110 protein-coding genes, 3 tRNA genes and 1 pseudogene (1 of these 114 running past the window's edge) are annotated in these 115,343 nt (G+C 39.7%); 42 read left to right on the top strand and 72 right to left on the bottom strand.

The annotated features are described in order from the left end of the window. Nucleotides 1-781: 781 nt before the first annotated feature. Nucleotides 782-1,405, bottom strand: coding sequence for a TetR/AcrR family transcriptional regulator (locus tag B9T33_RS09280; RefSeq protein ID WP_086178645.1), 624 nt, complete (start codon nt 1,403-1,405; stop codon nt 782-784). Nucleotides 1,406-1,499: 94 nt separating this feature from the next. On the opposite strand from B9T33_RS09280, the gene B9T33_RS09285 reads away from it, so the two are divergent. Next, nucleotides 1,500-2,705, top strand: coding sequence for an oxygenase MpaB family protein (locus B9T33_RS09285; protein ID WP_086178781.1), 1,206 nt, complete (start codon nt 1,500-1,502; stop codon nt 2,703-2,705). Nucleotides 2,706-2,740: 35 nt separating this feature from the next. On the opposite strand, the gene B9T33_RS09290 is transcribed toward B9T33_RS09285, so the two are convergent. The 4 genes from B9T33_RS09290 to def all read right to left on the bottom strand — a co-directional run bounded on the left by B9T33_RS09290 (nt 2,741) and on the right by def (nt 7,394). Further along, complete coding sequence (locus B9T33_RS09290) at nt 2,741-3,916, bottom strand: hypothetical protein (protein ID WP_086178646.1); 1,176 nt, start codon at nt 3,914-3,916, stop codon at nt 2,741-2,743. A gap of 212 nt (nt 3,917-4,128) precedes the next feature. Further along, complete coding sequence (locus tag B9T33_RS09295; protein ID WP_416202593.1) at nt 4,129-6,177, bottom strand: TonB-dependent copper receptor; 2,049 nt, start codon at nt 6,175-6,177, stop codon at nt 4,129-4,131. Between the two features lie 166 nt (nt 6,178-6,343). Continuing rightward, on the bottom strand, nt 6,344-6,763 hold the full coding sequence (locus B9T33_RS09300; protein WP_171263616.1) for a DUF2946 family protein: 420 nt from the start codon (nt 6,761-6,763) through the stop codon (nt 6,344-6,346). A gap of 100 nt (nt 6,764-6,863) precedes the next feature. Then, nucleotides 6,864-7,394 (bottom strand): peptide deformylase, encoded by a 531-nt coding sequence (gene def, locus B9T33_RS09305; protein WP_086178649.1) that lies wholly within the window; start codon nt 7,392-7,394, stop codon nt 6,864-6,866. Between the two features lie 119 nt (nt 7,395-7,513). Here def and B9T33_RS09310 point away from each other — a divergent pair, with 119 nt between their 5' ends. From B9T33_RS09310 to B9T33_RS09320, 3 genes are all read left to right on the top strand, one after another. Continuing rightward, nucleotides 7,514-8,668 (top strand): LysM peptidoglycan-binding domain-containing protein, encoded by a 1,155-nt coding sequence (locus B9T33_RS09310; protein WP_086178650.1) that lies wholly within the window; start codon nt 7,514-7,516, stop codon nt 8,666-8,668. 92 nt (nt 8,669-8,760) lie between these two features. Beyond that, on the top strand, nt 8,761-9,930 hold the full coding sequence (dprA, locus tag B9T33_RS09315) for a DNA-processing protein DprA (RefSeq protein ID WP_086178651.1): 1,170 nt from the start codon (nt 8,761-8,763) through the stop codon (nt 9,928-9,930). Between the two features lie 31 nt (nt 9,931-9,961). Next, complete coding sequence (locus B9T33_RS09320) at nt 9,962-10,531, top strand: L-threonylcarbamoyladenylate synthase (protein ID WP_086178652.1); 570 nt, start codon at nt 9,962-9,964, stop codon at nt 10,529-10,531. A 446-nt stretch (nt 10,532-10,977) separates the two neighbouring features. Here the strand turns inward: B9T33_RS09320 and B9T33_RS09325 are convergent, their stop codons facing one another. Beyond that, entirely contained in the window at nt 10,978-11,859 is an 882-nt protein-coding gene (locus B9T33_RS09325; RefSeq protein WP_086178653.1) for a DMT family transporter, read from the bottom strand. A gap of 122 nt (nt 11,860-11,981) precedes the next feature. Between B9T33_RS09325 and B9T33_RS09330 the strand changes: the two genes are divergently transcribed. From B9T33_RS09330 to B9T33_RS09350, 5 genes and pseudogenes are all read left to right on the top strand, one after another. Next, nucleotides 11,982-12,740, top strand: a complete 759-nt coding sequence (locus tag B9T33_RS09330; RefSeq protein WP_086178654.1) for a helix-turn-helix domain-containing protein — start codon at nt 11,982-11,984, stop codon at nt 12,738-12,740. Nucleotides 12,741-12,884: 144 nt separating this feature from the next. Beyond that, a complete protein-coding gene (locus tag B9T33_RS09335; RefSeq protein ID WP_086178655.1) occupies nt 12,885-13,430 on the top strand; it encodes a glutathione peroxidase in 546 nt (181 codons plus the stop codon). A 219-nt stretch (nt 13,431-13,649) separates the two neighbouring features. Then, nucleotides 13,650-14,039, top strand: a complete 390-nt coding sequence (locus tag B9T33_RS09340; RefSeq protein WP_086178656.1) for an RcnB family protein — start codon at nt 13,650-13,652, stop codon at nt 14,037-14,039. Between the two features lie 143 nt (nt 14,040-14,182). Further along, nucleotides 14,183-14,821 (top strand): hypothetical protein, encoded by a 639-nt coding sequence (locus B9T33_RS09345; protein ID WP_086178782.1) that lies wholly within the window; start codon nt 14,183-14,185, stop codon nt 14,819-14,821. 194 nt (nt 14,822-15,015) lie between these two features. After that, nucleotides 15,016-16,016: pseudogene (locus B9T33_RS09350) on the top strand (pirin family protein). Between the two features lie 27 nt (nt 16,017-16,043). On the opposite strand, the gene B9T33_RS09355 reads toward B9T33_RS09350, so the two are convergent. Further along, nucleotides 16,044-16,505: a hypothetical protein gene (locus B9T33_RS09355; RefSeq protein ID WP_086178657.1), complete on the bottom strand. Its 462-nt coding sequence runs from the start codon at nt 16,503-16,505 to the stop codon at nt 16,044-16,046. A gap of 110 nt (nt 16,506-16,615) precedes the next feature. Here B9T33_RS09355 and B9T33_RS09360 point away from each other — a divergent pair, with 110 nt between their 5' ends. Next, the gene (locus tag B9T33_RS09360; protein ID WP_086178658.1) at nt 16,616-17,059 is read left to right on the top strand and encodes an AAA family ATPase; all 444 of its coding nucleotides are present in this window, start codon (nt 16,616-16,618) and stop codon (nt 17,057-17,059) included. A gap of 4 nt (nt 17,060-17,063) precedes the next feature. Here the strand turns inward: B9T33_RS09360 and B9T33_RS09365 are convergent, their stop codons facing one another. The 12 genes from B9T33_RS09365 to B9T33_RS09420 all read right to left on the bottom strand — a co-directional run bounded on the left by B9T33_RS09365 (nt 17,064) and on the right by B9T33_RS09420 (nt 26,320). Next, nucleotides 17,064-17,369 carry a hypothetical protein gene (locus tag B9T33_RS09365; RefSeq protein ID WP_086178659.1) on the bottom strand — a complete coding sequence of 102 codons (306 nt, stop codon included), beginning with the start codon at nt 17,367-17,369 and terminating at the stop codon, nt 17,064-17,066. A gap of 149 nt (nt 17,370-17,518) precedes the next feature. Continuing rightward, complete coding sequence (locus B9T33_RS09370) at nt 17,519-17,998, bottom strand: DUF2846 domain-containing protein (protein WP_086178660.1); 480 nt, start codon at nt 17,996-17,998, stop codon at nt 17,519-17,521. Between the two features lie 132 nt (nt 17,999-18,130). Next, nucleotides 18,131-18,550, bottom strand: a complete 420-nt coding sequence (locus tag B9T33_RS09375) for a F0F1 ATP synthase subunit epsilon (RefSeq protein WP_078191472.1) — start codon at nt 18,548-18,550, stop codon at nt 18,131-18,133. Nucleotides 18,551-18,576: 26 nt separating this feature from the next. Continuing rightward, on the bottom strand, nt 18,577-19,971 hold the full coding sequence (gene atpD, locus B9T33_RS09380) for a F0F1 ATP synthase subunit beta (RefSeq protein WP_005012065.1): 1,395 nt from the start codon (nt 19,969-19,971) through the stop codon (nt 18,577-18,579). A 26-nt stretch (nt 19,972-19,997) separates the two neighbouring features. Continuing rightward, the gene (gene atpG / locus B9T33_RS09385) at nt 19,998-20,867 is read right to left on the bottom strand and encodes a F0F1 ATP synthase subunit gamma (protein ID WP_086178661.1); all 870 of its coding nucleotides are present in this window, start codon (nt 20,865-20,867) and stop codon (nt 19,998-20,000) included. A gap of 88 nt (nt 20,868-20,955) precedes the next feature. Next, nucleotides 20,956-22,500 (bottom strand): F0F1 ATP synthase subunit alpha, encoded by a 1,545-nt coding sequence (gene atpA / locus B9T33_RS09390; protein WP_067762733.1) that lies wholly within the window; start codon nt 22,498-22,500, stop codon nt 20,956-20,958. Between the two features lie 45 nt (nt 22,501-22,545). Continuing rightward, complete coding sequence (locus B9T33_RS09395; RefSeq protein ID WP_086178662.1) at nt 22,546-23,082, bottom strand: F0F1 ATP synthase subunit delta; 537 nt, start codon at nt 23,080-23,082, stop codon at nt 22,546-22,548. 12 nt (nt 23,083-23,094) lie between these two features. Continuing rightward, complete coding sequence (locus tag B9T33_RS09400) at nt 23,095-23,565, bottom strand: F0F1 ATP synthase subunit B (RefSeq protein ID WP_086178663.1); 471 nt, start codon at nt 23,563-23,565, stop codon at nt 23,095-23,097. Nucleotides 23,566-23,603: 38 nt separating this feature from the next. Beyond that, nucleotides 23,604-23,849 carry a F0F1 ATP synthase subunit C gene (gene atpE, locus B9T33_RS09405; RefSeq protein ID WP_000424060.1) on the bottom strand — a complete coding sequence of 82 codons (246 nt, stop codon included), beginning with the start codon at nt 23,847-23,849 and terminating at the stop codon, nt 23,604-23,606. A gap of 84 nt (nt 23,850-23,933) precedes the next feature. Further along, nucleotides 23,934-24,809, bottom strand: a complete 876-nt coding sequence (gene atpB, locus B9T33_RS09410; protein ID WP_086178664.1) for a F0F1 ATP synthase subunit A — start codon at nt 24,807-24,809, stop codon at nt 23,934-23,936. Nucleotides 24,810-24,911: 102 nt separating this feature from the next. Then, nucleotides 24,912-25,310, bottom strand: a complete 399-nt coding sequence (locus tag B9T33_RS09415; protein ID WP_086178665.1) for an ATP synthase subunit I — start codon at nt 25,308-25,310, stop codon at nt 24,912-24,914. A 170-nt stretch (nt 25,311-25,480) separates the two neighbouring features. After that, nucleotides 25,481-26,320, bottom strand: coding sequence for a metal ABC transporter solute-binding protein, Zn/Mn family (locus B9T33_RS09420; protein ID WP_086178666.1), 840 nt, complete (start codon nt 26,318-26,320; stop codon nt 25,481-25,483). 139 nt (nt 26,321-26,459) lie between these two features. On the opposite strand from B9T33_RS09420, the gene B9T33_RS09425 reads away from it, so the two are divergent. The 4 genes from B9T33_RS09425 to B9T33_RS09440 all read left to right on the top strand — a co-directional run bounded on the left by B9T33_RS09425 (nt 26,460) and on the right by B9T33_RS09440 (nt 29,165). Continuing rightward, a complete protein-coding gene (locus tag B9T33_RS09425) occupies nt 26,460-26,957 on the top strand; it encodes a transcriptional repressor (RefSeq protein WP_086178667.1) in 498 nt (165 codons plus the stop codon). Next, nucleotides 26,939-27,727 carry a zinc ABC transporter ATP-binding protein ZnuC gene (gene znuC, locus B9T33_RS09430; RefSeq protein WP_086178668.1) on the top strand — a complete coding sequence of 263 codons (789 nt, stop codon included), beginning with the start codon at nt 26,939-26,941 and terminating at the stop codon, nt 27,725-27,727. Before B9T33_RS09425 ends, znuC begins: the two co-directional genes overlap by 19 nt. Before the next feature lie 3 nt (nt 27,728-27,730). After that, a complete protein-coding gene (znuB, locus tag B9T33_RS09435; protein WP_086178669.1) occupies nt 27,731-28,531 on the top strand; it encodes a zinc ABC transporter permease subunit ZnuB in 801 nt (266 codons plus the stop codon). A 121-nt stretch (nt 28,532-28,652) separates the two neighbouring features. Beyond that, the gene (locus tag B9T33_RS09440; RefSeq protein ID WP_086178670.1) at nt 28,653-29,165 is read left to right on the top strand and encodes a DinB family protein; all 513 of its coding nucleotides are present in this window, start codon (nt 28,653-28,655) and stop codon (nt 29,163-29,165) included. A gap of 15 nt (nt 29,166-29,180) precedes the next feature. Here B9T33_RS09440 and B9T33_RS09445 read toward each other — a convergent pair whose 3' ends face one another. Next, nucleotides 29,181-29,801: a LysE family transporter gene (locus B9T33_RS09445; RefSeq protein ID WP_086178671.1), complete on the bottom strand. Its 621-nt coding sequence runs from the start codon at nt 29,799-29,801 to the stop codon at nt 29,181-29,183. A gap of 159 nt (nt 29,802-29,960) precedes the next feature. On the opposite strand from B9T33_RS09445, the gene B9T33_RS09450 reads away from it, so the two are divergent. Further along, nucleotides 29,961-30,881, top strand: a complete 921-nt coding sequence (locus B9T33_RS09450) for a Dyp-type peroxidase (protein ID WP_086178672.1) — start codon at nt 29,961-29,963, stop codon at nt 30,879-30,881. Between the two features lie 43 nt (nt 30,882-30,924). On the opposite strand, the gene B9T33_RS09455 is transcribed toward B9T33_RS09450, so the two are convergent. From B9T33_RS09455 to B9T33_RS09465, 3 genes are read right to left on the bottom strand one after another with little or no spacing between them, the layout of a single operon-like run. Further along, nucleotides 30,925-31,422: a hypothetical protein gene (locus B9T33_RS09455; protein ID WP_086178673.1), complete on the bottom strand. Its 498-nt coding sequence runs from the start codon at nt 31,420-31,422 to the stop codon at nt 30,925-30,927. After that, entirely contained in the window at nt 31,412-33,784 is a 2,373-nt protein-coding gene (locus tag B9T33_RS09460) for an N-acetylmuramoyl-L-alanine amidase (protein ID WP_086178674.1), read from the bottom strand. The genes B9T33_RS09455 and B9T33_RS09460 overlap by 11 nt, the downstream gene beginning before the upstream one ends. A gap of 18 nt (nt 33,785-33,802) precedes the next feature. Beyond that, entirely contained in the window at nt 33,803-37,060 is a 3,258-nt protein-coding gene (locus B9T33_RS09465; protein WP_086178675.1) for a type VI secretion system Vgr family protein, read from the bottom strand. 188 nt (nt 37,061-37,248) lie between these two features. Between B9T33_RS09465 and B9T33_RS09470 the strand changes: the two genes are divergently transcribed. The 4 genes from B9T33_RS09470 (at nt 37,249) to B9T33_RS09485 (ending at nt 43,205) form a co-directional block, all read left to right on the top strand. After that, nucleotides 37,249-38,403 (top strand): methionine aminotransferase, encoded by a 1,155-nt coding sequence (locus B9T33_RS09470; RefSeq protein WP_086178783.1) that lies wholly within the window; start codon nt 37,249-37,251, stop codon nt 38,401-38,403. 134 nt (nt 38,404-38,537) lie between these two features. Continuing rightward, nucleotides 38,538-39,905, top strand: a complete 1,368-nt coding sequence (locus tag B9T33_RS09475) for an MATE family efflux transporter (protein WP_086178676.1) — start codon at nt 38,538-38,540, stop codon at nt 39,903-39,905. A gap of 273 nt (nt 39,906-40,178) precedes the next feature. Continuing rightward, a complete protein-coding gene (locus tag B9T33_RS09480) occupies nt 40,179-41,540 on the top strand; it encodes an LLM class flavin-dependent oxidoreductase (protein ID WP_086178677.1) in 1,362 nt (453 codons plus the stop codon). 297 nt (nt 41,541-41,837) lie between these two features. Next, nucleotides 41,838-43,205 carry an LLM class flavin-dependent oxidoreductase gene (locus tag B9T33_RS09485; RefSeq protein ID WP_086178678.1) on the top strand — a complete coding sequence of 456 codons (1,368 nt, stop codon included), beginning with the start codon at nt 41,838-41,840 and terminating at the stop codon, nt 43,203-43,205. 145 nt (nt 43,206-43,350) lie between these two features. Here the strand turns inward: B9T33_RS09485 and B9T33_RS09490 are convergent, their stop codons facing one another. Together B9T33_RS09490 and B9T33_RS09495 are read right to left on the bottom strand one after the other, a co-directional pair. Continuing rightward, nucleotides 43,351-44,175 (bottom strand): ABC transporter ATP-binding protein, encoded by an 825-nt coding sequence (locus B9T33_RS09490; RefSeq protein WP_086178679.1) that lies wholly within the window; start codon nt 44,173-44,175, stop codon nt 43,351-43,353. Between the two features lie 43 nt (nt 44,176-44,218). After that, nucleotides 44,219-44,434, bottom strand: coding sequence for a TOBE domain-containing protein (locus B9T33_RS09495; RefSeq protein ID WP_067765474.1), 216 nt, complete (start codon nt 44,432-44,434; stop codon nt 44,219-44,221). Nucleotides 44,435-44,664: 230 nt separating this feature from the next. Here B9T33_RS09495 and B9T33_RS09500 point away from each other — a divergent pair, with 230 nt between their 5' ends. Further along, entirely contained in the window at nt 44,665-45,768 is a 1,104-nt protein-coding gene (locus B9T33_RS09500) for a sigma-54 interaction domain-containing protein (protein WP_086178680.1), read from the top strand. A gap of 164 nt (nt 45,769-45,932) precedes the next feature. On the opposite strand, the gene B9T33_RS09505 is transcribed toward B9T33_RS09500, so the two are convergent. The 9 genes from B9T33_RS09505 to B9T33_RS09545 form a co-directional block, all read right to left on the bottom strand. Beyond that, nucleotides 45,933-46,763 (bottom strand): ABC transporter permease, encoded by an 831-nt coding sequence (locus B9T33_RS09505; RefSeq protein WP_086178681.1) that lies wholly within the window; start codon nt 46,761-46,763, stop codon nt 45,933-45,935. A 20-nt stretch (nt 46,764-46,783) separates the two neighbouring features. Beyond that, nucleotides 46,784-47,617: an ABC transporter ATP-binding protein gene (locus B9T33_RS09510; RefSeq protein WP_067765483.1), complete on the bottom strand. Its 834-nt coding sequence runs from the start codon at nt 47,615-47,617 to the stop codon at nt 46,784-46,786. Between the two features lie 2 nt (nt 47,618-47,619). Then, nucleotides 47,620-48,654 (bottom strand): ABC transporter substrate-binding protein, encoded by a 1,035-nt coding sequence (locus B9T33_RS09515; RefSeq protein ID WP_086178682.1) that lies wholly within the window; start codon nt 48,652-48,654, stop codon nt 47,620-47,622. Between the two features lie 12 nt (nt 48,655-48,666). Then, nucleotides 48,667-49,464, bottom strand: a complete 798-nt coding sequence (locus B9T33_RS09520) for an ABC transporter permease (RefSeq protein ID WP_086178683.1) — start codon at nt 49,462-49,464, stop codon at nt 48,667-48,669. Further along, the gene (locus B9T33_RS09525) at nt 49,461-50,309 is read right to left on the bottom strand and encodes an ABC transporter permease (RefSeq protein ID WP_086178684.1); all 849 of its coding nucleotides are present in this window, start codon (nt 50,307-50,309) and stop codon (nt 49,461-49,463) included. The genes B9T33_RS09520 and B9T33_RS09525 overlap by 4 nt, the downstream gene beginning before the upstream one ends. Then, nucleotides 50,306-51,562 carry an MFS transporter gene (locus tag B9T33_RS09530; protein WP_086178685.1) on the bottom strand — a complete coding sequence of 419 codons (1,257 nt, stop codon included), beginning with the start codon at nt 51,560-51,562 and terminating at the stop codon, nt 50,306-50,308. Before B9T33_RS09530 ends, B9T33_RS09525 begins: the two co-directional genes overlap by 4 nt. An 8-nt stretch (nt 51,563-51,570) precedes the next feature. Beyond that, nucleotides 51,571-52,626 carry an ABC transporter substrate-binding protein gene (locus tag B9T33_RS09535; RefSeq protein WP_086178686.1) on the bottom strand — a complete coding sequence of 352 codons (1,056 nt, stop codon included), beginning with the start codon at nt 52,624-52,626 and terminating at the stop codon, nt 51,571-51,573. A gap of 32 nt (nt 52,627-52,658) precedes the next feature. Continuing rightward, complete coding sequence (locus B9T33_RS09540; RefSeq protein WP_086178687.1) at nt 52,659-54,131, bottom strand: DUF3138 domain-containing protein; 1,473 nt, start codon at nt 54,129-54,131, stop codon at nt 52,659-52,661. A 543-nt stretch (nt 54,132-54,674) separates the two neighbouring features. Further along, the gene (locus B9T33_RS09545) at nt 54,675-55,505 is read right to left on the bottom strand and encodes an SDR family NAD(P)-dependent oxidoreductase (protein WP_086178688.1); all 831 of its coding nucleotides are present in this window, start codon (nt 55,503-55,505) and stop codon (nt 54,675-54,677) included. 221 nt (nt 55,506-55,726) lie between these two features. Here B9T33_RS09545 and B9T33_RS09550 point away from each other — a divergent pair, with 221 nt between their 5' ends. The 3 genes from B9T33_RS09550 to phoR all read left to right on the top strand — a co-directional run bounded on the left by B9T33_RS09550 (nt 55,727) and on the right by phoR (nt 58,759). Then, the gene (locus B9T33_RS09550) at nt 55,727-56,434 is read left to right on the top strand and encodes a TetR/AcrR family transcriptional regulator (protein ID WP_086178689.1); all 708 of its coding nucleotides are present in this window, start codon (nt 55,727-55,729) and stop codon (nt 56,432-56,434) included. Between the two features lie 233 nt (nt 56,435-56,667). Next, nucleotides 56,668-57,378 (top strand): phosphate regulon transcriptional regulator PhoB, encoded by a 711-nt coding sequence (gene phoB / locus B9T33_RS09555; RefSeq protein ID WP_086178690.1) that lies wholly within the window; start codon nt 56,668-56,670, stop codon nt 57,376-57,378. Between the two features lie 22 nt (nt 57,379-57,400). Beyond that, nucleotides 57,401-58,759: a phosphate regulon sensor histidine kinase PhoR gene (gene phoR, locus B9T33_RS09560; protein WP_086178691.1), complete on the top strand. Its 1,359-nt coding sequence runs from the start codon at nt 57,401-57,403 to the stop codon at nt 58,757-58,759. Here the strand turns inward: phoR and B9T33_RS09565 are convergent. The 3 genes from B9T33_RS09565 to B9T33_RS09575 all read right to left on the bottom strand — a co-directional run bounded on the left by B9T33_RS09565 (nt 58,752) and on the right by B9T33_RS09575 (nt 61,046). Continuing rightward, nucleotides 58,752-59,432, bottom strand: a complete 681-nt coding sequence (locus tag B9T33_RS09565) for a glutathione S-transferase family protein (RefSeq protein ID WP_086178692.1) — start codon at nt 59,430-59,432, stop codon at nt 58,752-58,754. The two genes, phoR and B9T33_RS09565, sit on opposite strands and share 8 nt — an antisense overlap. 170 nt (nt 59,433-59,602) lie before the next feature. Then, nucleotides 59,603-60,001 carry an OsmC family protein gene (locus B9T33_RS09570; RefSeq protein ID WP_086178693.1) on the bottom strand — a complete coding sequence of 133 codons (399 nt, stop codon included), beginning with the start codon at nt 59,999-60,001 and terminating at the stop codon, nt 59,603-59,605. A 97-nt stretch (nt 60,002-60,098) separates the two neighbouring features. Beyond that, the gene (locus tag B9T33_RS09575) at nt 60,099-61,046 is read right to left on the bottom strand and encodes a pirin family protein (protein WP_086178694.1); all 948 of its coding nucleotides are present in this window, start codon (nt 61,044-61,046) and stop codon (nt 60,099-60,101) included. A gap of 390 nt (nt 61,047-61,436) precedes the next feature. Here B9T33_RS09575 and B9T33_RS09580 point away from each other — a divergent pair, with 390 nt between their 5' ends. The 3 genes from B9T33_RS09580 (at nt 61,437) to B9T33_RS09590 (ending at nt 66,640) form a co-directional block, all read left to right on the top strand. Continuing rightward, nucleotides 61,437-62,612 carry a GGDEF domain-containing protein gene (locus tag B9T33_RS09580; protein ID WP_086178695.1) on the top strand — a complete coding sequence of 392 codons (1,176 nt, stop codon included), beginning with the start codon at nt 61,437-61,439 and terminating at the stop codon, nt 62,610-62,612. 148 nt (nt 62,613-62,760) lie between these two features. Further along, complete coding sequence (locus B9T33_RS09585; RefSeq protein ID WP_086178784.1) at nt 62,761-64,095, top strand: GGDEF domain-containing protein; 1,335 nt, start codon at nt 62,761-62,763, stop codon at nt 64,093-64,095. Nucleotides 64,096-64,210: 115 nt separating this feature from the next. Further along, on the top strand, nt 64,211-66,640 hold the full coding sequence (locus tag B9T33_RS09590; RefSeq protein WP_086178696.1) for an AAA family ATPase: 2,430 nt from the start codon (nt 64,211-64,213) through the stop codon (nt 66,638-66,640). 115 nt (nt 66,641-66,755) lie between these two features. Here the strand turns inward: B9T33_RS09590 and guaA are convergent, their stop codons facing one another. The 3 genes from guaA to B9T33_RS09605 form a co-directional block, all read right to left on the bottom strand. Beyond that, entirely contained in the window at nt 66,756-68,324 is a 1,569-nt protein-coding gene (guaA, locus tag B9T33_RS09595) for a glutamine-hydrolyzing GMP synthase (RefSeq protein WP_086178697.1), read from the bottom strand. Between the two features lie 196 nt (nt 68,325-68,520). Further along, the gene (locus tag B9T33_RS09600) at nt 68,521-68,886 is read right to left on the bottom strand and encodes a NirD/YgiW/YdeI family stress tolerance protein (RefSeq protein ID WP_228145809.1); all 366 of its coding nucleotides are present in this window, start codon (nt 68,884-68,886) and stop codon (nt 68,521-68,523) included. A 148-nt stretch (nt 68,887-69,034) separates the two neighbouring features. Beyond that, nucleotides 69,035-69,454: a DoxX family protein gene (locus B9T33_RS09605; protein ID WP_086178699.1), complete on the bottom strand. Its 420-nt coding sequence runs from the start codon at nt 69,452-69,454 to the stop codon at nt 69,035-69,037. Nucleotides 69,455-69,647: 193 nt separating this feature from the next. Between B9T33_RS09605 and B9T33_RS09610 the strand changes: the two genes are divergently transcribed. Further along, complete coding sequence (locus B9T33_RS09610; RefSeq protein WP_086178700.1) at nt 69,648-70,277, top strand: DedA family protein; 630 nt, start codon at nt 69,648-69,650, stop codon at nt 70,275-70,277. A 21-nt stretch (nt 70,278-70,298) separates the two neighbouring features. Here B9T33_RS09610 and B9T33_RS09615 read toward each other — a convergent pair whose 3' ends face one another. The 5 genes from B9T33_RS09615 to B9T33_RS09635 all read right to left on the bottom strand — a co-directional run bounded on the left by B9T33_RS09615 (nt 70,299) and on the right by B9T33_RS09635 (nt 73,225). Further along, complete coding sequence (locus B9T33_RS09615) at nt 70,299-70,892, bottom strand: LysE family translocator (protein ID WP_086178701.1); 594 nt, start codon at nt 70,890-70,892, stop codon at nt 70,299-70,301. Between the two features lie 307 nt (nt 70,893-71,199). After that, entirely contained in the window at nt 71,200-71,601 is a 402-nt protein-coding gene (locus B9T33_RS09620) for a hypothetical protein (protein WP_086178702.1), read from the bottom strand. Between the two features lie 13 nt (nt 71,602-71,614). Then, on the bottom strand, nt 71,615-72,451 hold the full coding sequence (locus B9T33_RS09625; protein ID WP_086178703.1) for a ParA family protein: 837 nt from the start codon (nt 72,449-72,451) through the stop codon (nt 71,615-71,617). 64 nt (nt 72,452-72,515) lie between these two features. After that, entirely contained in the window at nt 72,516-72,908 is a 393-nt protein-coding gene (locus tag B9T33_RS09630; RefSeq protein WP_086178785.1) for a SirB2 family protein, read from the bottom strand. A 5-nt stretch (nt 72,909-72,913) separates the two neighbouring features. Next, the gene (locus B9T33_RS09635; protein WP_086178704.1) at nt 72,914-73,225 is read right to left on the bottom strand and encodes a BolA family protein; all 312 of its coding nucleotides are present in this window, start codon (nt 73,223-73,225) and stop codon (nt 72,914-72,916) included. A gap of 239 nt (nt 73,226-73,464) precedes the next feature. On the opposite strand from B9T33_RS09635, the gene B9T33_RS09640 reads away from it, so the two are divergent. The 3 genes from B9T33_RS09640 to B9T33_RS09650 all read left to right on the top strand — a co-directional run bounded on the left by B9T33_RS09640 (nt 73,465) and on the right by B9T33_RS09650 (nt 73,782). Then, nucleotides 73,465-73,537, top strand: a tRNA-Gly gene (locus B9T33_RS09640). Between the two features lie 47 nt (nt 73,538-73,584). Beyond that, nucleotides 73,585-73,660 (top strand) — tRNA-Gly (locus tag B9T33_RS09645). A 46-nt stretch (nt 73,661-73,706) separates the two neighbouring features. Continuing rightward, nucleotides 73,707-73,782, top strand: a tRNA-Gly gene (locus tag B9T33_RS09650). Between the two features lie 113 nt (nt 73,783-73,895). On the opposite strand, the gene B9T33_RS09655 is transcribed toward B9T33_RS09650, so the two are convergent. Beyond that, entirely contained in the window at nt 73,896-75,596 is a 1,701-nt protein-coding gene (locus B9T33_RS09655) for an NAD-dependent malic enzyme (RefSeq protein WP_086178705.1), read from the bottom strand. 424 nt (nt 75,597-76,020) lie between these two features. Between B9T33_RS09655 and mdh the strand changes: the two genes are divergently transcribed. Together mdh and B9T33_RS09665 are read left to right on the top strand one after the other, a co-directional pair. Beyond that, on the top strand, nt 76,021-77,232 hold the full coding sequence (gene mdh, locus B9T33_RS09660) for an iron-dependent methanol dehydrogenase (protein ID WP_086178706.1): 1,212 nt from the start codon (nt 76,021-76,023) through the stop codon (nt 77,230-77,232). Between the two features lie 211 nt (nt 77,233-77,443). Next, entirely contained in the window at nt 77,444-78,436 is a 993-nt protein-coding gene (locus tag B9T33_RS09665; protein WP_086178707.1) for an alpha/beta hydrolase, read from the top strand. Between the two features lie 13 nt (nt 78,437-78,449). Here B9T33_RS09665 and B9T33_RS09670 read toward each other — a convergent pair whose 3' ends face one another. After that, a complete protein-coding gene (locus tag B9T33_RS09670) occupies nt 78,450-79,637 on the bottom strand; it encodes a helix-turn-helix domain-containing protein (protein ID WP_086178708.1) in 1,188 nt (395 codons plus the stop codon). A 223-nt stretch (nt 79,638-79,860) separates the two neighbouring features. Here B9T33_RS09670 and B9T33_RS09675 point away from each other — a divergent pair, with 223 nt between their 5' ends. Continuing rightward, a complete protein-coding gene (locus tag B9T33_RS09675) occupies nt 79,861-81,372 on the top strand; it encodes an aldehyde dehydrogenase family protein (RefSeq protein WP_086178709.1) in 1,512 nt (503 codons plus the stop codon). Nucleotides 81,373-81,628: 256 nt separating this feature from the next. Then, nucleotides 81,629-82,528, top strand: coding sequence for a LysR family transcriptional regulator (locus tag B9T33_RS09680; RefSeq protein WP_086178710.1), 900 nt, complete (start codon nt 81,629-81,631; stop codon nt 82,526-82,528). 26 nt (nt 82,529-82,554) lie between these two features. On the opposite strand, the gene B9T33_RS09685 is transcribed toward B9T33_RS09680, so the two are convergent. The 3 genes from B9T33_RS09685 to B9T33_RS09695 all read right to left on the bottom strand — a co-directional run bounded on the left by B9T33_RS09685 (nt 82,555) and on the right by B9T33_RS09695 (nt 84,504). Next, on the bottom strand, nt 82,555-82,986 hold the full coding sequence (locus B9T33_RS09685) for a GNAT family N-acetyltransferase (protein ID WP_086178786.1): 432 nt from the start codon (nt 82,984-82,986) through the stop codon (nt 82,555-82,557). 114 nt (nt 82,987-83,100) lie between these two features. After that, the gene (locus tag B9T33_RS09690) at nt 83,101-83,700 is read right to left on the bottom strand and encodes a 2-hydroxychromene-2-carboxylate isomerase (RefSeq protein ID WP_086178711.1); all 600 of its coding nucleotides are present in this window, start codon (nt 83,698-83,700) and stop codon (nt 83,101-83,103) included. A gap of 57 nt (nt 83,701-83,757) precedes the next feature. After that, a complete protein-coding gene (locus B9T33_RS09695) occupies nt 83,758-84,504 on the bottom strand; it encodes an SDR family oxidoreductase (protein ID WP_086178712.1) in 747 nt (248 codons plus the stop codon). Nucleotides 84,505-84,605: 101 nt separating this feature from the next. Between B9T33_RS09695 and B9T33_RS09700 the strand changes: the two genes are divergently transcribed. From B9T33_RS09700 to glmS, 8 genes are all read left to right on the top strand, one after another. Then, nucleotides 84,606-85,178 (top strand): TetR/AcrR family transcriptional regulator, encoded by a 573-nt coding sequence (locus B9T33_RS09700; protein WP_086178713.1) that lies wholly within the window; start codon nt 84,606-84,608, stop codon nt 85,176-85,178. A 315-nt stretch (nt 85,179-85,493) separates the two neighbouring features. Then, nucleotides 85,494-86,615, top strand: coding sequence for a bifunctional 3,4-dihydroxy-2-butanone-4-phosphate synthase/GTP cyclohydrolase II (gene ribBA, locus B9T33_RS09705; protein ID WP_086178714.1), 1,122 nt, complete (start codon nt 85,494-85,496; stop codon nt 86,613-86,615). An 11-nt stretch (nt 86,616-86,626) separates the two neighbouring features. Then, nucleotides 86,627-87,097: a 6,7-dimethyl-8-ribityllumazine synthase gene (ribE, locus tag B9T33_RS09710; protein ID WP_067765591.1), complete on the top strand. Its 471-nt coding sequence runs from the start codon at nt 86,627-86,629 to the stop codon at nt 87,095-87,097. A 4-nt stretch (nt 87,098-87,101) separates the two neighbouring features. Further along, a complete protein-coding gene (gene nusB, locus B9T33_RS09715; protein WP_086178715.1) occupies nt 87,102-87,551 on the top strand; it encodes a transcription antitermination factor NusB in 450 nt (149 codons plus the stop codon). A 19-nt stretch (nt 87,552-87,570) separates the two neighbouring features. Then, nucleotides 87,571-88,488 carry a thiamine-phosphate kinase gene (gene thiL, locus B9T33_RS09720; protein WP_086178716.1) on the top strand — a complete coding sequence of 306 codons (918 nt, stop codon included), beginning with the start codon at nt 87,571-87,573 and terminating at the stop codon, nt 88,486-88,488. Nucleotides 88,489-88,510: 22 nt separating this feature from the next. Next, nucleotides 88,511-88,987, top strand: coding sequence for a phosphatidylglycerophosphatase A (locus tag B9T33_RS09725; protein WP_086178787.1), 477 nt, complete (start codon nt 88,511-88,513; stop codon nt 88,985-88,987). Nucleotides 88,988-89,008: 21 nt separating this feature from the next. Continuing rightward, nucleotides 89,009-90,373, top strand: a complete 1,365-nt coding sequence (gene glmU / locus B9T33_RS09730; RefSeq protein ID WP_086178717.1) for a bifunctional UDP-N-acetylglucosamine diphosphorylase/glucosamine-1-phosphate N-acetyltransferase GlmU — start codon at nt 89,009-89,011, stop codon at nt 90,371-90,373. An 11-nt stretch (nt 90,374-90,384) separates the two neighbouring features. Beyond that, nucleotides 90,385-92,223 carry a glutamine--fructose-6-phosphate transaminase (isomerizing) gene (gene glmS / locus B9T33_RS09735; RefSeq protein WP_086178718.1) on the top strand — a complete coding sequence of 613 codons (1,839 nt, stop codon included), beginning with the start codon at nt 90,385-90,387 and terminating at the stop codon, nt 92,221-92,223. 122 nt (nt 92,224-92,345) lie between these two features. On the opposite strand, the gene B9T33_RS09740 is transcribed toward glmS, so the two are convergent. The 22 genes from B9T33_RS09740 to B9T33_RS09845 all read right to left on the bottom strand — a co-directional run. Continuing rightward, nucleotides 92,346-93,803 (bottom strand): capsule assembly Wzi family protein, encoded by a 1,458-nt coding sequence (locus B9T33_RS09740; RefSeq protein ID WP_086178719.1) that lies wholly within the window; start codon nt 93,801-93,803, stop codon nt 92,346-92,348. Nucleotides 93,804-93,999: 196 nt separating this feature from the next. After that, a complete protein-coding gene (galE, locus tag B9T33_RS09745; protein ID WP_086178720.1) occupies nt 94,000-95,022 on the bottom strand; it encodes a UDP-glucose 4-epimerase GalE in 1,023 nt (340 codons plus the stop codon). 160 nt (nt 95,023-95,182) lie between these two features. Next, entirely contained in the window at nt 95,183-95,794 is a 612-nt protein-coding gene (locus B9T33_RS09750; protein WP_086178788.1) for a sugar transferase, read from the bottom strand. 1 nt (nt 95,795) lies between these two features. Further along, nucleotides 95,796-96,935 carry a glycosyltransferase family 4 protein gene (locus B9T33_RS09755; RefSeq protein WP_322853482.1) on the bottom strand — a complete coding sequence of 380 codons (1,140 nt, stop codon included), beginning with the start codon at nt 96,933-96,935 and terminating at the stop codon, nt 95,796-95,798. Next, the gene (locus tag B9T33_RS09760; protein ID WP_086178722.1) at nt 96,932-97,765 is read right to left on the bottom strand and encodes a glycosyltransferase family 2 protein; all 834 of its coding nucleotides are present in this window, start codon (nt 97,763-97,765) and stop codon (nt 96,932-96,934) included. The genes B9T33_RS09755 and B9T33_RS09760 overlap by 4 nt, the downstream gene beginning before the upstream one ends. 4 nt (nt 97,766-97,769) lie before the next feature. Next, nucleotides 97,770-98,747, bottom strand: a complete 978-nt coding sequence (locus B9T33_RS09765; RefSeq protein ID WP_143224006.1) for an EpsG family protein — start codon at nt 98,745-98,747, stop codon at nt 97,770-97,772. A gap of 96 nt (nt 98,748-98,843) precedes the next feature. After that, nucleotides 98,844-100,061 (bottom strand): glycosyltransferase family 2 protein, encoded by a 1,218-nt coding sequence (locus B9T33_RS09770; RefSeq protein ID WP_086178724.1) that lies wholly within the window; start codon nt 100,059-100,061, stop codon nt 98,844-98,846. Nucleotides 100,062-100,063: 2 nt separating this feature from the next. Then, nucleotides 100,064-101,560, bottom strand: coding sequence for a lipopolysaccharide biosynthesis protein (locus tag B9T33_RS09775; protein ID WP_086178725.1), 1,497 nt, complete (start codon nt 101,558-101,560; stop codon nt 100,064-100,066). Nucleotides 101,561-101,633: 73 nt separating this feature from the next. After that, complete coding sequence (locus B9T33_RS09780) at nt 101,634-102,134, bottom strand: hypothetical protein (protein WP_086178726.1); 501 nt, start codon at nt 102,132-102,134, stop codon at nt 101,634-101,636. 28 nt (nt 102,135-102,162) lie between these two features. Next, nucleotides 102,163-103,032 carry an acyltransferase gene (locus B9T33_RS09785; protein WP_086178727.1) on the bottom strand — a complete coding sequence of 290 codons (870 nt, stop codon included), beginning with the start codon at nt 103,030-103,032 and terminating at the stop codon, nt 102,163-102,165. Then, a complete protein-coding gene (locus tag B9T33_RS09790) occupies nt 103,029-104,111 on the bottom strand; it encodes a DegT/DnrJ/EryC1/StrS family aminotransferase (RefSeq protein ID WP_086178728.1) in 1,083 nt (360 codons plus the stop codon). The genes B9T33_RS09785 and B9T33_RS09790 overlap by 4 nt, the downstream gene beginning before the upstream one ends. Further along, nucleotides 104,111-105,199 (bottom strand): DegT/DnrJ/EryC1/StrS family aminotransferase, encoded by a 1,089-nt coding sequence (locus B9T33_RS09795; protein ID WP_086178729.1) that lies wholly within the window; start codon nt 105,197-105,199, stop codon nt 104,111-104,113. Before B9T33_RS09795 ends, B9T33_RS09790 begins: the two co-directional genes overlap by 1 nt. A gap of 1 nt (nt 105,200) precedes the next feature. Then, nucleotides 105,201-106,259 (bottom strand): polysaccharide biosynthesis protein, encoded by a 1,059-nt coding sequence (locus B9T33_RS09800; protein ID WP_086178730.1) that lies wholly within the window; start codon nt 106,257-106,259, stop codon nt 105,201-105,203. Between the two features lie 180 nt (nt 106,260-106,439). Then, complete coding sequence (locus B9T33_RS09805) at nt 106,440-108,302, bottom strand: polysaccharide biosynthesis protein (RefSeq protein ID WP_086178731.1); 1,863 nt, start codon at nt 108,300-108,302, stop codon at nt 106,440-106,442. 61 nt (nt 108,303-108,363) lie between these two features. Continuing rightward, nucleotides 108,364-109,533 (bottom strand): DegT/DnrJ/EryC1/StrS family aminotransferase, encoded by a 1,170-nt coding sequence (locus B9T33_RS09810; protein WP_086178732.1) that lies wholly within the window; start codon nt 109,531-109,533, stop codon nt 108,364-108,366. A 35-nt stretch (nt 109,534-109,568) separates the two neighbouring features. Further along, nucleotides 109,569-110,225, bottom strand: coding sequence for a NeuD/PglB/VioB family sugar acetyltransferase (locus B9T33_RS09815; protein ID WP_086178733.1), 657 nt, complete (start codon nt 110,223-110,225; stop codon nt 109,569-109,571). Further along, nucleotides 110,218-110,826, bottom strand: coding sequence for a sugar transferase (locus tag B9T33_RS09820; protein ID WP_086178789.1), 609 nt, complete (start codon nt 110,824-110,826; stop codon nt 110,218-110,220). The genes B9T33_RS09815 and B9T33_RS09820 overlap by 8 nt, the downstream gene beginning before the upstream one ends. A gap of 177 nt (nt 110,827-111,003) precedes the next feature. Next, complete coding sequence (locus B9T33_RS09825) at nt 111,004-111,543, bottom strand: serine O-acetyltransferase (RefSeq protein WP_086178734.1); 540 nt, start codon at nt 111,541-111,543, stop codon at nt 111,004-111,006. A 32-nt stretch (nt 111,544-111,575) separates the two neighbouring features. Then, complete coding sequence (locus B9T33_RS09830) at nt 111,576-112,715, bottom strand: glycosyltransferase family 4 protein (RefSeq protein ID WP_086178735.1); 1,140 nt, start codon at nt 112,713-112,715, stop codon at nt 111,576-111,578. After that, nucleotides 112,712-113,806 (bottom strand): glycosyltransferase, encoded by a 1,095-nt coding sequence (locus tag B9T33_RS09835; protein ID WP_086178736.1) that lies wholly within the window; start codon nt 113,804-113,806, stop codon nt 112,712-112,714. Before B9T33_RS09835 ends, B9T33_RS09830 begins: the two co-directional genes overlap by 4 nt. After that, nucleotides 113,803-114,921 (bottom strand): glycosyltransferase, encoded by a 1,119-nt coding sequence (locus tag B9T33_RS09840; RefSeq protein WP_086178737.1) that lies wholly within the window; start codon nt 114,919-114,921, stop codon nt 113,803-113,805. The genes B9T33_RS09835 and B9T33_RS09840 overlap by 4 nt, the downstream gene beginning before the upstream one ends. A 31-nt stretch (nt 114,922-114,952) precedes the next feature. After that, nucleotides 114,953-115,343, bottom strand: the 3' portion of a protein-coding gene (locus B9T33_RS09845) for an acyltransferase (RefSeq protein WP_086178738.1). Its footprint extends 158 nt past the window's final position; the window shows 391 of its 549 coding nt (coding positions 159-549); the start codon falls outside the window, past its right edge; its stop codon occupies nt 114,953-114,955.

A 115,343-nucleotide genomic window follows, 5' to 3' on the forward strand; every position in this document is an offset into this window, starting at 1 on the left:
CTTTCTTAACAAAACCCAATCTAAACACTTCGTGCTAAGTTGCTGTTTTATCAGAATGTTTTAATCTTCATTACCGCCGATGGATGTGCATTCTACAGCATTTCACATCCGTTGCAACACCCTTTTTCATGTTTTTTATAAATATCGCTTCGTTTGTTTATTTATTCTACTAAAACGGGCTTTTTTTCTATTTTTTGCCTAAAAAAGCAACCAAAAACTCAATCCGAACTATAAAACAAATAATACAATCGGTACGACACCATGTATTTCTTCTGGTTTTCTATAGATCCATTGAATAATAGGAATCTCAATAGTGATTCAGCATAAAACTAAAATGGCATTTATAATTGAATTGTAATAGGCGATCCATATCAATACAGGGAAACAGAAAAATATACTTACTCCAAGCAATGCTCTATATTCTGCCGTTAAAATTTCTCTCTTTTGTAAGCCCTGCATTATCAAAAAACGTTCCTAATCACCAAAGCTACTGCGAATATTCATTTTCATAACAGCAACCTGAATCAAGTTAATTGCAATATAGAGAGCGCAAATGATGTTAAGCAATTTCAAAGCGCCTTACTCAACACGCATGATTTCCCAATCATCATGCTGTTTGAAAAACCAATATAATGTTAAGCACAAGCTGAAGAAAATAATTGAATTGAGACCATCTGTTGTCTACTACATTTATTTTAATTAAGTATTTGAATTTATTATTAACTATTTGATATTACGGGTTTATCTTGTGAATTCAGAGCAGCCAAGACACTATCAAATTTTATTTTTCTATTTCAATATGTTCTACGACTTCAAAGTTTAAATACGCCAATATCATATTTGACAGTTCAGCTTTAAGTTGTTGTTCTGTAATTAAAAAACTATTATTACTCACATATCGCATCATGGTAAATAAGGTGCTATTGATAATGATAAAGGAACGATTTTTTAATGTTTCAAAGTTCCAATGTTGATAATAGCGATTAAACAAATACATCCCCACTTCAAAAAAGTGCTTTTCTAAAACCTGAGAAGCATCTGAATGACTGTATTGATGCCAATGTTTCAATATTTCAATAAAAAATCCATGATCGGCTTTTAAGGTATCAAAACCAAATTGAATACTGCTTGGGATAATCTCGTAAATACTCTGGTGTTCTTGCTCAACCACAATCTGTTTGAGCGCCAGACCCAATTGTTCTGATTTTCGTAATAGCAGCTCTTCTACGATTTGTTCTTTATTTTCAAAATATTGATAAATTGATCCCACACTGACACCCGATTTTTCTGCAATTTTAGGTGTCGTCAGTTCCAAAAGCCCATATTCTGCAATACAGATTTGGGTAGCTTCCAAGACATTTTCAACAATTAACTTGGCTCTTTGTTGCTGTGGTTTTTTTCTCATTATTTTATCTCTAGCAAAGACTTTTTATGCGAATTGAATGCGAATAAATATTCGTATTACTGTTGAATTAGACAACAACTTAAGAATTGCCACAATGACCATTTCAACCCCATCGCGTTTAGCGTCTTATCAACAAATGCAACAAGGCAACTTGGTGAGTCAAGTGCTCTCACATCTCACAGGGCAACCCATACAACCCACCTATAGCGAATATTTATCGCTACAAAAAGCCTTAAACATTGGTGACCCACTGATGGAAAAAGTGATTGCTTGGGTAATGGAAAATCCTAAATGCCATCGCGGTTATTTTGAAACTGCATTGTTTCAAGGCTTAGACCATCTTGAGCATCAAATTCCTGAGCTTGAACAATTCTTTCAACACATTGAAACGACACCTAAGTGGCTAGAACCTAAAAAATTACAACATGCGATTGAGTTCACTCATCGTCTTGGCATCAATAATGGCTTCATTTTAAGAGACCTTTCTTTAATGGCGGGTTATCTTTTTCCAGGTTTTAATCAACCATTGATGCTGACAGGTGCTTTAAATAAACAGGCAGGTACTCGTTTAGCAGAAACCACAAAGTGGTGGATGGACATTACCGAAGATCAAGGTTTACAACGATTTCATGCAGGATTCACGTCGACTATTTATGTACGCTTTATTCATGCTTTGGTGCGCTATCAACTACAAAAAGGTCAAAAATGGGATGCTGAAACATGGGGCATCCCGATCAACCAATTTGATCTTGCCATGACCAATTTGGCTTTTAGCAGCGTAGTTCTGATTGGTATACGCGGTTTAGGTATTTTCCCATCGACTCAAGACACCGATAGTTTTTTACATTTTTGGCGTTATGTCGGCTGGCTAATGGGGGTTGATGAAAAATGGCTCATTAAACAAGAATCTGAAGGGTGGAAACTTTTATATTGGATGCAGTTTGTACATCCAAAATCGGATGAAAGTAGTGCTGCACTTGGTAGTAGCTTATCTAAAGAACCGTTTGAACGGCAGTACAAATATTTACGCCCTTTACAACAAAAATTAGCCTATCGACAACATCTAGAATTGACCCAATTTTTTATAGGCAAGAAGCGTATGCATAAACTCGGACTCCAACCCCAATCTGCCGCATGGTTTGCATACTATCTCTTAGCGCGAAATCTCGTGCTTTATACAGGGGCAAAGCATGTGCCAAGTTTGAATCAAAAGTTACAGCAAAAAGGACGCGCGCTGCAAAAATTAGGTTTAGCCTTATATCAAAGTAAAGCTAAGCAATGGGCGAGTATGCATCGTTAAATTTCAATTTTAGTGTGAGGCATATCGCCTCGCACTTACTCCAAACGATTTTTATGAATGGTCATCACCACATCGCTAAACTCACCTAACACGTAGTGAATCCACAACTTGCTGTACCAATTAAATTCTGTGGACACGCGGTAATCAATGGTTAAAACCAACTTGGTGGTATGCGCATCTATTTTAGCTAATTGATAGTCTGTTTTGAGTAAATCAAAATATTGACCGCCCACTTCTACATGATCATCTAAAGAACCTTTGGGAAATGAATTTGAATTAAATTGATAATCCCAACTCAGCAGATACGGTGGATGATTTGCCACTACTTTTTCTTCAAACTTAACCCCTCGTTCCCATTGAATAGTTCGCACTATGCCTTCTGCGCGTTGCTCGGTCATTCCAAAGATTGGTTTTGGAAAACCTATCGTGAAAATAAAGGAATAAGGAACTTCTTGGGCTTTAATCTCTCCAATTTGGTTAATTGCCTTAAAAACTTCAGCCTGTGGCGCATGAATAATCATCGAGCGTTGAGTTTGCCCATAATAGTCACGACTAAAATCTGGCAGAAACAAAAGCAGCAGTAAAGGTAAAAGTGCCAATGAATATATCTTAACCGTTGGTTTCCATAAATAATTGCATATGGCGTGCATGAGCCCTGCACCAATCAACAGACCAATGACCAATGGTGGGATCATCATCACAATACAAATCACCCCCTCTTTTAAAACGATCACCCCAAATATCAGCACAATGAAAAATACAATAGAAAGTACTTTAAAAATTTTACCTAAAACGGGTCTTGGCGAAGACAAGATCATGAAATAAGTGGTTAATGCGCCTAAAACAATAGGCAACCCTAAAATCATTGAACCCGCCATTAATGCTTCTTCGTGGCTACTCCAAATGGCTGTACAGGCAAGCAAGATAAAGACCAGAACGAGAGGAAGACATTTGAGTAAAAGACTGCGCTGTATTGCATAAACCTTCTGAACATCACGTAAAAGATAATCAACATTTGCACCATCTAAAATAATCAGATATCGATTATCCTGATCTCGTTCTTTATATATTTTGAATTCAGTAAAACCTGCATTTTTTAATTGCAATGTAATCTGTTGTTTTTGAGCTTCATCCCAATGATTTAAGTTGATATGACTAAATTTAAATTTTTTAAGTTCTTGTATTAATTTTTCGATGTCTATTTGATCCATTTATACCCACTCTGTAGCTTTTTTCCAGACAACGAATTGATTGGAGCATTATTATTTTTAAAGTAAAGATAAGCTATAAAATATAGCAATATTATTTTTTAACAATCTTATTCTGCGGACATAGCACAGCCCTTCACTCATCTCGTATAAGCATTTTTACCGAGTCAAGATCATGGTGTTCGCCCATGATCTTGATGGTGTTATTGATCAAATTAGAATTTCATACTGATACGCGCCCAATAATTACGACCAATATTATTGAACTGTTGATCTGTTGCCAAACCAGTACCTGCATCACCTAATTTATTCAAATGTTCGGTATAGGTTTTATCCAATAGATTGTCCACACCAACTGATAGATCAATACCCTCTTGAATATGATAGGTCCCGTTTAAGGATAAAGTGCCGAACCCCGCACTCTTTTTCACATCATAGCCGACAATATTTCCTTGATGCTGACTAATGCGATTTTGACCATCAACCACACGCCAAAATGCTCCCAAGGTATATCTATCTTGAATATAACGAAGGTTCACTCGTGCCTCTAAAGGCGAAATTTGTGGGAGTGGTTTATTGTCCGTAGTATTTTCACCCCATGCATACATAGCACTCACATCTGCCTGAATCGCATCACTGAACTGATAGCCCAATCCTGCTTCAGCTCCTGCAATGTTTGCATCAACATTTTTAGCGCCAGCACTAAATGTCGAGCCGTGATCATGCATACCTGTATTTGGATGATCGTGGTAACTCATCAAAATATAATCATTGATTAAGCCTACATAGGCTGATGCCCATGAACTGAATGCACCATGTTCATGTTGATAACCGATATCTAACTGCAACGTTTTTTCGGTATCGATGCCATTGAAGGTATTGCTTGAACCCGCATTGCCATGTTTAGGACTAAATAACTCCCAATAATCAGGCATGCGTTCCACATAACCTAAACCAATATAGGTTTTACCATTGTCATGCTCTGGGTGTTTATTTTCAAAACGAATAAAAGCACTTGGTAAGGTTTCATTCAGCTCAGTGTTATAACCACTGACTTTCGATGCCGCTCTTTCATCTTTTACTTTGACCTGATCAAGACGCACACCTGAAACCAATTTATTATTTTCACTCAGTTGATAACTGAGTTCACCAAAACCACCGTAGGAATTAAATTGCATATCTTCGGTGAGTGGTTTATTCATCGAGGGCATCATGGTCGCAGTCATACTGCCCGCATGTTTATTATTTTGAGTATCTAAACCTGTAATAAACTGTAGCTTATCCCATTCATGGGTGACGGCCATGCGCGCATTTAAAGTACGACGTGTCACCTGCATCGCCATTGGATTCGGCATTTGCATGGTCATTGGATTCGGCATTTGCATGGTCATGCCATTATCCATCGTCATTTCAACCAATGGTGGTGTGCGCAAACTAAAATTATCCATCACATGGTCGTTATAACTATAGTTGACCTGTGCTTCGATTTTTTTAATCACATCTGTGACATTCTTTTTCTCTACACGCAGCCCTAAACTTTCACGAGCAAACTGCGAACCATCCATAGAACGACCTGCATAGACCGCCTCGCCATCGGCTTTACCACCAGTTAACTCAATCCAAGTATCTTCATTGGGTGTCCAACCCAATGCAATATCAGTATTCCAACGTTCCCAATCCGAAGGGACCTGATTGCCGTCACCATCTTGATAACTGTCTGAGACCGAACGGCTAGCATTGAGACGAATGTATTTTTTCTCATCTCCTACAGCCGCTTCAACATTATGATCTAAGCGACCATAAGAACCCATGAGCACACTGGCTTGGCCACGGTATTTTTTATCTGCATCAAACTGTTCTGGTTTCCGCTCAAACAAGACCGTAGCAGCCGAACCCGTATTGGCATATTGCACGGTTTGCGGCCCTTTAACCACTGAAATACGGTCATAGCTTTCAGGTGAAATATACGAGGTCGGTGCATCCATTCGGCTTGGGCAAGCCCCGAGGTTTTCAGTGCCATCGGTTAAAATTTTAATCCGCGAACCAAACATGCCTCGGAAGGTGACATCACCATTCGTTCCCGCTCCACTTTTTACCGCACTAAATCCCACAATACTTTTTAAATAATCCGCACCATCACTGGCCGGAATCGGCTGAATAGGTTGTTTGGGATTTGCACGAACAATCAAACCATTAGCGTCGTTACCCTGATGTGCTGTGACCACAATCGGTACGAGCGTTTGAACGGCTTTTTGTTCGACCATATCTGATGGCGTTACTTCTGCAAAAGCAACATTGGAATAACAGGCAACACAAATTGCAGCCGCAAGTGGCTGTAGAAAAAATTTAGGCTGAGCCATTTTTTATCTCACTGAATACATAAATATAGGTGTACTGGAGCCAGTTAAGACCCAAGTGAAAAACGTCAATTTATGCAGCCAGTGGCGGGGCTCGGCCTTGAGGGAGTAAAAAAAGTTGCTGAAGAACAAACCAAACATGCTTAAAGGCTTGTTGGAATGCCATTAAACGAATTTGAATTCGATCAAGTACAGCTTTGACCTCAAGTTCAGGTGGCAAAACTAAGTTGCCATATACCGTACAATACTGACATTGATGACTGGCATCATGTTCATGGGCAGTATGATCGACTTGAACCTGCTCTGCGTGAGCAGAAGATGAATGGTGTGAATGTGCAGTGTGTTCAGCATGAACATTGGGAAGTAAAAGTGCACGCGTAATGGTTTCGCAGACCGGAGCAACTTGATATTGCTTGGGCAACAATGGCTGTAAAAAAACAGCGATCTGCAAAAAAACGGCTGCAAATGACAGCAGCACTCCACTACGAAACAATACAGGCAAACCCTAACATTTGTCTGATGCAAGTATAACAAAGCCCAATCGAAATTGGGCTTAGATTCAATAATTTTCAGTTTTCGCGATAAACCACAAATTAACGTTTAACGGCAACTTTATCTTTTTGACGTTGGCGAACTAATTTTTCAACCTTGTCACGTGCACGTTGACGTTTTAACGGCGATAAATAATCGACGAATAATTTGCCATTTAAGTGATCCATTTCATGTTGAATACAAACTGCGAGAAGTCCGTCCGCTTCAACTTCAAATGTTTGACCTTCAAGGTTAATTGCCTCAATTTTTACGCGTGACGGGCGCTCAACTTTATCGTATATTTGAGGCACTGATAAACAGCCTTCTTCATAAGGCTGCGTTTCTTGCGTCAATGGCGTAATTTTGGGGTTAATAAATACCATGGGTTGATCTTTTTCTTCAGATAAATCCATGACAATCAGCTGAATATGGTGATCTACCTGTGTTGCAGCAAGGCCTATACCTGGTGCTTCATACATAGTTTCAAACATGTCTGCCGCTAACTGACGAATTTCATCAGTAACTTCTTCGACTGGTTTTGCAATGGTACGAAGACGGGGATCGGGGAAACTTAAAATAGGTAATAAGGCCATACGACGTCCTCACTTATGCCATTGATCAAAAAACAAAATGAAGGAATGCTTCATCAAAAAATTGTGTGTAATATCGTTATTATAACGCAACTGCATACATAATTTTAGGAATTATGATAATGAAAAAGGTTTTGAAGGGCATGCCAACTTTTAGTGCCTTGGGGTTTAAAAAACAATTATTGGCACTTACCGTGTGTGTAAGTGTGGGGATGGGAATGGTCAGCGTTGCAGAAGCTGCCCCTGCCCGAAATGTCAATCCACCGTCATTAAAAGCGGGTGCACCACAAGTTTATGTGGTGAAAAAAGGCGATACTCTTTGGGATATCTCAAAGCGCTTTTTGAAAAACCCAGTGCGCTGGCCTGAAATCTGGGCGAGCAATAAGCACGTGAAAAATCCGCACTGGATTTTCCCTGGTGACCGTTTATTGATGTGTACTTATAACGGTCGACCAATCATTGGTAAAGATGAAGGTGATGGCTGTGAAGGCATTATCCGTCGCTATACGGGCGGTACTAAACTTCAACCGCAAGTTCGCGTTGAATCACTCAACAGCGCCATTCCCGTAATTCCATTGGAATACATCAAGCAGTGGCTTGAGCGTAGCATGATCGTTGCCTCAGATTCACTTGAAGGTACACCGTACATTTTAGGCACAGCAGATCAGCGTGTCTTGGCTGCTAAAGGTCAAACCGTGTATGCACGCGGTCAAGGCATGCAAGTCGGTCAACGTTATGCCGTATATCGTGAAGGCGAACCGTACATCTTTACCGATGCCAACGGCAAAAAATACAATGCAGGCATTGAGTTGACGCAAGTCGCATCTGGTGTTGCTGTACGTGGTGAAAATGACATTACCACTTTAGAGCTGACCGACACCTACAATGCTGAAGTTCGTCGTGGTGACCGTGTACTTCCTGAATACGACCCAATGCTTCCTACTTTATTCTACCCAACCAATGCTGAAAATATTACTGCTGGCGGTAGCATCGTACGTGTGATGGGTTCAATTGGTACTGCTGCTGTTCACAGTGTGGTAACGATTGACCGTGGTAGCTTACAAGGTGTTCAATCAGGTCATGTATTTAGCGTGAACCAAAAAGGTGAGATCGTAACTGATCCAAAAACCAAAGAACGCATTCAGCTTCCAGGCCAACGCATTGGCAACATCATGGTGTTCAAAACTTTTGATAACTTAAGCTATGCCTACGTACTTGAAAGTGAATTACCAATTAAACTGGGTGCAAGCATTCAGCCACCGCTAATGGATGACTAATCGTTTAAATTATCCATTCGAAATGAGGCTGAGATTCAGCCTCATTTTATTTTCCTAATCTAAAAAAAGAAGACAGATTTAAAGGTCTCATCATGCGCCAAGCATTTAGCAGCACACAGCTGGATTACATCCGCCTCTGGTTTTTGGTTCAACACTCTTTAACCAGTTTTTATAAAATTCAACAACACTACCCTGCTTTGCAACACGCTTTAAATGCTGACCAATACAGCACATGGCAGAAATTAGGTATCCATAAAAACCATTTACAACGTTTTCAAGAGTTCCAGACTGAGCATGGACAACAACTATTCCAACACTGCTTAAAACAAATCGAAACAAGTTGTGATTTTGTGCTGATCGATAGCGATTCTGCTTACCCGCAGCAACTTTTACCTTTTAGTGATCGCCCGCCAATTTTGTTTGGTCAAGGCAATGTTCAAGCATTAATGCAACCTCAAATAGCAATTGTCGGCAGTCGTAAACCTAGCACGCAAGGACGGCAGATTGCTTATGATTTTGCTTTCTATTTAAGTGAACAAGGTTTCTATATCAACAGTGGACTGGCGCAAGGGATTGATGAGGCGGCGCACCGGGCTGCATTACAAAATCATCGCACCATTGCTGTGATGGGTACAGGTTTAGATCAAACCTACCCAAGTTCACATCAAACTTTACGACTAGACATCGTGCAGCATGGCGGTTGTATTATTAGTGAATTCCTCCCCAATACCCCACCCTTACAACATCATTTTCCACGACGCAATCGTATTGTCAGTGCTTTGAGTATAGGGGTGATCGTTGCTGAAGCCGCCCTAAAAAGCGGTTCATTGATCACCGCGCAATTGGCAGCCGAACAAGGTAAAACGATTTTTGCCATCCCAGGGCATATTTATAGTGAAAATCATCAAGGTTGCCACCTACTGATTCGGGAAGGCGCCATTTTGATTGACCACCCACAGCAAGTCATAGAGGATCTGGCACTAGCCACGCAATGGCAAGCTACTGAAGCACAAAATATCAGTAAAACGGAAGATACGGATCGCCTACCAACAGCACCACCTGCTGAAATTCCAGAGCATTTATTGCATGTTTATCGTGCCTTAGATTGGATGGGTCAAGATCTCGACCAACTTTCCACACAACTAAATATCGATGCCGCAACATTGACTAGTCAATTGATGGAATTAGAATTACTCGGTTATGCTACTCAGCAAGCGGGGCATTACTTACGTTGTCGAATGGGGAAATTAGGTTCACAATAGTTATTATCGAATTTAATAAGGTCAATTTGACATGATTACCACCTCTGTCGCAGAAGCAGCTTCCTGTCTCAAAAAAGGTCAGGTTCTGGCATATCCTACAGAGGCTGTTTGGGGCCTAGGTTGTGACCCATACAATGAGCAAGCCTTTCACGAAATTTTACGCCTGAAACAACGCCCAATTGAAAAAGGGGTGATTTTATTGGCAGCCAATGTGGCCCAAGTGGAACACTTATTAACTCATTTAAGCGATGAGATGCGAGAAAAAGTCATTGCCTCATGGAGCAATCGTAAACCACATGAACGTGCAACCACTTGGTTATTGCCAGCGGGCGACCATATCCCAACTTGGATTAAAGGCAATCATCCAAAAGTCGCGGTTCGCGTAACCACTCACTCATTATGCGTTGCACTTTGCCAAGCTTTTAATGGCTTTATCGTTTCTACTAGCGCTAATCCTGCGGGCCTTGAGCCTGCTCGTTCATTACAAGACGCTAATCAATACTTTGCCAATGAGTTGGATTATTTAAATGGCGACTTGGGTTTAAGCAGTGAACCAAGTCAAATTATTGATGCTGAAACAGGCGAAATCATCCGCGTATAAGCGTGGATGTTATTTAAATTATTGAATATTTTTATAAATACTAGACAAAAAAAAAGCTCAACCATATAGGGATGGCTGAGCATAAAAAAGGATGTGTAAAAACCACATCCAGAGGGTCTTGCAATCTCGGAGTAAAGATCAAGTAATTATTCAGAATTACTGCATCACTTACGATGAAAGTATTATGTTATATTTTTTATAATTTAACAAATAGATTTTTTATATAATAAAAACTTGTTAATGTTGCTTTATTCTTGATTTTATAACCACTTAATAAAATTATGTGCCTATTTTTGATTGAATTTTAAGACGAGTAATTACTTTTTTTATTCAAAAAGGCGCTAAATACCACCTTTATAAATGATTTGACCTATTAAAAAAATAATTCAAATGTTGATATTTTAATCAACTTATCTCGTATTTATTTCGATTATTGAAAAAACCTTTTATTTACGTTGTGCCAAAATTACTCCCAAAATCGCTAGCACAGTACCAACAGTATGATAAGACTTCCATTGTTCACCCAACCAATAGTAAGCGATAAGCGCTGTACAAACTGGCATGAGATTCATAAAGATACTGGTACGATTGGGTCCCAAATGCTGTACAGCCAACATCCATACCATTGGCGCAATCAATGAAGGGAAAATGCCTGCATAAAATACACTCGCTGCATTTTGCATATTGATAGGGTCAAGCCCGAAATACAGTACAAAGGGCAAGTGATACAGTAAAGCAAAGAAAATTTGAATATACATACTGAGCAGCAAAGGTATGGTTAACTGCCATTTCTTTAAAAACACCCCGTAAAAAGCATAAAAGAACACTGCAAAAATCATGATGAGATCGCCAAGATGCCCACCCATACTGAGCAAATTGGCAAAATTTCCTTTGGCGACTACAAACAGCAATCCGGCAAAAGAAATGCCACACCCCATCAACGCAAATCGGTTGGGAATATCTTTGAGCAGGAAAAACGAGACGGCAATGGTAAATACAGGGATAAAGGCATTAATAATGCCCATATTGGTTGCGCTGGTATAATGCGCAGCGGTATAGCCCAAACCTTGGTATAGCACCATGCCAAAGGCACTGAGCACAGCTAATTGCTGCCAATGCTGCATGATTAAAGCGCGCTGTTTCCACACCGTATGCAACATAAATGGCGTCAAAATTACAAAGGCAATGAGCCAGCGATAAAAACTGATACTTACGGGAGAGATATAATCCACCACATAACGCGTGACGGTAGTGTTTAAAGACCAAATAAATACCGCGATTAGAGGCAAACAAATTGCAAATTTCGCCCAACGCGCCTGAAGCAACATGTCTGACTCCTCAATTTATCGTGCAAAGAATGATCTAGGTATTTTGGGTGATGTCTGTTTTAATTGAAATACATGATTTCAGACATTTATATTGTAGTTCGGACATCCATCCCTAGGCTTATATGACGTCACCACCGATTGAACAACAGATCGAGCTTTTTGAAGCGCACTACACCACTTTAGATACGGTCTATCCGCACAGTTGTCTCTGGGGTGATTTTAATTTTTGTCTTGATGGTATTTTCGAATATGAGATACAGGGGCAACATCATCTCTCACCTGCCAGTTATGGTGTATGGATTCCCCCACATACAGAGCATTGCTCGGTTGCGATTGATGATCAACCTATACATTACGTGGCGATCCGACTTGCACCTCATATTTGTGCAGATTTTCCGAAGCACACCGAAGTGTTTAGCATCCAGCCTTTCTTTCGCTTATTGGTTCAAGAGATTTTGGCATTTCCCGCAGAGCAATACGCTACACCGCCCTATCAACACCTACTACAGGTATTATTGGACCAATTAAAAACGGCTCCAAAACATCAGCATTATTTACCGCAAAGCCGCGATGTGGTGTTAAAGCCCATATTGGCGCAGCTCGCAAATGCAGAAAATTTTAATTTGAGTTTACAGCGATGCTTATCTGATGTGAGTTTAAGTGAACGTCAGCTATTTAGACTGAGTCAGAACGAACTGCAAATGAGTTTGTCTGAATGGCGTAACCGAGCAAAAATTGTTTATGCTATTCAACAACTGCGCGCTGGTCAGTCTATTAAAGCCCTTAGTTATGAATTAGGTTATCAACACAGCTCAAGCTTTATTGAGTTTTTTAAACGCTATACTGGAAAAACACCAAATCAACATCGTGCCTCAGGTTAAATACTAAGAACCAAAGCAAGACTCTTCTCAAATTCTGCAAAGCTCTACAAAAATACTGCGAAAAGCTTATCTATAAATGCTTGCCGTTATCCGCATTTCCCTTTAAAACAAACATGAACCGCACAACATTAAATAGGATTTTTTATGTCAGCTTCAGTTTACGATATCCCACTCAAAACAATTTCAGGTGAGGACACGACCTTAAATCAGTATCAAGGCAAAGTTCTGCTTTTGGTGAATGTGGCTTCTAAATGTGGCCTAACCCCACAATACGAAGGCTTAGAAAAGCTTTATACTGAAAAGAAAGCACAAGGTTTTGAAATACTTGGTTTCCCTGCCAACAACTTTCTAGAACAAGAACCAGGCTCTGAAGCAGAAATCCAAGAATTTTGTTCAATCAATTACAAAGTGGATTTTCCATTATTTTCTAAAATTTCCGTAGCCGGTGAAGACAAGCATCCACTTTATCAAACACTTACACAGGCTATTCCAGAACGTATCGGTGAAGGCCCTTGGTGGGATGACTTAGTTGAATATGGTTTAACCCCCAATCCAAAACCAGAAGTGCTTTGGAACTTTGAAAAATTCTTGATTAATAAAAATGGTGAAGTCGTCGCGCGTTTTGCACCCGATATTAAGGCGGATGATGCTCGCATCGTCGATGCGATTAATGCTGAATTAGCCAAATAATCCATTCAAAATTGGACAGCTCAGTTAAGATTAATCTGATTTTAACTGAGTTAAAATACTCAATATTTAAATAAATAAAAGACAAATTATCAAATTACTATAATCTACATAGTTTATTCATCATTTTAATTATTTAACAACATTGGCTCCCATCTTTCTCTGCATATCTACATTATGATCTCAACATAAACTGATAACAGAGCAGTAAAAGGCGATCCCATGAATACATTAATGAAAGCAATTGTTTTATCTATTTCCACTGCTTTAGTGGCTGCACCTGCAATGGCTGCTCCGCAACAGGACCAAAAACATCAAGTTCAATCAACACATAATCAAAAAGCACCGAGCAAGCAACAACAAACCAAACACCAAACTCAAACTCCTGCTAAACACCAAGTTCAGCAAAAGAAAAAAGTAGATCCTTCTCGTGACTGGCGTGCAGGTCAAAAAGTACCAAGCCAATACCGTGGTAACAGCTATAAAGTTGACCATAATAAACACCACAAATTAACCAAACCTGGTAAAAACCAGCAATGGATCAAAGTGAATGGTGATTACGTCCTCACCAACGTCATTAGCCATGCGATTATCAAAATCATTGCGGGTTAATTTCAAAACAAATGAATTAGAGGACTTCGGTCCTCTTTTTTATGGGCAAGCAAAGTTTTGTTATCGCTTTGCAACAATCTATTTTTAATCCACATTCTGCCCCTATATTGATTCTACATCGACAACAAAGTAGTGACGAATCTATGAAAAAGCTTTTGCAGAATGCCATCCTTCCTTTTGCCATTTTTAGTGGTGTATTGGTGTTGATTGGTTGTGAACCTGCAACAGCACCAGAGAATGAAACCCAAAGCAGCTCTGAAAATGTCGAATTATCTGCCCCTGCTCAAGATCAAACGGATACAAAGGTACAGTCAGAATCAAGCAATCCACAGCAAAATCTTAAAAGCGGTAATATGTTTTATATCGTACGTGATGTTGCTGATATGCAGCTCAAAGCTGGCAGCTATGTCGATCAATTGAAACAAACTCAAACTGACATTGAAGCTGCAGTGAGCAATCAAGATCATGTCCAACTACAAAATGCAGCCAATCAATTACAACAACAATTAAAAGGTTTTGATCAGGCACTTAGTGAATTGAGTTTAAAAACCACGGAAATTAATGATATTCGTAGCAATTTACAGGCAGCGAATCAACAAGTTTTGGCATCGCCTTTCTTAAACGGACAAGTCGATTTAAGCAAAGTTGATTTTAAGAAAATACAAAATCAAATGGGTAGCATCCAAACGGAAATGATCAAATTAGCGAGCATGCTCATTCAAAATAATACTGAAAAATCATCCACTGAAAATGATACAGAATCAACACATTCTGAATCTTAAGCTAATGATTTTAATTTGATTTTTATTGACATTGAAGCCTTTAATCGGTATTCATCCAATACGCACAAAATCGCCCAAATAAAGAAGCGCAGCTAAGTCATTCTGCGCTTTTTTTCTTACAGTTAAGCTATAGAATAAGCCACCGAATCGCTCTAAATTGATTACAAATAAAAAATGATTGAGATGGAGTTTGTATGTCGAGCCCTGTGATTTATAACATTACACCGATTACTTTTCGTTTAGATTTAAAAGACCCTTTCTTATTTACTGCGCATCATATAGACCATTTCCCTGCGGGTAATAGTGAAATGGGGCCGCAAACGGCTGCGCAAAATAACGAATATAATATGTACTATGGTGAGGTCGTGCCTGGTTTTCCTGAGCATCCGCATACGGGTTTTGAAACGATCACACTGGTTGAACAAGGCTATGTCGATCATTTTGATTCGCTCGGAAATGGTGGACGCTATGCCGCTGGGGATGTGCAATGGCTCTCTACAGGAAATGGCGTCGAGCACTGCGAAATGTTCCCACTGATCCATGAAAATCAAGCCAATCCATTTGAGTTATTTCAGATTTGGTTTAACTCTTCTGCCGAACAAAAGACCCATGATGCGGACTATAAAATGTTTTGGCGTGAAGAGATCCCACATGTTTTTGAGACCGATACGGAAGGGAAAAATCAGATATTCGAGTGATTTCAGGACAATTCAAACAGACCGAGGCGATTTCTCGTCCTCTACATTCATGGGCTGCATCCGCTGAAAATAAAGTAAACATTTACCTGATCACCATGCAACCCAATGCAGCACTGGTTATTCCACCCACCACAGCAAGTTCAAATCGTTTTGCCTATTTTTATCAAGGCAATAGCCTCAATATTGAAGACCAAACCATTCAATTTAAACACTTGGTTGAACTGCAATCCGATGCGGAAGTCCACTTGAAAGCAGGTGGATTGGAAGCGCGGATCTTATGGCTCGAAGGTGAACCCATCAATGAACCCGTAGCGATGCGTGGGCCATTCGTTCTCAATACCGCACAAGAACTGGATGATGCTTTTCGACGTTACCGTGCAACGCATTTTGGTGATTGGCCATGGTCCACACCTGCGCCTGTCTTTAAACGTGATCAACAACGCTTTGCTAGCTATGAAGGTGGAAAGCGCGAAGAATATCCCGAACAGGGAAGTTAAGCAGCATGCTTTCGCATAGCCCAAATTTTAGGACTGTGCGAACTCATAGGTATTACAGTTTTTGTCTTGTCCCAATGCCCGTTGGATATCTTGTTTAAAACGGCTTTGGGCAAAATGAAATTTGGCAGGTAAAAACAATGTAATCCGCGTTTTATCAGCACTCATGCCTTCAACCAACATCTTATGCAAAAAAGCGCCATTTTCTGTACGTGCCATTAAAGTGCCTTGTTCTAAATGTTCTTCCAACCGATTATCGGTATAAACATAATGTTCCCCTGCACTGAATGCCACGCAATGGTTATAAGCTTGTCTCAAATTACGAAATGCCGATAAATAAGGAATGTCGATTTCTGTGCTAATGCCATTATCCACCGATTCGGCAACCAACGCAGCTTCTGTTGCAACATTGGGAGTCGTGACATATTGGCTTTGACAAGCGATAAGTTGGACAGAAAATAAAAGGCATAACATTAATCGACACAGATGCATAAAAAATCCAGATTCATTTTGTTGTTATTCGAAGTGCTAGAATTGTAGCAAAGGTCTGTTGCTGCTTTAATACTCAACATCTTCTCTCAAGCATTTTATTTGTATCTACTATGCAATTAATTATTTTCACAGGTGTACAAGCTTCGGGTAAATCAACCTTTTATATGTTGAATTTATACCATAGCCATTTGCGTATTAATCTAGATATGCTGAAGACCCGACATCGTGAAAATATGATTTTTGAAGCAGGTTTAGCGTCTAAAACTAAAATGGTGATTGATAATACCAACCCAACACAGGCAGATCGTGCACGTTATATTCAACGGGCGCTCGATGCGGGTTTTGAAGTAATTGCCTATTATTTTGAAACAGATTTAAGTAGCACGCTAACGCGAAACAGCTACAGAACAGGCAAAGCCAATATTCCTGAAGTGGGTATACGCGCGACGTATAAAAAATTAGAAGTACCTTGCTATGAGGAAGGTTTCAGCGAAATTTTTAAAATTAAAATCATTGCGAATGGAGAATTTTCCATTCTACCCATAACAACATAACGTATTAATTAACTTTTTGTTGGTCTTGCCATGTCTTAAATGCAGCCTGCATCGCTTGACGTTCATACGGTTTTACTAGACGATTTTCTAAAGATGTAAAATCACCTTTATATGCCGCCGCGACCATGTCCTTCGCTAATTCTTGAATGCTCACTCGACCACGGTGTTCATATTGTTGCACTTCTTCATGCGTCAATTCGACATCCCAACACGATACAACTGAACTCATATCGACTGCGATACTTAAATAAAACTGATCGAAGTCTTGATAGAGCTCCCAAAAATGCGGTTCATAGGCAATGAGGTTCATAAGTAGGTGTTCGTCCATAGAATTTAATGAGCATAGATCAACTTGTGGATAAAATATATGCAACTTTAGATTGGTCAACTCTATTTGGATTTTGTCTATCCATAAAAAACCACCCTTACGGATGGCCTTTTTAATACAGATATCAACATTTATTTGAGTGCAATGGTCGCCTTACTACAATTGCCACCTTGAGCAAATGCATATTCGCTCACAGCTTTCTTACCTGTTTGCTCATCAACTTGCTTTAAGTTGGCCCCACCGACAAATGCACCCATTTTAATAAACTGCTGAATAAAATATTGCTTGCCAGCTTCCGTTTCAATTTCTAAATGATTGGGTGAAAACTCGGATTCAGTTGAAATGGTATGTTTTTGATTTCCGAGGACTTCTTTATAAAAGAAAACCCCTCGAGCGGTTTCACCTAAACACTCCCCATCAACCCATACATCTTTCTTTAAAGCAGCACCTTTTACAGATGCTGAGCGATATACGTAAATCCCTGCATTACCTTCTTGTGGTGCACTTAGTTGTTTGACAGCTGCTGAAGCATTTTGATCTGCTTTAGGTACTGATGCACATCCAACAAATCCCAAAGATAATAGTAATGTAAATAAAATTTTATTAGACATTTTTAATTCCATTTATATAAATTTTACAAGCACATAAAAATAACAATCAATAAAAAAATAATCAAATTTATTTAAATTTCGGCCATAAAAAAACCACCCTTCCGGGTGGCTCTTTCAATCTCAAACCGTGTCTTATTGAGCGCGGTTTTTGATTTTGCGGATGGTTTCCAACTGAGCAGCAGTTTCTGCAAGAGCAGCCAATGCAGCAGCAGAGTCCAAATCGCTCTTTTGATTTGCTAACAATTGTTCAGCTTGTTTACGAGCTTCAATAATTGCTGCTTCATCAAGGTTGTCAGCACGTACTGCAGTGTCTGCAAGTACAGTAACAACGTGCGGTTGAACTTCAAGTACACCACCTGATACATAGATTAATTCTTCTGTACCATTTTCAAGCAGAACGCGGATTGCGCCCGGCTTGAGCAAAGTTACTAGCGGAGCATGGCCAGGCATAATACCCAACTCACCGCCAGCACCTTTAGCAATTAGCATAGTTACAGTGCCTGAGTACAAAGACTCTTTAACACTTACAACGTCACATTGCATAGTTGACATGAGAATCTCCTAAATTAGGTAACTAATTAAAGTTTCTCAGCTTTAGCAATAACTTCGTCAATACCACCAACCATGTAGAACGCTTGTTCTGGAATGTGGTCGTATTCACCAGCTAGAAGACCTTTAAAGCCACGAATTGTTTCTTTAAGCGGTACAAGTTTACCAGGAGCACCAGTAAACACTTCAGCTACGTGGAACGGTTGAGAGAAGAAACGTTGGATCTTACGTGCACGGTATACAGTAAGTTTGTCTTCTTCTGCCAATTCGTCCATACCAAGAATTGCGATAATGTCTTTCAATTCTTTGTAACGTTGAAGAACGTTTTGAACTGAACGAGCAATTTCGTAATGCTCAGCACCCACTACTAGTGGATCTAACTGACGTGAAGTTGAGTCAAGTGGATCGATCGCTGGGTAAATACCAGAAGATGCGATGTCACGGCTCAATACTACAGTTGCGTCTAAGTGAGCGAATGTAGTTGCAGGCGATGGATCTGTTAAGTCATCGGCAGGTACATATACCGCTTGGATTGACGTAATAGAACCAGACTTAGTAGACGTAATACGTTCTTGTAGAACACCCATCTCTTCTGCAAGAGTTGGCTGGTAACCTACAGCTGAAGGCATACGACCTAAAAGAGCTGATACTTCAGTACCCGCAAGTGTATAACGGTAGATGTTATCCACGAACAATAGAACGTCACGGCCTTTACCGTTTTCGTCTTTCTCGTCACGGAAGTACTCAGCCATAGTCAAACCAGTCAACGCTACGCGTAAACGGTTACCCGGTGGCTCATTCATCTGACCGTAGACCATTGCTACTTTGTCAAGTACGTTAGAGTCTTTCATCTCGTGATAGAAGTCATTACCTTCACGAGTACGCTCACCAACACCAGCAAACACAGATAAACCTGAGTGAGCTTTAGCGATGTTGTTGATCAACTCCATCATGTTTACAGTTTTACCAACACCGGCACCACCGAACAGACCAACTTTACCACCTTTAGCGAACGGGCAAAGTAAGTCGATGACTTTAATACCAGTTTCTAAAAGGTCAGTAGAAGCAGCTTGTTCTGCATAAGAAGGCGCTTGACGGTGAATTGGCAAACGAGCTTCAGTACCAACAGGACCAGCTTCATCGATCGGGCGACCAAGAACGTCCATGATACGGCCTAAACATGCAGTACCTACAGGTACAGAGATAGGCGCGCCAGTATTAGTTACGTTCAAACCACGCTTAAGGCCTTCAGTAGAACCCATTGCAATAGTACGAACTACGCCATCACCAAGTTGCTGCTGAACTTCTAATGTAGTTTCAGTTCCATCAACATGGAGAGCGTCATAGATCTTTGGAACGCTGTTGCGTTCAAACTCGACGTCGATAACCGCGCCGATGATCTGAATGATACGACCGCTACTCATTGCTGTCTCCTCAATTCAAAATAATGTTAAACGGCAGCGGCACCACCAACGATCTCAGAAATTTCCTGAGTAATCGCGGCTTGACGCAGCTTGTTATAAATAAGTTGCAGGCTCTTAATGAGGTCACCCGCGTTATCAGTTGCAGCTTTCATTGCAACCATACGCGCAGACTGCTCACACGCGATGTTTTCAATCACGCCTTGATAAACCATAGACTCAATATAGCGAACCAATAAACCATTTAGCAGTTCTTCTGCTTCTGGTTCATAGATATAGTCCCAACCGTATTGACGGTTCAGACCTTCAGTTTCTTCAGCAGCTGCCAAAGGAACAAGCTGTTCGATTTTTTGATTTTGAGTCATGGCATTGACAAAGCCGTTTGACACTAGATAAATACGATCTAACTCGCCTTTATCATACGCGTCTAACATCACCTGTACAGAACCAGTTAACTGTTCAAGACTCGGCGCATCACCTACGTTTGTAGTTGCACCAAGAACTTTACCGCCGTAGTTTTTAAAAAACGAAACCGCTTTTTGACCAATTAAAGCAAATTGAACTTCAATTGACTGCTCTTGTTGCTGTTGGACGTGTTTTACCACTTTTTTGAACAAGTTAATGTTCAAACCACCAGCAAGGCCACGATCTGAAGAAACAATGATATAGCCAACGCGCTTAACAGGGCGTTCAACCATATAACGGTGTTTATATTCAGGGTTCGCTTGTACCAAATGAGCAATTACACGGTGCATATTTTCGGCATACGGACGGCCTTGAGCCATGCGCTCTTGCGCACGACGCATCTTAGAAGCTGCTACCATCTGCATCGCGCGAGTAATTTTCTGCGTGCTTTTGATACTAGCTACTTTGGCGCGAATTTCTTTTAAATTTGCCATACGCTTAACCTAGTATTCAAAGGCCCTTTCGAGCCCTCGAAGGTTGATCCGTGAACCAAACCAAAACCAGATTCAACATAGTTGAATCTTAGTAAGTTTGAGTCGCTTTAAAGCTTTCAATACCTGCTTTGATTGCTGCTTCGATTTCTTTATCGTAAGCACCAGTCTCATCAATTTTTTGCATCAAAGCAGCATTTTCTGAACGGAAGTAAGAAATAAGCGCAGCATCAAATGCAACGATTTTCTTCACTTCTACGTCAGCCATGTAGCCTTCGTTAGATGCATAAATTGAAACAGCTTGGTCAGCAATTGAGTATGGAGCATATTGTTTTTGCTTCATAAGCTCAGTTACACGTTGACCATGTTCAAGCTGTTTACGAGTTGCTTCGTCAAGGTCAGAAGCAAACTGAGCAAACGCAGCTAATTCACGGTATTGTGCAAGAGCGGTACGGATACCACCTGACAATTTTTTGATGATCTTAGTTTGAGCAGAACCACCAACACGAGATACAGAGATACCCGCGTTCACAGCAGGACGAATACCTGCGTTGAATAATGATGTTTCTAAGAAGATCTGACCGTCAGTAATCGAAATTACGTTTGTCGGTACGAATGCAGATACGTCACCCGCTTGAGTTTCAATAATTGGCAATGCAGTTAATGAACCAGTTTGGCCTTTAACTTCACCATTAGTGAATTTCTCAACGTAGTCAGCAGATACACGAGAAGCACGTTCAAGTAGGCGTGAATGTAGATAGAACACGTCACCTGGGTAAGCTTCACGACCTGGTGGACGGCGTAAAAGCAATGAAATTTGACGATACGCAACAGCTTGTTTAGACAAGTCATCATAAATGATTAACGCATCTTCACCACGGTCACGGAAGTATTCGCCCATTGTACAGCCAGAGTATGGAGCCAAGTACAACATTGCTGCTGGATCGGCTGCAGCTGCTGCTACAACAGTTGTATACGCCATAGCGCCAGTTTCTTCTAGCTTGCGTACAACGTTAGCGATAGTCGATTGTTTTTGACCAATTGCTACGTATACACATTTAATGCCAGAGTTTTTCTGAGCGATGATCGCATCGATCGCCATTGCTGTTTTACCAGTTTGACGGTCACCAATGATCAACTCACGTTGACCACGGCCTACAGGGATCATTGTATCTACTGATTTATAACCAGTTTGTACAGGTTGATCCACTGATTGACGCCAAATTACGCCTGGTGCTACTTTTTCAACAGCATCAGTTAATTTTGCATCAATTGGGCCTTTACCATCAATTGGGTTACCCAAAGCATCTACTACACGGCCTAAAAGTTCTGGACCAACCGGAACTTCTAATACACGACCTGTGCAACGAGCTTTTTGACCTTCTTGAAGGCTTAAGTAGTTACCTAAAACAACGACGCCCACTGAATCCTGTTCTAGGTTCAGTGCCATACCATAAAGGCCGCCGTCGAATTCGATCATTTCACCGTACATTGCATCAGCAAGACCGTGAATGCGCACAATACCGTCGGATACCATAACAATGGTACCTTCGTTTTTAGCGGTTGCGCTGGTGTCCAGATCGCCGATACGCTGTTTAATGAGCGCACTGATCTCGGATGGATTCAGTTGTTGCATTGCGCTATACCTCAATCTTTTTAAAGTTCAGTCTTCTAAATGCAATTAAGCTAGAAGACGAGTACGCATTTTTTCAAGCTTATTAAGTGCAGAATCATCTATCACTTGGTCGCCTGCACGAATAACTACGCCAGCAATTAGGGCTGGATTAACTTCAACAGTCACGCTGACAGCAGCTTCGAATTTCTTCTCTAATGCATGCGTAAGCAATTGTTCTTGTACTGAAGTTAATGGGAATGCTGATTCAATCACAACATCCACAGTATTGTTATTCTGTGATTTAAGCTGCTCATATTCTGCTGCAATTTCAGGTAGAAGAACTAAACGATTGTTCTCTGCAAGCAATGTCAAGAAGTTAGACACTGCTGCAGTTTGGTCTTCACCTAAAACTTTAGCAAAAAGAGTCACCTGCTCAGCAGGTGTAAGCTCAGGGCGATTTAGATAAGCTGAAAATGCTTCGTCTTGCACAGCCGCACTAAGCAATTCAAGCGCTTGTGACCATGAGTCAGTTGCGCTTTGCTCAGAAGCGTAAGCAAATGCTGCTTTCGCGTAAGGGCGTGCCAACGTCAAGAGTTCAGCCATAATCCGCCTCTCTTAAAGTTTAGCAGCCAGCTGAGTCAGCATGGCATTGTGAGCTTCTGCATCAACTTGTTGGCTAAGAATTTTCTCAGCACCAGTTACTGCAAGAGCAGCCACTTGTTGACGCAATTCTTCGCGAGCAGCATTGATTTCAGTGTCAACAGCTTCTTTCGCTTGTTGACGAATACGCTCACCTTCAGCAGATGCTTGAGTACGCGCTTCTTCTACCAATTGCGCACCACGACGGTTCGCTTGTTCGATCAATTGAGCCGCTTGTGCTTTCGCTGCGTCTAACTCTGCTTTAACTTGTGCTTGCGCATCCGCTAAGTCAGCTTTAGCTTTTTCAGCAGCATTTAAGCCATCAGCGATTTTACGCTGACGCTCACTAATCGCATTGATTAGTGGTGGCCATACAAACTTCATGCAGAATGCGACAAAAATCGCAAAAGCAATCGCTTGGCCAATCAATGTGAGGTTGATATTCATTGCTATTCCTCAATAGTTTAATTTAGGAATTAAGCTGATTAACCTACAAATGGATTAGCGAAGATGAAGAACAAGCCAATACCAACACCGATCATAGGCACAGCATCAAGAAGACCCGCGATTAAGAACATACGAGTTTGAAGTTGTGGAGCCAATTCTGGTTGACGAGCAACAGCTTCTAAAAAACGGCCGCCTAGAAGACCAAAACCAATCGCAGTACCTAAAGCACCAAAAGCGATCAAGATAGCAGATGCAATTGCAACTAGACCTAAAGTGAGTTCCATGATAATTCCTCAGAGGTTAGGTTTATACCAAATTAAGTTAAAAAATTGTGTGCTCAACCACCCGATGACAGTTGAGCCTTACCATTAATGCTTTTCGCTAGCCATACTCATGTATACGATTGTCAACATCATGAAGATGAAGGCTTGTAACGTAATAACAAGAATATGGAAGATCGCCCAAGGCACAGACAACGCCCACTGGATCCAGAACGGTAGTAATGCGATCAAGATGAAGATCAACTCACCCGCATACATGTTACCGAACAGTCGAAGAGCCAATGAGATTGGACGTGCAATAAAAGTTACTAATTCAAGGATAATGTTTACAGGAATTAATATTGCTTTTAAAACTGGGTTACTTGGGTTAAATGGGTTAAGTGCAAATTCTGCACCGAATCCGACAAGACCTTTCTCACGAATACTATAGAAAATAGTTAACGCAAATACTGACAATGCCATACCAAGGGTAATGTTAGGATCAGTAGATGGAACGATTTTAAAGTAAACGTGGTGAGGATCCATACCAAACACGCTAGCACCGATTTGTTGCGCTAGATACGGAATCCAGTCAACAGGGATCAAGTCCATCAAGTTCATGAGGAAAATCCACACGAAGATGGTCAATGCAAGCGGCGCAATTAAGCGCGATTTGCCATGGAAAGTGTCACGGACACTTGAGTCAACAAACTCGATAATCATTTCGATTGCAGACTGGAACTTGGTAGGAACACCAGAGTTTGCAGCTTTCGCTACGCACCAGAATAACAAACAGAAAATGATACCAAGGCCGATAGACCAACCCATTGAATCCAAGTGAATAGCAGTGAACCCCATCTCTTGAGCTTCTTTAGCAGTCTCGGCTAACTTCCATGTACCATCTGGCATTTTGCCATAGGTCAAGTTAGTCAAGTGATGCTGAATGTACTCGGTCGAAGTAAGGGCATGTTCTTCAGCAGCCATAAATCACACCTGGTCAATGTCAAAACTAATAGAGAAAACGAATATCGCGCGCTGCCTGATATCTCGTTGTTCTCCAAAAAACTTTTCAATTTTTTGTTGTGTTTATACCCGTTTTTTTAATCGTGTCGCCCAAAAAGGCGCAACCCACGACATGCTTTGTACGAGCATAAAGCCACAAAACAATGCCACCGCTGACAACGGCTTAACATTGATCAAAATCAAAATGAATCCAACAATCACAATTGCAAACTTGCCCATTAAGCCACGATACATGTTTGACAGCACCTGTTTAGAGGCACGGGCACCAGCCGCACGAAACGACTGCCATGAAAAGTAACTACTTGCCAGCCAGCACACCAGCGCACCCAAGGCTGCACTATATGCTGCGGTTGTATCTTTTAAGACCCAACCAATCAGGGCTGAAACAGGAATCATTATTGCTTGTAAGATGACTAAAGCTTTCGCTAATCGTCGATCAATCATGCGACTAGTTCGACTCATTTTTGTTCACTCACAGCAATTATGCTTGACAAGTTTAACTGATGATTATTTTTAATCGCAGGCATTATAGAGTTACACCCCTTAACTTGCAATCTTTTCCCGACCTTAGTCGTGTTTTTTTAAATACACAAAGTGCTTTTAAACTAATCAATAGTTGTCTAATTTTTACATTACTTTCGTGCATTTAGTGTGCACTTTAAGGTTTGATCAGCGAGTGTTTTCCATGCAGTAATAAAATCCCCTGCCCCACTCATCGTTTCGTCAACCGGTTGAAAGACCACTGCACCCAACTTTTGATATTGATTTTGACTGGTATGTGCTTCGGCCAGTAAACAAATTTTTGGCTGAAGTCGGTGATCTTTCAAATATTTAATTTGCGCCAATGTCGGAGCCACATGTGGATCGTCGGTCATTGCACCTGCAAAGTTTAAATTTAATGCACGTTCGAGGTATTGATAGGCATCGTGATAGGCCCAATACGGTTGTGCTCGGCTACTTACATCGACTTTCTGCGAAGTAAGTAAAAGCTTTTGAGCAAATGCGCGAGCGTTGGCCCAATAGGCTTCCTTATGGTTTGGATATTGCTGTGAACGCAATGCGGCGATGAAGAAACCTATGCGTACAGCATTGTTTGGATCTAGCCATACATGCGTATCGACGCTATTTTTGATCGCATTGCCCCGTACATCGCGCAGGGGTAAAGCACTGATGATGCCAGAATCTAAAATGGCAACACTCTTACCATTTTCATTGAGCATTTTTGCAAGAGGTGCTTCATGCGCCTTACCCAACCAAATGACCAAATTGGCGTCTTGTACTGTTTTACGATGTGCAGGCGTTAAGCTCACATCATGTCCCGACTGATGGTCGAGCAAAAGTTTTGGCTGCTCCACGCCCTTTAAAACATCTTTTGCAATGAGATAGATCGGTTGTGTTGAAACCACGAGACCTTGCGCCCAGCTCGTTACACTAAATAAAGCAAGACCACAAAAGAGCAATACACGGGACATGGAGAGAGAGCACCATAAAATTAATAGTGTTATAATATAACAAAAGTGCAAAAAAACCTACGTCTGTTCGTAAGTCATCACGCTTCATGTTAAGATTTAAAGTCTTTTTCTTTCATCAGTTTCGTATTTGAGGTTGGCTATGAGTGCATGTTCACACGAACATCATAATGCTTTGCATGGTGTACACGATCATCATAATGTCGAACAGCGCCTAGCTGAAGCTGAAAGTCTTTGTGTCGCGACGGGTGCACGTTTAACCCCTTTACGCAAAGAAGTTTTGGAATTGATCTTAAATGCGACTGGACCAATAGGTGCGTATGACCTATTGGCGAAAATTAAAAGTGAATCTGACCGACCTGCAGCACCACCAACCGTTTACCGAACATTGGATTTCTTGCTTGAAAAAGGCTTAATCCATCGCTTGACCTCAATTAATGCCTATATTCCTTGTTGTCACCCACGTGAGGGACATCAAGCAGCATTTCTGATTTGCACTGAGTGTAAAATGGTCAAAGAAGCATCTGCACAGGCGTTAATGGCACAATTGGATCAGCTATCTGCCTCAGACGGTTTTACTGCACATCACAGCATTATTGAAATTTCAGGAATCTGTCAGCAGTGTCGCAACAAACATTAAGTGCTGCAGCCGCACCGATCGTCGCGCTGCAAGGTGTACATGTTCGAATTGATGAACGTGACATTTTAAAAAATATTGATTTTTCCCTCAATGAAAAAGAAATTGTGACTTTAATTGGTCCCAATGGTGCAGGAAAATCAACCCTAATTAAAGTTTTACTTGGGATTGTCAAACCTGTTTCAGGGAAAATTATTAGCAGCCAAAAGCTAAAATTTTCTTATGTACCGCAAAAATTCAATCCCTCACATAGCTTGCCATTACGTGTGTGTGATTTGTTGGCCTTAGAAAAATGTGACCCACAGATTAAACAAGAAATTATTCGCGATACAGGTATTGCCAAGTTAGCACAGTCCAAAGTTCAACAGCTTTCGGGTGGTGAGCGCCAACGTGTACTGATTGCTCGTGCGCTCTTACGTCAACCCAATATTTTGGTGTTAGATGAACCGATGCAGGGTTTGGACATTCAGTCCGAAGCCGAACTTTATGACTATGTACGTAGTTTGCCTGAAAAATATGGTTGCGCCATTTTAATGGTGTCGCATGACCTGCAATGGGTGATGCAAGGTACACATCGTGTGGTGTGTCTGAATAAGCACATTTGCTGTAGTGGGTTACCTGAAAACGTGCAGCAACATCCTGAGTATCAAGCCATCTTTGGCACCAATCGAGTGTTCTATCAGCATCACCATGACCACTGCGCACATGGTGATAGCGCAACACCGTGTCAACATGACCCCCGCCCTCACATTCACCCTGAACCGGAAGCATAATCCATGATGGAATGGCTACAACTCCTTTTGCCAGCATGGATTATGGGTACATTGCTGGTATTTTTGACTGCGCCTTTAGGTTGTCTGATGCTGTGGCGCAGAATGTCTTTTTTTGCCGATACCATGGCACATGGCACTCTACTTGGTGTAGCGATTGCTGGTGCAATGAGTTTACCGCTATGGATGGGTGTGAGCTTTATTGCGGTTTTACTTGTTGCGATCTTATGGGTGCTGCACGATCCACGTTTGCCTAATGATGCACTTTTAGCGCTGTGCTCTGCGACATTATTGTGTTCAGGACTTCTATTCATTCAACATTTGCCAAGCTTAAGACCCGAATTACTCAGTTATTTATTTGGGGATTTACTCACCATTTCTTGGTCAGATTTGCCGATCTTTGCCATCGTGATTGTGGTTGCACTAACCATCCTTTATAAAAGTTGGCAATCTCAAATTCAAATTGCCATTGATCCCGATATTGCAGTCAGTGAAGGCATCAGTGCCAAATGGCAACGTTTGATTTTTATGTTGTTATTGGCTTTATTTACAGTTCTTGCTTTACGTGCAGTCGGTTCATTGCTGATGGGCGCGTTATTGGTAATTCCCGCATTAACCGCCCGCTTATTGGCTGACTCACCGAAGCAAATGGTCGTTTGGTCTTTTCTTATTGCTCAAGTCGGCGTGACGGTCGGGCTTTGGTCAAGTGCTGGACTGGACACCTCAACAGGATTAACCATTGTACTGACCATGGCTGCCCTGTTTGCCATTATTTTTATCGTACAAAAATTTAAAAAATTGGCATAAGGCTATACTACTCTCAAATTTTAAATTTGCCACTGAACTGCCTACGGGCAGTTTTTTTTGGTGTTTTTTACAGCATCCTTTGCTATATGTTGAGTTATTACATGATTGAATGGCGTGGCTTATGGAGCTAGATAACTTGATATTGATGGCTCGCTATAACAGCTGGGCCATACAGCGTTTAAATCTGATTTTAGATCAAGTCATAGATGAAGATTTTTATCGAGACAATGGTCTGTTCTTTCGGAGCATTTTCGGAACGCTGAATCATTTATTGGTTGGTGAACATGCTTTATGGTTTTCGCGCTTCAGTTTAGGGCACTCCCCACAAATGGCACTCAATAGCATTATTGAACAAGACCGTTATGCGCTGACCCAAACGTTGCTCGAAAAATCGTACCATTGGCAGGACTATTTGCATAAGCTTGATCCAACACTGCTCAGCGGACTCTTTCATTACCAAACATCCACCGGTCAAGATATTTCTGTCCCATTTGCCAGTACCTTGTTGCACGTGTTTAATCATGGCACCCATCACCGCGGTCAAATTACTGCAGCCCTGACCGCAATGGGCTATGAATGCCCTGAGCTGGATTTAATTTTTATGCTGCGCAATGAGCAGTTTGGACAACCATGACCCACAGGCTCAAACCTATTGATGAACGAAACTCAGTAAACTTGCCGCACAGGTAAATAACACTGCAAACGTCCGATTCATGTATTTCTGCTGCGCTGGAGATGTAAGAAGTCGAAGTACTTTGGCTGCTAATCCTGTGTAGCCAGCCATCACAATCAGATCAATCGTTACCATTGTTGCTGCCATAATCAGATATTGAATCCATTGTGGTTTCGATAAATCTAGAAATTGTGGCAAGACTGCCAATAAAAAAACGATCGCCTTAGGATTACTCATATTCACCAAAAAACCATGCAAAACTAATTTTGAACGTGATTTATTGGGCAAGCCCTGTTGGATTTCGATGGATTGGGTCGGTGCAGTCCACTGCAAATAGGCCAAATACAGTAAGTAGCCAACGCCAAACCACTTCACCACTAAAAAAGCCCAAGGTGTCGTTGCAAATAGCACCCCAACCCCTGCGGCCACAATCGCAATTTGAACCAGTAACGCCAGTTGTAGACCCAGTGCATTCCAGTAGCCATGCTTAAAACCATAATTCAAACCGCTCGACATCGAAGCAATTGCACCTGCGCCAGGGGAAATGCTAATCACCCAACACGCTAACATATATGCAATCCAGATTTGATAGGACATGAGCAACTCAAGCTTAAAATGGGTTTGTATTATATGATATTTCCCATATTTTCATGGAAAAAATACTATTGAAAATTAGAAGTGAAGGCTACACACAATTGTTATGTTGAGGCACAATAGGTCAAGCCACACAGAAATTATAATTTTTAGGAGCCATGAATGTCTGCCCAATCAGTAATTTTACCATTACCTTCAGATCATGCTCGATTTATTGTTTTACGTTTAAAAGATTTAACAATCGATGAATTAAAAGAAAAGTTGGCAGATTTATTTTCGACTCGTGATCGTTTAATGACCCAGCATCCCAATGCACAGATCAAGACGGCTGTGGCATTTGGTCCTGAATTATGGTCTCAGCTTTATACTCAATCTCCTTTTGGCTTTAAGCAACTCGCACCGATTCAGGGTTCATTTGTAATGCCTGTAATTCCTGCTGATCTATTGATTCATATTGCCGCTCAGCGTACTGACATTTGTTTTGCCTTAAGCCAATCTTTCTTCGATGGCATTCAAAATAAGGTTGAAGTATTGGATGAACGTGTCTGTTTCCGTAATTTCGATGGTCGTGACCTTACAGGTTTTATTGATGGTACAGAAAATCCGCAATTTCCGGATGACCGTGCTGAAACTGCATTACTTCCTGAAGAAGCGGGCATATTTGCTGATGGTTCTTTTGTCTTTGCACAGCGTTATGCCCACAATTTGGAAAAGTGGAAAAAGTTAAAAGTTGATGCTCAAGAACATGTGATTGGTCGTACAAAATTAGAATCAATTGAACTCGATGAAGACGAACAACCTGAAAATTCGCATGTATCACGCACAGTAGTTGAAGACAACGATGGTGAAGAACTGGCGATTTTGCGCCACTCATTACCTTATGGTGATGGCCGTGGTGACCAAGGTTTATTCTTCATTGCTTATACTAAAGATCTGAGCATTCTAGACAGTATGTTATTGCGTATGTTCGGCACCAGTGGTGACGGCATTCATGACCGCTTGCTTAACTTTGTAACCCCAACGGATGGTGCATATTACTTTGTACCGAGTGAGGAGTTATTGGAAGAAGTTTTAGAAGGGTAAATTAATGAAGCCGACGAGAGTCGGCTTTTATTTTAAATTAAAATTAATTTTCAATACATTTTTCTTTAACATAAGAGCTATTGTAGTTTAACTCCCTCTTCTTTAAATCAAACAAACTAATACAACTCGGATACTTTACTACACTATAAACCCTTGATTTATTGTAAATAGTTTCATTATCACACTTAACAAAGCAATTCTCTGAATTTCCTGCAAAATATGATGTTTTCAGTAAAACTCCTTCATTATATTCATATTTTTTTGAAATTTGATAATAATCATTATACGAAGAACTAACTAAAGGATTAATATATTTATTCTCATACTTTTCTATAATTTTATTATTTTTTTTATTAAATATTTCAATTACAGCTGAAAAATTATTGTTTACTTTTTTTTCTATTGAATAACTTTCCCCAAGATCAGTTCTTAAGAATTTTTTATATGTTTCCTTCATATAAAAATCAGTTGGTAAATTTTTTGCATTCTGAATGTTTGAAAATCCATAACAAATTAAAAATAAAACAGCTTTAATTTTCATCAATATGCTCCCTAATAGATTTATAGATATCATTTATTATTATATCTTTATCCCTTATTAATGATCTTGCAATTTTAGGTGTAGTCATAAATCCAAACTCTATTAAAACCTTAAATTTAGCTTTATTTTCGGTCCCGTTACCAAGAACAGTTAGATCTGGCCTACTGGCAATCGTACCTTTAACTTTAGAGTAATTTTTAGCAATCTTTTCAGCAAGTTTTTTCCCTGCTGCATCTATATAACACATAACAGCAAAATTTGAAGTCAAATTTTCAAGACCATCACAATGTAGAGAAATAAAATAGTCAGCTTTAATTTTATTTGCTATTTCTTTTCTAAAACTTAATGGTGAGTTTGAAGTTACACCTAATGATTTACATACAATAATTTCTGAAATTTTATTATATGAAATAGGTTCTTTATTATCTCTAGTAATGTAAACTGTATGACCATCATTTTCCAATTTTTTTTTCAAATCTAATGCTCTATCATATACGTATTGATATTCCGTTGGACATTTTGGATCTTTGTTTTCAATGTATTTAAAATATTTATGAGCATTATCAATAATATTATCTGGTAAATCCTGCCAAGAATAATTTTGTCCAATCTTAAAGTTATTATCACCAAAACCTTCTTTTAATTGCAATAATCGAATTTGTGTCCCTGATTTTGCACCATTACCTATAATTCCGTGACCAGGATCTAAAACTATTGTTTTCTTTTTACTATTAGTAGTGGCATTATGTGTCTGATTTTGATATGGCGTGGAAACGACTTCATTACTACTTAAACACTTATCATTAATTTTTTTATTTAACAATAGCTCCCCATCTGTTAAATATTTTTTGGTTTTTTCAGCAATTTCAGACTTATATACTTTTCCATCACCATTAATATCTAATCCACTATTTTTTTCATATTTATTAACCCTAAGCTCTGAATGTTTATCATTTTTAATTGATAATTTACTTGCACTATTTGCAAATACAACATGTTCACCCATTCCACTTGATGCAGGGAATAGTACCTGTAGATAAAAATCCACAAACTCTACATCCTTATTGGCTAATTTTTGAAAATGCTTCTCTACATAATACAACTGTTCGACTTCCGTCATTCTTGCCATCTCTACAACGCGAGTTAAATTATGCAAACTTTTATTATTCGAATTAAAATAGTTATCAACTATTTCTAAAGTTACTTTACTAACTCCTAATAATTCCTTTGCTGTATCTGGCATAAATTGAATTAAACCTGTCGCACTAGAATTACTCCTATTGGGTACATCTGCTTTAAATGTACCCCCTGTTTCCCAAGCAAATACCGCCATCAAATTATTAGCCATTTTCAATGGATTTTTAGGCCATAAGTTCTCACAAATTTCTACAACTTTTTTTCTAAATTCACAAGATACTTTTGCTCCCCAAATAAGGTCATAGTCCTTACATACACATCTTATTTGCTCATTATTGACCTTAAGTGATGGGCTTCCATTTTCTACACTATGCTCCTGCTTTATTTGAATTTTATCACCAGAAGGTGTCGAAGGTGTCGAAGGTGTCGAAGGTGTCGAAGGTGTCGAAGGTGTCGAAGGTGTCGAAGGTGTCGAAGGTGTCGAAGGTGTCGAAGGTGTCGAAGGTGTCGAAGGTGTCGAAGGTGTCGAAGGTGTCGAAGGTGTCGAAGGTGTATTATTCTTCAACTTTAAAATTTGACCAGTATATATATAATTTATATTGGTAATATTATTTAATGATTTTAATTCACTTATTGACACACCAGTTTTAACCGATATCGCACTTAATGTATCACCTTTATTTACCTTATATACATCAGAGCTTAATAATAATTTATCATTTGAATTTTTAGGATCTTCTTTCAATCCACCCTTTGCTTTATAGTTAGGGTGAACTTGTATTTTTTGGCCTTCGTAAATTTTATTGGCATCATTAATTTTATTCAAGCCACATAGAAGAGCAACTGTAGTATTAAATTCTTTTGATATATTAATTAAACTATCATTTTTTTTAATCGTGTAAGTAAAAGGTTTAGCTGAGCCTGACTGATTTTTTCTTTCAATTTTCTTTATTTTTTTTATTAGGACTTTGGGACTTCTAAAAACTTTAACATCACCATTTTTATAAATACAATATAATCCTACATACTTAAAATCACCACTAGTTTTTTTCACAAATATTTTTAATATTGTTCCTAAATCACGGCTAATTAATACTGTTTTCCCATAATTATTACTTAATCCTGCAGCAATAACTTTACCTTTCATACTTTCAATTTTATATTCCAAAAAATCTATAGGATTAAATAATAAATCTAGAAATTGAAATTCTACTGTTCCTTTCATCACAATACTTCCTAATTTTTATATATCTTTTTCTTCTACATAGTCATAATTTAAATCATCCTCACTAAACCATTCGGATGTCTCATAGCCAACTAAAATATCAAATTCTGCTTGTTCATCCGAAAAATGATCTTGCGTTTGGCCATCATCATTTAAATTTCCATTTACATATGTATTTGTTTTAGTATCTAAAAAGTTGTATTCAATATTCTGGAATTTTTCTCCAATAAATAAGTTATAAAAATCTAATCTATTACTAAAAAGCCCACTGTTTGTTATCTTCGGCAATTCAGCATTCACAGTCGCACCTGCCACAAAACTATGCTGCCCAGCCTTACTCTCGAACTTACCGCCTGTTGTGGTAAAGATGCCGTTTCCATTAATTTTCAGTTGTGAACCACCTGCCGTCAGTACAATCTCTTTCGGACTGGTAATTTCAATCTTATCTTCCGTGGAAATCAGTTTAATGACCTTGCGGGCTATGGCTTCTATAGCATCATCCTGTGCTTGAAGTTCTACTTTACCTTTTGCTGCATAAGCCCGAATTCCCTTTTGTGCTGCAAAAATACTCACCTTATCCTGAGCATGACTCACTATACTTTTTTGAGCACTGAAATTAATCGAACCTTGCGCACTTTCTGCAATATCTTGCGAGGCTTGTAAAACAATATCTTCTGGTGTGGTGAGTGCAATACCATTGGGTGATGCCAGCAACATCAGCGCTTGGCGGAATAATTTGCCCTGTTCTTGTTTTGCCGCTGTATTTGATTTTTCTAAACCTTGCGCATAACCTTCCATAAAGCCTTGTACTTTTTCTAATGCTTTTATAGGTGTCATCGCTTGTGGCAATCCAAAACCACCATTATTTAACAAGTCATCTGGGTTAAATTTGATATCTTCAATCAGTTTGCCCACATCTTTTAATGCTTTTAATGGATCTTCTTTTAAATTGCTTTTTAGGCTCGCTACACGTCCCTGAATCACATCTTTACCATTCTCTTCAATGTGATCGATCACCGATTTAAGGTTATCAAAAGCATCTTCCGCATCATCAAAAAAGGCTTTGAATTCCTTCACAGTACTTTTCACATCTTTCGCAATAGAACCGATATCTTTCACAAAGCTTTTACAGTTTTTTAATGCGGCAAGTGGATCACGACTCAAGTCATCTTTAAATAAATTTAAGGTGGTTTTTACCGCCTCGGCAGTACTTTCAATCTCTAAGGATTGAATCAATTTCGGTAAACGATGAATCACATTCAAGGCATCTGCTTGCTGTTTTACCGCTAGACCACTAAGCATATTCATGCTTTCATGGCCTTGATTTAGCAGTGATTGTGCTTCTGCTGCCGCTAAATGATCAGCAACTGCCTTATCTTGCGCATAGGTACTAATTAATAATCCTTTCCCTGCCCGCATAGCGCCCCAAGCATCTGTTCTCAGCTCGAAACCTTCACCTCGTCCATTACTTTGGTCAATTTCTTTGGGATGGCTCAAATTACCTAAATTTAACTGTGTTGCCGCATGACTACTTTGGAGTTGGGTACTGATTTGCCCTGTCGTATCATCGAAGCGGAGTTGGTTAAATCCTGCGCCTGCAACTTCTTGCGATCGGATACCACTGAGTTTTTTGGTTTCAGGAAGCTGACCCTTTACATCAAACATGGTCTGATGGCGTTCAGCTTCGTGAATACGTCCTACTACAAATGGTCGATCGACATCTCCCTCAAAAAAGTCGATGACCACAATCTCTCCCACACGAGGATGAAAACGTGCGCCATAACCCTCACCCGCCCAAGGGGTTAGGACATCTACCCAGGCCGAATCTGAATCATTGTCATTGCTACCAGCACCTCCATCATGACCATGATCATCTGTACGGGTAAAGGTGAATCGAACCTTAATCCTACCCCAAGCATCGACGTGTATGGACTCACCCTCTGGCCCAACCACTTTGGCACGCTGAGGGAATGCCGCAGGTCGATGCTGTAATGGATCATATTCAGGTACTACCGCAATTTGTCGACGTACAATATAAAGTTCATTGGCCTGTCGCTCATCTCCCAATGACTGCCAACGACTTGCTGTTAATAATTTATCGAGTTGTACCAAGATGTCTTTGGGTAAATTATTTTGGTTGTAAAAGGCTTTGCCTAAAATAAGAAATTCGCGTTCTGACCCTGCATGTTGATCAATTTCAGGATGATTCAATAACTCAAACCAATACCCAACCTGAGCATCTCGTACACTACTATTGGCGGTAAAATACTTGGCTTGTAATTCCTGATATTGGTTTAACTGTTGATTTAGTTTGTCCAGTTGCTGACCACTCGCCGCCGTGCTTTGGTCTTCCCCTTTTAAATCATGAGTCCATGCAGAACTAATCGTCCATGCCTGCTCAAGGCTTAAGCTGGCATTTTCCTGTTGTTCACTATGGTGATGGGAGCTGAGAAATGTACTACTTTGATCTTGCGCTAAATTTTGAGCTTGCCAACGCTGGGTCTGAATGGTCGTAGATTGTAAAAAACGTTCAGCCACTAAACTGGTCATCGTATCTTGTTGCTCAGTGGCATGACTGCGATGAAAGCGAATCGTTTTACGGTTCAGTGCTTTAAAGGCTTGATTTGAATCAATCAAACGCAGTATTTGCGCTTCCATCGCTGAAGCAGAAAATGCCACGAACAGCTCAGCTTCATCTATCAGCCAGTTAATGCCTTCACTGCGCCACAGTCGAGTCAGAAATTCGTAGTCACTCTCATTGGCTTGCATGGTAAATGGTCGAACATCATAATTTTGACTTAAGCCATCCATGTTGAGGCTCAAGCTCGCGGCAAATAATGCGCTTTTTTGCTGCCATTCACTAAACAGTACTTCGGTAATTTCCCGTACCGACTTATTCATAAACACACGACTATTACGGCGCTTATGCCAAAGTGCTGTCGCATCTTCAATAATGAGTTTATATACCGTCAGCGAACCGTCACTTTGACCTTGGCTGGCCCCAGTAATCAAGCCTGTTAGACGACTCAGTTGGCCCAGATCGGTGACTTGATCAATGGAAACACGACCACCAATAAACTGTTTCAGCGCCAAATGTGCATTGGTCGATAGACAAATAATTTCCGCACGAAAGCCTTGATTGATTCGATGTTGACCCTCAATCCGCTGAATAAAAACTTCAGAATTTAGGTGTTCATTTGAGAAATGAATATGTAGCGCACGTTTTTGTACACTCAAGCCAAAGTTCTCGACCATGGCATATATATTTTTAAGCATTGTTATTATGAAAATAATTTTTATAATCGCGGCATTTTAGAAAATGTTTAATTTTTCGTCTACCCTATTTTGTAACTAAATTGTTGAGGAAACAAAATTTTTCAGGAATATTAGCTACTCATTTTATTTTTACTCTCAATGATCTGTGGCTGCTAAACTGCGTGCATCCTGATAATAATTTAATCCGCATGATCCAAATCGAATCAAAACTCCCTGCGCAAGGGGTGACTATTTTTAGTGTGATGAGTGCTATGGCACAGCGCTTAAATGCCCTCAATCTTTCCCAAGGCTTTCCAGATTTCCCTGCACCACCTGCATTATTAGATGCACTGTGTCAGGCAACGCAAAAGGGTTTTAATCAATATGCACCTGGAGATGGCTTACTGATTTTAAGAGAGCAATTGGTCAAGTTATTTGCGCAGCGTGATCAACTAAAAATTGATCCTGTCGCTGAAGTCACGATTACCCCAGGGGCAACCATTGGCATTTTCAGCGCCATTCAAGCGGTGGTTCAGGCGGGTGATGAGGTGATTATTTTTGATCCGAGTTATGACAGTTATGCGCCGAGTGTGAAGCTCGTTGGAGCTACACCTGTTCATATTGCATTAGACTCAACCAACTTTGCCGTGGATTGGAATCGCGTTGCAAATGCCATCAATGACAAAACTCGCATGGTCATTGTGAATACCCCGCACAACCCAAGTGGTGCAGTATGGGAGCGTGAAGATTGGCTTCGCTTGATTCAATTAATCCAAGATAAAAATATTATTGTGTTGTCAGATGAAGTCTATGAGCATCTGATTTTTGATGGTCGTCAGCACCTGTCTGCCTTATCTTTTCCAGAACTGCGTGAGCGTAGTTTTGTGGTGGGATCGTTTGGTAAAACTTTTCATGTCACAGGTTGGAAAACCGGTTATTGCATTGCCGCACCTGCATTGATGCAAGCCTTTCGCCAAATTTATCAGTTTGCCAATTTCTGTGGTGTAACCCCCGTACAAATGGCTTTGGCCAACTTTATGGCTGATCATCCTGAGCATATCGCAGAACTTTCGGCATTTTATCAAGCCAAACGCGACCGCTTTAATCAAGGCATTGCAGCCTCTCGCTTTAGCTTCACACCTTCAGCAGGTACTTATTTTCAAAATTTAGACTATCGCAATATTCGTCCTGATTTGAACGATGTTGAGATGTGCCAATTGCTAGCAGAACAACATAAAATTGTGGCGATTCCAGTCTCGGTGTTTTATCAAGACCCACCCAAAGATTTACGTTTATTACGCTTCTGTTTTGCCAAACAAGATGCAACATTAGACCGTGCGGCTGAAATATTATCAGCTGTATAAACTGACCCAGTTCAAACTTTTCGTGTAGAAAAAATGAAGCCTTAGTTACCTAAAAACTAAGGCTTTTTTATGTCTAAGCATGCTAGTGTAAACATTAGCCAAAATGATAAAAATATCACCCACAGGACAGTCTTATGTCGAAGCAGCAGCCCCTCGTTAACCAACACAATCTGTGGAAAACCTTCTTGGTTTTTCTGATGCCGTTGATTGCGACCAATATTTTGCAAAATTTATCAGGGACAATTAACACGGTATTTGTGGGGCAAATGCTGGGTGTACATGCGATTGCAGCTGTAGCGGTATTCTTTCCAATTCTATTTTGCTTAATGGCGTTCGTGATTGGTTTATCCGCTGGTGCAACCGTTTTGGTTGGACAAGCTTGGGGAGCGCAAAATCTTGAAAAGGTGCGTACCGTGGTGGGTTCCACTTTATTTATGACCCTGATTGGCGGCAGTATTATCGCTTTTTTAGGGGTGATTTTCGCTAAACCCGTTTTGTCTGCACTAGGCACAGACCCTGAAGTTATGCACTTGTCACTGCCTTATGTGCAGTGGATGTTGGCAGGTAGTCCGCTGTTATTTATCTATATTATTTATACGTCAATTCTACGTGGTGTAGGCGACAGTACCACACCACTAATTGCCTCAGGTATGACCATTGGTACGGGTTTAATTATCACACCCATTTTAATTGCAGGAAAATTTGGTTTTCCACAAATGGGGATTATTGCACCAGCGATTGCGACCAACATTGGTTTTTTTATCGCGCTCGTGTTCTTGTTTGTTTACCTCAACAAGAAAAATCATCCGCTGAAACCTGACATGGAATTATTACGTCATGTGCGCCATCAACATGATTTGAGCAAAATTATTCTACGACTCGGGATACCAACGGGTATTCAGATGGTCACCACCTCGGTGGCAGGTTTAGTCATTGTTGGACTCGTCAACCGTCATGGTGCAGATGCAACTGCGGCTTATGGTGCGGTTAATCAGGTGCTGAATTATATTCAATTCCCTGCACTGTCCATTTCCATTGCAGCCTCTATTTTCGCAGCGCAAGCGATTGGTGCGGGTAAGTCAGAACTACTCAATAAAGTGAAACGGACTGCCTTAGGGATGAACATTATGATTACAGGTGCCTTAGTCGTGCTCGGCTATTTGTTCTCGAAATATTTAATGGCCTTATTTATTACTGACCCGAATGTGGTGATCTTGGGTCAACAGCTGTTGTTTATTGTGTTGTGGTCAATTGTATTCTTTGGGGCCAGTGCCATCTTTGCATCCATCATGCGCGCCAGTGGTACCGTAACTGTGCCGATGATCATCAATATTTTGGCGATTATTGCGATTGAAGTACCGTGTGCTTACTTATTTAGTGAATGGTGGGGCTTAAAAGGTATTTGGTATGCCTATGCCTTGGCCTTTGTCAGTCTTTGTTTATTGCAAGGCTTGTACTACCAATTTGTTTGGAAAAAGAAAACCATCCAAACCTTGGTATAAAAGCGATCTTTCCTTCAAAAAATGCCACTTTCCTCGCGACATTTTTATGCTGATGCTATAGAGCATGCTTTTTTGCAAAATCAGCTGGATTTTTGCATAAGCTCTGAATAATTTCTGCTGTGGTTATCTGCTCAAATAGATGATTTTGCTGTTGTTTAATCAGTATATATTCAACTCAAAATCGCTAAGTATTTCATTCCTTAATGATTTTTTATTGGCATATATCTTGTTCTAAAACAGAGATTAAATTGCTTTTAGAAATAAGGAAAAATAATGGCCAAGCGACAAATTAAACTCGGTGCTTTTATTCCCACAACGTCTCAACATGTGGCTGGTTGGCGCCATCCTGAATCACGCCCACAAGATCATCTCAATATTGACTACGCCATTGAATTAGTGCAAACCGCAGAACGTGGCTTGTTTGATGCTTACTTTTTAGCAGATGGTTTATCAGTCCGTTGGAGTTCAGCTATCGAGGGTGAAAAAGGTCTGGGCGATAAAGGCGTTGGCTTCGAACCTGTCACGCTATTTGCTGCACTCTCCACCATGACCAAGCATATTGGCTTCATTGCCACGGCATCCACGACCTACGAAGATCCGTATATTTTGGCTCGAAAATTTGCCTCTCTCGATCATATTTCTAAAGGTCGTGCTGCTTGGAATGTGGTTACCACAGCCTCTGCAGATACAGCAAAAAATTTTAATCTACAGCAACACCCTGAACCCAAAGAACGATATGAACGTGCCGATGAATTTATTGAGCTGAGTCATAAACTTTGGGACTCATGGGAGGACGACACCTTCCACTACAATAAAGAAACGGGACAATTTTTTGATGCACGTAAACAACATCAACCTGAACATCATGGCAAGTATTATCATGTTGAAGGCGCGTTAAATGTCTCTCGTCCACCGCAGGGCTATCCAGTGATTGTGCAAGCAGGTCAGTCAGAAGATGGCCGTGAACTTGCCGGCAAATATGCAGAAGTTATTTTTACTGCACAGCAAAATTTGGCCGATGCCCAAGCCTTTTACCGTGACGTAAAAAACCGTGTCCTAAAATATGGTCGTCATGCAGACGATCTAAAAATCATGCCGGGTGTGTCTATTTTTGTGGCTAAAACGGAGCAAGAAGCACAAGAAAAATATGACTTTTTAAATAGCTTAATTCATCCTGAAGTCGGTCTCAGCTTATTGTCTGCCTTAGCAGGTGGAATTAACTTATCCAAGTTTGATTTAGATGCACCCTTCCCTAAAATTGAAGATACCGACATTAATTTTTCTAGTCGTCAGCAAATGATGATTGATATTGCGCGTAAGCATAACTTTAGTATTCGCCAGTTGTATCAATATATCGCTTCAGCACGTGGGCATTGGACTTTAATTGGTACACCTGAACAAGTGGTGGATCAATTACAAGAGTGGTTTGAAAATGAAGCTGCTGATGGCTTTAATGTTTTACCACCAACCACACCGGCTGGATTAAACGATTTCGTTGATCTGATTGTGCCGGAATTACAACGTCGCGGTTTATTCCGTACCGCATATGAAGGCTCAACTTTACGTGAAAATCTAGGCTTAAAACGACCTGAAAATCAGTATGTGTTGAAAAATCAACAATCTCAAGCCTCGTAATTCACGCGAGCTGATTTCAGTTCAGCTTATATTTGCTAAATGCCTCATTTGAGGCATTTTTTATAATTAATCTTTAATCATGCCCACAATCCCATATATTTTTTACGTGTTTAAATATAAACAGATAAGTACTGCAATATTTTTGATGAACTCTCTGCAACACTCAAAATTATCTATTGTTTAAATATCAACACTTTAATTTCAATAAAATTATAAGCAACTGTTTTTGTTATATTATTTAATTGGCACGACATTTGTAATAACTCTATGGATTAAAACATATACTCAGGTTAATTCATGTCAAAACGTCAAATTCGCTTAGGGGCTTTCGTACCAGGAACTTCACAACATGTTGCCGGATGGCGCCATCCAGCAGCACGTCCACAAGACAGTCATAATTTAAAATACTTTACCGAGTTGGCTAAAACTGCTGAACGCGGCTTATTTGATGCCTATTTTCTTGCTGATGTTCCGGTCACCGTTGACCCAGACACCACGCCGGATTTAGGACTCAATGGTACTTTTTCAGCAGGATTGGAACCCGTATCCTTATTTTCAGCACTTGCCGCAGTAACTGAGCATATTGGCTTTATTGCAACCGCTTCGACCACCTATGAAGCACCGTATAACCTTGCGCGTAAATTTGCTTCTTTAGACCATTTATCTGAGGGTCGCGCTGCATGGAATGTGGTCACGACTTCAGGCAGCGTAGTCGCGAAAAACTACGGCATCAATGATGCATTACTTCCTAAAGAGCGCTATGAACGTGCAGATGAATTTATTGAAGTGACTCAAAAGCTTTGGGATTCATGGGAGGATGATGCCTTTGAATACAACAAGCAGACTGGACAATTCTTCACTGGCGAAAAATTGCATCCACCACGTTTTAAAGGTAAGCATATTTCTGTACATGGCGCTTTAAATATTGCTCGTCCTCCACAAGGCTATCCTGTCATTGTACAAGCAGGTCAATCACATGACGGTCGTGAGTTGGCTGCAAAATATGCCGAAGTCATCTTCACCGCACAACAAAAAATTGAAGATGCACAAGACTTTTACCGTGATGTGAAATCACGTTTAGCTAAATTTGGCCGCCATCCAGATGATTTAAAAATTATGCCTGGTGTTTCGGTTTTTGTGGGCAAAACCGAAGCTGAAGCGCGCGCAAAGTATGACGAGCTAAACAGTTATATCCATCCAACCTTGGGACTTACCCTGTTAAAACAACTGGGCGGATTTACCGAAGATTTATCCCAATTTGATTTAGACCAACCCCTACCGGAACATATTGGTCAAATGGAAAACGGCGCCAGTCGCCAGCAACTCATCTTAGAGATTGCGCGTGAAAACAATTTTAGTATTCGTCAGCTCTATCAATGGGTTGCAAGTGCTCGTGGTCATTGGACGCTCATTGGTACACCTGAACAAATTGTCGATCAACTACAAGCTTGGTTTGAAAATGAGGCGGCGGATGGCTTTAATATCCTACCGCCAACTACACCTGCAAGCTTAGATGACTTTGTCGATTTAGTGGTGCCAGAACTACAACGTCGTGGTCTGTTCCGTACCACATACGAAGGTAAAACTTTACGTGAAAATCTCGGATTAAAACGCCCTGAAAACCAATATCTCTTAGAAAAACGTCATACCTCGCAAGCATCCTAAGTACCTGCAATGACGACACAAGGTGCCCCAAATGGGGCATTTTTTATGATGAATGATTTGGAATACGTATCACGGATTAATCTGAAAAGGCATTTACCAGCTACAAAAAAGCCCTGTAATCAGGGCTATATATATGTGTTTTAAGTTACCAAGCAAATTTATAATCTGCGAAACTCGCAGATAAGGGCTGAATTAATTGGTCTTTAACTGGATCACTAAAATCGGTCAAAATGTCATTTTTAATGTTGGTTAAGCGAATATCTTCACGTTTACGCGGATGCGGTAACTGGATATCGACGATCCGCTTAATCCGCCCTGGATGCGGCTGCATCACCACCACGCGATCACCTAAAAATACCGCCTCTTCCACATCATGGGTGACGATAATCATGGTGATTTTTTCACTTTGCCAAATCCGCTGTAACTCATCTTGCAAATTTTGACGTGTCAATGCATCAAGGGCACCGAAAGGTTCGTCTAGTAATAAAATCTGTGGTCGATTCACCAAACTGCGGGCAATCGCAACCCGCTGATTCATCCCGCCTGACAGCTGCGAGGGATAAGCATCTTTAAACTTGGTGAGTTTTACAAGTTCTAGATGTTCATCAATTAATTGATCTTCTTCCGCACGACTAAACTGGCTTTTGTGCAGCGCAATCCGTACATTTTCACGCACTGTTAACCAAGGAAACAGTCGATGGTCTTGAAACACAATACCACGTTCGAGACTGGTTCCCTGAATCGCTTCACCATCAACTAAAATTTGGCCCTGAAACTGACGCTCCAAACCCACCAATAAACGCAATAATGTTGATTTACCACAGCCACTGCTGCCCACAATACTAATAAATTCACCCGGCTTAATCTCTAGATTAATATCTTCAAGTACCGTCAAATCTTCATTCTTTTGTGTGGGATAATGTTTACTCAGCTGCTGAATAGAAACCGAACCGGTTTGTTCTACGCTCATATCATTATTCTCAATTCATTTTTGAATAGACTACTGACTCAGCTTAAAGTTTAGCCAACGACACTTCCGTAGATTTAATTAACACCACCACTTCTGAACCCACTTTTAAATCCAGATCTTTGACTGATCGTGTGGTAATCACGGATGTAAAAAAACCTGCCTTGGTTTCTACATCAATTTCAGAAACCACTGGTCCTTCTACGATTTCATTAATCACGCCTTTAAATTGGTTACGCACATTTACTGAAGTAATCGCCATTTTAATTATGCCTTTTGTTATTTAGAGATCTTTAATATAGAACACTTCAATCACTTACTATATCTCGATTTATCCTTTAGTTATCCCGATTTTATTTATCTCAAAAACAGATAAATAATCCCAAGTAGAATTTATGCTTGAAACTGATATTTAAATATCGATTTATTATTTATCTTTTATTTTTAAATCTTTCATCATGATCAACATTTTCAACAACTATAAGAATCTACATGTCTATTCTGACCCACCCTTCAGTGCCGTCTGCACTCAAGCATAAACGGGCGACAGCAACAGTTTTTGCAGATCCTTTATCGCAAGCGTTGTTATCGCGAATTGAACAAATTGCACCAAGCGATGCCAATGCATTAATCATTGGTGATACAGGTACGGGAAAAGAATTGGTCGCACGGCAAATCCATCAATTGAGCCATCGCGCCAAAGGGCCTTTCATTGCCGTAAACTGTGGTGCCTTTACCGAATCTCTAGTTGAAAGTGAATTATTCGGTCATGAAAAAGGGGCTTTTACCGGTGCCATTAATAGTCGTGTCGGATGGTTTGAAGCAGCACACAATGGCACACTGTTTTTAGATGAAATTGGTGATTTATCTTTGTCTATGCAGGTTAAATTGCTGCGCGTTTTACAAGAACGTGAGATCGTGCGTGTCGGTTCACTCAAACCCATTCCGATCAATGTCCGAATTATCGCAGCGACCAATGTAGATTTAGAGCATGCCGTACAGGACGGACGTTTCAGGGAAGATTTATTCTATCGTTTGCATGTCGCATTACTCCGTATACCACGTTTAGCAGAACGGCGTGCTGACATTCTGCCCTTAGTCAAACACTTCATACAAGTCTATCAAACCAATCCCCATGAGACGCCTTTGCGCTTGAGTCAATTGGCACTCAAAAAGCTCAGCTTACATAGCTGGCCGGGTAATATTCGTGAGTTGGAAAATACGATTCAGCATGCGATTTTAGTCAGTCAAAATGGTGTGATTGAACCTGAAGATATTAGCTTTTCCAGTATCCAAACTGCGTCATATGCTTCTCGAATAGAACCGTTTAATATACATAAGGCCACTTCAGCACTGAGCAATATTCAAAATATTCAAAATATTCAGGATGCGGGACAGCTTTTAGAACAGACTTTTTTACAGATTTTCCAAGCTGCCGATCAGCTCAAGCAAGACAATATTAATGAACTGATTGAGGAGAAATTTATCCGCAGTGCTTATCAACACTGCCAATACAATCAAGTGCATACTGCTCGTTTGCTCGGTGTGACCCGTAATGTGATACGCACACGTTTAATTAAATATGGTTTGTTATAAATAGGCCCTATTTAATTCAAAGATAATAATCGTTCAGACAACCATTATTAATAATCAAAAATAATTATTAAATAACAGTCTTGTTATTCAGAATAAATATTTAACATATAAAAAACCTCGATAAATATCGAGGTTTTTTATTTAAATAATTATTTTTATTTGATTTATTCCACCGGATTACGCTTCCATGCCGTAAAATATTTTTCCAGGCCAATAAGCAAATAGTTAAAGGCTAAACCCACTAAAGTAATGACCAAAATACCCACGAACATCTGTGGTATTTCAAAGCTAAATTGCGAGTAAATAATCAAATAGCCCAAACCGGCTTTGGCACCAAACATTTCAACCGCCACCAATGCCAAAATAGAGATCGCCCCGGCCAAACGGATACCGACAAAAATCGTGGGTACAGATGCCGGTAAAATGACTTTTCGGAACAACTGATAAGGTTTCAACCCCATGGTACGTGCAGATTTAATCAATAAAGGATCAACGGTTTGTACGCCAGTAATGGTGTTCAATAAAATGGGCCACGTGCAAGCATAGACCAACAGGCTAATTTTAGAAGTTTCACCAATGCCAAGAAATAAAATAAACAAAGGCATTAATGCCAAAGCCGTGGTATTTCGGAACAGTTCTAACAAAGGGTTTAGGGTTTCTGCAACCAATTTATACCAACCAATTACTAGCCCCAATGGAATAGCAATGGCTAAGGCCAACAAAAAGCCAATAATCGAACGCTGAATACTGGCAAAGAAATGTATACCCAATTGACCGCTTTGATAAAGCTGCCAAGTGGTTTCAAGAACGACAGACAAAGGCGGTAAAAAGGCTGGGTTAACAATTCCGCTACGTGGCAAAACCTCCCAAAGCAGAAAAAATACCACAATGGCAATTGTGCGCTTAAACACAGTATTGAGCCAAGTAAATTGGAATCGCGGTTTTATAGGACTATAACTTTGCGAATAACTGATCGCTTGTTTTGTTGATGACATGAGTGAATCCTCTGAATATTTTAGTTATGGGCAAGCTGTTTATCTTTTTCGAGCGCTTGCGCTTTGATGACTTCTTCACTGAGCAATGACCAAATTTTGTGGCGGATTCTGCCGTATTCAGGCAGTGAACGTACATCTTCACTTGCACTACGTAAGCTTTGTGGGATTTCAATCACTTCTTTAATCCGACCCGGCCTTGAGGTCATAATCGCCACACGCTGACTCAGATAAATCGCTTCATCAATACTGTGGGTAATAAAGACAATGGTCTTTTTCGAGCTTTTCCAAATATTGATCAGTTCACCTTGTAAGGTTTCACGGGTCTGTGCATCTAACGCAGCAAAAGGCTCATCCATCAATAAAATTTCCGGTTCATAGGCCAAACTGCGGGCAATCGCAACACGCTGTTTCATCCCTCCCGAAAGTTCATTGGGATAATGCTTTTCAAAGCCGCTCAAACCAACTAATTTGAGATAATACTCGGCCTTTTCACGGCGCTCTTTTTTAGCCACGCCTTTGGCTTCTAAACCAAATTCAATATTTTCTAATGCGTTCAACCACGGATAGAGTGCATATTGTTGAAACACAATGCCACGGTCTAAACCGGGCTGAGTGATTTGCTTACCACTGAGTAAAATTTGCCCAGATGATGGCTTAGTCAAGCCTGCAATCAAGTCCAGTAGCGTCGATTTACCACAGCCACTTGGCCCGACTATAGACACAAATTCACCTTGGCGAATATCTAAGGTGACATTTTCCACGGCGATAAATTCAGGTTTATAGTTTTTACTGCTGCTATGGTTTTGTGCAGGAAATACCTTACGCACATGATCTAAATGTAATGCACTGCTCATGCTTATATTCCTTTTAATTGCTGTGTGGTCGCATAGGGATTAAATTCATTGCTATAGATGCGACTCACATCAATTTGATTTGGTTTTAATTTATGTTCTTGTTCTAAGGCTTTGACCCAGGGTGCGAAGTCCTGATCTTTTTGCACCCCCCCGATTTCATGCACCCCAGTTCCAGTGTAATAAGGGACCAATACGGTATTTTCATTGCGTTGGCGCTTTTCAATAATGTTTTCCATACGAGCAATGATTTGTTGCTTCGGCGTACGATGCAGCCATTCTTGGGCTTGAGCAACACCACTCACAAACGTTCGTGCGACTTCAGGGTTTTGCTGAATAAAGTCGCCACGCATTGAATAACTGCCTGCGGTAAATGGCCCATACAGATCAATGTCTTTAAAAATACTGCGGACCCCACCTGTCTTTAAAGCACGTTTTTCTAAGATGCCGGAGAATACGGCAATATCAATTTGCCCGTTACGCAGCGCTTGTTCAGAGCTCACAGGCGGTAACATAATCAGTTCGACTTGACGAATTTCTTGTTCAGTTAGCCCATGTCGTGCCAAATAGTCTTTCACTACAAAGTCGTAATGCGCACCATAGGCATTTACCGCAACTTTTTTACCGATAAAATCACGAGCACTACGAATCGGACTATTTTCCAATACATAAAATCCGACATTTTGCTCGGCATCGCTGCCGTAGGATGCCACGACCGGTACAACATCCAGACCTGCAGCAATCACTTTCACCACAGCACCATTAAACGCTCCGGCAAAATCCACATCCCCTGCAACCAAGGTCAATAAATCTTGCGGACCACCTTGAACTGAACCGACGTAACTTAATTTAATATCGCCGAGATACCCTAAATCTTGTGCCAATTCAGGTAAGGATACGAGGCCTGGATAGCTTTGATAACGTAATTCATGCACTGCTGCATACTGTTCAACATGTGGGCTGCTACAACCCACCATGACAGTGCTACCGATTAATGTGCCAAGTAAAAGATTGCGCCATAATTTTGGAAATTTATTCATTTTTATGTACTCCTATCTCGCCTGCTGCCACGCCAAAACTTTGCGTTCGATCCATGTCAGAATGCTGTTTAACAACACGCCCACCGCACCAATCAACAACATGCCAAAAATAATCAGTTCAACATCAAATGCCTGTCGCCCCTGAATCACGATGTTGCCCAACCCATTGCCATAATTTGCCAGTAAAAATTCAGAGCCAATGGTGGCAAGCCAAGCGAAAATCAGCCCAAGTTGTAGGCCAACAAATATCTGTGCCGATGCACCGGGTAAAATCAACTTACGGAACGCGAACAGTCGAGGAAATTGATAGACTGCGGCAACTTCGCGATATTTATGTGAAATGCTGCTAACGCCCTCGAAGGTATGTAGTGCTACTGGATAAAACACAGATAAAGTAATAAAAAGAATTTTTGCGCCGTGACCTTGCCCTAAAAAGGTCGAAATCAATGGCAGCCATGCAAATAATGAAATTTGACGTAGTACATGAAAACTCGGTGCCATTAACCAATTCGATAGACGTGAGCTGGCAATTAAAATACCGAATAACACGCCTGCCACTGCCCCTATGCCATAGCCGATAAAGTTACGGGCTAAACTTTCAGTTAAGCCATCAATAAAGCTCGGCTGTTGTAACACCGCAACGGCTTTTTGCAGCACCAATAAGGGAGATGGAATCAATTTGGCATCAATCCAGTTTTGCTGTGAAGCCACCGCCCAAAGCGCAATAAAAACCACTGGTAAAAGCACTGCTTTGAGCGTTTTTTGCAGGATTCGCACTGCATTTCGATTGAAAGAAACAGTATGACTCATAGCTGTACTCCTACTCGAGTTGCATGAAAGCGTGCGGTTTTTTCGAGCCAAGCAAATACCGTATCCAACACATAGCCCGTTATGCCGATCAAAATAATGGCCATGAAAATCAAATCCATCTGCATCAATTGACGTCCCCAAACCATGAGGTAGCCAATACCTTCACTACTTGCTAATAACTCGACGAACACCAGTGCCAACCACGCTTGCATAATGCCTTGACGTAAACCACTAATCACACTTGGTAATGCCGCAGGCAGAATGACATTTTTCAATTTCTGCCAGTTGCTGTATTGGTATACATCTGCCACTTCCATCAAGCTATGTGGCACTTGAGTAATACCTTTATAAGTTGCAATCAGCAGCGGTGGTAATACCGCTAAAGAAATCGCTGCAATTTTTAAAGCTTCATCTATACCCAAGAAAATCATCAGTAGCGGAATCCAGCCGACAATTGGAAATTGTGCAATCAAATTGACGGTTGGAAAGACATAATCTCGACTGCGTTTTGCCAATCCCAACACCGTTCCAAGCAGTACACCCACACTGGCACCAATCAGTACGCTCCATAAAATACGCTTGGCACTGACCGCAAAATGAAAGCCTAACTCACCGCTTTGCCACAGCTCAGCAGTGCTTTGCCATACCAAACTTGGCGCAGGTAAAATTTGTTCAGGTAACCACTGCTTTAAAGTTGCGACATACCATAGGCCGAGAAAAAGAACCGGCAACAGGAATCCACACGCCACTTGCAAAGTTAGTTTTAAATAGCTCTTCAAAAAATCAAAAACACTTCGGTCACTTTGCAAGGGAACCGAATGTGCAGATACATCCGTTAGGCTCATAATTCTTGTCCTTTTACGCTTTGTTCTGTTACATCAGGTTTTAAAAATTGAATAAATGCCTGATCTCTGCTGATCAAAATAATCAGACCAATAAACGCCAGTCCGATCGGGAAAAATAAATTTTGTAGTCCAACACTGGCACCAAATACAGCACCAATCACCCCACCCACCATGCCACCAGATGGGCCGACCAAAGCCAAAATTGGTGAAATTTTTGCCATTGCGGTTTGCTCACCGACACGGGCAAAAGACATAAAATTAGCAATGTGCAACATGCCTAAACCCAACCCCAACATCACCGATGCTGGCCACATCAACAGCGTGGTATGGGTTAATGCTAAAAGCAGTAATGCTGCTGCCATCAAGCTCAGCCCAATCACATAAAATTTCTGGTAGCCCATCAGCTCAGCCAAACCGCCCATGCTAAACAGTGAACCGACAAAGACGATGCCTTGTACGGTTAATAGCATCACCGCCACTGGCTCGGATAAGGCAAAGCTTTGAATTGCAATCACCACAATAAAAAAGCCAAAATAGTTATTTGCAAGACTGCTTAAAAATTCCAAGGTACAGATCACCCGCAGTGAGGTATGGGTTTTGATCAAGCTCAAGGGTGCAATCACATCGCGCCATTGAAATGACGAAGCGTTGCTGGCATTTTGATGGCCACGTTGAAAGCACCAAGGCGCAAACACTAAGGTTGCTAAAAACAAGGCCGACACCACATAAAAACTTCCGCCATAACCAAAATGCTCAATCAACAGCACACTTAAAGCGGGTGCAATGAGAAAAAAACCCATCATGTGCGAACCGCGAAACCAACCTGCGCGTGCAGGACCCAAACGTTTCAGATTGCTCAAAAACACGGTATTGATGGACACGAAACGCATGGGCAATACAAAGCTCACCAACGCAGTCACCGCCAATAAATACCAAGCACTGCTGTGTAATGGGGTTAAGCTATAAAGCAATGCGCCAAATAAACTTCCTAAGCTAAACACTTTGAGTGAACCAAAACGCTGGACTAACACGCCAATCGGTAAAGCCATCAGTAAAATGCCGATGTTTTGCGCTGCGGAAATCAATCCGAGTTGCAATTCGCTGGCTTCTAAATGCACGGCATACAATGAAATCAACACGCGTGCCACACCAACGCCCAGCCCTGCCAAGATCGTCAGCAGCACGAAACTGCTCATAAATTTGGTGGTTAAAGGGCTGGCAACAACATTACTGTCAATGGGGTTCATGCTCATGGTCTGCGTTACTTCGGCTGACCTTGGCTGTTAAATTGACGCCAGTAACCTTCAAGATTTAACTCTTTTAATGCATTGTTCAGATACTTCGGCTCGTACCATGTTTTAGTGTCAACATCACGGCGAATTAAACGCGCGTCTTTGGCAATTTTTAAGGCACTGTCAATTTGCGAACGATGGAATTCATCCAGTAATGGCGTGGTACGGTCTTTTAAGTTCCAGCCATCCCATGTTTTTTGATAATCAACCAATGGGATACCGCTTTGTGCCCATAATTTATATTGCGCACTACGATTGGCTTCTTGTGAACTCCATTGAGCTTGTTTGATTAAGGTGGTGACAACACGCTGAACCACGTCTGGATATTGCTTTTCAAAACTTTCGGTTACCCAAAAATGTGCAATCGGTGCAACTTTTGGATCTTTGATTTCCAGTAAAGTTTTAGCGACTCCACGCGCTTGTAAGCTAAATGGCGATGTAATCGTCGCATCAATATCACCTGTGGCTAAAGCAGTACGGGCAGAGTAAGCATCTTGTGAAATTACGCGTAAATCACGCTCAGTAAAGCCATATTTTGCCAATACACGGTTAAATACAATTTGGCCATTGGTACCTTTAAATACCGAGAATTTTTTGCCTTTCAGATCCGCAAATGATTTGGCATTTGAACCTGCTGGTACCACCACATAGGTCGGGCCAAAACGACCAGTGGAGAACAGCACTTTGGTTTTTAAACCTGTTGAACGGCCCACCAATGATGGTAAGTCTCCATGTAAAGCAAAATCGACTTTACCATTGGCTAAAGCTTCATTGGTTGCTGGACCAGCGCCAGGGAAAAACAACCAATTGACTTTAATGCCATCTTTTTTAAATTCTTGCTCGAGCACTCCACGTAAATGTGCCGTTGCAACAAAGCTCCCGCCAACTTTCGGTTTACCACCTTCACCTGCAGCTGAAACTGAGATGCGGATTTCTTTCGGGTTAGCCGCGTGTAATTGCACACTTAAACCCAGTGCAGAAAGTGCCAAGAAAGTTGCTGCAATTTTTTTTGAAAAAATGTTCATTTTTAATCGTCCTATATATTTAAATCATTGAATTAGAATGTGTATTGAAGCTGCGCTTGCAGTTCGTTGGTGTCTTTTTGATTCGCTGTTTCCACATCAAATAGATAGTGATTCAGCTGTAATTGGAATTTGGTGGTTTGCGCAAAAAACAGGTTTAAGCCCAATGAGTGAATGTCATATTCACCAATACGACCACTGGCTGTATCTAAATAATTGGCAAGATTTTTATTTGGATTAAAGCGATCAAATCGGTAATAGCCCTGCACCGACTTCGGCCAAAAGTCATCAAATTTGGCATTCGATTTAATACTGTTATAAAACTGATCGCCTAAGGTATAGAACGCAGTAAAGGTATGCCCTTCAGCTTTGGCTTCTTTAATAGCCCGTGCTGTGACATCGACATAATCGGTCTTGCCTTGCACGTATTCATAGGTGGCACCAAACGGTGCGTGGTTGTAATACAAATCAAAGCCTAAACGATCGCGTTTTGCCGAGTTGTCGCTAATACCCGCGGTATTTAACTTAGATTCACCTTTGATGTACGAAGCACCAAATTTCAGCTCACGGAAAATGCTGGCGTAGTCCACAGGCAAGGTAAATGCAACACGCCCGATATAATCTTTGCCATTGTTATCATCGGCTTTATTGCTAGCATTACCGTTGGTCACACCCAAGGCATATTCGAACAAAGGCGCACGATAGTTCGATCCATAATCAACAAACGGTTTCACATCACCACGAACAATGAACCCATTCTGACGGTTAAATAAACCTAAATAAGTGGATGCAGAAGCGGTACTAATCGTCGGTCGTAAATCTTCAGGTGATTGAACATCCAGACCAAAAGGCAATAGTTGTTGACCTAAAGTAAAGTTCAGTTTTGCCGTTTCAGGCCCCGCATTGGTGGCCAAGGCGTTATAACGCACGAAAGCATCTAACAGATTAAAGTTACTGTTATTGGTGCCATCATTACGTTTGCCATAACCAAAAGACAATTGGTAATCGAGGTTCTTGCCCTCGTTATAGTCACGGAATAAATTACCGCGCACCCCAATCAAAGCCGTCCCAATATCAAAGGTTGATTTGGTGGCACCAATCACACCTGTATCATCCACGGCATTCGCACGTAACTGCACGGTGCCATACAAGTTGGTATCACGCGTTGATTTGGTGGTTTGACGTTCATACTGACGCGATTGATCATATTTATAATTTTCAATATCAGCACGTAAACCATCAATATCTTCAGAAGTTGCAGCGGTCACCTCCGCTGCTTGCTCCTCACCTGCAACATCCGCGCTCAGGGTTGCATCCGCAGTGTTCACTTCACTGTGCTTTTGTTTCGGTGACGCGGACTCAACCGTATTTAGGCGTTGCTGTAAGCTTTCTATTTGTTGCTTTAAAACACTTAATTCTTGCTGTAGCGCATTATCTGCGGCAAAGCTCAGTTGGCTGCTGGTTGCTAGAATCAGTCCAACAGCAACCGTTAAGGTGGTTCTTTTCATACTCTCAATTCACTTTTATATTTCCCAAAGCGCAAAGCGCCCCACCCCCATAGCAATTGCCTGGAGTGAATGTACTGCGTGGGTTTTAAATTAGATGTCCTCAGTCACTTCAGCTTTATTCAAATTTGTATTGCTGCTGTGCTGAGACAGACGGCGGAAATTAAGCGCGCATCATCGCTGGTGTCATCATGCAACAACACAGCTGCGCGACACGAAGTGAATTAAGCGGTAGATACGATAAAATGCTCATAAAAATTTCCATAGGGTGAGTGTTTTCATTCACTTTAATAGAGCAACATCCATGCCAATTAATTAAGTTATTGTTTTTGTTATATTTATTTAATTAAACTCAATAAATTCTGTTGCTTTTAATACGCTGATGCTGTTGAATTTCTAACACTTGCTTATTTAAATTCAGCTAATATTTCACTGTTGATATCATTTTTAGTGCAATAGATTCATCTTTACCCTTGCCACTTTTCCTTTTCATTCAGACATAAAAAAAGCCTACAAATGTAGGCTTTTTACTGTGCTTTGTACCGATTATTGACCAAATTTGGTCGCCATCGCAGTTAATTTTTGATAGCCCGTTGGCAATAAACGTTGAATCAAATCTATCGCTTTTGCGTCATTACCAATGAGTAAACGACGCTTGTCTTTTTGCACAGCCTCAATAATTTGACGCGCAGCTTCTTCTGGTGGGCAACGCAGGAATTTATTAAATGACTGTGCAGATTTTTGTGGATTCATGCCCAAACTTTTCATGCTGTCATTCATTTTGGCCGCATTGGCAATATTGGTACGAATACCGCCCGGATGTACGCACAGTGCGCTCACTCCGCAGTTCTCAATATCTAATTCTTGGCGTAGTGACTCGGTAAAACCACGTACTGCAAATTTCGTTGCATTATATGCAGACTGTGTTGGCTGAGCTGTTAAACCAAATAGACTCGAAATATTGATGATATGCCCTTCACCGCTTTGTTTAATATACGGTAGGAATTCTTTAGTGCCGTACACCACACCCCAGAAGTTAATATTTACAATCCATTCAAGCTCATCATAGCTTGCACCTTCAACGGTGGAACCTAAAGCTACACCCGCATTGTTAAAAATCATATTGACCGAGCCATGATCTTGAACTGTTTTTGCTGCCCAAGCTTTCATTGCTGCAAGATCTGCAACGTCAAGCTTTTGAGTGGTCACACGTACATTATGCGCTTTGACCAATTCAACCGTGGCTGCAAGCCCCTGTTCATTCACATCACTCAGTGATAAATGACAACCTTGTTTAGCCAATAAAACAGCAAGCTGTTGACCGATACCTGAACCTGCACCTGTAATGGCAGCCACTTTATTTTTGAAGTTTTTCATTGTGATTCCTTATTCCTTTTATGCTGCCCATTACGCCACTGCTGTGGTTAAAAACGTAATGATGTGCAGTGCTTGGCATTAATATAGTTTTGACAATACATATTGTCAATGTCATCTTGGGACGTACGATGTGTGACATTGACCTCGGCTTAAACATAGGTTTAAGCTAATTTTATTGCTAAAATACCCCTAAATTCTGACTCATTTCAGCGTATATTTTCATGACAGATGCAAACAACCAAACAGAACAACAACAGGCAAAAAATGTGAAAGAGCGCCAATTTAAAGGGCTTTCGCTGAGTGAACGCAAACAAGCGCGCCGTGAAAAGCTGATTGAAGCCGGAATTGAAACCTACGGCAGCCAAGGATTTTTTTCTGTCACCGTGAAAGATATTTGTCAGGAAGCCAAACTGACTGAACGCTATTTTTATGAATCTTTTAAAAAGAGTGAACAACTGTTTCAAACCATTTTTTTAAAACTGATTGATGAATTACAACAAAACGTTATGCAAGCCATTATGCAGGCGTCGACTGATCCAAAAAAAATGATTGAAGCAGGTCTGAGTGCATTACTCATTACACTCAAAGAAAATCCGCGTATGGCACGGATTATTTATATTGATGCCATGTTGGTTCAAGAACTACATAATCAAGCCACCATCCATGAAACCATGTCACGTTTTGACCGTATGATTCATGCTTTTGTCATGCTCATGATGCCAAATATTGACCGCTCTGAGCGTGAAATTTCGATGATTGCGACTGGTTTAAATGGCTATGTGACGCAAATTGCGATTCGTTGGGTCATGAGTGAATACAAACAACCGATGAAAGAAGTCCTATCATCATGTAGTGCGGTCTTTTTGGCTTTACTCGAATCCTTTTCTGAAAAAACAGCACAGCCATCGAAAAATACGCCTAAAAAATAAAGTTTTTGACTTTATTACGGGGCAATTACAATTTTCTTTTTAAAATTTTAAATGACAATAAAATGAAGCAAAGCCTGATGCTGCGAAATGTTCAGGCTTTAAATTGTCACAATTTCTTTCTAAAGCCAGATGAAAGATTCTTTTTGCAATGATACTGTCATAATTAATCTTTGTAATAAGCCTGTCATAAATATAAAACGGTCCACCGTTTGCATGAAATAGGGTATTGCGCTGTGAAAGATGACTATATTTTAATCGTCGATGACGAACTCCCAATTCGGGAAATGATTCACACTTCGCTAGATATGGCAGGTTTTCAATGCCAACAAGCTGAAGATGCGAAACAAGCACATCAAATGATTGTGGACCAACGCCCTGCATTGGTTCTACTCGATTGGATGATGCCGGGTGGCGTGAGTGGTGTCGACCTTTGCCGCCGCTTAAAACGTGATGAAACCCTTTCTGAAATTCCTGTCATTATGTTGACGGCTCGTGGAGAAGAAGACCATAAAGTGCAAGGTCTCGATGCGGGTGCTGACGACTACATGACCAAACCATTTTCTACACGTGAATTGGTTTCTCGCATTAAAGCCGTGCTGCGTCGCTCCAATGCACTGGGTGGAGAAAAAACCATTGATGCCAATGGTTTAGTACTTGATCCTGTGAGCCAACGTGTCAGCTTTGGTGATACCATTTTAGAAATGGGACCAACCGAATACCGTTTACTGGCATTTTTCATGACCCATCCTGAACGTGCCTATACGCGCGCGCAATTACTTGATCAAGTTTGGGGCGGAAACGTGTATATTGAAGACCGTACCATTGATGTGCATATTCGTCGCTTACGTAAAGTATTGGAACCCTTCCAAGCCGACCGTTATGTACAAACTGTTCGAGGTACAGGCTACCGTTTCTCGACCCGTGCAGATGCTGTGATGGGTTAATTTTCTAGGTCTTTAATTTTTTATGTACGAACCGTATCCCGTCCCTGAACTTGCCAGTGAACATAAAAGGTTCCGCTACAGCAGTTTATGGACCTTTGCCAAGCAGGATTTAAGACTGTTAGCGTTTTTCCTGCTCATTGCTGCCTGTATTGGCTTTGGGATTGGATATTTATGGATCTGCATTTTAATTGCCTTTGCGGTCTTTTTTGCCTTACAACTCCGTTCCTTGTACTTGGTCAATGAGTGGATTTCGAACCGCCCCTATGATGTTCCGCCCAACCTCGACGGAATTTGGGGTGCGCTGCTGTTTAATGTGTACCGTGCCCAGCGCCAAGAGCGGATTGTTCAAGCTGAAATGGTCGGTTTAATTGATCGTGCTCAATCATCTTTAGTGGCGCTCGCGGAAGCCGTGGTTTTAATAGATGAACTCCACCAAATTGAATGGTGGAATCCAGCTGCGGAAAAATTACTCGGTATTCAACAGCTCGATCATGGCCGTAACATCCTAAGTATTTTGCGTCAGCCAAGTTTTATCGAATATTTCACCAATATTGACCTCGCACCTGATGGTTTAAAAATGAAATCATCTGTTTTAGAAGATCATTATGTGCAAGTCAAACTCACGCGTTTTGGACGTGAAAGCCGATTGTTGGTGGCCTATGATGTCACCCGCATGCACAATCTCGAACAGATGCGTAAAGACTTTGTCGATAATATTTCACATGAACTGCGTACACCGCTAACCGTACTCAGTGGTTATATTGAAACCTTTACCGACCAAGAAGATCTTAATCCACGCTGGAAACGCGCATTTGATCAGATGCAATCACAAACGCGCCGTATGAATGCCTTGGTAAATGATTTATTACTGTTGTCTCGTTTAGAAAATGACAAAAAAGTTGCTAAAAATCAGATTATTGAAATGCCAAGCCTAATGAATCAATTATATGACGATGCCCATGCTTACAATGTCGATTATGGCCATACGCTAAATCTTGAAATTGATAGCCACTGCGATTTAATCGGTTCTGACACGGAATTGGCCAGTGCATTTAGCAACTTGATCACCAATGCCATTAAATACACCCCTAAAGGCGGCACAGTCACCATCGGCTGGCATGATGATGGTACACATGGTTATTTTACCGTTGAAGATACGGGTATCGGTATTGATCCAAAACATTTACCAAGACTGACTGAACGTTTTTATCGTGTTGATAGCGCACGAAGCCGCCAAACGGGTGGTACGGGCCTCGGTTTAGCCATCGTGAAACATGTATTAATGCAACATCAAGCCTACTTAGAAATTGAATCGAAAGAAAATCGTGGTTCAATTTTTAAAGTGGTCTTTCCAAAAGAACGCCTCTACCACGTCAGTTAAGTCGTGTTGCTTTCAACGCAAAACCTTGTTCAAGCTCCTGTTCCTGCTGGTGAGCACGAACAAAAGCGTCTCGGCTTTGCATACGTTGAATAAAATTCAGTATTTGCGGGTAACTACCAGAGGTTCTTGACATCAATGCCTGCAAAGGAAAGGTCATTTGAATGTCAGCAAAGCTAAATGGCCCAGCAAAATATTCATGTTCAGCTAAATAATTTTCAATAAATTGAATATGATCTTTTAGCCGCGGACGGACAAAATTATTCTTCACCCCTTCACAGATTCGGTTGGCTATAGGTTTAATAATCCAAGGGACATGGCGCGGCACATTGGTCATCACCAATTGCATCACCAATAGTGGCATTAAAGACCCTTCCGCATAATGCATCCAGTAGCGATATTGCTGCTTCGATTGCTGAGTCTTCGGCGCAAAATAATCATGTCGATCATACTGTTCTTGCAAGTATTCTAATATAGCTGCGGATTCTGCCAAGACCAACCCATCATCCGTTAAGATCGGTGCCTTGCCTAAAGGGTGAATTGCCTTGAGCTCAGGTGGTGCGGATAAATTTGGCATGCGTGGATAAAACTTAATTTGATAATCCAAACCCAATTCTTGCATCGCCCATAGAATCCGAAAGGAACGAGATTTTTCTAAATGGTGTAGAACACGCATATATTGAACTCCAGTAGAATGAAGGAATATTTTTATCTGGCAGGTTTTATTCTTATTTTAAAATTGGTCTGTTGAAGTGCAGCCATAGAAATCAAAACTGCATCACAAACACATAGAATCTAAAATCCCAAGCTACACATCAAATACAAGTTTTTCATTATGGATTTTGTTTAAATCAGTGTGGTTTTAATCTCAACACTACGCAATAACGTTTTAGTCACTGGGGTTTTTTCACAAATTGCGAGGACTTTCTGCTCGAGTTCAGCATCAAGTGCTGTTTGGAAATGTACGCGGCGTTCAATCCACTCAACACCTTCACGGTTGGCACAAAAATCCGCTTCAACACTAAACTCACCTAAAGTAATCTGCTTATGTGCAGCATACATTCTTAAGGTAATCATGGTGCAGGAAATAAGGGATGCACACAATAAATCGTACGGTGCAGGACCAAGGTCACCACCACCAAAGGATTCAGGTTTATCGGTCACCAGTTGATGCTGTCCAGTTTGAATATCCCCAGCCCATGCAGCTTCTCGGGTGATTACTTTTGCTGTTGCGATCAAACCCATTTTTTATTTTCCTCTCAAAATATATCGATGCTTAAGATCAGCACCGATATATGTATGCTAATTTTCAGAAAGTGATCTTTTACTTTTAATATTTGTCTTAACGTGAAGCACGCATTTTGTCAGGAAATGCAGGGGCTTCTAGTCTTGGCCCTTCATAATCAGGAATAGAACCGAAACGCTCATCCTGATTTATCCATTGCTCACGCGCTAAATTAAGCTCTTCTTGCGTACGCCCAACAAAGTTCCACCAAAGTAAAATTGGCGATTCAAATGGTTCACCACCCAGCAATAAAACCCGACTACCTGCATGCACATCAATTTTAACTTGTTTTAAACCGGGTTCTAACACCACCATATTGTCTTCATTCAACTCATGCCCATTGACTGTGGCTGTCCCCTCTAAGGCCATAAAGCCGTATTCAAATTTAGGGTTCAAAGGTAGCGTAGCACTGGTGCTGTCTTGCGCAGATAAATCGACTCCAAGCAATTCACTATGCACCTGCACAGGAGAACGTGTCGCCAAGAACTCGCCCACCAATACCGTAAATTCAATGCCATCTTGGCTAAGCACAGGCAATTCGGGGTAATGGTCAAAGCGCGGTGCCATATTGATTTTATCATCAGGTAAGGCAATCCAAAGCTGTGCTGCATGCATTTGTGTTTCAGTATCTGGCGCGACTTCGGTATGTGAAATGCCATAACCAGCCGTCATCAAATTCACTTGTTTAGGCTGAATAAGCTGATGCGTACCTAAACTATCGGTATGCATCATGGTGCCATCAATCATCCATGTGAAGGTTTGCAAACCAATATGTGGGTGCGGACCGACATCCAAACCATCACCTTGTGGAAAATGGACAGGACCCGCATGGTCTAAGAAGCACCATGCTCCAATCATCCTTTTATGTCGACTCGGCAAAGCACGCTTAATGACCGTCCCTTGACCAATTTCGGCACGACGTAACGGGAATTCTTGAATAAATTGATTGACGTATTTTTCACAATCGTCTGAATGAGATAATTCTGTGTAATTGGTGTTGGTCATATCACTACCCTAAATTTGGCTAAACCGTCATTTTCAAGCGGCTGTTGCTATACGTTTTTTACATTATATCTGCATATTTTTAATCATCTTCAGCTGTCATTAATACGCTGAATCACAGCAATAGGACAATAGCTAATTTGTTGCCTAATATGACATACCTATATATCGTCTCGTAGATTTTTTATGCACCTTGTATGATTAAAATCACTTGTGAAATTCATGTGAATTGTAAATATAAGTAACAGTATCCTCATGCACCAAAAATCCTTCCATTCTCATAAACAATCAAACCTTTGATATATTTTATTTTATTTTTTAGTAAAATTGAGATAGATTAACCGTGTTACATAAACTCACACAAGAGCGAATCCGAATTGACGGTAATCACGCATGATCAACGAGTACAAAAAAGAATCACGTGTGTTAATTAAAAAGGTACTGAAACAATCGTTTGTTCATGTGCCTGCTCAATTTCGCCAAGAGTTTTATCATTATCATCAGCCACAATTGTTTAAATTTTTCCTACAGGTCAATCTTGTCGCTCAATTGGCGTATATCTCATACGTTATAGCGGATTGGTTTATTCTCAGCGATGTTGGCTTCACTGCAATCATTTTAAAAAGCCTATATACCCTCTGCATGGCTTTGACGACGATTGCCATTTATAAGTTTAGTAAAAGTATTTTACTGTTTGATCTGATGCTCCCGATGTCGATCATTGGTGCAAGTATTTTGTGGTTTTGGCTGCTCAATCTGTCCAACAGTCCCGATGTCCCAATCTATTTATATGCCTCTTTGGTTTTTATTGTATTGGCCAATCTCTGTGTGCAAATTCGCTTTAAGGCAGTCTTGCTGATTTCTTTCTGTATAAGCTGCATTATGCTGTACGGTGCGTATGTTGCTGTTTCAGGTAATTTACATCAACTTAAACTATTTGCACTGATCTATACTCCAGTCCTGCTTTTTAGCTTATATATCAGCTGGAATTCGACACAAAAATCTCGAATTGTGTTTTTACATAGCAAATTAGATCAATTAAACCGTGAAGCTCTGAATATCATGGCACACACAGATGTATTGACTGGCCTTAATAATCGACGGCATTTTATTCAATTGGCCAATTACCATATTCATGGTCAGCTCAAACCGATACAACCCTTAACTTTACTGATGTTTGATGTCGATAAGTTTAAAAATATCAACGATCAATATGGGCACTTTATTGGTGATCATGTTTTACAACAGATTGCTGACATCAGCCGAAATGCGTTACGCAGCCAAGATATTATTGCTCGCTTTGGTGGTGAAGAATTTATCATCCTTTTACCGCGAACCACTCTGCATCAAGCTCAAGAAATTGCTGAAAGGCTCCGAAAAGCAATCGAATCATCTTATTTAAAACTTGAGACACAGCAAAAGCTTAAGTTTACCGTGTCGATTGGGATCGCTGAATTTGGACAAAAAAATCGTGATTTACACAACGTGATCCGCATGGCAGATCAAGCACTTTATCAAGCTAAGGCTTCGGGTAGGAACGCAATATCAATTTATAAAACAGCAAGTTAAAACACAATTTGTAACACTCTATTGCACTGTTTTTGATCATGTATTCCATAAAATACCTAGTTTCAGGTAGTTCATTTCGCCCAATTTTTATCCATAATTTTTGTAAGCTTTTAGCTATTGGAGAAAGGTCATGTCGGTTAATGTACGAATGAGTTCCCGGACTGATTCGTCTGCTCATGGGGACCATAAAAATCAGGCACATATGTTGAAATTGTCTGAATGTGATCTTGCAAATCGCGCTGAGATTGAACAAGCGCTTGCGGACCCTTATGCGCGTATCCCTAGCCAGTTTAAAAGTTATTTTTTAAAGCATCAGTATAGCCATCAACTGCCTTATCTCCGTCAAATCAACTACATCGCACAGATTACCTTTCTGCTGTATTTCTTTGCAGATATGTTAATTATTCCTGACATGCTTTTTTGGTCAGGTTTATCTCGTGTTGCCATGGTCCTTGCTTCATTAATCGTTTGTTTTTATTTTTTTAGAAGCAAAAAAGACATTCGACTCTTGGATATGATTCTTCCCATTTCAACTACATGTAGTACCGCAATTTGGATTGGCTTATTACTGGCATCCAATAGTCCCTTTGTCTCTTCTTATATCTATGCTGCTGCTATCTTTATTTTAATTGCCAATGTCAGCATACAAACTCAGTTTAAGCCTGCACTATATTGCTCAGGCATGATTACTGCGTTGGTCTATTTTGCTGTGGTAAAGTTGCTGGCTTGGCAGCAAGCATTAATCTTTGTGGTTGTTTCAATCCCTATTTGGATGATCAGCCTGCATATGAGTTGGAACAATACCCTCAATGCACGTCGACATTTTTTGCGGACGCTCTTAGACGATTGGAATATGCATACCTTGAAAAATTTGGCGCATACAGACGAATTAACGCAGCTTTATAACCGCCGTCAGTTTGTCCAAGTTGCAGAGCATCGTATTCATGAATGGCCGACGCCTGCGAGCACCTGTTTACTCATGTTTGATGTCGATCATTTTAAAAAGATCAATGATAATTATGGACATGATGTCGGGGACCAAGTGCTGCAATGCATTGCCGAAACGACACGTAAGGAAATGCGTCAAAAGGATGTATTGGCACGCTTTGGCGGTGAAGAATTTATTGTGCTTCTGTCAGAAACACAAATTCAAGATGCGATGTTAATTGCTGAACGAATTCGTTTAACACTTCAAAATCAATGTTTGCTAAATATCGCGAATCACCCTATTAAATTCACAGTTTCCATTGGTGTTTCACAGCTTAAATCACATAAACAAAATTTGAATGAACTGATTAAACAAGCTGATATTGCATTGTATCGTGCTAAAGAAAATGGGCGTAATCGTGTTGAGCGCTATGACCCAACAATGAAACCAGAAAATAAAGCCACTAAAGCGTGGAAGTCATTTAGCCATAAAACCAAAAGTGAATCAAAAATCGAAAATCAAAACGATCCATCATGGTCAATTGTATATAAATAAAATGTAGATAAAAAAAGAGCGCTGGTGCGCTCTTTTTTTATTGAACAAATCTCAACCAAAAAGTATATTTAAAAAATCAATAAATATTTGAATATTAAAAAATTAAGGGGAAAAGGTGAAAATTAAGCGTATATCAAAAATTGATAATTTTTCAATTTTTAAAAATTTTGATTGGAATACTCATCTATCCATAGCCAATCAACAGAATCAAACTTATGACTTTAAAGATATCAACATTTTCTATGGTCGAAATTATTCAGGAAAAACTAGCCTTTCTAAAATTATTCGGGCATTAGAAACCAAAAGAATATCGAGTAAATATGATAACCCTAATTTTGAAATTCAATTTCAAACAGGCAACCCAATTACCCAAGTAAATCTTTCAGAGTTCACTCACCCAATTCATGTTTACAACTCCGATTTCGTCAAAGAAAACTTAAAATTCATTCATGATGAAAATGCAAATATTGAATCTTTTTCTGTGACATTAGGTGGTGAAAATCAGCAGATTTTAGATAAAATTACACAGTTAGAAATCGAGCTTGGCTCAAATGAAGAAATTAGTAAATCTGGTATATATCTTGATATTCACAATAAAGATAATGAACTTAAAAGTGCTAAAACTGATCACCAAACTAAAGTACGTAACTTAGATAAAAACTTATCAGATAAAGCAACTCGTGGCTTAGAATCGATAAAATATCAACATGACCTTTTTGGTGAGATTAATTACAACATAACTAAGCTTAATAGCGATATCGCTGAAGCTAAAAAATCTAATTTTCAAGTTTTAACTGACGATCAAAAAGCAGAAAAACTAGCATTAATAAGACAAACTGAATTACCCTCTCCACCTGACATACCTAAATACACTTTAAACTTCTTGTCACTTGTTCAAGCAACTAATGAAACTTTAAAAACTGTTGTTAGCCTTAGTGGCAAAATTGACGAATTAACAAATAACCCTACACTAAACGCATGGGTACAAACAGGACATCAACTCCACCATAATCGAGACACTTGTGCATTTTGTAGTAACAAGATTTCAGAAGAAAGAGAACAATCTCTTAAACAACATTTCAATCAAGAATTTCAACTCCTTCAGAGCAGAATATCAAAAGGTATTCAGTTTCTAGATAATGATTTAAATAGTGAAATATTAAAATTCACTTTAGATCTTAATCTCTATTATCAACAATATTACTCTAAGCTATCAGCATTAAGCTCAAATCTACACTCTACTTTTAGTAAGCAAAAAGCATCACTTAAACAACTCAAAGTAGCACTCGAGCAGAAACTAGAGAACCCTTTTATAGAAGTAGAATCTATAAATCCGCAAGATTATTCTCTGGAAATAACAACTATTCTTAAGCAAATTTCTGATATTAGAGATAAGTGTATTCAATTAAATAGTGACTTAAAAAATCAACAAATAGAAGCTAAAAATGCATTGCGCCTCAACCACGTATATCATTTCTTACAGGATATTAATTACACACAACAAAATTTAGATATCGACCTATCTTTTCAAGCAATTGAACCATTAAAAACAGAACTCGAAACACTCAATTCTAGAAAAGCTACAATACTGTCAGACATTGAGATTGAAAAAGCGAAATTAAAATCTGAGGGTGAAGCATGTAGATGCATTAATGAAATTCTACAGCATGATTTTGGTCATCAATACTTGAGTCTTGAGCCTATTGAAACCGTTAGTACTAATGGGCAATCTATAAAATTTGAAATACAGCGACTTAAGAATGGAGTTAAAACTAAAGCTCACAATTTGAGTGAGGGCGAATGTAGTTTAATTTCTTTTTGCTATTTTTTGGCTAAAATCCAAGATGATTTAGATCAAGGTAATAAACCAATTATTTGGATTGATGATCCTATTAGTAGTTTAGATAGTAACCATATTTTCTTTATTTTTTCACTAATTGAAGAAAAAATAGTCGTCAATCAAAAATTTGGGCAACTGTTTATATCAACACATAATTTAGAGTTTTTAAAATACCTAAAACGGCTCAATGGCAAAAAATGGGGCAACATACAATTTTTCATTATTAAAAGAAACTTTGATTCCTCAGCTATAGTTCAAATGCCAAATTATATGAAAAACTATTTTTCAGAACTTAACTTCCTATTTCATCAACTACATCTGTGCGCAAGCGAAGAAAACATTAACGATCAAAACTATAATGTTTTTTATAACTTCCCCAATAATGCTAGAAAATTTTTGGAGCTATATTCTAACTTTCACTATCCCGATGGATTCTCTAACACAGATACTGAAAAGCTCAAATCTCTTTGGGGTGAACATTTAGTATTTACCTTTACAGATAGAATTAATAATGAATATTCGCACTTAGCAGGAATATTCGAAAGATCCTTTACTCCCTTAGAACAACCTGAGATGAATAAAGCTTCTTTTGCTATTTTAAAAAGAATTATTGCGTTAAATCCAAGACAATATGAAGGTTTCTTAAAAAGCATTGGAATCGAATCAACTGCTCTAGATCCACTTTACATAAAACTAACCACATAAAAAAAGAGCGCCGAAGCGCTCTTTTTTATTGAAATAATTAGGTTACCCTAAATAGCCTCAAGCATAGCCTTTGCCGTAATTTAGGCAAGAAACGTTGTTTCTTGAAAGCCCTAAATTACTCCCATTCAATCGTAGCTGGTGGTTTAGACGATACGTCATACACCACACGAGAAACGTCAGCAATTTCGTTCATGATACGAGTCGAAATTTTATCGACTAGATCATAAGGAAGGTGTGCGAAACGTGCAGTCATGAAGTCTACAGTTTCAACTGCGCGAAGTGCGATTACCCATGCATAACGACGGCCATCACCGACTACACCAACAGATTTAACGGGTTGGAATACCGCAAATGCTTGAGCAGTTTTGTCATACCAGCCACTTGCGCGAAGTTCTTGCATAAAGATGTCATCAGCAAGACGAAGAATATCTGCATATTCTTTTTTCACTTCGCCAAGGATACGCACACCAAGACCTGGGCCTGGGAATGGATGACGGTAAAGCATTTCAAATGGAAGACCTAAAGTTGTACCTAAACGGCGAACTTCGTCTTTAAACAAATCACGGATTGGCTCAACCAATTCAAAAGCTAAATCTTCTGGTAAACCACCCACGTTATGGTGTGATTTAATCACATGTGCCTTACCGTTTTTAGTTGCAGCAGATTCGATCACGTCTGGGTAAATCGTACCTTGAGCAAGGAAGTTTACGCCATCAAGTTTACGCGCTTCTTCAGCAAAGACTTCGATGAATTCACGACCAATGATTTTACGTTTTTTCTCAGGATCAACTTCGCCCGCAAGCGCAGTTAAGAAACGATTTTCAGCATCAGCACGAATTACACGGATACCCATGTTTTTCGCAAACATGTCCATCACTTGCTCGCCTTCGTTCAAACGAAGTAAACCGTTATCCACGAATACGCAAGTCAATTGATCGCCAATCGCTTTATGTAAAAGCGCAGCAACAACCGATGAATCCACACCACCTGAAAGACCCAAAAGAACTTTTTGATCGCCAATTTGCGCGCGAAGTTGTTCAACACGTAAATCGATAATGTTTTCTGAGTTCCAAAGGTTACGGCAACCGCAAATTCCGTGAACGAAGTTTGATAACAACTCAGCACCTTTCGCTGTGTGAGTCACTTCTGGATGGAATTGGATACCGTAGAAACGACGCGCTTCGTCAGACACCATTGCGAATGGGCAGCTTGGGGTACTTGCAGTTACTTGGAAACCTTCTGGAATCGCAGTTACTTTATCGCCGTGACTCATCCAAACTTTCAGTTTGTTTGCTGAATCTTCAAGGTCACCAATTAAAGCATCACGGACTTTAATATCAACTTCTGCATAACCAAATTCATGTACTGTACCTGGCTCTACTTTACCGCCAAGTTGTTCTGACATGGTTTGTAGACCATAGCAAATACCAAGTACTGGTACACCAAGTTCAAATACAACTTGTGGTGCGCGCGGACTACCTTCTTCATGAACACTTTCTGGACCACCTGAAAGGATGATCCCGTTTGGGTTAAATGCACGAATGTCTTCTTCAGACATATCAAATGCGTACATTTCTGAATAAACACCAGCTTCACGTACACGACGTGCAATAAGCTGACTATATTGAGAACCGAAATCCAAAATCAGGATACGGTCTTCAGTAATTTGGGTATTGGTAGTCATGGCAAACAACTATGCAGGCAACGAATATAAGCGCCGTATTCTAGCATTTTTCTCGGACTTTCGCACACTATTCGGACAGGGCCATAAATAATGATTTTTATTGCTTTTTTCACATCATAAAATGAGTCATTCAGAGACAGGCATCATCGGCTTTTTAAAATGATGCCTGCGGGGCCAATTTCACCTCAATACACTTTTATTCTGTCAGTTTTTCTATCTTGACCACTTCTACATCTGTCGGCTTGTAGCGGTGCGTATCAACTTCCCCTACCACACGCACTTTTTCCCCTGCTTGAATGCCTGCGTCTTTCCAAAGATCATTGTCAATTTCCAGCAAAATTAATCCAGTTCCGTCATCAAATTCATAATTTTCCTGATTCAAATGCTTAACCAAAGTCCCTGAAAGCGTGATTGCAGTTGCATCTGGCAAGCCTTTAATATCCGCGACTTGTACATGGCGTTCACTGGCTGCCTGAATAATAGCAAGATCATCTCCAGCCCAAAGCTGGGAACTGACGCAAACAGCGCTGGCAAATAACATGAGTGCGATTTTTTTATTCATTTTCATACCTGTTATGCAATGTTTTAGTATTCAATCTAAACAAAATTCTGTCCAGAGTTGAGTGAGTTTTTGTAACGTTTTCAAGCAAAAATAAAGCGGTTTCCAGTCAGGCTGAGAACCGCTTTATTGTATTGCTGTACTACGCGTCTTATTTTTTTTCGATCAAATGATCAAGACTAATTTTACCTGCACCATGTAACATTAAGAATAATAAGCCACCTGACATAGCTAAGTTTTTCATAAGGTTAATTGCATCCTTAGCACCATTATGGAAGATAAATGCTGTAATTAAGCTAAATACCGTTAAGCCCAATGCCGCAAAGCATGCTTGAAATCCAAAGAGTAAGGCTAAACCACCGCCAAGCTCAACCAAAATCGTCAAGGGAAGCAGCGCTGCTGGAACACCCATCGACTCCATATAACCTGCCGTTGCGCTATAACCTGTAATTTTTCCCCAGCCTGCCACTATAAAAATATAGGCCATTAAAATACGTGCAATGAGGCTGATCACGGCATTAACTTGTGGCTGTAGACTGAAATTTTTCACGATCACATTTGGATTAAACATAGTAAAACCTAATTTAATATTGCTCAGAAGATGTGCACAGCTTAGGTCGTTTCTTATTCTATTTAAATATGATTTTTTAAGATTCATCATTCTATTTATAGAACAAGCGCTTGGGAAATTAATTACGTTTTAATACTGACTTTGCCTATCGGGACTGATAGCATTTGGGCACTATTTCACGTATTAAAGCCCCATGGAACTGATTGATTTTATATTACATGTTGATGACCATTTACTCGAGTTTATAACCAATTATGGCGTATGGATATATGCAATTCTGTTTCTAATTATTTTTGTCGAAACGGGTCTAGTGGTCATGCCGTTTTTACCCGGTGATAGCTTACTTTTTGCAGCGGGTGCATTGGCAGCGTCTACAGGTGTCATGGATCCATGGGTTTTGGTCGTTTTACTCTTTATCGCAGCAGTATTAGGCGATACGTTGAATTACCATATTGGTAAATATATTGGTCCACGTGTATTTGAAATTGAATCTCGTTTTATTAACCGTCAGCATTTGGTAAATACACAAAAATTCTTTGAAAAACATGGTGGTAAAACCATTATTTTTGCACGTTTTATTCCATTCGCACGTACATTTGCACCCTTTGTCGCAGGTGCAGGCAGCATGAATTATAAGTTTTTCCTGACGTATAACATGATTGGGGCCATTTGTTGGGTAGGTTCGTTTATTGCCTTAGGTTACGTATTTGGCAACATGCCGATTGTCAAAGACAACTTTACCCACTTAATTTTCGGCATCATTATTATCAGTGTATTGCCGGGTATAATTGGCTTTATTCGTGCCAAACTTAAAAAATCATAAATGATACGTAGTAAATTGGTCTTAAGAAAAAAAGCGTAGAACCACAGGAAACATCCCTAAAATCAACATCAAGGCCGACCCTTTATATAAGAAATCGGCCTTAATTTTTTGCGTTTTCCCTGCCAAAATAACACGACCAAATGACATCCAAAATAGTGCCACAGGTAGCAAGACCATACTAAACACAGCAAATACACTAATGAAATTAAACGGGCTATCCCATGTTTCATATGGGAAAATTCCGGCAGCAAACAAGAGTGCTTTCGGGTTTTTTAAAGAGGCTAAAAACAGCTCACGTGGTTGAATCGAAGGATGTTTTTGATTGTACTGATACAGATGTGAGGTCTTCCATAAGTGAAAAGCCAACCACAGCACGTAAACAATACTTAGAAAATGTAAGATATGAATCAGGTTAGGCCAAACTGGTGTGCTTAAATGAATAATCAACGCCCAAATGTTAATGGCATAGAAATAACCCAACAGTTCTGCTGGAATCAGTTTAGTCGTTTGACTAATCCCTTTTTGATGTGCAGAGCTTGCCAATAATGCATTGGTTGGACCTGGGGTCATAAGCACCGCAATCATCGCCAATACAAAAAGCCAACTCTCAATCATAAAATTTGTTCAACCGTGTTAAAGCGCACACCTTAGCCGAAACTAATTTGCAAAAACAAGTACGCGAGAGGTCAGATCAAATGAATCTAGAATGAATCATCAAAAGAAATAGTAATGAGTTAAATTGCAATTTTTAATCTAGTCTAAATTTTTTATTTATTATTTTCAAAAGCTTATTATTTTTAAACTATGACATTTTGATGACCAGCGGATTTAAAAAAAATGCCAGCACACGCTTGGTCTACTGACATTTTTTATTACACTTTTCTCAGGAGGGAAAGTTATTTCCCGTCACGAATCACAGGATTTATTTTGTTTTGGTTGCAGAATTAGCTCTCACAATAATCGGGCAACCTTTAAATTTTGCAGCTTGAACAATGGCTTCTTGCTCACCTAAAACACGTGAAATTTCAGTACGTTTGGTATTTGATGACTGTCCCATATTGACTGAAATACTTGGACCAATTCCCCAACCACCGCGGCTACCCCAACCACCACCAAGACCAACACCGACACCCACGCCTGTACGTTTAGGCGTTTCTACACCATTTTCAATGTAGTCATGAATACGGTTATATTCGCTTTGAAGTTGCTGACAACTCAAAGACTGATACTGTGTCGGTGAAACATATGCAGGTTTAGGCGTGCTCGCACATGCGCCTAACAACACACTACCCAAAGCCACTAAACCAATTTGATATGTTTTCATAAATTTCTCGATACTACTTCTGCTCAATTTCATTGAACAATGATTGATAGGCTTGCGTCAATTTATGATCTGCAGCCAAATGAATTAATGGTAGATTTTTGTGATGCGATTCTTTCATCATTACTGAAGGAGGCAGCATATTGTCTAATACTGGTAAGCCTTCATCTTTGAGTTGCTGCACCACTTCACGTGGTAGTTTCGCTTGGGCTTGGAACTGATTGACCACAATACCTTCTATTTCAAGGTGGTCGTTATGATCGTCCTGCGTTTCTAGTACATTTTCAATTAAGGTTTGCAACGCACGTTTTGAAAAGACGTCACAATCAAAGGGAATCAACACACGATCAGCTGCGATCAGTGCAGATAAGGTAAAGAAATTGAACGCAGGTGGTGTATCAATAAAGACGCGATCATACTGAGCCGAAATCTGCTGCAAGGCATCACGTAATTTATAAATTTTATGTTTTGACTCTAAGGCATGTGCCAAAGCCCCCAAAGTTGGGCTGGCTGGAATCACATCAAGATTTTTAAATGGCGACTGATGCACATAACTTTCTAGACCTTTTGTACGATTTTTTAGAATCGAACCAATGGCGTTGCCCAATAAACCTTTACTTTGCTGTGTTCCAAGTACCTCATCAAAATAATTTTCAATGTTCGGTTCCAAGGCAGGTTTATCGGCAGAATATGTCGCATCATCCCCCAATAAGTACTGGCTTGAATTGGCTTGTGGATCGAGATCGATCACCAACGTTTTCAAGCCCTGATGTGCACTCATTGCTGCCAAATTGACAGTAATACTTGATTTACCAACGCCACCTTTTTGGTTAAACACCACACGTGTTCGCATTCAAAACCCTCTAATCTTTGTATTTTTCTATTCAGGCCTTGAAAATGGCCAATTGGATAAATGTTTATCCAAAAATTGGTTTGATTATAACCAATGTAATGATGAAAATAAGTGAAATTGCTGCAATAAATAAGCCAGCACGACGTTGCACCAACGATGCTGTATCTTCTTTCTTATAGGCTTTTGCCAAAGATGACAGCATGACCAAGAACAACACCACTTTGGCGTAGAACCACGGTTGCACCTCAAAATGTTTCATAAATAGCAATACCACACCTGTCAGCACCAATAGAGTCACTGTGGCATGTTGCAAGGCCGTAAAGAATTTACGCCCTGCTGGATTGGGTAAATTGCCCTGCGTACATTTAAACAAGGTTGAAGCGCGCGCCAGTATCACGAAAATAATCAGCGCAGCACCACACATATGAATAATTTTAATCAGTAAATGTGCATCCATACTCATTATTCCGCTTTCGGTGCATGTGCACATTCTGGACTTGAAGTATCTTGACCTTTCCACTCATCTGCTAAAAATGCATGAATCGCCAAAGCATGAATTTTCCCCGGACTAAGTAAATCACCTGCAGCTGCATAGACTTTTTGATGGCGCTGCACTAAGCGTAATCCAGCAAAAGCATCACTCACAATCACCGCTTTAAAATGTGACTCTTTACCCGGGAAATAGCCGCCATGACCTGCCGATTCATTAACCACTTCAAGATGTGTTGGCGCTAAAGTTTGTAGGCGCTCAATCAATTGCTGTTCCAAGCTCAAAATGGTTCTCCAAAATCAATAGACTTATCTTGCATTTAGTATAGCCTGTAATTGTGCAAGTTCCTGTGTCATTGTTGGTTATAAATCAGGATGATTCAGCTAAAAATAGGTCTTTTTCAGAAATTTGAACGAAATCCATCTTAAAAAACCATCAAATTGTTTTTATTTTATGCAAACGATACATAGATTTTCATAAATTGATTGACCAGAAAAATCCTTAATGTATTATACGTGGCTATGCGGGAATAGCTCAGTTGGTAGAGCATAACCTTGCCAAGGTTGGGGTCGGGAGTTCGAGTCTCCTTTCCCGCTCAAAATTTTTTCATTCGGTTTTTTATTTAAAAAATTGGATAGACTCCGCGGGAATAGCTCAGTTGGTAGAGCATAACCTTGCCAAGGTTGGGGTCGGGAGTTCGAGTCTCCTTTCCCGCTCCAAATTTTTTTCGATTCAGTTTTTTAGTAAAAAAACAGGATAGACTCCGCGGGAATAGCTCAGTTGGTAGAGCATAACCTTGCCAAGGTTGGGGTCGGGAGTTCGAGTCTCCTTTCCCGCTCCAAATTCAAAAAAGCCCTCATCGAAAGATGGGGGCTTTTTTTATGCCTTTACAAAATCCGAGCCAAAAAGTAATGCGCCACTCGATATGGCGCATTACTCTTAATCTATTTTAAATTAGTAAGTTACCCTTACATAGTCTCGATATTCTGGTTTCCAGAAATTTACTTCAATTGCATGTTGTAAAACCTCAACACTGACATTCGGTGCAACACCATCTTCAATTGCTGCAAGTGCCACTTTAATCGCGATTTTTTTCGAGATCTCCTGCAAATGATCCAAACTTGGCAACAAGTCTGCATCAATATCTTGCAACTTAGGCGAGCAATCTGCCAAAGCAGTACTTGATGCCATCAACATATTTTCAGTCACACGTTTCGCACCAGAGGCCAACACGCCCAGTCCAATACCTGGGAAAATATAGGAGTTATTACACTGTGAAATATTATAGATTTTGCCTTGATAATTGACTGGAGCAAATGGACTACCCGTTGCAATTAATGCTTTACCTAGTGTCCATTGCAAAATATCTGCTGGTACAGCTTCAACACGTGAAGTTGGATTCGATAATGGTAAAACAATTGGATGTTCACAATTTGAGGCCATCGCTTCAATCACATCTTGACTGAATAATCCCGGCTGCCCAGATACACCAATCAATACACTTGGATGCACATGTTTCACCACATCCAGCAAAGAAATCATCGATTCTGCATTTGCCCAATGTGCAATATTTTCAGGGGACTGCGCCAATTTACGCTGAAAATCCAACAAATTTGGCTGATTTTCTGTGATCAAACCAAAGCGGTCGACCATAAATACACGAGCACGTGCTTCGGCATCGGTCAGTCCTTCCGCCACCATTTGTTTAATGATTTGTTCTGCGATACCACAACCTGCTGAGCCCGCACCCAAGAAAGTCACGACTTGATCTTTCAGCTGCTTGCCCGCAGCTCGTGATGCTGCAATTAAACTACCCACCGAAACAGCAGCTGTTCCTTGAATATCATCATTAAAGCAGCAAATTTTATCGCGATATTTTTCCAGTAATGGCATCGCATTTTTTTGCGCAAAATCTTCAAATTGAATTAATGCATCTGGCCAACGCTGTTGAATGGCTTGGATTACATTTTCAACGAAATCATAATATTCATCACCACTGATACGTGGTTCACGCCACCCCATATAAATCGGGTCATTGAGCAATTGTTGATTATTGGTTCCGACATCTAGGGTAATTGGCAATGTATAAGCAGGGCTAATACCACCACAGGCGGTATAGAGCGATAATTTCCCGATAGGAATCCCCATCCCACCAATACCTTGGTCACCTAAGCCCAAGATGCGTTCACCATCGGTGATCACAATCACTTTGACGTTCTTTTTATTCACATTATGAATAATTTGATCAATATGATCACGATCTGGGTAGGAAATAAAAATCCCGCGATGACGACGGTAAATATCCGAGAAACGTTGACATGCCTCCCCCACTGTTGGGGTATAAATAATCGGCATCATTTCACTGAGATGATTTTCAATTAAATGATAAAACAGGGTTTCATTGGTGTCTTGGATATTACGTAGATAAATATGCTTATTGATGTCGCTATTAAAAGCACAATATTGTTGATATGAACGCTGGCTTTGTTCTTCAATGGTTTCAGTTACATGTGGAATTAAACCGTGTAAATTAAAACTTTTGCGTTCATCTTCATTAAACGCAGAACCTTTATTTAAGAGTGGGAGTTCTAAAAGGGTATTTCCAGCATAGGGAATATATAAAGGGCGTTTGGTTTTCAAATTTTGACTGGGCATTATTTAACTCATTTAATTAATCTTTGCTATTTGTGTATTCGCCAAAAATAGCATTGGCATCCATCTCTTTCTTTGCTATAGCCTATCCTGATTCGATGCCTTTAGGGCATTTAGTAAATTGATAGTACTTTAAGTAAGATTTTATAATCTGATAGCTGTGACGTGATATTTGCTTTATTTAAAGAACCCACATTTAAAAAATTCAACTTGATACCCACCAACTTATTCGACTTTTAGCTAAGAAATAACCGTTTACATTTGAAATAAACAATAAATATCAATCCATTAATACCAGTCAATTGAAATCCATAATCTTGGTAGGTCTTTGGTAGGTGTGTTTTTTTTAAGCGCTATTGAATACTCATTTTACGGTGAACATCACCGATAACAATGACGATAAATTAATGGTAGAAGGAATCGCACCATGGCTTTTAAAAATATTGCAGATCAAACAAACGGTTTTTACATCCCTTGTGTTTCACTTTTCGGCCCAGGCTGTGCCAAAGAAATTGGCGGTAAAGCGCAAAATCTTGGGGCAAAAAAAGCCCTCATCGTGACCGATGCTGGTTTATTTAAATTTGGCGTGGCAGATACCATTGCAGGCTACTTAAAAGAGGCAGGTGTAGACAGTCACATTTTCCCAGGTGCAGAACCGAATCCAACCGATATTAACGTCCACAATGGCGTAAAAGAATATAACGATCAAGGCTGTGACTTTATTGTGTCACTGGGTGGCGGTTCTTCGCATGACTGTGCTAAAGGCGTAGGCTTAGTGACTGCAGGCGGCGGACATATCCGTGACTATGAAGGCATCGACAAAAGCACTGTGCCAATGACTCCGCTAATTGCGATTAACACCACCGCAGGTACTGCTTCAGAAATGACCCGTTTCTGTATCATTACCAATACCGACACGCACGTAAAAATGGCGATTGTGGATTGGCGCTGCACTCCGCTGATTGCAATTGATGATCCTAAACTGATGATTGCAAAACCTGCAGCTTTAACTGCGGCAACGGGTATGGATGCATTGACGCATGCGGTTGAAGCTTATGTTTCGACAGCAGCCAATCCAATTACCGATGCCTGCGCAGAAAAAGCCATTAGCATGATTAGTGAATGGCTCAGCCCAGCGGTTGCAAATGGTGAAAACCTTGAAGCGCGTGATGCCATGAGTTATGCACAATATCTAGCAGGTATGGCATTTAACAATGCATCTCTTGGTTATGTGCATGCGATGGCGCATCAGTTGGGTGGTTTCTACAACTTGCCACACGGTGTGTGTAATGCCGTATTGCTACCACATGTTTGTGAATTCAACCTGATTGCTTGCCCAGACCGCTATGCACGTATTGCAAAGCTGATGGGTGTAAATACAGACGGACTTACCGTGACTGAAGCAGCATTTGCTGCCATTGATGCGATTCGTGAGTTGTCAGCATCGATTGGCATTCCATCAAGCCTGTCTGAGTTAGGCGTAAAAGAGCAAGACTTGGGCGTGATGTCTGAAAATGCGCAAAAAGATGCCTGCATGCTGACCAATCCACGTAAAGCGACGCATGCGCAAGTGGTTGATATCTTCAAAGCTGCGCTAAAAGCCAATGCACCTGTTGTGGACTTTAAAGCAGCAGTATAAGTTTTGGGCTTAACGCATCACTGGATGGGTTAAGCCACTCATGTTTTTTTGGCAATTTAAGTGGAATGTGGCGGGTCTCCAACTTGTCGCATTCGGCACTGTCGAAATCGACAGACCACACACTTAAATTGCTTTTTTTATGGGGAGTTGACAAAGTTTGGCACTTCATCAAGGATAATCAACATCCAACAAAATAAAAATAGAGTCGAATATGTCAGCCAATCACACTTCTCAACCGCTTTCTCCATCAACAGCTCCAAACTATCAACCCGATATTCTTGGTGCAGGCTATGAACAAACCACTCTATATTTTCCAGATGATTATGAAGGTGTAGTCACGGCGACCTTGGTACGTAAAAAAGCCGAACAAAGCACGCATAAAGCGGTGCTCTATATTCATGGCTTTATCGACTATTTTTTCCAGACTGAAATGGCTGAGCGCTTTAACCAACACGGCTTTGATTTTTATGCGCTGGATTTAAGAAAATATGGTCGTTCGATTTTGCCGCATCAAAAATATTATAATGTGCATGCCCTGTCTGAATATGATGCCGAAATTGATCAAGCACTCGAGATTATTGGTGCTGAAGGGCATGACGCGGTATTGCTGTGTGGACATTCCACAGGTGGCTTAACAACAACGCTCTATGCCGCACATCATCCTAATCATCCACTGATTAAAGCGCTTTGGGTCAACAGCCCATTTTATGATTTTAATATGAACCCTGTGAAACGCGCATTAGGCATTCCACAGCTCAGCAAATTGGCCAAAACCTTTCCCAATTTAAAATTCCCCAGTGAACTGAATAAATGGTACAGCGCCAGCCTACATCGTGATTATAAAGGTGAATGGGACTTTAATTTGGACTGGAAAAAATTACGCTACCCGATGGTTTATATCAGCTTCGTGCGCAGTATTCATGAAGCACAAAAAGAAATTCATCGTGGAGTCAAAGTTGACGTGCCTGTCTTGGTCATGCATTCGCACCAGACTAAAAACCCTAAAAAATGGGGCAAAGCTGCCCAGACCAGCGATGTGATTTTAGACGTCAAAGATATTCAAAAAAATGCCAAAAAAATACACGGCGATGTCACTATTCAAAGCATTCAAAATGGCTTACACGATTTGGTACTGTCCGCCAAACCTGTCCGTGAAGTGGTCTATCAACAGCTCTTTGAGTGGCTCAGCAGCAAGAGTTTATAAGGCTCAAAATGCGTTAAGGATGCTGCTTGAACTTTAAGAGATTTTGATGAATCGGATGGCTATTCGGCATCAACTCAATTAAACGTTCAACGGCATCAATCGCTTCAGGAAAACGCGCCACATGCTTGAGCAACACATCGGTTTCTTTGGCATTGAATATCGCCTGACTCAAACGTGATTCCAAACAATCGCGCCAAGCACATAAAAATGGACTTTCAGTTTTTGCCAAGAAAATGCCTGAACACAACTTCAGTGCAGAATCGAGATAACCCGCATCCAGAGCTTGCTCGGCTTGTAAAAAATCTGCTTCCACTTGCGCCAATAAACGATACGGTCTTGAACCAAGCATGCCGCCCAAAATGTCTCGAAGCTGTGACATTTCCGCTTTTAATGTACCAATACTGACTTTACGTTCACCATAGAGCGCTTGATGCAAAGTATCCAAGGTCAGCCCCTGCGGGCACAGTGCCAAAATGGTTAAAATTTCGATTTGCCGCGGTGTCATCACCAGCACTTTGCCGTTAAATAATACCTGAGACGCAGAAAATGCCCGTATATATAAATGCTGTTTTTGAAACTCCAGCAAAGCAGATTGGATAATCGAGGCGCAGCGCTCTGCGGCCAACAACCCTAAACTATTGTGCTTTTTCCATACTGTTGATAAATCAATCACCCCAATCACTTGTTGGGTATGTGGATCAATAATTGGCGCTGCATAGCAGACCCAATCATGTACCGATGGCATGTAATGCTCATTGGAAAATACACAGCTCGATTGCTGGGTTTTTAAAGACAGTGCCAATGCATTGGTCCCGACCAATTCTTCACGCCATTGTCCACCTGCAATAAAATGCACGTTTTCTGCGGCACTTTGCATGTGTCGACTTGAGGCACTCCAAATAATCGTGCTGCCGACATCGCCCACAGCCAGCACCATTGAAGACTGTTCAGCAATATGCTTTAAATCTTCTTTACAGTGCTGCAAAGCATGCTGCAAGGCTGATTGCGCCTGACCCTGTGGCGTCAAGGCAACCAAGGGCGCTGCACTGCGGGTTTCCGGGATTTCAGCTTGGGCTGAACGCTGCCAAGAGCTGGCAATACTCTCATTGAGCTGCGAACTTTGGCGCTTTGAGAGACTCATCCCTTGCCTGAGCTGTTCTATGTTCTGTCGTTTTTCTGATAAATCCTGTCGCATCATCATTCATTATTCTCACAACAATTCATGACTAAAAATCCGTTTTACGGCTTTTGTTTTAAGGCTGTTAAAAAATATTGTAAACCTTCATGTCTCCAACCTTTTTCCAACCTTATACAGGCTATGCTAATCAAATAATGTACAAAAGTACCTTATACCATAGCTGTAGAACGCCAATAGAAATTGGCGGCAAGACAAGATCATAATAAACAAGCAAAGGAAGATTCATATGCGTTACGTCGATCCTAATCAACCCGGTTCAAAAGTTCAGTTTAAAGCTCAGTATGAAAACCTGATTGGCGGCCAATGGGTCGCACCTGTGAAAGGTGAATACTTTGACAATATCTCCCCTGTAGACGGTAAAGTCTTTACCAAAGTACCGCGCTCTTCGGCCGAAGACATTGAATTGGCGCTCGATGCCGCGCATAAAGCCAAAGCACAGTGGAATGCATCATCACCGACGACACGTTCAAATATTTTGCTAAAAATTGCCGATCGTTTAGAAGAAAACCTTGAATTATTGGCGGTTGCAGAAACATGGGATAACGGCAAACCGATTCGAGAAACACTGGCTGCCGATATTCCGCTCTGTATCGACCATTTCCGTTATTTTGCGGGCTGTATCCGCGCTCAAGAAGGCGGCATTTCTGAAATTGACGAAAACACCATTGCCTATCATTTCCATGAGCCTTTAGGTGTGGTCGGTCAAATCATTCCTTGGAACTTCCCTATCTTAATGGCGGCTTGGAAATTGGCACCTGCTTTGGCTGCGGGCAACTGTATCGTACTCAAACCAGCGGAACAAACCCCTGTCAGCATTTTAGTCTTAGCCGAATTGATTCAAGATTTACTGCCACCGGGTGTACTGAATATTGTGAATGGCTACGGTGTCGAAGTGGGTCGTCCATTGGCAACCAATCCACGTATTGCAAAAATTGCCTTCACCGGTTCGACCGCTGTCGGTCAAATGATCATGCAATATGCAACTGAAAATATCATTCCAGTGACCTTGGAACTCGGCGGCAAATCACCAAACATTTTCTTTGAAGACATCATGGACAAAGATGATGAATTCCTTGATAAGTCACTTGAAGGTTTTGCCATGTTTGCGCTGAACCAAGGTGAAATCTGTACTTGTCCATCACGTGCCTTGGTACAAGAAAGCATTGCAGATAAATTCTTGGAAATGGCGGTTGAGCGTGTAAAACGTATCAAGACGGGTCATCCACTGGATACCGATACTATGATCGGTGCACAAGCATCACAAGAACAGCAAGACAAAATTCTAGGCTGTATCGCGACTGGTAAAAACGAAGGTGCGCAGTTGATTACCGGCGGTGATCCACGTAATGAAGTGGGTACAGGCTTCTATATCGAACCGACCATTTTCAAAGGCACCAATGACATGAAGATTTTCCAAGAAGAAATCTTCGGCCCTGTACTTTCAGTTGCAACTTTTAAAGATTTTGATGATGCGATTAAAATCGCCAATGACACCATTTATGGCCTAGGTGCAGGCGTTTGGTCACGTTCAGCACACACCTCTTACCGTGCGGGCCGTGCGATTCAGGCAGGTCGCGTATGGACCAACTGTTACCACATCTACCCTGCTCATGCAGCGTTTGGCGGCTACAAAAAATCAGGCATCGGTCGTGAAAACCACAAAATGATGCTCGATCATTATCAACAAACCAAAAACCTGTTGGTGAGCTATGACACCAAACCAATGGGCTTCTTCTAAGTTACGTTGAACAATTCATGAGATTAAAAGCGAACTTCGGTTCGCTTTTTATTCACTCAAGCTTTCTGTTTGAGCAAAGCCACCAAAAAGAAATAAATCAAATTGCTGTGCACCCAAACACAACACAACCAAAATTAGCCAGACCAGAATAATTCGACGCATGTTGAACACTTCCTCAATTTTATCTGTTCAACATAGGCAAATTCATCAATCTAATCTAATATCGAATTTATACCCATCTATCTCATTTTAAGATATGAAGACGCTCAAGCAGTTTCAGTATTTTATTGCCATTGTGGAACAAGGCAGTTTTACCGCGGCCTCCGAACAGCTGTTCATCGCCCAATCCGCCTTAAGTCGACAAATTAAAATATTGGAAGAAGAGATTGGATTCGTTTTATTTGACCGCACGGAAAAGAAAATTCAACTGACAGCTGCGGGTCAGGCCTTTTATCAAAAGCTGAAAATGCATTTACTGAACATTGAGCATTCGATTGAAACGGCACACAGCATTGCACATGGACATGGGCGCTTCCTACAGCTGGCGCATTCCAGCAGTATTGTGATGGATGCAGTGAAAATTCAGCACCTGAATCAGCTTGCTGAAAAATATAGTTTTGAAATTGAAATCAATACGGTTTCCTCAGAACAGCAAATTGAAGCCGTTTTAAATGGTAGTGTCGATCTGGGCTTGATTCGCCCGCACGTATTGAGAAATTTACAGGATGTGCACTGTACCGATCTTTATGCCGAGCCTTTATTTGCCGCGGTACATCAAGATGACCCGATGTTTCAACAAAAAGACTATATTAATGTTGCTGAATTGAGTCAGAAAAAATTTGTTTCCACACCGCATGCCGAGCGCGGCGGTTTAAGCTATTTAGCCGCAAACTTATGTATTAACCATGGTTTTTACCCACAAAATGCATCGATTCGCTCGCGCAAGGCTTCACAACTTTCCCTCGTTCAGGCGGGCCTTGGCATTTGTATTGTGCCAAAAGAGTTCAAAAGTATTCTTCCCTCTAGCGTAAAGTTGATTGCTCTACATCCAGCGCCACAGCTCTCAAAAGTCTGTTTAATTTGGAATAAAGATGCTGATGACGTGGTGCAAAAAGCCGCCGCTGAATTGCAAAAGCTTTTCTCAAAGCAGGATTAATCAGGCGATCGCTATCTCATTGTTGTTTAAGGCTGCGGCAGCATTTTGATGAAATATTTTGGTGATTCAGCATAGCCATGCTTTTGGTAAAAACGGTGAGCGCCTGTTCGATGCGCTGAACTGTGCAGCTCCATACGGTCACAGCCATGCTGTATGGCGTGCTGTTCAGCATAGTGCAACATCTGTTGACCAATCTTTTGATGACGTAAAGCCTCATCCACACAAAAATAGCTGATGCGGGCAAAATCTCCCGCCAGTGCTAGCTGTGGAATATAGTGCAAAGATAAAAAACCACACACGCGATTATCATGCACCCCCACCAACAGCATTTCTTGTGGATGTGCAATCAGCTGTTGCAAGCGCTTTTGTAGCTGACTGAGTTGCTGGGGGTAACCCATTTGTCCCAATAAAATGGCGATCATCTCTGCATCCTGCATCTCAGCAAGACGGATCTGCACACTAGGATTATTCATTGCCTACTCTTAAAGATTTAAATAGTGGATGCCTTTTAATATTCAATACTCGTAGATAATGAGCACTTTTAAATCGTGCTCGCAAGATTCTGGTTAAGCCTATGCTGCTGGCGTACCCAAAGCACTCTCAACAAAATGCAAATGATCGACACCCCAAAACAACTCATCATTTACAAACCAACTCGGCGCACCAAAAACCCCGCGTTCAATGGCTTCCTCAGTCAGCACTTTTAATTCTGCTTTGACTTTTTCATCCTCCAGCCACGCTTTGACCTGTGCCGTATCTAAATCCAAATTTTGCATTAACTGCATAAACACATGGGGATCATTCAAATTCAATGGCGTAGCAAACATGGCATCAAACACCCCATTGAGAACTTGAAGAAAATCCTCAGGTTGAAATAACTGCACCGCTGTAAGCAAACGCATTAAATGCAAAGTATTAATCGGAAAATGAGGATTCATCTGCACAGGGATATTCCATAATTTTGACCAGCGTTTTAAATCCGTCATGGAATAACGCGCCTTCGCTGGCACGGCCATCGGGCTACTATTTCCAGTTGCTTTAAACACCCCGCCTAACAGCATGGGTTTCCAGATAATTTCTGCCTGATATTGCTCAGCGATATGCTGAATACGGTGAAATCCGATGTAGCTATAAGGACTGCCAACGTCAAAATAAAACTCGATCACTTTCATTCTTTACATCCTGTATTTTTCGCAAATCTGTTCTTGTTGTTCATTCGCCAAAGCATCTTACCAACGCTCCATCCACGGCCTGAGATCCAATTCATGTGTCCACGCATCGCGCGGCTGCTGTGATAAGTGCCAGTAATTTTCAGCAATATGCGCTGGATTTAAAATGCCATCCTGATCTTTTTTAGCATAAAGTTCAGGAAAGGTCTGTTGAATAAAATCGGTATCAATCGCGCCATCCACCACTACATGCGCCACATGAATATTTCGTGGGCCGAGTTCTCGTGCCATGCTTTGCGCCAAAGCACGCAGTGCATGTTTAGCCCCCGAAAATGCTGCAAAACCTGCTGCACCACGCATCCCAGCGGTTGCACCTGTAAAAATAATGGTGCCGCGTTCACGCGTCACCATGCGTTTTGCCACTTCACGCCCCGTGAGAAATGCGCCAAAGCAGGCCATTTCCCAAATCTTAAAATATTTGCGTGCGGTTTCTTCCAAAATACTGCAGGGCACGTTGGCGCCAATATTAAACACCATGACCTCAATTGGGCCTATTGTCGTTTCGATCTGCTCAATCAGCTCAATCACTTGCTCTTCTTTACGTGCATCGGAAGCAAAGCCATAAGCTTGACCACCCGCCTGCTGTATTTCGTCAATCAACGGCTGCAGCTTGTCTGCACTACGCCGCGTCATGCAAGCAATATAGCCGCCACGGGCAAAGCGCTTTGCAATTTCCCCGCCTGTTGCATCCCCTGCACCAATCACTAAAGCAACTTTCGGCACATTCTTGTCTTGCTGTTGTTGCATGCCCTCACTCCCTTGCTATTTTATTAAATAACGATCGTTACTATAACGAATACTATGTTAAGCTTCATTTATCGTCAATTTATATTTTCAGGCGGCCGTCGATGCGCTACAAACCCGAATATAAGCAGCAAAAGCGCCAAGAGTTGTTGCAGATTAGTGGTCAAATTGCGAAACAAAATGGTTTTGCAGCCACAGGCATTGACGGTTTTATGAAAGCAGCAGGCGTGACCAGCGGTGCCTTCTATTCACATTTCTCATCGAAAAATGACTTGCTGAAAGCGTTGATTGAACATGAATTGCAACAAAGTTTTCAGCTATGGCAAAGCAATCCCCATGACAATGCGCAAGACTGGATCAACTTTGAATTGGATCGCTATTTGTCGCCTGCGCATTTAGACCATCCTGAAAATGGCTGTTCATTACCCACCTTAGCTAGTGAAATTGCCCGTGCCGATGATGAGATCAAACAGGCCTATGAAACAGAGTTGCTACGCGGTCATGCTTTATTTACCGAACATCTGGGTAGTACTAGCAAAGCTTGGGCAGTGATGAGTCAACTGGCGGGTGCCATATTAATTGCACGCGGCATGCAGGACGCCGATTTAAAGAAAAACATTTTAGATGCCAACAAAGCAATGCTTAGACAATATCTACACGCAGAAAAAATTATTTAAATGGTTTTTATATTGCGTGATAGTTCATGTAGTTAGTGGGCAGATAATTTCCGATGAAGTGTGGCGATATACGGGTAGATTTATTCAATATCGACATAAGTTTGGCATTTTTTATGCTTTTCAATCGCTTAAAGATTGGGCATAAATGGCACAATTCAAATAAAGTCCCCCTTTTCAAGCGTATAGCGACTGTGTATAACAATGAGCCAGTAAAGGAAATTCATAAGCATAGGCAAAGGACGCAAAAAAACGTTAGACTATGCAACAATCAATGCAAGTAAATGTCATTCGAGACAAACAAAAAGGTGAAGATTGATGCCGCTCAATACTGTTGAAGAGCTCGTAGCTGATATTCGTGCAGGTAAAATGGTCATCCTAATGGATGATGAAGATCGTGAAAATGAAGGCGACCTTGTGATCGCTGCGACCCACGTACGCCCTGAAGATATCAACTTCATGATTACGCATGCGCGTGGTCTAGTGTGCTTAACCTTAAGTAAAGAGCGTTGCCAACAGTTAAATCTACCTTTAATGGTCGATGCCAACGGTGCGCAGCACGGTACCAACTTCACACTCTCTATTGAAGCTGCGAATGGCATTTCAACCGGTATTTCACCTGCTGAACGTGCACACACGATTCAAACCGCTGTAGCAGCACATGCAAAACCTGCTGATATCGTACAGCCAGGCCATATTTTCCCGCTCATGGCACAGCCGGGTGGCGTACTGCACCGTGCAGGTCATACAGAAGCAGGTTGCGACTTATCTCGCCTTGCAGGTTTAGAGCCAGCTTCGGTGATTTGTGAAATCATCAATGAAGACGGTACGATGGCGCGTCGCCCTGACCTTGAAGTGTTTGCTGAAAAGCATGGCTTAAAAATGGGGACCATTGCGGATCTGATTCACTACCGCATGACCAACGAACAAACCGTTGAGCGCATTGATCAACAAACCTTAGATACCGAATATGGCACTTTTGAATTGTTCCGTTACCGTGAAATTGGTAATCCAGACATTCATTTAGCGCTGGTAAAAGGCGAACCGAAACAAGGTGTGACCACTGTACGTGTACACGGTTTCAACCCAGTTCGTGACTTATTAAAACTGAATAAACAAGATGGCGCAGCTGCGTGGAATCTAGATAAAGCACTGAAAGAAATTGCTTCAAGCGATCGCGGTGTTTTAGTGTGGATTGGTCAGCGTCATTTAGAAGACTTAGGCCCAGCACTTTCAAGTCTGACAACACCGAAGAATGTAAAATCTAATTCAGCACTGTCACAACAGTATCAAACCATTGGTGTAGGCGCACAAATTTTACGTGATTTAGGCGTGGAAAAAATGAAGCTTCTTAGCTCGCCATTACGTTTTAATGCATTATCAGGTTTTAACTTAGAAGTGGTGGAATACATCACCGCAAATCAAACATCAGAGAAATAATCGAGGTTGCTATGGCAGTTCGCCGTATTGAAGGTATGTTACATCTCGCGAACGAAGACCGTTATGCGATTTTAGTTGGTCGTTTTAATAGCTTTGTTGTTGAACATTTGCTAGAAGGTGCCGTTGATACATTGAAACGTCATGGCGTATCAGAGGATAATATCACTGTTGTTCATGCACCGGGTGCTTGGGAACTTCCAGTAGTTGCGAAGAAACTTGCAGCTTCAGATCGTTTCGATGCCATCATCGCGCTCGGCGCAGTGATTCGTGGTAGCACGCCTCACTTCGATTTTGTTGCTGGCGAATGTGCCAAAGGTTTAGGCGTTGTTGGTCTAGACACTGGCTTACCAGTAATTAATGGTGTATTGACTACGGATAGTATTGAACAAGCGATTGAACGCTCAGGTACAAAAGCAGGCAATAAAGGTAGTGAAGCTGCCTTAACTGCTATTGAAATGGTTAACTTGTTAAAGGCTATTTAACGCTATGTCGCAAACACTTCAAGCTACTTATGCAGCAAAACGTAAAGCACGTCGCTTTGCTGTACAAGGAATTTATGAATGGCAAATGAGCCACAATCCTGTCCATGAGATTGAAGCACGTACACGTGTAGAAAATGCCATGCACAAGGTCGATCTTGGCTACTACCACGAGTTATTAACCGAGGTTGTTGCCAATCATGAAGCATTGGATGCGCTTTTAATCCCTGTACTTGATCGCGAAGTCGAAGCTCTAGACGGTGTTGAACTTGCAACATTACGTCTAGGCGCATACGAACTCAAAGAACATCTTGAGATTCCTTATCGCGTTGTGCTTGATGAAGCGATCGAGCTTGCTAAACATTTTGGCGGTGCAGACAGCCATAAATACATCAATGGTGTATTAGATCGTTTAGCGACTACATTGCGTGCAGCAGAAAAGCAACAAACTAATTAATTTTTAAGTAGTACGTTGTATGGCTGAGTTCTCGATCATTGATACCTATTTTAATCGTAAGAATGTCAATTCTATCGATTTGGGTGTTGGTGATGACTCAGCCTTGCTCACCCCCCCTCCACAGCAACAATTGGTCATCTGTGCCGATACACTCGTTGCTGGTCGACATTTTCCTCTCGACACCAACCCACATGCGATTGGCTGGAAATCTGTTGCTGTCAATTTATCTGATATTGCTGCAATGGGCGCTAAACCGCACAGTATTTTACTCGCATTAAGCTTACCCCAAATTGATCATGATTGGCTCAAAGGTTTTAGTCAGGGTTTATATGATTGTTGCGATCAATTTGGCGTGAGTTTAATTGGTGGTGATACCACTCAAAGTCCTCATCTCACGATTTCAGTCACAGCACTCGGCTGGGTCGATACAGGCAAAGCCGTAACCCGCTCAGGCGCTCAAGTTGGTGATTTTATTTGTGTCAGCGGTCAAGTTGGCGATGCTGCTTATGGTTTACAGCATTTAGGACACCCACTGCAAAAGCGTTTAGATTATCCCACACCACGCTGCCATTTGGGACAACAGCTCAAAGGTTTGGCCAACAGCATGATTGATGTATCTGATGGTCTCGCTCAGGACTTAGGGCATATATTAACAGCTTCAAAGGTGGGTGCAGAAATTGAACTGAATCAGCTACCTATTGATGCGACCTTAAAGAAATTACAACAAGAAACTCAATGGAAATATGCGCTGGCGGGTGGCGATGACTATGAATTATGTTTTACAATTAGTCCGCAGAATTATGAAACTCTCCTGCAACAACAATTAGATGTAAACATAAGCAAAATTGGTCAAATTACCGAACAAAACGGTCTACGTATTATCAAGAACGGCATTGACCATCCATTAAAATTTCAGGGATACCAACACTTTGCATAAGCCAGCCATTAATTTTAAAGCAATGTCTTGGTCAAACAGAATTATCGCATTCTGTGGTGTTGGATTCGGCTCGGGTCTCGCACCGAAAGCCCCCGGAACATTTGGCTCAGCTTTTGCCCTACTCTTTATTCCGGGTTGGCTTGCAATTGGCTTCGTCAACTCCATTATTGTTATGATCCTCATGTCCATCGTCGGCATTTTTATATGCGGCCAAACGGCTAAAGTGATGGGTGTTCATGATGATGGTCGTATCGTATGGGATGAATTTGCTGGGCAATCCATCACTTTTTTGCCTATTTTATATTTAGGACAAATGAATTGGATGTCGGCGCTGATCGGTTTTGCGCTGTTTCGACTGTTTGATGTTTGGAAACCTTGGCCTATTCGCGTCATTGACCGTCAAGTCGGTGGTGGTTTCGGCATTATGTTTGACGACATCATTGCCGGTCTTTGGGCCGCACTGTGCATCTGTATTTATTTTTATATTGTATCTATGTAATAGAAACTCCTAGGATTTCACATGTCTACTAGCGTTATTATTCTTGCTGCAGGTAAAGGAACACGTATGCGTTCTCAATTACCGAAAGTATTACAACCACTTGCAGGACAACCTCTACTCGGCCATGTCATCAATACTGCAAAAAAACTACAAGCAGAAGAAATAATTACGATCTACGGGCACGGCGGTTCTTTAGTCCAAAATGCCTTTGCACATGAAAATGTCAAATGGGTTGAACAAGCTGAGCAATTAGGCACAGGTCATGCGGTAAAAGTGACACTACCCGTTTTGGCGCCTACTGGCATGTCACTGATTCTTTCAGGTGATGTTCCATGTATTTCTGAAGAGACATTACAAAAACTTTTAGATACATCTGCTCAAACAGGTATTGGCTTAGTGACCTTAACGGTTGCCGATGCAACAGGCTATGGTCGTATTGTGCGTGAAAATGGCAAAATTCAAGCCATTGTTGAACATAAAGATGCCTCTGAAGAACAACGTAAAATCAAAGAATTTAACACGGGTATTTATGCCGTGAGCAATGCCAAATTGCATGAATGGCTGCCAAAATTAAGCAATAACAATGCCCAAGGTGAATACTACCTGACTGATATCGTGGCGATGGCAATTGCAGATGGATTAGAAGTTGCGTCGGTTGAACCTGAACGTGCTTTTGAAGTCGAAGGCGTGAATGATCGCGTGCAATTAGCAGCATTAGAGCGTGAATTTCAAAATTTCCAAGCCAAAAAACTCATGCAACAAGGTGTACACCTCATCGACCCTGCTCGTTTTGACTTACGTGGTACATTAAAAGTTGGTCAAGATGTTCGCATTGACATTAATGTGATTATTGAAGGTGACTGTGAGCTCGGTGACAATGTCGAAATCGGCGCTGGCTGTGTGATTAAAAACACGCAAATTGCCGCAGGCACTAAAGTTCAACCGTATAGCGTATTTGATAGTGCAGTTGTTGGTGAAGATGCGCAAATTGGCCCATTTTCACGTTTACGTCCAGGTGCCAAACTGGCTAATGATGTGCATATTGGCAACTTTGTTGAAGTGAAAAACTCAAGTATAGGCTTGGGATCTAAAGCCAACCACTTTACTTATTTAGGTGATGCTGAAGTGGGTGCTGGCTCAAATATTGGTGCTGGAACTATTACCTGCAACTATGATGGTGCGAATAAATTTAAAACCATCATTGGTGACAATGCATTTATTGGTTCAAACAGCTCATTGGTCGCTCCGGTACATATTGCCAATGGTGCAACTGTCGGTGCTGGATCAACCATTACTCGTGACGTAGCAGAAAATAGCCTTGCGGTAGAACGTTCTAAGCAATTTGCCAAAGAAAACTATCAACGTCCCCAAAAATTGAAGAAATAAGAGGAATTCATATGTGTGGTATCGTCGGTGGCGTTGCAGAACGTAATATCAGTAATATCCTCATTGAAGGTTTAAAACGCTTAGAATATCGTGGTTATGATTCTGCGGGTCTGGCATTGATCAATCAAAGCCAAGTACTGCGCGAACGTCGTGTCGGTAAAGTCGCGAATCTTGAACAAGCGGTAAATTCATCAAAAGTTACAGGCTCTCTAGGCATTGCCCATACCCGTTGGGCAACCCATGGTAAGCCAACTGAAGAAAATGCCCATCCGCATATCTCAGGTAATGTCGCAGTCGTTCATAACGGCATTATCGAAAACTATCAAGAGCTTAAAGATGATCTTGAAGCTTTAGGTTATGTATTTACCTCACAAACAGATACTGAAGTCGTTGCACATTTAGTCAATGATGCCTTAAAAAGTACGCCAAGTTTATTGGAAGCTGTACGCCAAGTCGTACCACAATTGAAAGGTGCATACGCACTCGGTATCGTGCATACAGATCACCCTGATGAACTCATTACTGTTCGTGAAGGCTCACCGCTTGTGATTGGTGTAGGTATTGGTGAGAACTTTATTAGCTCTGACCAATTGGCTCTTCTTCCGATTACCAATCGTTTTATTTACCTTGAAGAAGGTGATATTGCGCGTTTAACACGTAATACCATTGAAGTTTTTGTAGATGGTCAACTCGTTAACCGCCCAATTAAAGAATTAGATGCAACGGTAAGTAATGCATCTAAGGGCGAATATAAGCACTACATGCTTAAAGAGATTTATGAGCAACCTGAAGCCATTAAACAAACCATCTCTCAAGCTTTAGATGGTAATGCGCTTCGTGATGATTTCTTAGTCAATGCCAGTGATGCATTCACTAAAATTCAACAAGTACAAATCATTGCCTGTGGCACCAGCTACCATGCCGGCATGATTGCCAAATATTGGTTTGAACAACTGATTGATGTGCCTTGCCAAGTCGAAATTGCCAGTGAATTCCGTTATCGCTCTCCAGTGATTGTAAATAACACTCTCTATGTGTGTATTTCCCAATCTGGTGAAACTGCCGATACGCTTGCTGCCCTTCGTGATACACAAAAACGTGCTGCAGCGAAAGGTTTAAATATCACCACCATGACCATTTGCAACGTTGCTACGTCTTCAATGGTCCGTGAAACCAACTACAGCTTATTAACACTTGCTGGTCCTGAAATTGGTGTCGCTTCGACCAAAGCATTTACCACTCAACTTGCAGCACTCATGCTGTTGGTATTGAAAATTGGTCAAATTAAGCAAACCATTTCATCTGACCGTATTTCTGAAATTATTGCTGAACTTTGGCACACACCAAAAGTGATTTTAGACACACTGCAAAATAACGCAGAAATTTTGCGTTTATCTGAGCTTTTTGTTGAAAAGAATCACTGCTTATTCTTAGGTCGTGGCACAGAGTTCCCGATTGCACTTGAAGGTGCATTGAAGCTGAAAGAAATTTCTTATATTCACGCAGAAGGTTATGCAGCCGGCGAACTTAAACATGGCCCATTGGCACTTGTCGATAACGACATGCCAGTGGTGATTTTGGCGCCAAAAGATGACATGCTCGATAAACTCAAATCCAACATGGAAGAGGTTCAAGCACGTGGCGGTGAGCTGTTTGTATTTGCCGATGAGAATAGCGGCATTAAAGCTAAAGATCGCCAACATGTGGTTTATGTGCCAAGTGTGAACGAAATTTTAGCGCCTATTGTTTATAGTATTCCAGTCCAACTATTGTCTTACCATGTTGCGGTGTTGCGTGGTACTGATGTCGATCAGCCACGTAATTTGGCAAAATCCGTGACGGTGGAATAAGTTTCTGACAATAAGTCAGGTGATTTGTATGAGAGTAATAAAGTATTCTCATACATGATTGTATCGTAGTAATAAAAAAGCCGAATAATACATTATTCGGCTTTTTCCACTTTTGCTTTAAATCAAAACAAAGATCGATCTAAAGGCAACTCTAAGCCTACCGAAAGACCACTATCCTTACCATTATGATCTGAATCTGCAATCCAACCACTCAATTTTAAAGGTATATCGCGGCGTAGTTGATGTGTCCATGTTAAATCAATCCCTTTCAGCTCATCATTCACAGGGAAAGCATGGTTAATACTTTCATTTGACTGATTCACCTTAGCAACGAAAGCGCGTCCATTTAGACGATTCATTGCATCAAAACGAATATCACCACCGATGCTATACATTTGACCATCGCCACCCATAGCATGCCCTAACGGAAAGCCGTGTTGGTAATAACCGTCTGTATAAATATGATGATCATAAGAAACACCGAGCGCATCACCATTGGTTCGCGTATCTGCCCACTCTGCATAAATTTGATAAGGCATGTTATTCAGTTGAGAGGAATAATCTACACCAGCCAAATACATTTTCTTAGAAGGTAAAAGTCCTGCCTCATCCTCACCCACATATTGAGCATACATACTCATCGGGATGCCCGTGAAATGATTCAGATTCAAACGCGCATCAAATCCCGCAATTTGATTCGATGCATTATTTTCACCTGCACAAACACCATCATTACATCCATTATCTTTTCCAATAAAGGCATTCCAATAAGCTTTCAAGCTATCAGGTTGCCCTTGACCATCAACTTGGAAAGTTCTTGATACACCGAGCTCAAGATATGGTAAGGGTTGCGCGGTCAATCGTAGACCTAATAGATTCGTATCAGGGACAGCTTTATAGTCATCTAATCGGCCAGCAAAAGCTTGATATTGCCAAGGCCCAATCCAAGATAGCCATTTACTTTCAAAGGCCTGCTGTTCTGCACGCTGCATCGTCAAACCATAAACAGGACGACTCGCATCACCTCGAATTAAGCTACCATCATGCCCTGGCCCCCAATACGTTGGGATTTGTCCAGCAATGAGCCATTGATTCCACAATTTACCTGCAAGATATGAACCCTCTATGTTGACATCCTGCCCATGATCGATAATCGGATCTTTTTCAGCATTAATACGTAGTCTCGCATCCCACTGTGTTCCGCTGGCATTCAGTTCGAGTGCAGCTTGATATTGCGATTTTTGCTCATCTGCAAATTTTTGTGGAATATTTTGTGGATCTGTTTCAGCAAATAGCGCCAACCTCGCAGTCGTATTTTCAGCCTCCAGACTAGCTTTAACGGAATTTAAAACCTTCTGCTGAACTAAATTTTCAATTTTAGCATTTGACAAGGCACGCTGAATTTCATCTCCACTCAAAGGCCAAGTTGATGTACTGATTTGAATCACACCTTGCTGATTTAACCAATTTAAATCTGTGCGTAAATTTTCGTTATTTAATACAACCCCTTGAGCAGCAACCGGCAATGCTAAAGCAGATAATATTGTAAATGATAGGGTTTTAAGAATTTGATATTTCATAAAATTTTTCAATTAATGTATCTATTACACATCATAACGATTTTTTTTTAATAAAAGATATGAACGAACGTATTATTTGCACAATCCATACACGATTTGACTTTTACTTCAAACTGGCACGATATTGATTTTTTTGAATGGCTAAAAGCCTTATTGCTTCAGCCGTACATTTTTAAATGAATCCAAAAACTAAGTTTTACCCCTCATTAAAACCATTTGGGTTTTGCTTTTGCCAATTCCAACTATCACGCAACATTTCTTCCAATCCATATTGAGGAATCCATCCCAATTCAGAAATTGCGCGCTGATTATCTGCATAACATATTGCAATATCACCATCTCGGCGAGGTGCAAATTCATATTTCACATCAACACCATTAACATCCTTAAATGTTTTTATCACCTGAAGTACTGATGCACCACTCCCAGTACCAATATTCCAAGCACGGCAACCAGATCGATTAATTCGGTTTTGTAAAGCACATAAATGAGCATTAGCTAAATCCATTACATGAATATAATCACGAACACCCGTCCCATCTATTGTTTCGTAATCCTGACCAAATATAGATAATTTTTCACGTGCTCCGATTGCAACTTGCGTTACATATGGCATTAAATTATTAGGTATTCCTCTAGGATTTTCACCAATTAGACCACTAGGATGTGCACCAACTGGATTGAAGTAACGTAATAAAGCGATTGACCAACGAGGATCACTTTGCGACAACTTTTCTAATAATTGCTCAACAATAAGCTTTGTATAACCATAATTATTAGTTGTAGTTCCAGTACACATCATTTCATTTAAGGGAGACTCATGCAGTTCTCCGTATACAGTTGCTGAAGAACTAAAAACTAAATTAAAAACATTCGCTTTTTTCATCGCATTAAACAATGCAATAGAACCTGAAATATTATTATCAAAATACTCTAAGGGTTTTAGCTGACTTTCACCCACAGCTTTTAATCCTGCAAAATGAATCACAGCATCTATAGAGTATTGAGTAAAAATTTGATCTAGGAGTTGTGGATTTCGAATATCGCCTTGAATAAAAGTTAAGGATTTATTTGTGAGCGTTTGAACTCTTCTCAAGGCTTCTAAAGTACTGTTTGCTAGATTATCTAAAACTACGACTTCATAATCTTTTTCAAGCAGCTGTAAACATGTATGTGAACCTATATATCCAGCCCCACCAGTAACTAAAATAGTTAGCATAATATTAACCACTATAAATTTAATTCATACTGAAATGAATATTTATATAATATAAAACATATTTATTCAAAAAAACTATTTTTTTAATTTTTAAAAAAATAGTATTATTTAATAAAAGATAATACAAATTCAAAATAATTGTGAATATTAAAAATTAATCTTAATCAAGAAATTTTGAAGAGTCATCTTTCGAAAAACGGGCAGCACCAACAGTTTGATCCGGAGCATTTATTCCCTCTTTAGCAATTAAAACTTTAACCGTTTTAAACATAATTTTAAAATCTAAAGAAATAGAATGTGTATCGACATACTGAACATCTAAATTAAATTTTTCTTCCCAAGATAGATTATTACGCCCACTTACTTGAGCGAGTCCCGTCATACCTGGCTTAACTTCATGACGACGCATTTGTTCAACAGAATAATGTTCTAAAAAATCTTTCATCTGTGGTCTAGGCCCAACAATACTCATGCTACCAAGAAGAACATTAATTAATTGTGGCATTTCATCTAATGTTGTAGAACGTAATTTATGACCAAAAGGAGTAATTCTTTGATCATCAGGTAAAGGATTACCTTCTTTATCAAATGCATCTTTCATTGATCTAAACTTGATCATCTTAAAAATTTTGGCATTTTTTCCTGGACGCTCTTGAAGAAAAAAAATAGGTGAACCTAAATTATTACGAACTTTGAATGCAACAAAAAGAAAAATTGGAGATAAAACCAATAAGGCTACCAACGAAAGAATTATGTCAATTAAGCGTTTCATATCATTCATCTATACCCAAAATTTCAAACAATTTTTTATTTACTATATGAACATCAAATTTTTCACAGGCAATTTTATAACTTTCTTTACCCATAATGTTGATTTGTTCTGGATTTTCAATAAAAAAACACATTTTTTTTACAAGATCATCGATATTCCATCTTTGGACTAAATAACCATTTAAACCATCTATAACGGTTTCACGGCAGCCTGGTACGTCAGTTGTAATAATAGGACGACCAACAGCCATTGCTTCCTGAGTACTTCTAGGCACACCTTCTCGATATGATGGGAGAACAAAAACAGCAGAAGTTACCAATTCTTTATAAATCTGATCTGTGAAACCTATATATTGAATTAAATTTGTAGATAAGATTTTTTGAAGCTCTTGCTCAGAAACCCCAGATAAATTTTGAGTATCTAATCCACCAACAACCTTAAAAGATACATTAGGATAAATAGACTTAACAACCCTAGCAGCTTCTAAAAACTCATAAATACCTTTTTCGATTAGTAGCCTAGCGACGATAACGAAAGAAACATTTTCCTTTTCATTCCAACGAGTGTATGGAAAATCTTCAAGATTTAATCCAATCCCACCAAGGACATGTAGTGCATTTTTTTTATGTTTAATATTATAGTTATGCACCAAATCAACTGGATCATCATTGTTTAAAAAAATTATTTTATCTATAAAAGGAAAAACTAAACGATAAAGTGTAACTTGAAAAAACTTAATAAGTTTTAGCTTAAAACTTTTGGGTGTAGGATGCTCTGTAAATGGTGAACCCAACCCCTCAATCATACCAACTATTTTTTTTGTATTTGCTATTTTAGCAGCTAAAGACCCATATATAACAGGCTTAGTAAAAAAAGACAAAACTATATCTGGATGATGTTTATTAATATGAGCACGTAACTCTATCATCGATTTGAAATCATTATAAGGATTGATTCCTCCACGATTTAAATGATATGTAAGGACATTTGCACCTAAATCCTTTATTTTACATATTTCATTCAAATTATATTCAGAAACTAATGCAAAGACTTCATGTCCATTTTGAATACATGAGGCTATAAAATCTTTTCGAAAAATAAAAAGATTTGATGCCGTATTACCTATAATAAAAATTTTCATTTCAGTGATTTTAAATAATAAAAAAATAATCTTTTAAGTGATTTCATACATGAAAAAGAGAGAGCTATTGGCAACAATAATTTATATTTAAAATCAACTCTAGAGTTGTAAAAAATATTAAATAGTCCTACAAGTTCAAACTTAGACATTAAAAGTACATTTGAACTTAGCCCTTCATTCGAAATATATGAATGTTTAAAACTAAAAATGCCTAAATCTTCTATAATTGCACCATTATATTTTATTAATATACGGCGCCAACACTCATAATCCTCGGAATATCTGAATTCATTAGAAAAATTATTTTCTAAAATAGCCTCTCTCAACACCATTACACTTGGCGTAGAAAAGTAATTTTTAAATAAAAAATGATTAAACCCGACAATTTTAAATTTATACAATAGTTTTCTTTTTTCAAAAAAGTTAATATTCAAATTTTCATTCAATATTAAACGAGTTAAACAACCAGTTATCGCAATATTATTCTTTTCCATTATATCAAATTGATAATCCAACTTATTAGGAGCCCAAGCATCATCTGAATCTAAAAAAGCAACATATTTACCAGAAGCTCTTTTCACACCATATTGTCGACTCTTGGATGCACCAACATTAAATTCATTTTTAAAATATTGGATATTATTAGAATTTAATAAACTAATAAAATTAACTAATAATTCAGACTCCTCATTATCACTTGCATCATCGATAAAAATAATTTCAACATCATTACGATTTAAATAATCATTTATAGAAAACTTTGTTCGATATAAATACTTTGAAGAATTGAAATATGGAATTACAATTGAAACATTTTTAAAAAAATCCATAAAATCACCAGAAGAAAGTATATGGTAAAAATGGAGAATCACCTAAACCATATTCTTGAAGCATATTTCTAAAACGCAACATAAAGCCTAGAATACCAATTAAATACATAATAAGTAAATATAATTTGAAATTTTTGCAATTCTGATCGTTAATTAAACTAATTATCAAGAAAAATAGAACAATAAATTGAAACCGAAGGCCAGCATAGCTGATTTGAGAAACCAAATAAAATAGTACCTGTATTATTAATAAGAAACTATTTCTCTTTATATTAATTTTAAAGAAAAAACTATTAACAACAAAAATTAAGAAAGTTATAATAAGCGGTTGAAGTCCAGATGTAATAGATGGTGAACTCAACTCAGAATAATCGGAAATTTTTATTAGAATGATATCTTTCAAAAAGTAAAAAGATATAGTTGCAAATAATATAAGAATCAAAAATCTTTTAGGATTTAAAAAAACAGCAACTTTTAAAAAAACAAATAAAAAAGAAGACTTATGATTTAAAAATGCCAAAAACAAGCTAAACTTATTTTTATTAGGTTCTAATATTTTTTTTGCCGGCTCTATAATAAATGGAATAGACAAAGCAAATGCTAAACCATATCTCACCCCATTCATTGTCATATCATAAAAAAATATAGGGAAAATTAAGGCTGAAAATATTATAAAAGAATTCTTATTTTTATTAAGATTAAAAAATAAAATTAAGCAAATAATTAAACTAAATATATTTAAAGCAACTTGTGCATTAATATTTAAAAAATTCATTAATTTACTAAAATACAAAAAACCAAATTCTAAATTGTATATATTCTCATTTAATTGATTTAAATTTAATTTTAACAAAGATAAATAAGCAGCAGTGTCAGTACCCACCTCACCTTTCATACATACAATAAGCACACTTGGGATCATACCCAATATAAATAGAAGCTTATATCCATTTCCTTTAATCTTCAAAGATAAAACAGACATAAATACTATAAAAAGATAAGGGAAAATATAATATATCACTGCAGGCTCTTTATTTCAGACAGTAAATCAAATAACGCATAAATAAATACAACCTAATTAAGATTTTGTATTTTCAAGATTCTTAATTAAGTTCAAATCAAACTTAATTAAATTCTGTTCTAAATGCTTAGTTGCACTAACAATATTAGTGATACCAGTAATTGTCATATGCCGCTCCACACCCAGCAATCGTTTAATATTAAAAATTATTTTGAATATTTTATGCTTTAAGCCATCCTTACCTTTTATAGAATACACCTTATTCAATAACTCTTGCTTAGTAAGCTGTGAATTTCTTTTTTCTAAAAAGGATAAAACCATTGATTCTAACGAAGGATCAGCGTCCAAAATATTTGCACATAATTTATAGACATCAAATTCTTGTAAAAGGTCTTGACGATTAAACTCTTTAAAAGCTGCGAAAGCTGAATCTGCCCAAATTGTTTGTACGCAATATATTCTTGGAACATTTTCTTCCCAATTATATGGGGTTTTTCTATCTCTTAAGTGAGGAGCACTTTCCAAATCTTTAGAATTCGTTTTTTGTTCGCCTTCTTGAATTGAGCTACTCAATGAACAGACACCTGGTATAGTTAATGGATAGTCAACAACGACAAATTGATTGATTTTTAAAGATAAAGCGATAGCTGCATAAATATCTGGACTTAAACCCTTTAGATAAGCACCAGTTTCAAGCTTTAATTGCTCAAAGATTTCTCTTTTCACCACGCCATGGTACAGTTTTGGAAAATCAAATTCCATGTAGTTAGTGCAACCATTTTGTACCAACTTTTTTAAAGAGGCTTTGGGGTCAACTTTTTTTGCAGTACCATCAAAATCCCCGATAATAAGTGAATTACTTACTACTTTAATATGTAAGAATTTTTTTTCACCAGTATTTTCCCAACGATAATTTGCTTTCAAATTACCAACAAGGCACTCTATATTATTTGCTTTTGCCCACGCAGCTGCAGTAATAATTTCAGGATTAATACCATCATCATCGCCAATTAAGCAAATGTATTCACCAGTTGCTAACTCAATGGATGCATTAAAATTATCTATGGATGAAAACGGTGGTGGAGTGTAACGATATATAAGTCGAGTATCACCGATAAAAGGTAAAATCATCGTTTCTAAGGACTTATCATCACTATTGTCTTGCACAATAACTTGAATTCTATCATCAGCTAAATTTAATATACTCTCAACCGCACTTAAACAATATTTTTGTCTATTTTTAGTAGCAATCAATATACTAATTAAAGGTGTCATTTTTAAGATTTCCTAAAATTGATTATTTTTGAAAAATCAATCAATGGGTTTCCAATATTGCGCTTATTATATATCAATACATTAAAAAATATACTTATCAATCCGATTAACATTGAGCTAACCAAAAACACATATTTATTCGAAAATGACGAAAAAATAGTATATAGAGAAAAACCTACAATAAATGTAAGTAATATAGGTACTAATATATCCCACACGATCCACTTAATTTTATGTTCATTTAAAAATTTATTTACAATATAAAATCCAACCAATAAAAAAGTACAGACATTAACCAACAACCAAGGAATTGTTGCTCCAATCATCCCATAACTTTTAACTGAATAAATAATCAATGGAATAACAACAATCAGTCCTACAACTCCTGTATAAAGATTAATTTTTGTATAACCATTAGCCAAAGCTAAATAAAATGGTGTAAGTTGTAAACACAAAAAAAAGCTACCTAATACAAGAATTTTTAAAACATTGTTTATACTTTCAGCAATAAATGGTTTGCCAATCCACAACTCTACTAATGGTATTGAATATAAAAACAAACAAAGTGAAATTGGTGCTGATATTATGGTAATCAAAAAGGAGTACTTATGAAAATTATTTCCAATTAATTCATTATTATTTTGGGATACATACAAAGAAAACAATGGAAACACAGCGGCCATAACGGGTATAACAATCATTGTTGGTACTTGCGACAATGTGCTTGCAATTGAATAATATCCAAACTGTTCCATACTTAGATACTTACTTGTAACCAGTTTATCAATTTGAATATTTATAGCTGATATTAATGCTATACCCATCATCCCTAGTGCATATCTACTATTAGATTTTAATAGGTTCAAAGAAAAGATTGGAGAATTACCCGAAAGACATGTCTTCAAGGCATTTCTGAAAAAAAGTATTAAGACAATATTACACAAAATCTGCCATATAAAATATACATCTAACTTTGGATAAAAATATATCGGAATTAGAACAAGACCTGACCGAAACAAACTCCAAACAATTTTTACTTTATTCGTTAATACTTGATGCTGTAGTCCATTCAAACCACCCTCATATAGTGTCGAAAATAATTGTAAAGCAACCCCAATACCTATTAAACGCAAATAATATGATACACTCTCAGGGGTATATAATTTAGACTGCAAAAAATTATTCGCAATATAGTTTGAAGCACAAATTACAACTACAGTAATAATTAAACATATATAGAAATATATTTTTTCAAATGTATAAACCAAGTTGGACTTTTCTGATATTTCTATGTCACGTGCTAATTGCCTTGTTAATGTTGCTGTTAGTCCAGCATCTGCAAAAGCCAAAAGGCCTAATATAACTGTATAAAAATTAATTATTGCATATGATTCTATACCAAGTAGATCTATATAAAATCTTACAAAAATAAATATTGAAATAAAGCCCCACAACTTACCAGCATAATTAGCAATGATATTTTGCGTTACTTTTTCCATTTTTATAAACCTACCCAATTTAAAATACTGACAAATTAACAGTCTAAAATCTTCTATAAATAACTAATAACAATTAAAATATTAAACCATCATAACTAAGTTTTAAATCACGATAGTTTTGAATGTTAAAAAATAAACAATGTGTATTTTTTAAATTAATCTCAAATTTTCCATCATTCAACTCTAACCAATCTAAGCTTTTATAATATTTCACTAAAGGTTCCTTACAAAATAACAAACCTATACGATCTAAGTCTGAAATTATTTTATTAGCTTCTTTCATTATTTTAAAACCGTATCCTTTTCCTCTTTCTATAGCACAAACGTTACCAACTCCAAATCCTTTTATTTGTTTATCATTTAAATATAGATTTATATCTATGAGATTCAGGTAAGCAACACCCAAGTCATTTTCTTTCAAAATTAGATGTAAATCATTATTATTTAAATTTTTTTCAATCCATTGTTTCTGTTCATTAATACCAAAGCCCCATTGTTTAGATTTCAAACTAATAACTTCATTTAATTCAGACTCTAATATATCTTTATGTGGTATTAGTTTAATTTCAAACATTACAACCTCTTTCTATTAACAAATAAAACTATGATATCTTCTTAGGGAGAAACCGCGCTTTGTTATTATATAAATATTTATAAACCTGACGCTCTAACAAAGAATTAGTTTTTAAATATGTTTTATCTTCTAAATAGAAAATACTTTCCACTTCACTTATTTCAATATCATTTTTTTTTGAAAACATTACTTTTTCATTAGTTAATACATCTTCTAATATCATATATTTTGAATCAATATTTCGTAGTTTTACACTAGTATTCAAAATTACAAAATCTTGCAGCCAACCCATTAGTAATTCAAACTTTTCATCCAAAGTTTTTTTCACATAAAATTTTGCATTTTCCATTAATTTTGCAGGACTTCCTGCATATGATCGGTCAGGTAAAGTATCCTTTGTAAGAACAGAATTAATTAATGCTACACTTCTCCAACCTAATTTTAGTCCAGATCCAACGACACAACTCCCAACTAACCATACGTCATCTTCTATTATGGTTGATCTTTTGGAAAAAAGAGTACAGCCTTCAATTTGTTCACCACTTGCAACATGTGTCCATATTTGTGAATACATTCCAACGCGAACGCCATTGCCAATTGTTAAACCACCAGCACCATCTAAAATAGTATTTTGTCCAAACCAACAATTATGCCCTATATATACATGCTGCTCGGCCATAACTAACATATCATTATGCAATACATTCCAATCCCCCATTTTAAAATTACCATGGATGAATATTCGTGTATTATCATTAATAATATTATTATCACCAATTTCGGCTTTTAAATTTTTATCATTACCTAAAACTTCAATAACAACATTTTTTCCAATTTTATTATATTGACCTAAAATTACATTTGGATGTATTTTTGCAGTAGCATCAATTTGATTCATTGACTATTCCCATTACTATGATTAACCCACCATCCACATGGTATTGCTAAAAATTTATTCATAAATTCATTAACGCCTTTCAATTCTCTAGAATTATTGAATATGGAATAAATATTATTATTAATATGTACACCAGTAGCATACCAATTTTGGTTTCTAAACTCTTCCAATGTTTTTGCTTTATTTTCACATAAAACACCATACACCCAATAATTTGGTTGTGTATTATCTACGAGAGTGATTGGTTTAATATTTTTTGCTTTATCCTGAATTTCATTGTCCCACCACTTAGAATTTTCTTTTTGCTTTTCTAATAACTTGGGTAAATCATTCATTTGCATATAGCCAATATATGAATTAATCTCACTCATCGTGGCGCCATATCCTTCCAAAGTAATATCACAATCTGGATTTATTTCACCGTTCAATGTTCTAAATTTTTTTCTATCTATACCGTAGTCCCGAACCAATATCCCCTTCTCATACAGTTTTTGGGAAGAAAAACTAATCGCTGCTCCATCTATAGTATTTGGTAACCTGACTGTTTGAAAAGAAAATACTGTCAAATCAGCACCTAAATTACCTGCTTTTTGACCATAATATTGTGAACCAAATGCTTCAATACAATCATCAACCACCCATAATCCATGTTCTTTAGCTAAGCTATTAACTTCATTAACATTACCTATAAAACCACAAAAATGATTATGAAAAATTGCTTTGGTTCTTAATGTAATTTTGCTTCTAACATCATCCACACAAACACAACCAGTTAAAGGATTAACATCAGCCCAAACTACATTAATCCCTTTAATAATAAATGGTTGATTAGATGCCAAACAACTAACTGGAGATGCAATCACTTCATCCCCTGGTTTAATGTCCAAAATTGATAATGCCATTAACATTGCTTGATTATATGAACTAATAGTTAAAACATAGGGAGTTCCTATAAACTTAGCTAGTTCTGTCTCAAAATTTCGCCCATGTTTTCCATAAGCCAATTGACCTGAATACAAGATATTCTCCAATTCTGGAAGAATATCTTGAGGCATATAAGGTTTGAAAATTGGAGTCATTACCAACCTTTTCGAATTAAATTGATCATTTTATCCAAATCTTCTTTGCTAACCCACCAACCACAAGGGATATGTACCATCCGTTCGTAAAAATTGTCTAGGTTAGTCAGTACTGTTGGATAATCATTAAGATAATCATGCTGATCATTTCGTTTATGTAATTCTGATGCCATAAATCCATTTTCTGCCATCATGTTTATGAAATCTGATCTCTTTTCAACTTTAAGTGTATAGAGCCAATATGATGGTTCAGAATTTTCGTAATATTCTACTAATTCAACTCCTTTGACATTTTTTAATTTTTCATCGAGGTATTTACCATTTTGAATATATTGCTCGACAACTTTATCGATACCCTCTAATTGGACTAAACCAACACAAGCATTCACATTATTCATGTGATACTTATAACCTTGTTGAGTAATATTATTTTCTAATCTAGTCCTTTTTTTATCCAAGCCAAACCATCTAATTACCTTACCTTTTTCATACAAGTCTTCATCTTGAATCTGCAGTGCACCCCCATCAATTGTAGTAAGGTGTTTGATAGCTTGAAAAGAAAAAACCGTGAAAGGAAAATGATTGCCCGTTCTTTTTCCGTCAAACTTAGCCCCTAAAGCATGAGCTGCATCTTCAATCACAGGAATATTATATTTTTTTGATATTTCTTGTATTCGCTTTACATCAACAGGTATACCTGCATAGTCAACAACAATAATTGCTTTTGTTTTTGAGTTGATTACCTTCTCAATTGAATCAGGACATATATTTCCGGTGTTGTAATCTACATCAGCCCAACGAACTTTGGCACCAACCATTTTAATTGCAACATTGGTTGGCTCAGCTGTTAAAGCTGTACTAATAACTTCATCACCAGCTTGCACACCAGCTAAGATCAAAGCAAGATGTAAAGCTGCTGTTCCTGAATTTAAAGATAAGGTATGTCCACTACCTATATATTCCTCAAATTTTCTTTCAAATTTTTCAACAATATCTCCTTGAGAAATATAGCCACTATAGAGGACTTCTTCTATACGTGGCATTAATAAATCTTTAGCAGGCAGATTAGTTTTAACTAGCGGAATCATTTTATTGTCCTTGATAACTTTTTAATTCATCTTGAACATAATCAAGGGTTAACAATAACTCTTTTAACTCTTGAACATTTAATCGCTTAGTATTATGAGAGTTATACTCATCACCTAGTTGTTCAGGTGCATTTTCCTGCACATATTTACTATAATTTAGATCCCGAAAATCTGCAGGAATTCTATAAAATTTATCTAAATCATGGGCTTTAGCCATTTCTTCTTTTGAACAAAGTGTTTCGTAAACTTTTTCGCCATGGCGCTCACCAATTATTTTTATTTCATTATCTGCATTAAATAATTCTTTTAGTGCCTGAGCTAAAACTTCAATTGTTGCCCCAGGAGATTTTTGAACAAGAATGTCCCCAGGGTTTCCTTGGCTAAATGCAAACATAACTAATTCAACTGAATCATCTAATGACATCATGAATCGTGTCATGTTTGGATTTGTTATTGTAAGAGGTAAACCCTCTTTAATTTGCTTAATAAATAATGGAATGATTGATCCTCTCGAACACATCACATTCCCATAACGCGTTGCTGTGTATACAGCATCTATATTTTTAACCCTTGTATCTCGAGCTTTAGAAACAGCTAATTTTTCCATTAGAGCTTTTGACATACCCATTGTATTAATCGGATACACAGCTTTATCCGTACTCAAGACTACGACGCGTTGTACATTATTTCTCGCAGCTGCTTCCAACACATTCTCTGCACCTAAAATATTTGTTTGCACCGCTTGCATTGGGTAAAATTCACAAGAAGGCACTTGCTTTAATGCTGCAGCATGAAAAACAAAATCAACACCTCGCATGGCTTGATTAATATCATTAAAATTTCTTATATCACCTAAAATAAAGTCAAGCTTTTCATTTTTATACTCAATTCTCATGTCTTCTTGTTTTTTTTCGTCCCGACTGAAAACTCTAATTTCTTTAAGCTCAGAATTCAAAAATCCTTTGATCATTGCATTACCAAAAGAACCTGTACCACCGGTAATTAAAAGTACTTTATCTTTAAATAGATCAGATAACTCTTGAATTTGTTTTGTGTCCATTTTTTCCTCTATTATTCATAATATAAATCAAATTCAATCCAACTTATATTTACAAATCATTTTTGAATTTACATATACTTAAATAAAACCATAAAAAATATCATTATGATTTTCACTAAATTTCATACACTTAATTTTATTATATTTCAAATAAAATTAAAATTACCACACTTCATTTATTTAACATCCACTAGAGTAGCCAGCGACATATCTTTTCAATATCCCTTGTAAAACTATTTGTTTACCCTGCTTATTGTCATATTCGCATAATTTTATTAAATCAATATAAACAGATTTAATATCATCAAACTCTGTGTAGCTTTCAAATGACTTTAATATTCGTTCATGATCCGTTTTTTCCACATTATTAGAATCTATCAGGAGTTCTTCATACATCTTCTCACCAGGACGCAAGCCAGTAAATTGAATTGCAATATCACCAATGCCTTTATCATCAATATGTTTAAAACCGCTTAATCGAATCATTTGTTTAGCTAAGTCTACTATTTTAACTGGCTCCCCCATATCCAGTAAAAACACATCACCGCCATTACCCATCGCACCTGCCTGAATAACAAGCTGTGCTGCCTCAGGAATGGTCATAAAGTATCGTGTGACTTCTGGGTGCGTTACTGTAACAGGACCCCCTTTGGAAATTTGTTTTTTAAACAAAGGAACAACAGAACCTGATGAACCTAAAACATTGCCAAAACGCACAATACTGATTTGCGTGTGTGGATTAGTAGAAGCTAAACCTTGGCAATACAACTCTGCCATACGTTTAGACGCGCCCATGATATTGGTTGGGCGTACTGCTTTATCTGTTGAAATTAAAACAAAAGTTTCTATCTCTTGTGCCACAGCAGCATCTACACTACGCTGTGTACCAATTGATGTATTGTAAATTCCTTCAAATGGATTTACTTCCACAAGTGGCACGTGTTTATAGGCAGCAGCATGATATACCGTCTGTATTGCGTACTGTTGCAATATACGTTCCAGTTTTGACTGATTGGTGACAGAACCCAACACAGGTACAACATGCACACCTGAAGCTTGTAACTCTCGATCAATCGAATACAAGGCAAATTCAGACATTTCAAACAGCACCAGCATTTTTGGCTGATGCTTCACAATCTGACGGCAAAGTTCAGAACCAATCGACCCCCCTGCCCCAGTCACCATCACGACTTTATCTTTAATATTTTTTTCTAAAAGCTCAGGCTTCGGTGGCACAGGATCACGGCCAAGCAAGTCAATAATATCGACTTCACGAATATCTGAAACTTGAACTTGACCATCAACCAGTTGTGTAACCCCTGGCAATTCCATAATTTTGACATCTGCTACATCAAAAGACTCAATCAGCTCTTTTTTACGTGTTCGCCCTACAGATGGCATCGCCAACAAAACTTCTTCAATACCGAATTTCCCAAGTTTTGCTTGCGCTTTTTTGGGTGAATAAATTTTTAAACCACTCAGTGACTGCCCCTGTAAAGAGCGCTTATCGTCAATAAAACACACGGGCAAATAGTCATCTGAACGGTTTAAAGCAGCGGCAATTTGCTGACCTGCCAGCCCTGCACCATAAATAGCCACACGTTTACGGCTTTGTTTTTTTGCAAAGGTTTTGAGGGTTGCATAGCGAATGACAGCACGGCTCCACCACATGTAAGAAAACAGCATAAAGCCATACATCAGTGGAATACTCATCGGAATAAATGCGACATTTAATTTTTTAATCGTGTACAACGCCACGATTTGGATAAATGTACCGATTAAAATCCGGAGCAAATAGTCTTCATTAAATGAACGAACAATCGCACGGTAAATACCAAGTAAGGCAAAAATCAGAATGCCAATCACGCCGACATAAATATACCAAGCATCCAACCCTTGCATAACCTGAACATTGGGACGTGCCAAACGAACAGCATAAGCCAGCCACATCATCAGTGGTAAAACACAAATATCCATCAGCACCAAAACGATTTGTTTTTGGCGACGCGGTAATGATGCTATAGAACGGATAAAGTCTTTCACAAGATGCTCAAATGGGGTCAATAAAGCGGATGAGAGCGCATATTATACGCTCTTTTCAGGTTTAGATTTTTGCGATCACCGCTTGGATAGCATCCACGGTTTTTTGCAGGCTGTGCTCAGACAATGTTGGGTGTACAAGGAACATTAAGCTTGTTGCACCAAGCTGTTTAGCTTGCGGCAAAGACTCTGCAGGACGCCAAGGCGTACCATCAAATGCTTTTTCTAAATAAACTTCTGAACACGAGCCGCTAAAACAAGGCACATTCAATGCATTAATTTCTGCCATGATTCGATCACGCGACCAGTCTTCAGGCAAGGCTGAAGTATTCACTTGCACATAGCATTTATAGGCTGCATGCACATAATCATTTGATGGTTTTGCTACGGTAAAATACGGACTATTTTCAAACGCCGCTTGGATACGCGCCATATTGGCATTTCGTTTTGCTGTCCATTCTGGCATTTGTTTGAGCTGTAAACGGCCAATCACCGCCTGCATTTCCATCATGCGCCAGTTGGTGCCAAATGAATCATGCAGCCAGCGGAATCCCGGCGGATGCTGAGTGTTGTAGACGCTGTCATAATTTTTGCCATGATCTTTATACGACCACATTTTTTTCCATAGACTTTCATCATTGGTGGTGACCATACCGCCTTCACCGCCCGTGGTCATAATCTTGTCTTGGCAGAAAGACCATGCGCCAATATGCCCGATTGAACCTGCTGATTTGCCTTTGTACATTGCACCATGTGCTTGGGCACAATCTTCAATCACGTAAATGCTTTTTTCCTCAGCCAATTGCATGATTGGATCCATATCACACATCCAACCTGCCAAATGCACACAAATAATGGCTTTGGTATTGGGCGTGATCACCGCTTCAATAGTACGGCGTGAGATATTTTGTGAATCCAGTTCAACGTCCGCAAAAATCGGATTGGCACCCGCAGTGACAATCGAGCTTGCCGAAGCTAAAAACGTACGTGAGGTGACAATCACATCATCGCCTGCGCCAACACCTAAGGCTTTGAGTGCTACATCCAATGCGACTGTACCATTGGCAACGGCAACGGCATGCTTGGTTCCTGCAAACTGTGCAAATTCCTTTTCAAATTCACGGCATTCTTGACCGGTCCAATAATTCACTTTATTGGATAAAAGGACTTTTGATACCGCATCGGCTTCTGCTTGAGTAAAGCTTGGCCAAGGCTCAAATGCACTGTTTAACATGGAGTTTTCCTAGTCTCAAAATCGAGTTTAAAAATCTATTTTTTCGTCACAATACGGGCAGGATTTCCCACCACTGTTGCGCCTGCAGGCACACTTTTAGTGACAACAGCACCCATACCCACAACTGCGCCAGCGCCAATCACTAAGGGTTGATCGGGTGTGCCCTGCTTGATCATCGCACCTGCGCCAATATAAGCATGGTCGTGTATATGAATATTGCCATTACATTTTACGCCTGGCGCAAAAGTAACGAAATCCCCAATCACACAATCATGCTCGACATAACTGTATAGATTGGCATGAAAGCATTTGCCAATTTTAATGTTTGAAGTGATGCTCACAAAAGGGCTCAACGCTGCACCCATGGCAATATTTGCTTGATCCATCAGCACAATATTGTTTGCATAAATTGACCAGAGTGAAATACCATCTGCTTCAAGGCGAAGCGCAATTTTTTCACGGACACGGCTATTGGCAATCGCAATTTGCACATATTTTTTAGATGCCGATTCACTTAAAAAAGTTGGGTAATTCATGGCACGATGACCGTTTACTTCTGCAACCGATTCCAAGGCATCATCAATAAATACAATTTCTGAAGCATCGCTTGTACGTGCTAATTGCTGACGCGCCACAGGCATTAAACTGCGCCCGCAGCCTGAAGCCCCATAAATTGCATAGAGCTTAGTCATCTTTAGACTCCGAAGTACCGGTAAATTTGCTCATGGTGGCTTCACCTTCGGCGCTGATATCATCCTTAGCAATCACTTTTTTGACTGTTTTCAGCATGATTTTAAAATCGAGCCATAGGGATTGATTCTCAACATACCATGTATCGAGTTCGAATTTCTTTTCCCATGAAATGGCATTGCGGCCATTCACTTGCGCATAACCCGTAATCCCAGGGCGAACATTATGACGCTTGGCTTGCTCACTATTGTATAAAGGCAAATACTCCATCAGCAGCGGACGCGGCCCGACAATGCTCATCTCGCCTTTAATGACGTTCCACAGTTCTGGCATTTCATCCAAACTGCTGGAGCGCAGCATTTGACCAAAAGGCGTCAGACGCTCACTGTCTGGCAATGGTTTGCCTTGTGCATCGACAGCATCTTTCATACTGCGGAATTTAATCATTTCAAAGGGTTTACCCGCTAAACCCGGTCGGACTTGCCGAAATAAAACAGGAGAACCTAGATTTTTCCGTACTTTATACGCCACTAAAGCGTATACAGGAGACAGCAGCACCAGTGCAGATGAAGCAATTACGATATCCAATACACGCTTTAACATTGATTCACTCATTTCTTTTGCCGCGCTTTTACAGAATAACTCTGCCTCAAGCATGATTAATGTGCTGCATCAGCCTATGTTTTAAGGCCATAATACAGACAGCTTTCAATCTCGTTATTAAAATATAGCCCGCATGACTAAGCATTTTAATAGTGAAATTTTGGCCTATATCATAGCTTAAATATCTGTCCAGCGTCTGTTGACCGAACTGCCCGGATGATCCGTACTCAGCACCTTGGCGTAGTTACCTGCAGCTGTGGCATTTTCAGGAATATCTTTTGTCACCACACTGCCCGCACCAATAGTGGCATTATTACCAATTTTGACATGTTCAATAATGCAGACATTGGGCCCAATATAAACATTATCGCCAATTTCTGCGGCTTGACGGCCGCCATTTGCACCAATGGTGGTAAATTGCGATAAATTCACATTATTGCCAATCACGGTTGTCGGATTGACGACCAACGGTCCACCATGACCAATAAATAAACCATAACCAATTTTAGTGCTGGTATGAATATCAATGCCGTACTGCTTTTTTTTATAATAATAAATAGGATAAGCCAGTTTTGCCCACGCGCTTTGCGCGCTGGCTAAACGCAGCCAAAATGAAAAATTAAAACCGCGATTGAAAAAATAAGTTTTCAAAAATGTTTTTAAACTGACTTGACCGGTATAACGGTATAAATCACTTTTTATATATTTTAAGGTCATCTGGATCGCCTCTTAAATTGGGTGAATGGCCTTTAATGGATATCCATTTCAGCCATCATGTGCTTATTCACTTGATGCACATCATATTTATTCAGCGCAATTTCCCGCGAACGCTGTCCCATATATTCAATCAGGCTCAAGTCTTCAATAAAGTACTGCATGCTTTGCACCAGCTCATCGACTGATTTTACTGTAACCAAATAACCATTTACACCATTGGTAACGGTTTCACGGCAGCCCGGCGCATCGGTGGTAATCACAGCACGGCCCATTGCCATGGCTTCTAAAACTGTACGTGGCGTACCTTCCCGATAAGAAGGCAACACATACACGGAACTTTCCGCAATTGCAGGACGTACATCACTGAGCTTGCCCCAATATTTGAGACGACCATCAGCAATCCATGTATCGAGTTCGGCTTTAGAAATAGCTGATGGATTATCATCAATCCAACCGACTAAATGAAACTCAGCTTCAGGATATTGGGCTTTGATGATGCGTGCCGATTCAGCATATTCACGCACGCCTTTATCACCCAAAAGCCGTGCAATGAGTAAGAATGAGGCTTTGACTACGCCTACATCATCTTTTGGTAAAGGCATGACATCAAAGTCTTGCACATTTACCCCTGAACCATTCACTACCACCGTCGGTTTATTGGCATCAAGCAAATGCATCTCTTGGAATAACTTTAAATCGTCTGGGTTTTGAAAAAAAACTTTGTCGCTACGTTTTAATGCTTGCGCATATAAGCCATGCACCAGTTTTTGGAACAGACTACGCTTGCCAGATTCCACATTTTGAAAGGCGTAGCCCAAACCGGTAATTAAAGCAAAACGATGCGGTACTTTCGCAAGCCATGCCGCCAGCGTACCGTAAATGACCGGTTTAATGGTATAGGACAGCACGTAGTCAGGTTGAATTTGACGGATTTGCTGATAGAGATGTTTTAACAGTTTTAAATCCGCAAGCGGATTGGTGCCCGTACGCTGCATTGGAATCTCATGCAGCTGATAGCCAAGCGCTTGCAGTTTTTGCTGTTCTTCAGGAAAGTTTGCAAATTCAGGCGCCATAATATGAATTTCATAGCCTTGCGCATGAATGGCTTCCAGCAGTTTCCCGCGGAAATTTAAAACAGAAGGCAGAAAACTGCTGATCATTAGAAATTTCAACGGCTTTGCTCCCAAACTTGCATATATTGCTGACTCACTTGCTCAATACTGAAATGTGCTACTACGCGCTCACGCACGGCTTGTTTCAACTGCAATTTGGCATCATTGCTTTGCTGCGCATACTTTAAAATTGCTTGCGCCAATGCAGCCGAATTGCGCGGCGGTACAATTTCGCCAAGCTCCTGCACAATATATTGCGCATCACCAACATCGGTGCTGATACAAGGTAAACCTGAGGCCATCGCTTCTACCAACACATTCGGAAAACCTTCGGTAATTGACGTCATCAGAAATACATCAATCGATTGATAAAAAGCAGGCATATCTGAGATTTGATCAAGCAAATGCACCTTTTGAGTATCTAACTGATACTGCTCAAACAAGGCTTTGACGTCTACGTTCTCTAAACTCGCGCCGCGGCCAGCAATTTTAAAGATGATGTTTTTATCTTTCAGCAAGCCCATAGTTTCAAATAAGTATGGATAGCCTTTGGCCGTGTGATAACGCCCTGCAAAACCAATCACGGTTGGTTCATGCAATTGGGGATTAGGCTGAAATTTATCTAAAAACACGCCATTGGCAATCACTTGACTATTGTCATTTTTAAAGCCAAAGGCCTGATGCTGCTGCATGGACGAATGCGCACAATAAATAATGGCACTGGCTTGCTCGGACAGTATTTTACTTAAGCCTAAGGCAATTTTCGTGCTGATTGATTCATCTTTAGGAGCAGCAAGAGAATGATGAATGCCCCACACCACTTTAGGTTTTTGGGCTAAACCGATGATACTGAGACTGGTCAACACATTGGCATGGTACATCCAGCATTGCACGGTTTTCGGTTGTAATTGTTTAAGTAAACCACGCAGTTTTTGAATGGTGCTAAGCGTATTTAAACCATTCCAATGCAGTGCATAATGCGCCTGACAACACTCTAAAGTACTTTGATAAACATCAGAGGTTTTCATCAATGCAATGATCACATGCTCATACTGCTGCTCTGTGCATTGGATCAGGCGTGCCAGCATCATCTCTGCACCGCCCACTCCTGCAAAGTTGGTGATCACATGTACCATCAACGGTTTGCTCATGCTGCCGACTCCATCATTCGCAAATATTGCTTAAGTACGGTTTGCTTATGAAACTGCTGAATATGTGATTCAAAATCAGCATCTTGATATTGCACATAATCTGCAAAAATTGCCTGTTGCATGGCTTGGGTCAGACCTGCCTGATCATTACATTCGACCAATAAACCAAACTTAGAGTTTTCCAAAATTTCCATTGGACCACTTGGGCAGTTGGTACTCACCACTTTCACTTTTGAAGCCAGTGCCTGAATGAGAACGCCCGGCAAACCTTCCCAATTTGAGCTTAAGACAAATAGCGATGCATATTTAAAATAAGCGTATGGATTGGCATCAAAGCCCGGCAAATCCACCACATCTTTTAAACCCAAGTCCGCCACTAGAGCCTCAAACTCTGCGCGCAGTTCACCCTCACCTAAAATCAATAATCGGGTTTCAGGATGCTGATCATGCAAGGCTCTAAAGGAACGGATCAGAAAACCAAAGTTCTTTGCTTCAGTAAGACGCCCCACCGCCAAAATCACTTTATTGTCACCATTTAAAAATTGATGTGTGACTGGCGCTTTAAGCTTTTCAAAATAGGCATCGTCCAATACAGGGTTATAAATCGTGCTCAGATTATTATTTTTATAGCCATAATATTCACGAAAATCGGCTTCAACCCCTTTAGAGACACAGACCACTTGCTGTGCCATGGGATAAGTCCAATTCACCAAAGTTTTCAGCACAAGTTTAGCAATGCCTTGCAACTTCATATTTTTTGACGGCGTAGATACTTCACGGAAGATCAATCGCGTTGCAACACCTGCGAGTTTTTTCGCAAAGCCTGCCACAATATTGGTATGGGTTTGTGTTGCCACTAAGCAATCATATTGCTCAGCTTTCATTTTTATTTTTAAAGGCGTGATGCTATTCATCACCCGACCACAATTAAAATTGACCAATTCAATTTTAGAACTGACTTCGGGTAACAGCTTGGCTTTGTCACCATTCAGGTCACATACACCCAAATGAATCTTCAGTCCTTGTTCAGCAAAACTGTTCGCCAGTTGAATGACCGTACGTTCTGCACCGCCACCGCCCAAGCTTGGCAAAAAGAACATGACTTTATTCAACATATGCAGACCTAAATTTTAAAATGGGAGAATATTAATGCGGTGTTTTTGAGGCTTGAATCGCCATGGCACGTTCCACACGCTCACGATAATCCGTGACGCCTGCAAGCTCACTATCACTGGCACAAGTACTTTGAATTTTGGCTTGATAATCAGCAAAACTAGATACCACTTTGGCAGGTACACCAATCGCCACGCTATGGTCAGGAATATCTTTAGTCACCACCGAACCTGCACCAATCACCACATTTGAGCCAATGCTCACACCCGGCATAATAATGCTATTCACACCAATAAAGACATGCGAACCAACCTGAATCGGCGCAAAGCGTTGATAGCGTTTCCCTTGCTCATCTTTAACTAAACAGGTACTGCCATCATGGGTAATAAATTTCACCCCTGAAGTCACAGTAACGTGGTCGCCA

Origin of the sequence: Acinetobacter sp. ANC 5054, from assembly GCF_002135295.1 — a bacterium.
Lineage (GTDB): Bacteria > Pseudomonadota > Gammaproteobacteria > Pseudomonadales > Moraxellaceae > Acinetobacter.

Bases quoted from the DNA above. Each gene is read 5' to 3' on its own strand.
- B9T33_RS09280 (WP_086178645.1), bottom strand. From the start codon at position 1,405: ATGAGAAAAAAACCACAGCAACAAAGAGCCAAGTTAATTGTTGAAAAT.
- B9T33_RS09285 (WP_086178781.1), top strand. From the start codon at position 1,500: ATGACCATTTCAACCCCATCGCGTTTAGCGTCTTATCAACAAATGCAA.
- B9T33_RS09290 (WP_086178646.1), bottom strand. From the start codon at position 3,916: ATGGATCAAATAGACATCGAAAAATTAATACAAGAACTTAAAAAATTT.
- B9T33_RS09295 (WP_416202593.1), bottom strand. From the start codon at position 6,177: ATGGTCGAACAAAAAGCCGTTCAAACGCTCGTACCGATTGTGGTCACA.
- def (WP_086178649.1), bottom strand. From the start codon at position 7,394: ATGGCCTTATTACCTATTTTAAGTTTCCCCGATCCCCGTCTTCGTACC.
- B9T33_RS09310 (WP_086178650.1), top strand. From the start codon at position 7,514: ATGAAAAAGGTTTTGAAGGGCATGCCAACTTTTAGTGCCTTGGGGTTT.
- dprA (WP_086178651.1), top strand. From the start codon at position 8,761: ATGCGCCAAGCATTTAGCAGCACACAGCTGGATTACATCCGCCTCTGG.
- B9T33_RS09320 (WP_086178652.1), top strand. From the start codon at position 9,962: ATGATTACCACCTCTGTCGCAGAAGCAGCTTCCTGTCTCAAAAAAGGT.
- B9T33_RS09325 (WP_086178653.1), bottom strand. From the start codon at position 11,859: ATGTTGCTTCAGGCGCGTTGGGCGAAATTTGCAATTTGTTTGCCTCTA.
- B9T33_RS09330 (WP_086178654.1), top strand. From the start codon at position 11,982: ATGACGTCACCACCGATTGAACAACAGATCGAGCTTTTTGAAGCGCAC.
- B9T33_RS09335 (WP_086178655.1), top strand. From the start codon at position 12,885: ATGTCAGCTTCAGTTTACGATATCCCACTCAAAACAATTTCAGGTGAG.
- B9T33_RS09340 (WP_086178656.1), top strand. From the start codon at position 13,650: ATGAATACATTAATGAAAGCAATTGTTTTATCTATTTCCACTGCTTTA.
- B9T33_RS09345 (WP_086178782.1), top strand. From the start codon at position 14,183: ATGAAAAAGCTTTTGCAGAATGCCATCCTTCCTTTTGCCATTTTTAGT.
- B9T33_RS09355 (WP_086178657.1), bottom strand. From the start codon at position 16,505: ATGCATCTGTGTCGATTAATGTTATGCCTTTTATTTTCTGTCCAACTT.
- B9T33_RS09360 (WP_086178658.1), top strand. From the start codon at position 16,616: ATGCAATTAATTATTTTCACAGGTGTACAAGCTTCGGGTAAATCAACC.
- B9T33_RS09365 (WP_086178659.1), bottom strand. From the start codon at position 17,369: ATGAACCTCATTGCCTATGAACCGCATTTTTGGGAGCTCTATCAAGAC.
- B9T33_RS09370 (WP_086178660.1), bottom strand. From the start codon at position 17,998: ATGTCTAATAAAATTTTATTTACATTACTATTATCTTTGGGATTTGTT.
- B9T33_RS09375 (WP_078191472.1), bottom strand. From the start codon at position 18,550: ATGTCAACTATGCAATGTGACGTTGTAAGTGTTAAAGAGTCTTTGTAC.
- atpD (WP_005012065.1), bottom strand. From the start codon at position 19,971: ATGAGTAGCGGTCGTATCATTCAGATCATCGGCGCGGTTATCGACGTC.
- atpG (WP_086178661.1), bottom strand. From the start codon at position 20,867: ATGGCAAATTTAAAAGAAATTCGCGCCAAAGTAGCTAGTATCAAAAGC.
- atpA (WP_067762733.1), bottom strand. From the start codon at position 22,500: ATGCAACAACTGAATCCATCCGAGATCAGTGCGCTCATTAAACAGCGT.
- B9T33_RS09395 (WP_086178662.1), bottom strand. From the start codon at position 23,082: ATGGCTGAACTCTTGACGTTGGCACGCCCTTACGCGAAAGCAGCATTT.
- B9T33_RS09400 (WP_086178663.1), bottom strand. From the start codon at position 23,565: ATGAATATCAACCTCACATTGATTGGCCAAGCGATTGCTTTTGCGATT.
- atpE (WP_000424060.1), bottom strand. From the start codon at position 23,849: ATGGAACTCACTTTAGGTCTAGTTGCAATTGCATCTGCTATCTTGATC.
- atpB (WP_086178664.1), bottom strand. From the start codon at position 24,809: ATGGCTGCTGAAGAACATGCCCTTACTTCGACCGAGTACATTCAGCAT.
- B9T33_RS09415 (WP_086178665.1), bottom strand. From the start codon at position 25,310: ATGAGTCGAACTAGTCGCATGATTGATCGACGATTAGCGAAAGCTTTA.
- B9T33_RS09420 (WP_086178666.1), bottom strand. From the start codon at position 26,320: ATGTCCCGTGTATTGCTCTTTTGTGGTCTTGCTTTATTTAGTGTAACG.
- B9T33_RS09425 (WP_086178667.1), top strand. From the start codon at position 26,460: ATGAGTGCATGTTCACACGAACATCATAATGCTTTGCATGGTGTACAC.
- znuB (WP_086178669.1), top strand. From the start codon at position 27,731: ATGATGGAATGGCTACAACTCCTTTTGCCAGCATGGATTATGGGTACA.
- B9T33_RS09440 (WP_086178670.1), top strand. From the start codon at position 28,653: ATGGAGCTAGATAACTTGATATTGATGGCTCGCTATAACAGCTGGGCC.
- B9T33_RS09445 (WP_086178671.1), bottom strand. From the start codon at position 29,801: ATGTCCTATCAAATCTGGATTGCATATATGTTAGCGTGTTGGGTGATT.
- B9T33_RS09450 (WP_086178672.1), top strand. From the start codon at position 29,961: ATGTCTGCCCAATCAGTAATTTTACCATTACCTTCAGATCATGCTCGA.
- B9T33_RS09455 (WP_086178673.1), bottom strand. From the start codon at position 31,422: ATGAAAATTAAAGCTGTTTTATTTTTAATTTGTTATGGATTTTCAAAC.
- B9T33_RS09460 (WP_086178674.1), bottom strand. From the start codon at position 33,784: ATGAAAGGAACAGTAGAATTTCAATTTCTAGATTTATTATTTAATCCT.
- B9T33_RS09465 (WP_086178675.1), bottom strand. From the start codon at position 37,060: ATGCTTAAAAATATATATGCCATGGTCGAGAACTTTGGCTTGAGTGTA.
- B9T33_RS09470 (WP_086178783.1), top strand. From the start codon at position 37,249: ATGATCCAAATCGAATCAAAACTCCCTGCGCAAGGGGTGACTATTTTT.
- B9T33_RS09475 (WP_086178676.1), top strand. From the start codon at position 38,538: ATGTCGAAGCAGCAGCCCCTCGTTAACCAACACAATCTGTGGAAAACC.
- B9T33_RS09480 (WP_086178677.1), top strand. From the start codon at position 40,179: ATGGCCAAGCGACAAATTAAACTCGGTGCTTTTATTCCCACAACGTCT.
- B9T33_RS09485 (WP_086178678.1), top strand. From the start codon at position 41,838: ATGTCAAAACGTCAAATTCGCTTAGGGGCTTTCGTACCAGGAACTTCA.
- B9T33_RS09490 (WP_086178679.1), bottom strand. From the start codon at position 44,175: ATGAGCGTAGAACAAACCGGTTCGGTTTCTATTCAGCAGCTGAGTAAA.
- B9T33_RS09495 (WP_067765474.1), bottom strand. From the start codon at position 44,434: ATGGCGATTACTTCAGTAAATGTGCGTAACCAATTTAAAGGCGTGATT.
- B9T33_RS09500 (WP_086178680.1), top strand. From the start codon at position 44,665: ATGTCTATTCTGACCCACCCTTCAGTGCCGTCTGCACTCAAGCATAAA.
- B9T33_RS09505 (WP_086178681.1), bottom strand. From the start codon at position 46,763: ATGTCATCAACAAAACAAGCGATCAGTTATTCGCAAAGTTATAGTCCT.
- B9T33_RS09510 (WP_067765483.1), bottom strand. From the start codon at position 47,617: ATGAGCAGTGCATTACATTTAGATCATGTGCGTAAGGTATTTCCTGCA.
- B9T33_RS09515 (WP_086178682.1), bottom strand. From the start codon at position 48,654: ATGAATAAATTTCCAAAATTATGGCGCAATCTTTTACTTGGCACATTA.
- B9T33_RS09520 (WP_086178683.1), bottom strand. From the start codon at position 49,464: ATGAGTCATACTGTTTCTTTCAATCGAAATGCAGTGCGAATCCTGCAA.
- B9T33_RS09525 (WP_086178684.1), bottom strand. From the start codon at position 50,309: ATGAGCCTAACGGATGTATCTGCACATTCGGTTCCCTTGCAAAGTGAC.
- B9T33_RS09530 (WP_086178685.1), bottom strand. From the start codon at position 51,562: ATGAGCATGAACCCCATTGACAGTAATGTTGTTGCCAGCCCTTTAACC.
- B9T33_RS09535 (WP_086178686.1), bottom strand. From the start codon at position 52,626: ATGAACATTTTTTCAAAAAAAATTGCAGCAACTTTCTTGGCACTTTCT.
- B9T33_RS09540 (WP_086178687.1), bottom strand. From the start codon at position 54,131: ATGAAAAGAACCACCTTAACGGTTGCTGTTGGACTGATTCTAGCAACC.
- B9T33_RS09545 (WP_086178688.1), bottom strand. From the start codon at position 55,505: ATGAAAAACTTCAAAAATAAAGTGGCTGCCATTACAGGTGCAGGTTCA.
- B9T33_RS09550 (WP_086178689.1), top strand. From the start codon at position 55,727: ATGACAGATGCAAACAACCAAACAGAACAACAACAGGCAAAAAATGTG.
- phoR (WP_086178691.1), top strand. From the start codon at position 57,401: ATGTACGAACCGTATCCCGTCCCTGAACTTGCCAGTGAACATAAAAGG.
- B9T33_RS09565 (WP_086178692.1), bottom strand. From the start codon at position 59,432: ATGCGTGTTCTACACCATTTAGAAAAATCTCGTTCCTTTCGGATTCTA.
- B9T33_RS09570 (WP_086178693.1), bottom strand. From the start codon at position 60,001: ATGGGTTTGATCGCAACAGCAAAAGTAATCACCCGAGAAGCTGCATGG.
- B9T33_RS09575 (WP_086178694.1), bottom strand. From the start codon at position 61,046: ATGACCAACACCAATTACACAGAATTATCTCATTCAGACGATTGTGAA.
- B9T33_RS09580 (WP_086178695.1), top strand. From the start codon at position 61,437: ATGATCAACGAGTACAAAAAAGAATCACGTGTGTTAATTAAAAAGGTA.
- B9T33_RS09585 (WP_086178784.1), top strand. From the start codon at position 62,761: ATGAGTTCCCGGACTGATTCGTCTGCTCATGGGGACCATAAAAATCAG.
- guaA (WP_086178697.1), bottom strand. From the start codon at position 68,324: ATGACTACCAATACCCAAATTACTGAAGACCGTATCCTGATTTTGGAT.
- B9T33_RS09600 (WP_228145809.1), bottom strand. From the start codon at position 68,886: ATGAATAAAAAAATCGCACTCATGTTATTTGCCAGCGCTGTTTGCGTC.
- B9T33_RS09605 (WP_086178699.1), bottom strand. From the start codon at position 69,454: ATGTTTAATCCAAATGTGATCGTGAAAAATTTCAGTCTACAGCCACAA.
- B9T33_RS09610 (WP_086178700.1), top strand. From the start codon at position 69,648: ATGGAACTGATTGATTTTATATTACATGTTGATGACCATTTACTCGAG.
- B9T33_RS09615 (WP_086178701.1), bottom strand. From the start codon at position 70,892: ATGATTGAGAGTTGGCTTTTTGTATTGGCGATGATTGCGGTGCTTATG.
- B9T33_RS09620 (WP_086178702.1), bottom strand. From the start codon at position 71,601: ATGAAAACATATCAAATTGGTTTAGTGGCTTTGGGTAGTGTGTTGTTA.
- B9T33_RS09625 (WP_086178703.1), bottom strand. From the start codon at position 72,451: ATGCGAACACGTGTGGTGTTTAACCAAAAAGGTGGCGTTGGTAAATCA.
- B9T33_RS09630 (WP_086178785.1), bottom strand. From the start codon at position 72,908: ATGGATGCACATTTACTGATTAAAATTATTCATATGTGTGGTGCTGCG.
- B9T33_RS09655 (WP_086178705.1), bottom strand. From the start codon at position 75,596: ATGCCCAGTCAAAATTTGAAAACCAAACGCCCTTTATATATTCCCTAT.
- mdh (WP_086178706.1), top strand. From the start codon at position 76,021: ATGGCTTTTAAAAATATTGCAGATCAAACAAACGGTTTTTACATCCCT.
- B9T33_RS09665 (WP_086178707.1), top strand. From the start codon at position 77,444: ATGTCAGCCAATCACACTTCTCAACCGCTTTCTCCATCAACAGCTCCA.
- B9T33_RS09670 (WP_086178708.1), bottom strand. From the start codon at position 79,637: ATGATGATGCGACAGGATTTATCAGAAAAACGACAGAACATAGAACAG.
- B9T33_RS09675 (WP_086178709.1), top strand. From the start codon at position 79,861: ATGCGTTACGTCGATCCTAATCAACCCGGTTCAAAAGTTCAGTTTAAA.
- B9T33_RS09680 (WP_086178710.1), top strand. From the start codon at position 81,629: ATGAAGACGCTCAAGCAGTTTCAGTATTTTATTGCCATTGTGGAACAA.
- B9T33_RS09690 (WP_086178711.1), bottom strand. From the start codon at position 83,700: ATGAAAGTGATCGAGTTTTATTTTGACGTTGGCAGTCCTTATAGCTAC.
- B9T33_RS09695 (WP_086178712.1), bottom strand. From the start codon at position 84,504: ATGCAACAACAGCAAGACAAGAATGTGCCGAAAGTTGCTTTAGTGATT.
- B9T33_RS09700 (WP_086178713.1), top strand. From the start codon at position 84,606: ATGCGCTACAAACCCGAATATAAGCAGCAAAAGCGCCAAGAGTTGTTG.
- ribBA (WP_086178714.1), top strand. From the start codon at position 85,494: ATGCCGCTCAATACTGTTGAAGAGCTCGTAGCTGATATTCGTGCAGGT.
- ribE (WP_067765591.1), top strand. From the start codon at position 86,627: ATGGCAGTTCGCCGTATTGAAGGTATGTTACATCTCGCGAACGAAGAC.
- nusB (WP_086178715.1), top strand. From the start codon at position 87,102: ATGTCGCAAACACTTCAAGCTACTTATGCAGCAAAACGTAAAGCACGT.
- thiL (WP_086178716.1), top strand. From the start codon at position 87,571: ATGGCTGAGTTCTCGATCATTGATACCTATTTTAATCGTAAGAATGTC.
- B9T33_RS09725 (WP_086178787.1), top strand. From the start codon at position 88,511: ATGTCTTGGTCAAACAGAATTATCGCATTCTGTGGTGTTGGATTCGGC.
- glmU (WP_086178717.1), top strand. From the start codon at position 89,009: ATGTCTACTAGCGTTATTATTCTTGCTGCAGGTAAAGGAACACGTATG.
- glmS (WP_086178718.1), top strand. From the start codon at position 90,385: ATGTGTGGTATCGTCGGTGGCGTTGCAGAACGTAATATCAGTAATATC.
- B9T33_RS09740 (WP_086178719.1), bottom strand. From the start codon at position 93,803: ATGAAATATCAAATTCTTAAAACCCTATCATTTACAATATTATCTGCT.
- galE (WP_086178720.1), bottom strand. From the start codon at position 95,022: ATGCTAACTATTTTAGTTACTGGTGGGGCTGGATATATAGGTTCACAT.
- B9T33_RS09750 (WP_086178788.1), bottom strand. From the start codon at position 95,794: ATGAAACGCTTAATTGACATAATTCTTTCGTTGGTAGCCTTATTGGTT.
- B9T33_RS09755 (WP_322853482.1), bottom strand. From the start codon at position 96,935: ATGAAAATTTTTATTATAGGTAATACGGCATCAAATCTTTTTATTTTT.
- B9T33_RS09760 (WP_086178722.1), bottom strand. From the start codon at position 97,765: ATGGATTTTTTTAAAAATGTTTCAATTGTAATTCCATATTTCAATTCT.
- B9T33_RS09765 (WP_143224006.1), bottom strand. From the start codon at position 98,747: ATGTCTGTTTTATCTTTGAAGATTAAAGGAAATGGATATAAGCTTCTA.
- B9T33_RS09770 (WP_086178724.1), bottom strand. From the start codon at position 100,061: ATGACACCTTTAATTAGTATATTGATTGCTACTAAAAATAGACAAAAA.
- B9T33_RS09775 (WP_086178725.1), bottom strand. From the start codon at position 101,560: ATGGAAAAAGTAACGCAAAATATCATTGCTAATTATGCTGGTAAGTTG.
- B9T33_RS09780 (WP_086178726.1), bottom strand. From the start codon at position 102,134: ATGTTTGAAATTAAACTAATACCACATAAAGATATATTAGAGTCTGAA.
- B9T33_RS09785 (WP_086178727.1), bottom strand. From the start codon at position 103,032: ATGAATCAAATTGATGCTACTGCAAAAATACATCCAAATGTAATTTTA.
- B9T33_RS09790 (WP_086178728.1), bottom strand. From the start codon at position 104,111: ATGACTCCAATTTTCAAACCTTATATGCCTCAAGATATTCTTCCAGAA.
- B9T33_RS09795 (WP_086178729.1), bottom strand. From the start codon at position 105,199: ATGATTCCGCTAGTTAAAACTAATCTGCCTGCTAAAGATTTATTAATG.
- B9T33_RS09800 (WP_086178730.1), bottom strand. From the start codon at position 106,259: ATGGACACAAAACAAATTCAAGAGTTATCTGATCTATTTAAAGATAAA.
- B9T33_RS09810 (WP_086178732.1), bottom strand. From the start codon at position 109,533: ATGTTAAACAGTGCATTTGAGCCTTGGCCAAGCTTTACTCAAGCAGAA.
- B9T33_RS09815 (WP_086178733.1), bottom strand. From the start codon at position 110,225: ATGACTAAGCTCTATGCAATTTATGGGGCTTCAGGCTGCGGGCGCAGT.
- B9T33_RS09820 (WP_086178789.1), bottom strand. From the start codon at position 110,826: ATGTTAAAGCGTGTATTGGATATCGTAATTGCTTCATCTGCACTGGTG.
- B9T33_RS09825 (WP_086178734.1), bottom strand. From the start codon at position 111,543: ATGACCTTAAAATATATAAAAAGTGATTTATACCGTTATACCGGTCAA.
- B9T33_RS09835 (WP_086178736.1), bottom strand. From the start codon at position 113,806: ATGAGCAAACCGTTGATGGTACATGTGATCACCAACTTTGCAGGAGTG.
- B9T33_RS09840 (WP_086178737.1), bottom strand. From the start codon at position 114,921: ATGTTGAATAAAGTCATGTTCTTTTTGCCAAGCTTGGGCGGTGGCGGT.